This is a genomic window from Nocardioides sp., from assembly GCF_035576065.1.
Classification (GTDB): domain Bacteria; phylum Actinomycetota; class Actinomycetes; order Propionibacteriales; family Nocardioidaceae; genus Nocardioides.
Genome location: NZ_DATLWX010000006.1, coordinates 110956 through 222774 on the forward strand (window position 1 = coordinate 110956; position 111819 = coordinate 222774).

Here is a 111819-nt window from a genome sequence, read left to right on the forward strand (position 1 = left end):
CGAGTGGGAACCCAAGGTCGCGACCGGCAGCGTCGAGTGCAGACGCGCACCGTTCGGCCAGTGTGTCGGGCCCGCCCCGTTACTCCTTCCCAGCGAAGAGTGGCACCTCGGCCACCCGGACGCGGCCTGTCCTGCTGCCAAGGCGCCTGAGCACGTCGTGTGCAACGCTGGCGCACCGCGCCGACGCACTCCCTGACCCCCACCCCCCAGAAAATCTGGGTGCCAAGGGGGGACAGACCCAAGGGGTACCTGAAAAGACTTCTGTACGGGTTCCAGACGGGATTCGTGTGCGCAGCCCGCCGCGCGGCCGCTTCCGCCGCCCCTACCTCGCAGCTGGCCGCTTGACCCGGGAGGTGATCGGCCTTGCCCGGACCTTCCTCCAACCCCAACGCGATCCGACGCAACGTCCGAGTCGGCCCGACCGTCCTGCCGGCCGAGGGCTTCAAGGGACGGATGCCGACCTGGCCCCTGCCTGACAACCCGAGGATGGCCGCGCGGATCCGGCTCATCCAGGACGAGCTCGAGCTGCTTGAGGAACGCGACCTCGACGACGACCTGTCCCGCACCGAGAAGACGAAGCTCACCCGTACCCGTGAGCGCCTGGCGATCGCCGAAGCAGAGCGCGACGCCATCCTCGACACCGAGAAGGACCTCTGGCGTCGACTCTGGCGCACACCCCAGGCGTGCGAGTGGGCGCGACTCCGTTGGGACCGCGATGTCGCGCAGTACGTCCGGCACAAGGCGGCTGCCGAGATTGGTTCGCTCGAGGACAGTCGCGAGGCACGCCAGCGCGGTCACCACCTTGGGCTGACACCCAAGGGCATGAAGGACCTGATGTGGACGATCTCTACTGACCAGGTCGCCGAGCGCCGCGCGGAGAAGAAGGCCGAGAAGCAGGACGACGAGGTGTCGAAGCGGCGACGCGCTCGCCCCAAGGCCGTCGACGGGGGAGGGGCCTGATGCCGTGGCGTGGCCCACAGGAGCCGGGCGAGTTCCCCACGCTCGGGCACGTCGCGGCTGAGTGGATCGAGGAAGTGCTCTCCATCACCGACGGCCCGAAGATCGGTGAGCCGTTCCAGCTCTACGACGAGCAGTACGCCCACCAGCTGCACCGGTACCGCATCGACCCAGGGGCCCCGGGCGACGCCGGCAACGAGGCCTTCGTCCGACGAGGGTCGATGTGGGTCCGCGGTCAGAAGTGGGGCAAGGACCCGATTCTCGCCGCGCAGTGTCTGTTCCACGCCTTCGGGCCGTGTGACTTCGCTGGCTACGACGCCAACGGCGAGCCGGTGGGCCGGCCCCATCCCTCCCCGTGGGTCGGGATCGCGGCGCTCAACGACAAGCAGGCGGACAACACCTGGCTCATCGTCAAGGCCATGATCGAGGCCTCCGAGCTGTACGACCTGCCCGGTGTCGAGGTGAACCTCGAACAGGCCCGGCTCCCGAGCGGCAACCCGATCGAGAAGTTCACCACCACCGCGTGGGGCCGCCTCGGTGGTCGCTTCACCAACATCTCGCTCACCGAGAACGGCCTCATGACCAACACTGGCGAGGCCGGTCAGACCGGCAAGCGGTCACCTCTCGCTTTCGCCCGCACGCTAATCCGCTCCGTCATCGGCATGAACGGCATGTGGCAGGCAGCCACCAACACGTGGGACCCCACCGAGCACTCCCACGCGCAAGAGGTCTACGAGACGCGACCCAAGGACGGGATGGGTCGCACCTACATCGACATCAAGTCGTCCCGCCGGCGTGTGGAGCTGGACGACGACGAAGGCCTGCGCGACGAGTTGCTGTACCTCTACGGCGACTCCGCCCGCGAGAACGGCGGCCACGTCTCCGTGAAGAGCCTCGTCGCCGACGTCCGCGACCTGAGCAACGGCGAGGCCGAGTCCCGCCGCTTCTTCCTCTCCGAGTTCCTCGCCGGCGAGCGGCCGCTGGCCACCCCCGAAGCCTGGGGCGCGACCGCAGTCACACTGCCCGACCCCGACCCGCTCAAGCCCGGTGACCGCGTCACGCTCGGCTTCGACGGTTCCCGATCGCGGGACTGCACGGTGATCACAGCGTGCCGGATCCGCGACGGCCGCGTCGTCCACCTCCGCACCTGGCGCCCTGCCGACTACGAAGACCACAAGGTGCCGCGCCTGGAGGTCGACAAAGCCGTCCGCGACGCGTTCAAGGCCTATGAGGTCTGGTACCTCTACGGCGACCCGTACCGGTGGCAGGACTACCTCGACACCTGGGCGGCACTGTTTCCCAACCGCGTCGTCGAGGTGCCGACCAACGTCGAGAAGCGCATGGACGAAATCATCGAGCGCTTCACCACCGCACTCCGCAACGACGAGATCAGCCACGGCGGACCCGAGGACGCCACCCTCACGACCCACGTCGAAGGGTCGGCACTGGCCAAGGGCTCACGCAAGAAGGCGCGCGAGGACGAGGACGGCGGGCGCGTCGAGCACTACATGAAGGTCGTCAAGAAGCGCGACGACGGCTCAATCCACATCGACGCCGCGATCTCCATGCTCCTCGCCTTCGACGCCCGCGGCCGCGCGATCGAGGACGGCGCACTCGACGTCAGGCCCGTCCTGTCACCGGTCGGAATCTCGCAAGGCCTCGACGGCGGGAGCGACCCCCACCCGGACGACAGCTGGATCAGCGGCAACGTCCCGGACTGGAACAACCTGCCGCTCTGAGACCCACGAGGAGGACCGCGTGACGATCATCCCCATCTCGCCCGACGTCACCCCTCCCCCGCAGCGCGAGCTCGGCGTCGGCAACACCGGAAGCCCCAGCAACCCCTCCGACTGGTGGAACTCACTCGAGCTCGAAAAGGTCCCCGAGCTGCGCTGGCCGAGCGCGTACAGCGTCTACGACGACATGCTCAACAGCCCTCAGGTCGCCGGCGTGTTCTCCGCCGTCATCCAGATGATCCTCGGCACCGGGTGGCGAATTGACGGGACCGGGTGCAACCCCGAGATCACCCGCCACGTCGCACGCGACCTCGCCCTGCCCATCGTCGGCGTCAGCGCCCAAGACGACGAGACCGCCCTGCCCGTCGAGGACAAGTTCTCCTGGGACGAGCACGCCGAGATCTCCGTCGACGAGTACCTCCGCTACGGCCACTCGATCTTCGAGCAGAAGGCGATCGGCGGACCAGACGGGCCTGACGGTCTCTGGCACCTCGGCAAGCTCGGATGGCGCTCCGGTCGCACGATCACGAAGTACAACACCGCGCGCGACGGCGGCCTCATCTCCCTGGAGCAGAGCGCCATCACCGGCGTGCTGACCTCGCGAGCCAACAAGCCCACACCTCTTCCGGTGTCCCGCGTCGTCGTCTACGTCCGCAATCGCCGCGGCGGCAACTGGCGAGGCGAGTCCCTACTCCGTCCGGCCTACGGGCCCTGGATGATGAGCAGCCGCGCCCAGCGCATCGAGCTGGTCCTGGGCGAACGTGCCGGCGCCCCCGTCGTGGTCTACGAAGCCGGGGAGAAGGAAACAAGCCTGACCGCGGGCAAGGCGATCGCCACCTCGGTCCGCGTCGGCCGTGAGGCCGGTGTCGCCATCCCCCACGGAGCCAAGCTGCTCCTCAAGGGCATCGACGGCACCCTCCCCGACCTCGACAAGACCATCAAGCGTCACGACGAACGCATCGCCGGATCCGTGCTGGCCAACTTCCTCAACCTCGGATCACAGTCCGGCACCGGCTCATACGCACTGGGTGCCACGTTCTTCAACGCGTTCATGCTCGCGCTCCGCAAGGTCGCAAAGGACATCGCGCGTACCGCGAGCCGCCACGTCGTGGCCGACCTGGTCAAGTGGAACTGGCCCGGCGAGCGGGCCCCCCGCCTGGTGTTCGACGAGATCGGCGCCAACCGCGACGCCCTCGTGCAGGCCCTCGCCACCTTGGTGCAGGCCGGAGTGCTCACCGCCGACCAGGACCTCGAGACGTTCGTCCGCGCCGCGATCGGGATCCCCGGCATCGGTAGCGCGCCCCGACCCACCCAGGAGGACTCGTGAGCAAGCGACCCAAGACCACGCCGACCCGCATCCGCACCGCCGCTGCCCTCAAAGCCGATGCGCGCCTCCTGTCCGGTGCGCGCTCGCGGGTCGCTCTGGCAGTGGCAGACGGTGAGGGCGACCCGGCACCCGACGCAGGCACGAAGGTCGGCGAGCTGTGGCTTTACGGAATCGTCGGCGGCTGGTGGCGAGGCTTCGACGCCGAGTCGGTCTCCCGCGCGCTGCGGGCCATGGGCGACATCGACGTCCTACACGTGCGGATCCACTCGCCCGGAGGAATCGCCCAGGAAGGCGTCGCGATCGCAAACCTGCTGCGCAACTTCGACGCGCAGGTGATCACCGTCATCGACGGCACCGCGGCGTCTGCCGCGTCGGTCATCGCGGTCGCCGGCGACGAAGTCGTGATGTGCCCTGGCGCCCAGCTGATGCTTCATGACGCCTCCACGGGGATGTACCTGTACGGCAACGCCGAGGACCTTCGGAGCCAGGTCGTCGAGCTGCAGCGCCTCGTCGACTGGATCGACCACCAAAGCGAGAACTACGCCGGCATGTACGCCTACAAGGCTGGCGGCACCGCCGCCGAGTGGCGCCAAGTCATGACTGGCAACGGCATCATCGGCCAGTGGTACACGGGCGAAGAGGCGGTGGCCGCGAAGCTCGCAGATCGCGTCGGCACCATCACCGCAGTCGGCAGCCCCCCGGTCGCCCCGGACGAGGAGATCGACGACCTCGACGACCTCGACGATGAGCTGCTCGCCCGCGTCGAGCACGACCTACAGCTCCTCGAGCACCACGTGCCAGCCGCGGCCCGCGCCGCGTGGCAGGGCAACCCCGCTAAGCCGGCAACCAAGCCGGCCCCCAAGCCCCCGAACGCCTCCGCGGTCGGGTCCACCCACACCCAAGGAGGTTCTGCCGTGACGTTCAGTGACGAGCAGCTCACCACCATGCGGGAGTCCCTCGAGCTCGAGGAGACCGCGGACGAGGCAGCCATTCTGGCTGCCGTGCAGGCCGTGGTCGCCGAGAACCTCGAGGAGCGCCCCACTACCGAAACCGCCGGCGACGGCGACGTCGTTGTCCCGGAGGTCCGGCTCAAGGACCTCGAAACCGCGGCCGCAAGCGGCGTCGCGGCCATGCAGAAGCTGCAGGCCATGGAGCGCGACGCGTTCCTCGACGCACACAAGTCGAAGTACCCGGCAACGTCCCGCGCGGACTGGTCGAAGCGCTACGACAAGAACCCCGAAGGCACGCGCGAGCTGCTCTCGGCGGCTGCCGATCTCGTCCCCACCGGCGAGCTGGGCCACGAGTCCGACGGACTCAACCGCGAGGACGGCGGCAACGCCACCCTCGACGACATCCGCAGCGACGACAACTACAAGAACTGGAGGATGTGAGATGGCTCAGATCCCACAGGTCCGCAAGACCGGACCGAGGTCCTACCCCGCCGCTCAGACGATCGTCGGCGGCCAGGTCATCGAGGGCCGTGCTGCCAGCGTGGCCGGTGTCGCCGCCGACGCGTCGGTGCGAGTCATCGGTGTCGCCCTCAACGATGCCGTGGCTGTTCTCGTCACCGACCCCGTCGGTGGTGTCCTCAACACCGCACCGACCGGCACCCGCGTCAACGTCGCTCACGGGGACGAGCTCCCCGTGACCTACGCCGTCGCAGCAGCCTTCGGTGACGCCCTGGTCGCAGCGGCCAACGGCCAGGTCCGCCCGTACCGGTTCACCGACCCCGACGGGGCCGGCCCTCTCGTGGCCGACACCGACCCTCGAGCCATCATCGGCCGCTGCACCGAGCTCGCCGGCGTTGCCGCCGGCGCGGTCGGTCTGGCCTGGATCTACTGAGAAAAGGACCCTCATGTCTCCCACCCAGCTCTCCCTCACCAGCGGGCCCCAGATCTCGGTCCGGACCCTGCTGCAGAACCCCCTCATGATCCCCGCGCGGATCCTCGAGCTGCTCGACGGGCAGTTCATCGACGACATCCTCCTGCGCTTCGAAGGCAACGCCAGCGTCGTCGCCTTCGAGGAGGGCGCACCCGTCTTCCTCGACGGCGAAGTCGCCGACCTCGTCGAGTTCGAGGAGATCCCGGTCCTCGGCACCGGCTTCGGTCTGCCGCGCCTCGCCGTGGCGACCAAGAAGGGCGCCGGCGTCCGCGTCTCCGAGGACATGAAGCGCGAGAACAACATCGGCGCGATCAACAAGCAGATCATTGCGCTGACCAACAGCATGATCCGTGCGCGGTTCATCGCGATGCGCCAGCTGCTGCTCAACCCGGCGATCCCGTCGTTCCCGGCCGCGGCTGCCTGGGACACCGTCAACGGCAAGCCGCGGCGCGACATCGCCCTGGCGCAGGAGATGGTCGGCGCGGCCGGCACCGGGCAGGACGACACGTTCGGCTACGAGGCCGACACGATCGTCTTCCCCGGCTCCATCACCCCGGTCCTGCTGGACAACTCGGACTTCCTGAAGGTGTACGGCGGCAACCTCGCCAGCGAGAACATCGCCTACACCGGCAAGCTGCCCCAGGACGTCATGGACATGGCCGCCCTCAAGGCACGGTTCTGGCCGGCCGACCGGGTCCTCGTGACGCAGCGGAAGACCCTCGGGTTCTACACCGACCCGCGTCCGCTGGAGGTGACGCCCATGTACCCGGAGGGCGGCGGCCCCAACGGCGGGCCAACCGAGTCGCACCGCACCGACGCGACGATGAAGCGCACCGTCGGCATCGACCAGCCGAAGGCTGCCGTGTGGATCACGGGGGTGAAGACGCCGTGAGTGAGGTCAACGAGATCAAGGCTGGCAAGTACCAGCTCGTGGCGGTCCAGTGGGACCAGATCACGTCCAAGCCCGACGAGCCGCTGGACTTCACGCGCCACACCCACGGCGCGATCGTTGAGCTCAGCGCCGCCGAGGCACGACGCCTGGTCGGCGCCGGCGCGGTGGTCAAGCCGGGGCAGCTGGAGAAGTCCAAGGCCGAGCGGGCCCGGGAGATCGCCGAGCAGGCCAAGGCGGAGTACGAGGCCGCCTTGGCGTCGCTGCCCGAGGACGTCCGAGCCGAGGTGGCTCCGGAGACGGTCGCTCCGCCCGTCCCGAACGGCACACCGGCGAAGTCCGCCTCGAAGGTGGACTGGGTGACCTACGCGACCGACGAGGCTCGAGGCGAACAACGCCTCACCCCCGAGGACGCCGAGGCGGCGACCCGTGACCAGCTCGCGGAGAAGTACCTCGCTCCCGCGCCCGGCGGTGGCTCCTGATGAGCGAGGGCTACACGGTCGCTCAAGAGGGCGGCGTCTGGGCGCAGACCGAGGACGGGCCGATCCACGTCGAGCAGGGAGCCGGCGTGCCCAACACGGTCCTCGCGTCCGAGGTCACCCGGCTCGCGAACGGTGGCGTCCTCGAGGGATACGACATCCTCGACGTCGAAGCCGAAGTACTCCCCGAGGTCGCCAACCTCGCCGAGCTCAAGGTCCGGGTCGGCGACGACCCGGACACCGCCCGCCGCTTCCTCGACCAGGAAACCTCCAGGGAGACCCCACGCACGACATGGGTCACCCACCTCCAAGGAGTGATCGACGCCGCCGGCAACACGTCCGACGCGACGACCGGCTCCGAGGACCTCGGCGGCGTCGCGGTCTCCGAGGACGGCGTCTAGCTCGTGGCGCTCACCGGGATCCTCGAGGAGGTGACCCGCCCTCGCCTGAGCGGCGGGCACCTCCGCGAGCGGCAGTCCGAGATCTTGGACTCCACAGTCGCGGCGGTCATCGCTGGGTTCGAGGAGCTGGTGAGGAGCTCGTCCCTGCAGGTCGTGCTCCTCACCGGTCCCAACCCGCCGGCCGGCCCGCTGCGGGACCTCGCCGCGGAGATCATCACCTTGGAAACGGCGTCTGCGATCGAGTACGGCGAGTTCCCCGAGCAGCAGGTTCAGGGCGAGGACGGCCGCGGCTACTTCCTCCACCAGAGAGCGCTCGAGCTCCTGGCTGACTTGACCCGCCGGATCGCTGACCTCGGCGGCGTGATCCCCGCCGACGGCGGCAGTGCCGGCGTCAGCCCCGGCCTCTCGCCTCTGGGCTCGTTCCCACCCGCGCTTCCGTACCCGGACCTGGTTGATGACACGCCGCGGACCGTCTGGTGGGGAGGTATCGCATGAGCATGCTGACGATCGAGATCGACGACCGCGGCCCCCGCGAGCACCTCGACTCGATGATCGACCGACTCCTGAACCCGCGGCCCATGATGACAATGCTCGGCCACTCCCTCGAGGAGTACGAGCGCGAGGTCTTCCGGACTCGTGGATTCCGCTCCTGGGCGCCCGACGACGCTGACACCGTCGAGCAGAAGGGCGACTCCCGCGTCCTGGTCGACACCGGACAACTCCTCCGCCAGCTGACCAGCGCCCGCGTCGTCGGTGACACCGTGGTCGTCGACCAGGGCGACGCGTTCTACGCCGGATTCCTGCGCGACGGCAAGGGCGGCATGCCGCGACGAGACCCGGCCCCGAAGCCGTCGCGTCGCCACGTCGAGCGCTGGGCCGACCAGGTCCTCGGCTACATCGTGACCGGCCGCACCCGATGATCGAGATCGGATCAGCCGACGAGCTCTGCAAGGCCGCCGAGACGACGCTCCGGGCCGCTCTCCCGATGGTCCTCAACCTCCCTGAGGTCAAGGGCTACCTCGGTGCTCGGGCGCCCGAGTTCGAGGCCATCAAGGAGTGGCACCAGCTGCCCACCCTCGAGGCGATCTCCTCGGCCAAGTTCCCAGCCGTGGTGATCACCACCCCGGGTCTTGTCGGCCCGCCTGTCTACCAGCGGTCCAAGCAGTCCTGGGAGACCACCTGGAGGCTCGCGATCGGGATCTACGACCGTGCAGGCGACCACGCCGCCACCTCGGCGAGGGTCCGCGACTGGATCGCCTTCATCCGCACCGCGCTCCTTCGCAACGTCACCCTCGGCGGCGTCGCGAAGGGGATCACCTGGGCAGGCGAGGAGTACGACCTACTCCCCGACCGCAAGCACGCCCGCACGATCGGCGCGGGCGCCCTGGCGATCGACGTTCGTGTCGACGTTCCCGACACCCTCGGTCTCGGCCTCCCGGCGGCGACCAAGACCACCACCACTCTCACCGTCAACCCGTAAGGGAGTAACCCAGTCATGGCCCGTCCCCAGATCATCGTCAACGTCTCCGCCGCTCTGGCGCGACGAGGAGCACCGACCGCGACCGGTCGGGCCTTCGTCGTCTACCCGACGCTCTCCACGGCCCCCGCCGGCCCCGCAATCCCGGTCGTCGTGCGCTCCGAGGCTGAGGCCCTCGCAGCCGCCGTCCCGGCCCAGTACGCGACCTGGATCGGCGACATCCTCAAGCAAGGCGCACCCGACGTCGTCGTGGTCCGCGCCATCACGGCCCAGCTCTCGACCGGCATCATCACCCAGGCCGAACTCGAGGCCGCTCTCGCGACCTTCTCGTCCGACTTCGGTCCCGGTCAGGTCCTCGCCCCCGGCGTTGCGACCGTCGCGGCGCGCGCCGCGCTCCTCGGTCACGCGAACACCACCGGCCGGACGGTCCTCCTCGACGTCCTGGAGAACGAGACCGCCGCGTCGGTCGTGTCGATCCTCACCGCCCTCGCCGCGTCGCCGGGGTCGAAGACCGCGGGCCTGCTCCCCGGCTGGCCGAAGCTGCCGATCCTCGGCGGCGGCACCCGCAACGTACCCGGGTCAGTCATCGCCGCTGGTCTCGCTGCCCGCGGGGACGCCGCCGTCGGTCACGCCAACCACGCCCCCGCCGGCGACCAGGGCCGCGGTGCCGGGTTCGTCACCGACGCGACCGGCGTGTCGATCGGCTACACCGACGCCGAGCTCGACTCGATCCACGACGCCGGCGGGTCGGTCTTCCGCACCATCCGTGGCCAAGTGCAGCTCTACGGCTGGAAGGCCGTCTCCTCCGACGTCCGATTCGACCAGCTCAACGTCGGTCGGATGACCATGCAACTCGGGACCGGGATCCGCGCCGGCGCCGAGGCGTTCCTCTTCCGCCCGATCGACGGCCGCGGGCTTCTCTTCGCCGAGCTCGAAGGTTTCCTCCGCGGCTACCTGTCGCCCCTGTACACCGCCAACGCCCTCTTCGGTGCCACCGCCGACGACGCCTTCGATGTCGACGTCGCCGGCGCCAACACCCCCGCCACGATCACCGCCGGCGAGGTCCGCGCGAACGTCGCGGTCCGTCTCACCCCGCACGCCGAGAAGGTCACGATCTCCGTCGTGACCGAGTCCCCCGAAGGAGCCTGACCCATGGCATCGCAGCAGAACAGCCTGATCACCGTTGCCGTCGACGGGATCCCCCTCGGCGTCTGGGACACCCGCACCGGAGGCGAGTCCTCCGCCGAGGTGTCGAAGTACCGCCCCGGCGGCATGGCGAAGCAGAAGCTCCGCTCCGGCCTGCCCGAGGTCGGTGACGTCACCGTGTCCCGCGAGTTCGAGTTCGATCGCGACAACGACCTGCAGAAGCGTCTCCGCGCCCGCGCTGGCCGCGCACCGATGTCGGTGTCCGACCAGCCGCTCGACGACGACGGAGTCGCGTTCGGGAAGCCCACCGTCTGGTCCGGGCGCCTCAACAGCGTCAACGCCGGCGACTCGGACTCCAACTCCAGCGACGGCCGCATGTTCGAGCTCGTCATGGTCGCGGCAGAGGTCGTCTGATGACCCACGAGGAGCAGACGGACACCCAGACCACGACGCTGCGCGGCAGTCTTCGGGAACGTCGCGAGCAGGCCCGGTCGAAGCTCTACCTCGACCGCCGCGTGCCTCGCATCGACCCTCCGGTCTTCGTGCGGTTCAAGCCGCTCAGCAGCGCTCGCCTGGAGGGTCTCACCCGCCAGGCGGAGAAGTCCAAGGATCCCGAGCGCTACATCAACGGCAGCGCGATCGCGATCGCCGACGCATGTGTCGGGATCTTCGAGGTCATCGACGACGAGAAGGTCTCGATCGACCCTGACGGCGATCGCGATGACTGGCCCCGCTTCGACAGTCGTCTCGCCGAACTGCTCGGGCTGGCGGACCTCGGCAAGGCCGCCCCGATCGTGCGCGCCCTCTATCTCACAGACGGCGACGTCACGAGTGAGGCCGCAGCACTGACCGAATGGTCCGGATACGCCGGCCAGGAGGCTGACGAGGAGTACGCGGGAAACTGACGGGCGACCCGATCATCGAGGCCGCGGCGGCAGCCGTGGTGCTCGGCGTCGACCCGACGTTCATCCTCGACACCGACTTCCAGGACCTACCCGTCGTCGAGGCGATCCTCTGGCGAGCGAACGAACTCCGCGTCGAGTACGACGAGGCGCTCGCCAAGGCGACCGGCAGCTATGTCGCCGAGAAGACCATCCCTCCTCTCGCCAAGCACCTGTCCCGCCTGATCCGCGCCATCGCCCGGATCAGCTGACCTGCAGTAGGAGGTGGTCGCGATGGAGGAAGTCGGAATCAGGCTCAGCCTCGCCGGCCGCCGGGAGACCGCGGCAGGACTTGCTGCCACCAAGGACGACCTCGAGGTCGTAGCCGACGCGGCGAAGGACGTCGACACCGCAGGACGACAGGCCGCCCGCGGTCTGGAGAAGGCCAGCAGCCCTCGGTTCTCGCGAGGCTTCGACTCCATCACCAAGGGCGCGCGCGGACTCTTCGGGTTCCTCGGTCGCGGAGCTGTCGCAGCAACGCGAGGCGCGGTCGTCGGGGTCACCGCACTCAGCATTGCCCTCGGCGCCACCAGCGTGAAGGCGATCGGCCTGGCGAGCGACGCCAACGAGACCGCTTCAGCCTTCGGTACCGTGCTCGGTCCTGCGGCTGGACGGACACAGAAGGACCTCGACGGACTTTCCAAGCGCTTCGGGCTCTACGGCGCCGACCTGCAGAGCGCGGCCACCGGGTTCGCCACGCTGGGCAAGATGTCGGGCCAGCAGGGCAAGGGCCTCTCCGAGTTCTCCACCGGCCTGGTCCGTGCCGGCCTCGACCTGGGGTCGTTCTACAACGCCCGCCCAGAGGAGGTCATGGGCGCCTTGCAGTCCGGCCTCACCGGTGAGGCGGAGGGTCTGAAGCGGTTCAACATCTTCATGTCCGACGCCGCGCTCAACGCGTTCGCAGTCTCGAAGGGTCTGACCCAGTCCACCCAAGACATGTCGGAGCAGCAGAAGGTCGCTCTCCGACACGCGTTCATCATGGCCAACCTAGGCGACGCCCAGGGCGACCTGACCCGCACCAGCGAGGGCTTCGCCAACCAGCAGCGCGGCGCCACGGGCCGCGTTCAGACCTTCATGCGGATGCTGGGCGGCCCACTGACCACGGCGGCGACCGGAGTGTTCAAGGGCTTCAACGTCATCGCGCAGCGCGGGATCGGGATGTTGCGTCGAGAGCTTCCCGGTCTGCAGAAGGACGCCGGGGGCGTTTCTGAGACGATGACCCGATGGGGCCGGCAGATCGCTCGGGGGCTCCCTGACACGCTGCAGAAGGTCGGCGGACTCGTCTCTGACGTGCGTGAGCGAGCCGGACGACTGTCGGCCGCCTGGGGTGGGCTGAAGGTCGGCAAGTCCGGCGCCCAGTTCCGAGAGGCCGGGGCAGGGCTGTCGGTCATCGGCGCGTCGCTCAAGGGCGTCGACCTCACCAAGCTCGCTGATGGGTTCTCGTCCGGCCTCAACGACTCTGTGTCGGTCTTCGGTGTCGTCATCGGCTTCGCCGCCGACCACGTCGACACGCTCGGCAAGTACATGCCGCTACTGATCGGTGCCTTCATCGCCTACAAGGGCGCTCAGGCGCTGGCGAACATCGCCGCCATCGCCGCGCTGCCCATCACCGTTGCCAACATCGGCGCAAACATCGCCCTAACGTCGTCGAACCGTGCTCTGGCCACCCAGCTGGCGATCACCAACAACGTCGAGAAGGTTGGGATCATCACCCGGGCCCGCGGCACCGTGGCCACCGTCGCGTCCACCGTCGCCGGACTCGCAGCATCCGCGGCCACGAAGGTGTGGGCTGCCGGCCAATGGCTCCTCAACGCCGCGTTGACCGCCAACCCGATTGGTCTCGTCGTGGTCGGGATCGCGCTCCTGGTCGGCGGCCTGGTGCTCGCCTACAAGAAGAGCGAAACGTTCCGCACGATCGTTGACTCCCTGTGGAATGGGGTGCTCAAGCCCTTCGGAGCGTGGATCGGCGGTGCGCTGCTCAAGTACGTCACCACCCTTGCTCAGGGGTGGCTGATGATGGGCCGGTTCGGGGTCATGGCGTTCCGGTTCCTCCTGACCGCGGCGTTCAAGGCCTTCGACGGAATCCTCTCTGCAGCAGAGGCTGGCCTCGGATGGGTCAAGGGCGTCGGCGACAAGATCCGCGGCGCTAGGGAAGCGTTCGACGCCTTCGGAGACTCCACGATCAACAAGCTCCAAGGAGTCGAGGCCAAGCTGCGCAGCACGCAGGCCGCGATCGACGGTCTCGCTCGTGACCGGTCCTCCACGATCACGATCGCAACGGTCTACACCTCTCGGTCAGCTGGCAAGGAAGCCAGCATGGGGGCGTTCGGGATCCCCGGGGTAGCGAACGGGGGCCACGTCCAGCGTGGCCTGCCCTACATCGTCGGCGAGCGCCGAGCTGAACTCCTCGTCCCGTCGGTGTCTGGTCGGATCCTTCCCAGGGTCCCCGACTCGCCGGCCGACCTCGAGGACATCGACCCGGGTGCGTTCGCCGGGTCTTCGGTCGGGCGGAGCAAGCAGCCGGTGCACATCCACGTCGACGTAGACGGGCGCCAGATGACTGAGGTCGTCATCAACGACATCGAAGACGTGGGGGCACGGGCGTGAGTCGTGTCGTCATCACCCGGGTGGGGAAGCCCCGTCCACGTCTGGTCCTCGACCAGATCGGCGACGACACCCTGTCAGGTGGCCACGGCGGATGGGAGACGGTAGACCGGCCAGGGCGTCCCGCGATGACAACTTGGGTCGGGACACCCGCCCAGAGCTGGACCCTCCCCGTGTCCCTCGACGGCACGAAGACCCGCGGGATCGATGAGTCCGTCGAGCGTGACGTCGAGCAGCTTGAGGCTTGGGCGCGTCCAGCCGGCGACACCAACGAACCGCCGCCGCTAACCGTGACCGCCCGCGTCGGCCGCGGTCGCGCGACTGCCCGCTGGGTCATCACGTCGATCGACCTCGGGGAGCAGATCCGCAACGACGAAGACGACCGGGTCCGCCAGGACCTCACCCTGAACCTCCTCGAGTACGTCCCCGGCCAGATCCTCAAGGGCCCCGGCGCCAAGGCGCGCGCCAAGGGGAAGAAGAACAAGGGCGACGGCAAGACGGGCAAGAGTAAGTGAGCCCCAGGCGGGCTCCGGTGGACCGCGACAAGCTCGTCGAGGCCCTCACCCTGATCACACCTGACGCAGGGACGTCGCTGCAGCTGCACGACGCGATCATCGCCGCACCGGACCTGACGCTCACGATCGACGGCGCCTCGACGCTGTCCGTCACCGTCCGCGACACCGACCGGAAGCTCGCCCGCTCCGACGCCTTCGTTGCCCGGTCGTGGGCGATCGTCGACGGGGTGCACTTCGAGCTGGTCAAGGCTGCGAAGAGCGGCAACGACGTCACTCTCACCTTCGAGGACGCCGTCGTGGGGGCGATGCGCCGCGACAAGAAGACGTATCGCTGGCCGGCGAACAGCGTCACCCAGCGCGAGCTGCTCGTCCAGCTGGCCCGCGGCGCCCGGGTGAAGTACTCCATCGACCCCGCGCTGGCCCGGAAGGTCCACGAGCTCGTCGAGCGGACCAAGGGCGCATCGTCGTGGGACGTTGCCGGCACGGTCACCAGCAAGGTCCAGGCCCGGCGGTTCTCCAACGGCAAGCGCCTGATCGCCGGGTCCGACAAGTGGCTCCTCGCCCGGAACGACAAGGCGCTGGTGGTCAACGAGAACTCCGGGCCGTGGGGGCCGGTCGACTTCGACCTCGACGTCGGGCGCCGCGCCTCGACCGCTACGACCACCGTCGACTCCGAGAAGGGGCTGATCCTCCCCGGCGACCTGGTCGACATCCAGGACGACTTCCCCGCCACCGACGGAAAGTGGATGGTCTCCGAGTACCGACACGGACTCACCACCACTCGCGCAGACGTCAAGCTGATCCGAGCCCAGCACCTCCTCAAGGAGCCGAAGGGCACCGGCGGGCCCGGTGAGAAGGGCGAGGACACCTTCCTCCCCGACCAGGCCGGCGACCCGGGCACGGCGGGGAGCAGCGGCGGCACTTCGGCGGCTGCCAACCCGGCTCGGGAGAAGATGGTCCATTTCGCGCTTGCCCAGCAAGGCGACGCCTACGTCTGGGGAGGGAACGGTCCGTCCGGGTGGGACTGCTCCGGCCTCGTCCAAGGCGCCACGGCACACGCTGGCCGCCAGCTCACGAAGCCTTCAAAGAGCCAGTGGGCGACGTGCCAAGCCGCCGGCGTCACCATCCCGGTCTCCACGGCACTCGGGATCCGCGGCGCTCTCCTCTTTCGGATGAGCGGGGACCCGACGCACGTCGCGATCAGCCTCGGGAACGGATCCACCATCGAGGCCATGGGATCGGCCTACGGCGTCCTCGTCGCCGGCGGAGCGGCCGACCGCGGCTGGACAGGTGCTGCCCTGTGGATCTGAGCGCACTCGCCCGGGCAGCGAAGTCAGAACCGGCCGATCCCGACACGTTCACCGCGCTCGTTGTCCGCGCCGACGAGTCCGGCCTGTGGGTCGCGCCGCTCGGCGACGACACCCAGATCCCGTTCGGGCCCTGCCGCGGCGGCTACACCGCCCAAGGGACTCTCACCCCGGTCGGTTCCCTCGTTGTCCTGATCCTCACTCCGGACGGGCCCTGGGCGGTCGGCCTCGACAACCCCGCCCTGGCGATCGCCGATGGCACCCTCGCACCGTTCGACAACCCCTCGTTCGAGGTGGCCACCGCTGACGGCTACGCAGTGGGCTGGTCCGACTTCTGGTCCGAGAGCCGCCGGATCCCCAACCCCACCACGGTGCCCGTCCCGGTCGGGAAGTACCGCTTCCTTGTCGAGGACGGCAACGCAGCTCACGGCGCACGCAGCCACCGCACCGACGCCAACCAAACCACCGGCGTCCTCGAAAGCAACGAGTGGAGCGTCCCGCCCGGATCCTCGATCGAGGTCTCGATCTACGCGCGCGCCGTCGGCAACACCCCCAAGTGCTCCGTAGCCGCCTGGACCAACGTGGCCGGCCAGTACGCCGGCCCGTTCGGATCCGGCGCCGGACTGTTCTACCCGATCGACATCACCCCCGGCCCCGACTGGCTCCGCTACCGCGGCGTCGTGACCCTCCCCCCGACCCACAGCCGAGTGAACCTCCTCATCAACACCGGCGACGAGGTTGGGATCAGCACCGTCTGGATCGACAACGTCGACGCCGACCTCGTCGAGCTCGACCCCGCAGCCGCTCACCAGGAGTTCATGCGCCGAGCAGCGCTGACGCTGACTGGCGGCGGTATACGGACCGTCACCGCTGGCGGGAACGTGTCCTGGAGCCAGGTCCTCACGATCGCCGCCCTCGGCTACGAGACCACCGAGGCCAACGCCGGCCGCTTCGACATCGCCCAGCCCCCCAACGGGACCGTCATCCCCGTCCACTCCTCCGCCGCGCGGACCTCACACACTGTCGCTGGCGGTGTGATCGCGCTGAACCCCGACGATGCGCTCTGGTACGAGCTTCCTCTTGGGTCTGTCGCAGCGTCCCAGCCCGGGCGCTTCCACATCATCGGATCCACCTCCGACGACGGCTACGTGGTCCCCCCGCACTGGGTACTCATCGTGCGGCGGATCGCCTGGTCACCAACCTCCTACGCGCTGGAGTACCTCTGGGGCGACGGACGCGGCCAGGACCCCTGGAGAACCCCGCCCCTGAACGCCGGCTGGGTCGAAGGGACCGTCGTCCCGCGGTTCACGAAGTCCGACACCGGCGACGTCCGGATGAAGGGTCGGGTCCGCTCCGGCACCGGCTCCGCGTTCACCCTCATCGAGGGCTACCGCCCGGGCGTTGGTGGGCACCGCGCGATCGTCCCCGACGGCGTCGGCGCAGCGGCTCTCCTGACCGTCACCGCGGCAGGCGTCGTGACCACGGCCGGCAACAACACCGACCACTCCATCGAGACCGCGTTCGCGGCCGAGCAGTAGGGAGCACGCGCACATGGCTCGAGTACTGACACTCCCCCTCACCGTCGCCGCCAACGGCGCCATGGCCACCGTCACGCAGGACAGCTCCCCCGAGATCACCCAGTCCGTCGCGCTCCTCCTCGACACCCGCCCGGGCGAGCGCCGCACCCTGCCCGACTACGGGCTCCCCGACCCCCTCTTCAGTGGCGTCGATCCGAACCTGGTTGCCGAGGTCATCGACGAGTGGGAACCGCGCGCCGAGACCGAGCTGATCGAGCTGGTCGTTGCCGGGGCGTTCCAGGCCGTCGACGTGCATCTCACCGAGGAGGCCTGACCCGATGCCCTGGATCCCGCCTGACCTCCCGACCGACCCCGACCAGAACGCGATCAACATTCTCGACGGCCTCCAGGACCGGCTCGTTGGGTGGGTGCCGACCGACGGCGACCCGTTGACTGCCTTCGCATCCGAAGTTGGTCGCGAGATCGCAGACCTCGCCGCAAACACGTTGGTCCGGATCGAGATCGGTGTCGCCGGCTGGGGTGAGACCGTGTTCGGGGTCCCGTCCCTCCAGGCGAAGCCCGCGACCGCTCTCGTCGAGCTCACCCTCTCCGCGGCAGCGACGCTCGGACCGGAGTTCGTCGTCGTCGGGAAGACCGCGGGCGGTGTCGAGGTCTCCCTCGCCCTGGTCAACATCGTCAACGCACCGATCGGGACGTCCCAACACACGATGACCGCGATCGTCCCCGGGCAGGACGGCAACGGGATCCCGATCGGCCCGCTCACCATCGCCACCGCGACCGCGTCGGTCGTCACCGCAGTCGCGATCTCCGCCTCCACCGGCGGCACCGACGCCGAGACCCTTGCCCAGTACCTCGACCGGCTCGCCGACACCCTCGCAACCCTGCGCTTCGGTGGCGTCCGCGCCGAGGACCTCGCAGCCCTGTCTCGAGGGGTCGCCGGCGTCCACCGTGCCTTCGGAGTCGACCTCTACGACCCGGCGACACCGGCGACCCCCAAGGAGAGATCGGCAACCGTCTTCCCAGTCGGATCCGACGGACTCCCCGTGTCCGCCGGGATCAAAGCCAACCTGGCCAACTACCTCGCGACCCTGCGTGAAGTGAACTTCCTGATCTTCATCGCTGACCCCACCTACACCGCGATCACCGTCGCCTACACCGTCTCGGCCGAAGCTGGCACCACCGGCGCGACCCTGGTGACCGAGATCAACGTCGCACTCGCCCGCTACCTGTCCCCCGCCAACTGGGGGTCCACAGACGCCGACCCGCAGGCATGGGTGAGCTCGCCGAAGGTCTTTTTCAACGACCTCATCCGCGTCATCGGCAACGTCCCCGGCGTGGCTCGCGTCGTCTCCCTCACCGTGAACGGCGGAACCGCGGACGTCACCCTCGCCGGCGTCGCACCACTCCCCGCCCCGAACGCGACGATCTCCGGGGGCATCGTGTGACCGCCTTCGGTGACCGTGTCCGGGCCGGGCTGGGAGACACCCTCGTTCGCCGCTCCGGGCCCCTCCTGACGCCCGTCATCGAGGGTCTCGTCGGACCCGCGACCACCGTCGACGACCTGGTCGCCGAGACCGACGGCGGGTGGGCGGCGATCTTCGACCTCGACGTAACCCCGGCGCCCGCCACCCTGGGCGCCGCAACCGGGACCCTCATCCCCGCAGGACTCACCCTCGAGCAGCAACGGACCTACCTCCGCGAGCAGCCCGGCCGACGCCGCGGATCCGCGTCCTCGATCATCGCCGCCGCCCGGGCCGCCGCGCCCGGTCGGCTCGTCGACCTCTTCGAGCGGCTCGGGAGCCCGTGGAATCTGGAAGTCAGGCTCACCGGCGGATCCAACGACCCCATCACCCTCGCCGCCGTCGAAACGGCCGTCCGCGCCCAGAAGCCCGTCGGGATCACCCTCACCGTGACCCTCGTCGCCGGTGCCAGCTACGACCACCTGCGACTCCATCACGGCACCACCTACGACGCCCAGGCCGCCGCCTTCGGAACCTACGACGACGAACGCACCCACCTTCCAGAGGGAGGCACGACCCCGTAATGGCCACCAAATCCCGTGGAGTCCCGTTCCCGCTCGGCACCGACGCCAACAACACTGCGGCAGACCTGAGCCTCCTCGCCGACTGGGTCAACGACCGGCCAGGGGTCGCGGCACTCACAACCACGGAGCGGAACGCCCTGACTGGCGCCGCGCTCTGGGATGGCCGGATCGTCCTGAACGTCACGACCGACCGGCTGAACCGCTACGACGCCGGGACGACGACCTGGGTCCAGATCGCCGACTCCGCTGATATCGCGGCACTTCTCTCGACATCCGGTCTCCCCGCCGCCAACGCCCTCACGGCATCCCGCGGGGTCTCTGCATCTGCCGCCCGAGCCGACCACGTCCACCCAGGCGGCACACTGGGTTACTCGCAAGCGGTCGTGGACCAGGGCTCTATCGGAGGAGCGTCCGTCAACCTCACCAACCTGTCGGTTTCGGTGACCGTGGGGACGGGACGCCGGATCAGGGTTACCGGGCACGTCTCAATGGACAACCCGACAACCGGGACGGGGCAGAGTCTCTTCATCTTCGAGGGAGCCGCCGTGCTCCAGAAGCGGTCGTTGGTGGCGGGGGCGAGCAACTTCGCAGAACTCTTGCACGCGGAGGTCGTGCTCACGCCCGCAGCCGGGGCACACACATACAACCTTCGAGGGCTCGCCACCGCGGGGTCTAACTCCATTCTCCGTGCAGCAGCCGACACCCCTTCGTTCATCCTCGTCGAGGACATCGGTTCGGCGTGACCACCTGACCACCTGACCACCCTCCAACAACACCCCTCGGAGACCCGCTATGTCGTCATACCTGAACATCAACGAACTGGCCGCGTCGCCGACCTTCCGCGGCCGCGTCCAAGCCGCGATCGCTGTGAGAGCCGCTGGAGTCCTCGGCGAGACCGAGGACAACGCCGCAAAGGCCGCCAAGCGCCAACAGCTGGCGGCCACGATCCTGGCCGACCCCGCAACGAAGGTGAACGCCTTCATCTGGCTCGTGGTCACCAACGACTCAGTCAAGGCGGCCGGGATGGCCACGACCGACAACGACATCGAGTGGGTCATCGGCTGGGCGTGGGACCAGGTCGCCGGAGTGACGAAGGCAGACCTCGCCCCAACGCCGGCGGCCTCCACCACGACGCAGACGCTCACCACCAAGACCCAGTGACCATTCGGACCCGCTCGGGAGGCGACCATGAATGAGCCCAGCATGTTCGAGGTCATCCGGCGCCTTGACGAAGTGACCCGGCGCCTCGACACCCTGACCACCACCCTCGAGGACAGGTACGTCCCGCGCCGAGAGTACGAGCTCCGCGTTGGGGAACTGGAGAAGGACGCCAAGGGTCAAGAGACGTTCCGGCGCCAGGTGTTCGGGAGCCTCATCGTCGGCGCCGTTCTGCTCCTCGCCCAGATCGTGATCTCGCTGGCCGGAACCCCGGGAGTCGGGTCATGAGGCGCCTGAGGTTCCCGACCCCGTCGCGCCGAGCGCTGGCTATAGGTGCGTGGCTGGTGGCGTCGCTGGTCCTGGTCCTGATCGTGTGGATGCTCGTCATCATCGGACGGCTCTCGAACGACGCAGTCGAGACGCAGAACGAACTCGATGCAGCAAAGGGCCAAGCCAGTGAGGTCTTCGGCGAGCTCGTTGAGACGAACGCCGCCCAGGACGCCGCACTGGAGGAGGCGAACCGTCGGCTCCGCGAGGCAGGGAAGGCGCCGGTGTTCACACCGCCGACCCCCGAAGCTGTTGCCGGCGCGACCGGAGAGACAGGTGCCCGCGGACTCGTCGGTGTGACAGGGCCGGCCGGTGAGCGCGGCCCCCGCGGGTTCACCGGCAACATGGGACAGGCAGGGAAGCCCGGCGAGCCCGGCCCGCGGGGTCCTGCGGGACCTGCTGGCGAACCAGGTGCGGACGGCCAGACGGTCGTCGGCCCCGCCGGACCCAAGGGCGAACCCGGCCCGCGGGGTGAGCCCGGCCCGCGGGGTGAGCTTGGTGAGCCCGGCCCAGCCGGTCCTGACGGGTCCCCCGGCGCCGACTCCACCGTCCCCGGCCCCCAGGGGCCCCCAGGTGAACAAGGGGTCGACGGAGCGCCGGGTCCCCCCGGCATCGTCAACGTCGTGACATCGCCCGCGTGCTCGGACCTCATGCCGAACATGTCCATCTCGCTGACCTACGACCCCGGCTCGCAGACCCTCACCCTCGTCTGCTCCTGACCGAATCCAGCCCACCGCTTCACCTCGACCGAGTGAAGCGGGACTTCGCCATGCCCGAAGGAGATCTCCATGACCGCGATCGACTGGGAGCGCCGCCTCCTGGCCCAGCAGGGCCTCGAGATCCGCCAACGTCACATCTGGGGAGCCGTCCAGGGCTACGGCAGCGACCGTGACTGCGAGGTCCCCGCCACTGCGTTCTTCCTCCACATCGCCGTCGTCGACGACCCGGGCGATCTGCTCGGCACCGAGGACCAGGTTGCCCGCAACATCGAGGCGATCGGCCAGTCCCGGTTCGGGTCCGGGATGTCGTACAACGCCCTGGCGTTCAACACCGGCCGTCTCTACGAAGCCCAGCCCCTGACCCGCCGTGGCACCCACACCGTCAACACCTTCGAGCGGACCCACTGCCCCACCCACCCCGGGTCCCTCACAGCACCGGGGTGGAACAACAACGTCAACGCACGGGCGCTGTGCCTGCCCCAACAGGTCGACGACCCGGTCACCGACGCACAGATCGACGCCGCGGCCCGGTGGGCGGCCGTACAGATCCGCGCCGGCCTCGCCGCTCCGTGGGCGCGCTGGCACGGCCACCGGTGTGTCACCGCCAAGGACTGCCCTGGCGGGAGGGCGTTCGACCGCATCAACGAGCTGCAGGCACTGACCGAGCACTACGTGAAGAACGGACTGGAGGACATCGTGACGAAGGACGAGATGAACCAGGTGGCCGACATGGTCGTCGACAAGCTGCTGGCCGCTGAGGTCGGTGAAGACCGAACGGTGAAGGCGGCGCTGCGCATGGCGAGCAAGGCCCCCGCGGCCGCGCGCGACCTCCAGCGCACGTTGACGGAGAAGATCCAGAGCGCGCTGCTCAGCGAGCCCGGCGACGTCGCCGTAACGGTCACCGCCGAGCAGATCGAGGAGGCGGTCAAGGCCGCTCTCCGCGAAGGCACCGGAGCCTGACGGTGCGTGAGCTCGAGGTCCGCCAGGCGGTGATCAACGCCCACGGTGGCGTGATGTCTGAGCCGACAGCGAAGGAGTTCCGGACCTGGCTCGAGGTCTTCGCCGGCGACCTCGACCTGATCTTCATGAACGAGGTCACCGACCGGATCCACCGTGCAGTCGCTGCAGCACTGGGCAAGGGCTGGGAGGTGGAACGCCGGCACAACCGTCCCGGGTCCGATGAGGTCCTCCTCGCCGTCCGCAAGAGCGTCGGCCGCGTCCAGTCGACCCGGTCTCTGCCTATGGGTGGCGGCCGTTGGATCGGCCGCCACACCGGGCGGCTCCACACGGCACGGCAGATGCTCGAGGCCTGCATCGACCTCGACGTCGTCGACCTGTTCGCCGCGGTGCTCCACGCCCCACCGTCCGTCGACGTCGAAATCAAACCGGCAACCCCGCGACGCCGTCGCGGTTTCGGTGAGGGTGGGCTTCTCGGTCGCGTCGCACGTCGATTCACCGTCCTGCTCGGGAAGGCCGACCGGGTCCGCGCCTGGCGCCTCTACTGGCGACGGTTCCGCCGATGGGCCGACGGCATCAACCGGCTTGGCGTCCCCTGGGTCGCCGGTGGAGACGTCCAGGAGCCCAGGACCGCACGCGGGTGGACTTCCCCCGCCGACACGGCCGCACGCGTCTCAGGGCGCTCCTACCTCCGCGGCATCGACGGGTGGCTCGCCAGTCGTCACGTTCATGTCAAGGACATCGAGGTCCACGACCCCGCACCCGGTGGCGACCACCACGTCGTCACCTCAACTCTCGTCATCCCCATCCGAGGAGGAACAGCATGACCACCACCCAGGGCACTGAGCCCACCCAGGTCCGCCAGCCACGGCGGGCAACGATGCGCACCATCTTCCAGGTCGGGATCCCGGCCATCCTGGCGTTGCCGCTGATCATCCAGGTCATCGTCGACGAGCTCGGCGGCCAGCTCCCTCCCGGCGTCACCGCCTGGCTGGTGGCGGTCGGGGCGGTCATCACCGCGATCGCCGCGGTGCTCGCGCGGGTCATGGCTATCCCGCAGGTCGAGCTGCTTCTCCGCAGGCTCCCCGACTGGACGCTCCTCGCAGCCCAGCCTCGACCCAAGCCCTCCCCGGACGAGAACGGCCGCGCCAGCTCCGGCCTGCTCCTGGTGCTGTCCCTCGTGGCCCTCGTCATGGTCCTGAGGTGGGTCCTGACCTGACCAAGCACCACCGATCGCGCCCGTCACCCTCGTGGTGGCGGGCGCTTTCGTGCGTCTGAGTCGAGATAGGTCAGAGGTTCGTGCCGTTGTTCACGCCATAGACGGCCTGCGGTTCGGTGAAGCCCTCGAACTTGAGCTGGTCGATGAGGCTCTGACGCGAGAACGATGACACCGACATGTATTCCTCAGCCTTGGCGGCGGCCTGCTCGTTCCAGTTGACCTTGAGCTGGTTCACTGCGAAGGTCGCGTCCGCCTTGGAGAAGTCCTCAAACATGAGCTGTTCGACCAGGCCCGACTGAGAGAACGCCGAGAAGCTGAGGTACTCCTCAGCCTTGGCCAGGGCATTCTCCTGGCCCCCAGTCATTGCGGGCGCCTCCTTGGTGGGCTTCGCCTTCGGTGAGGACGAGTCCTTGGTGGAGCCATCATCCTTCTTCTCACGCTTCTCGGTGGCGCGCTCCGCGGCCGTCTTGTCGTCGGTCTCAACCGGAGCGCAGGCGCTCCCCAATGTCATCAGGATGGTGCACGCCACAGCGGCGCCGGCAGTCTGCGTGATCTTCATGTGAGCGGGTCCTTGAGTGTCGTGGTGACCGGGGGAGGGCCCAGTATCTACGCGGCCATCAGGCGCACACCGGGCGTTCTGGCCAGAGGCACTTATCTGCCAACCCCCAGAGAACCGATAACGGTAGTTATCCGTATTCGGTCCGGCGAGCCTCACCCACGGGTGTCGGTGTCGTCGGTCACCATGGAGTCATGTTCAAGACCCCGTGAGCCCCCAGACGCCGACCCCGCCGCCCTTCGAGCCGCCGGGCCTGCGCGACCTGATCGAGTCGTTGTCGTACAAGCCCGGCTGGACGACGTCCCTCGGACTGTTCGAGGAGGACGGCGAGGCCCGCGGCTGGGCCTTCTACGTCGTCAGCGACACCGAGAACTCCTACGACCACAGCCAGCGCATCAGGGTGCGCCACGAGTTCCTCGTCCCCCCTGCCTCCTGGGGCCGTGACACCTGGGCGGCGTGGCTCTTCGACCGGATCCGCGACGTCGAGACCCACGAGGCCGGCGAGTTCTTCAAGTTCGACGGCTACCGCGAGTTCGCGCCGCACCACGGCAACGGTGAGGACCCCTACCGGGTCTGGCACGTCGGAGACCACGCCCAAGCCCGCAAGAAGTCGGGGCAGGACTGATGACCGCCCCCACCGAGGGCGAGGCAACCGTCGCCGTCGACGCCGCCGCACGGAAGGCTTGGGACCTCCAGCGCGCGCAGCTGCGCGACCAAGGCTTCCCATCACCCGAGTTCGACGACCTCGACCCGATGCAGCAGCTCCAGATCCGCCAGCAGGTCCTCCCGATCGTCTGGGCCGCGCTCGAAGCCATCCCCCGGCCCAGCGAGATCCGCGCCCAAGTCGCGGAGTCGATCGAGGCCTACGCCGATAGCGAGGCCGAGCGCACTGAGTGGGACGGGGCGCCCGGGCTGCTCGGCAACTGGATCGGTGGCATCCGCGACGGCGCGAAGCTCACGCGCGGGGAGATCTCCCCGTGAACGAGCTCGCCGGCGAGACCATGCTGCGCCGGCTCCCGGTCGACGACCGGACGCGCACCACCTGCGAGGGCTGCCACGGCGAACTCGTGTGGGCGACGACGGTAGCTGGCCCGAACGGCCGCGGCGGCAAGCTCATGCCTCTGGACCCGCTCGAGAACCTCGCCGGCAACGTCGCCGTCACCACACCCCACCGCGGCCGCCTCCTGGCGCGCGTCCTCACCAAGGACGAGGCGTTCGACCGGCCCCACGAGTACGCAGCCATGCCCCACTTCGCCAGCTGCCCCACGAGGACCAAGCCCGAGCTCCCCCAGGACGTCGTCGCGCTGCAGCAGCTCCGGCACAAGCCGCGCCGCCGCGGAGGTCGACACCGATGAGTGCCGCCGACGAGGTGGGCGCGGAGTTGCTGCAGGAGGCAACGAACATCGGTTGCGCGTGGCTAGAGATCTTCGAGATGCAGGTAGGCGGCCCGGTGTTCTCGCGGGACACGGAGCGTGAGGCCTTCGAGATCGGGGTCAATGCGGGCTTCATCGGCGCGATCCAGGCTCTCCAGAAGCGCAACCTCCTGCCCGGGCTCACCCCGGAATGAGCAGGACACCCGTCACGCTGATGGACCCGGTCTCGGCCGCATGGATCAGCTGGTGCGAGCACGAGAGGGTTCCGGGCAACACCATCCGGCGCCGCCGCTCGGTGCTGCGCTCAGTCGGGAACGCCGGCGTCGCGACCCGGGAGGAGATCGAGGAGTGGTGGACCACCCGCCGGCACCTCGCCGACACCAGCCGCGCCAACGACCTGGCCGTGCTGCGCAGCTTCTACACCTGGTGCCAGGTCTGGGAGCACCGCAGTGACAACCCGACCATCCGCCTCGCGTCACCGCGCCCAGCTGCAGGCGCACCGAAGCCCTTCAGTCGCCGCGACCTCGACCAGATCCTCGAGCACGTCGCCGACGACGCCCCCCTGCGCCGTGCGGTACTCCTCGGCGCGTGGGCGGGCCTCCGTGTCTCTGAGGCCGCGGCGCTGCACTGGTCCGATGTCGACCCGGAGACCCGCCGGGCACGAGTCACCGGCAAGGGACGCAAGACCAGGTCGGTCACCTTCTCGCGCCGGCTCATGGACGAGCTGCTCCCTGACACCGCCGGCAACGTCGTCACCGGGAGCGACCGCGCCTGGGCTGGCGGCACGCTCGGGCGGAAGGTTAACGCCGCGATCGCGAACGCCGGCGTCCACGGAACGTTCCACAAGCTCCGTCACCGCTACGGGTCCGTCGCCTACCAGCGGACCAAGGACCCCAAGGCCCTGGCAGACCAGATGGGCCACGCCTCGGTGGCCACCACGATGAGCTTCTACGCTGCGGCCGCCGATGAGGCCGCTCAGGCGATCGCCGACGCAGTCTCGGACGACGACTGACCTCGCGGTCCTCCACAGGCCACGAGAGACGCCTTCCGCATGCCCTTGGACGGAGCGACGATGGCTCGGTGACCAGCTACTACTTCACCGACGACGACCAGCAGCGCGCGCACGAGATCGCTGACGCGACCTCCGGCCCCTGCCTCCGCGACGACTGCCCAGGGCGTCAGACTGGCGAGGTGACCACGTACAGCCCCGACGAGCGCCCAGACGTCGAGGTCCTCGTGAACGGCGTCTGGCACCCCGGGGAACTACGCGCCTGGCAGCGGCGCGACGACGGCTGGTGGGCCAACGTCCAGTGGCGGCCGCGCGCCGGCGAGACGTACATCGACACCGTGCCTGCCATCGACGTCCGGGTCGACGAGACGACCGACCCACGCTGGAGCTGACTGGGTGTCGGTGGCGGCGTCTAGCGTCCCCGCATGGCCCTATCCGTTCGCGACACGATGATGCTCGACTTCGAGCGCAGCTGGTGGAAGTTCGCCGGCGCCAAGGACGAAGAGATCGTCAAGCGGTTCACGATGACCTCGACCCGCTACTACCAGGCGCTGAACGCCCTGATCGACCGGCCCGAGGCGATGGAGCACGACGCCATGCTCGTCCGCAGGCTGCAACGGCTCCGGGACCAGCGTCGATCGAACCGCGGAGCCCGGAGCGTGGCGCGATGAACCGTGAGCAGATGCAGCAGATGCAGACCCAGACAGACTGCTCGTGGGACCCGCGCGCCGTCGACCCGTCCCTCGAGCGGCAGCAGCTCGCCGGCGAAGAGGACCAGAGCCAGCCCGGCTGGGACGCCGGAGCGTAGATCCCCCACGAGTGACGAGCCCGCCGAGAGCCTGATCGCGCGGGTCTCCCGCCGCTTCCTGGAAACCCCGTTAGCCTGCCTGTGTTGAGGCATACTGGCACGAGATCGAACACCTGTTCGAAGACATAGGGGAGTGCAGGCATGGCAACCAACAGTGCGATCGAGTGGACCCAGGTCACCTGGAACCCGGTGACAGGCTGCGATCGCGTCGCAGCCGGCTGCGACAACTGCTACGCCCTGGCGCTGTCCAAGCGACTCAAGGCCATGGGCGCCGAGAAGTACCAGAACGACGGCGACCCGCGCACCTCCGGGCCCGGCTTCGGCGTCACCATCCATCCGTCCTCACTCGGCCAGCCGTACAAGTGGAAGTCGCCAAAGGTCGTCTTCGTCAACTCGATGAGCGACCTCTTCCACGCCAGGGTGCCGATCAGCTTCGTGCGCGACATTTTCGACGTCATCCGGGAGACGCCGCAGCACACCTATCAGGTCCTCACCAAGCGGGCACACCGCATGGCGCGCTTCGCCGACACCCTCGACTGGCCTGAGAACCTCTGGATGGGCGTCTCGGTCGAGTCGTTTGACGCCGTCGACCGCATCGACCACCTCCGAGCCACGCCGGCCGCTGTGCGGTTCCTGTCCTGCGAGCCGCTCATCACCGCGCTGCCGAACCTCGACCTCACCAACATCGACTGGGTCATCGCCGGCGGCGAGTCCGGACCGAACGCGCGAGCCATGGACCCGGAGTGGGTCGTCGACATCCGCGACCAGTGCACCGACGGCGGCGTAGCGTTCTTCTTCAAGCAGTGGGGCGGCCGTACACCGAAGGCCAACGGACGCGAGCTCGAGGGCCGTCAGTGGAGCGAGATGCCGCGATTGATCACGGCGTGATCTCGGGCGCGCGTCGGATCACGTGCTGGTGCGGCTTGCCCCCTCGATTCACGAACTCGATCTCGCCGTCCTTGACGAGCTGACGGAGAGCGACGCTGAACGCGGTTTCCTTCGCTTCTCCGTAGACGTCGCCGAAGATCTCGGCCCAGTGCTGCACGACGGGGTAGGTCCCGCCCTTGGCGCAGAGGCTTCGTAGGTTGCTTGTGATGGTGGCGATCGCAGTCTTGTGCTCGCGCTTCAACTGGTCCGCGACCGTGTCGAAGAGCATGTAGTCGAGCTCCTCCTCGTCAGGGCCCAGGAAGGTCAGCCACTTCTCCCGCGCTCTGGACGACGCATCGCCGAATACCCAGAAGCCGTGCGGCTTGGTCGTGAGGAAGATTAGGAAGTACACGGGCTGATGGTGGACCTGACGGCGGACCGGGGTCACGGCCCAGTCGAACCGCGTGCCTGCGGTGAGGCGCTTCGAGTACTCGATCGCGACAGCCTCCGCAGCGCCCTCCCATGACACTCCTCCCGAGGCCTCATGTGCGCCGAGGGCGACCTCGCGCCACCAGTCACCGCCGCACACCCGATCCGCTTGGGCGATCCCTGGGGAGTCGAGCTGGCCCTTCTTGTACTGACCGCCGGCGCGGCGGATCAGGTCGGCGCTGAAGTTCATCAGGAACTCGGTCCGTGGCCAATCGCCGCGGCGGGTGAGCAAGGGGTGCAGCGTCTGGAATGGCAGCACGGCGCCGCAGGGGTCCAGAAACATGAAAAGGCTGGCGCCAGCGGCGTAGCGATACACCTCGTCGAGGTGGTCCGCGCAGTCAGCGTTGCGGGTCTCGATGTTGATGCCTCGGGCTCGGTACTCGTCGGCGACAGCTTCGAGCTTCGCCCAGTCAGAAGGGTTCTGTTCGACCAGGAAGACGTCGATCTGGGTGCTGTGCTTGATCTTCTGAGCGTGCAGCATCATGTGCTCGCCAGACCCTGCTGAGCCATCATCGAAGCGGCCTCGGCCAGCGAACCCGTCGAAGAGGACAGCCCTCTTGGGCTTCAGCGTGCTTGCAGTCATGGCCGCGAACCGGATTGCATATTGGTCCAGGATCCCGTGCTTGTAGACGGACTGCGCCTTTGGCTGGTCGAGCAGACCTGCGTCGGTGCCCTTTGACATCTTTCCCCCTCGTGCCCGGGCGCTCCTATGAGCTGCCGCCGGGCCATCAGGCTAAGGGCGAAGGCGCCAGATCCGCTTGCGTTCTCAACGCGGTCAGTCCCAGCAGGGCTGGGACCAGGGCGCGTGACCCATGCTGACGTGGGGCACGGCGTGGGGCAGACAGCGACATTAGGGGACTCGTCGCGACTCGCTCGTGTGGCCTCAGAAAGGCCTCTGACCTGCACAAACGGCAGTTCGGACTCGCAGTGGCTGAACCGCACTCGCAGGCTGAAGTCGCATTAAAAGTCCGACGCTCTACCAACTGAGCTAAGGGCCCTGCGCCCAAGACTATCGAGCGACATCTCGGGCCGGACAAGGTGGCCGTCCCGCCCTCGGGAGGCTCGCAGGCGTACGGCGAGGCGGACGGCTCAGCGCTGCTCTTGCGGGACTCCGCGGGAACCGCTGTCGGTGAGCCGCGACTCCTCGAGAGCGTGCTTCTCCAACTCCTCGCGACGCTGGCGCTCCTGGTCGTCGCGCGCGGCGTCGTACTCGCCGGGGGCTGACACCAGGTCGGTGGCGCCGCGGCCGAGGCGGGCCAGCGCCGCACGGGCGAAGATCTGCTGCTCGGTGGTGGTGCGCTCCGACCGACCACGGCCCAGGAACGAGATGAACCAGTGCAGCACCGCGGTGACACGGTTCTTGAAGCCGGTGATGTAGACGAGGTGCACGGCCAGCCACATCAGCCAGGCGATCACCCCGGTGAGCCGCAGCTTGCCCACCATCGCGACCGCGTTGAAGCGGCTGATGATGGCCATGGAGCCCTTGTCGAAGTACTTGAACGGCTCCTGGGGCGCCTTGCCCTTGAGTCGGTTGTCGATCTCCTTGGCGGCATACTTCGCGCCCTGGATGGCGACCTGTGCCACGCCCGGCAGGTTGTCGAGGGCGATCATGTCGCCGACCACGAACACCTCCGGGTGACCCGGGAGCGTCAGGTCGGGGTTGACCCCGATGCGTCCGGCCCGGTCGAGGGGAGCACCGGTCTGATCAGCCAGGACCTGGCCGAGGGAGCTCGCCTGCACGCCGGCCGCCCAGATCTTGGTGACGGTGTTGATGCGCTCGAGTCGCCCGTCCTTGAACTTCATCTCGATGCCGCGCTCGTCCACGTCGGTCACCATCGCGCCGAGGATGACCTCGACGCCGAGCTTCTCCAGCTCAGCCTTCGCCTTCTCGCCGAGCTTCTGACCGAAGGGCGGCAGCACCTGAGGGGCCGCGTCGAGCAGGATCACGCGCGCGCTGCGGGTGTTGATGGCCCTGAAGTCGCGCTTGAGCGTCCGGTGAGCGAGCTCTGCGATCTGACCGACCATCTCCACGCCCGTGGGGCCGGCGCCGACGACCACGAAGGTCAGCAGGTGGTCGACGTTGTCGCCTCGGTTGGCGCCCAGCTCGGCCATCTCGAAGGCGCCGAAGATGCGGCCGCGCAGCTCGAGGGCGTCGTCGATGCTCTTCATGCCGGGTGCGTGCTCGGAGAACCGGTCGTTGCCGAAGTAGGACTGCTTGGCGCCCGCGGCGACGATGAGGGAGTCGTAGGGCGTCACGGTCTCGCGACCGAGGACGTGACTGGTGACCAACCGCGCCTCGAGGTCGATGCCGGTGACCTCACCGAGCAGGACCTGGGCGTTGTCCTGATTGGCCAGCACCTCCCGGGTGGGCGGAGCGATCTCGCCCTCACTCAGGATGCCGGTCGCGACCTGGTAGAGGAGCGGCTGGAAGAGGTGGTGCGTCGTCTTCGCCAGCATGGTGACGTCCACCGGGCTGCGTCGGAGCGCCTTGGTGCCGAACAGTCCGCCGAAGCCGGACCCGATCACGACCACCTGGTGGCGAGCTGGTGCCTGCGTCGTCGACATGTCAATCCTCTCGAAGCCGCCCATCGCCTCGGTGGCGGAACCCCTTGCGGCCGACCGGAGTCCGTGTCCCCAATTGTCTCGCCCCCCACGCTCGGGCGGCGAACTGACGGCCGCGTCGGGTTGATCACACTGCCGAGTGCCGCAAAGATACAAAAAGTTTGTCGACACGTTTGGTTGATGCTTGAAGTGGGTAGCCAACCAAGGCTGGAGTGTTCACGTCGGTCCACCGAGAGAAGTGACTTGCCACTCAATCAGGATCCGTTGCCCCTGTCGCAGTCGCCGCGCGCGGCTGCCGACGCGAGGCGCTGGATCGCGGACGTTTGCCGTCAGCTCGAGCGGGACGACCTCGTGGAGTGCGCTGAGATGGGCACCGGCGAGCTGGTCGCCAACGCGATCCTGCACGGTGAGGCCCCCATCGCCGTTCGGATGCGGGGCACCAGCACGCACCCGCGCGTCGAGGTCCTCGACGGCTCCTCCAAGGCTCCCGTCCCACCCTCGCAGGCGGCGGATCCCGAGGACTTCCTGGCGACCTTCGGCCGTGGTCTCTCCCTCGTCGCGATGTCCGCGGTCGTCTGGGGCGCATCGATCGAGAACAGGGGGAAGGTCGTCTGGTTCGAGCCTGCTGCCGAGCTCAGCGACCACAACACCCCTGAGCCCGTCTTCGACAGCACCGTTGACACCGAGGTCCAGCGACGCAGCGACCAGGCGGTCAGCGTCACCCTGCTCGGCATGGACGTGGCGCTGGCGACCGAGCTCGGCCGCCAGTACGCCGACCTCCGGCGCGAGCTACGCCTGTTGGCAGTCGCTCACCAGGAGGACTACCCGCTTGCGGCCAACCTGTCGGACATGTTCGCCAGCTACGAGCACCAGCTGCCGCGCGAGGCGCAGCTCGCCGTGCAACGCGCACGTCGCGACGGGGTGGCCACGATCGACCTCGATGTGAAGGTGGAGCCGGAGGCGGCGCCCATCCTCACCACGATGCTCGAGATGTTCGATCTTGCTGACGCCTTCTGCAAGGCCGAGCGGCTGCTGTCGCTCCAGCGCACGGCCGAGCAGCGCGAGTTCCACATCTGGTATCTCACCGAGCTGATCCAGCAGATCGACGGCGAGCCTCCCAGCGGCTTCCATCGGGCTGAGGCTGCCCGCTCCAGCCCGGACCAGCAGGTTTCGTGACGAGACCCGCCGGGGCTCAACCTGTCGGAGACCCTGCTGCGGGCACTCGCCCGCTCCTCCCGCTGTTGCTCGTCGCCCTCGGTGCCGCCGTGGGCGCTCTGCTCCGTTGGGGTCTGGGGCGGCACGACTCCCCCGGTCCTGAGGTGCCCTGGGTGACACTCGCGATCAATGCCGGCGGCTGCTTCGCGCTCGCTGCGCTCCCCGCCATCGGCGCCGTACGCCGATCGCCGCACCTGTCCGTCCTGCTCGGACCGGGGCTTCTCGGCGGCTTCACCACGGTGTCGACCTGGGCAGAGGAGTCGCGCGGCCTGGCGAGCGAGGGGGCGCCGGGCACAGCCGCCTTCTACGTCGGCCTCACCCTGGCCTCGTGCTTGACCGCTGCGGTCGCGGGGCGGCTCTTCGCTCGTTCGATCGTCGGTCCGCTCGCATGACCGCCCTCCTCGTGGCGTTGGGCGCCGCCGTCGGCGGGCCGCTGCGCTACCTGTGCGCCGAGACGCTCGACGGCCGCTGGCCCCTTGGCACCCTCGTCGTCAACGCGGTGGGGTCGGGCCTGGCCGGTGTCTTCGCGGCGTTGTCGCTCGGCGGCCACACCTGGGCCTTCGCGTTCACCGGCTTCTGCGGAGCACTCACGTCCTACTCAGCCTTCGCCGTCCAGGCAGTGGACCGCGGGCCACGACTGGGCCTGGCGTACGCCGCCATCACGACTGGCGCAACGCTGGCGCTCTGCGTCGGCGGTTTTGCGCTCGCCCACGAGCTGGCGCGTCAGGCGTAGCCGAGGTCGTCCAGTCGGGCGTCGTCGATGCCGAAGTGGTGGGCCACCTCGTGCACGACGGTGATGCGGACTTCGTCGGCCAGCTCCTCGGGGGTGTCGCACATCTCCAGCAGGTTGTCGCGGAAGAGCAGGATCCGATCCGGCAGGTCGCCCGCATGGTTGGCCGCGCGTTCGGTCAGCGCCACCCCGTCGTAGACCCCGAGGAGGTCCGGGTCCTCCGGCGGCGCCGTGGGCTCGACGAGGACGACGACGTTGTCGACCCGCGCGGCGATCTCGTCCGGCAGCGAGTCGAGTGCCTGACCGACGAGGCGGTCGAACTCGGCAGGCGAGATCTCCAGAGGCATGTCGACACCCTAGGTGTCGGTGATGAAGGGTCCCAGACGCGCACTGGCCCGGAGCATTGCTCCGGGCCGTGCGATGGCGACCCCGACGGGACTCGAACCCGCGACCTCCGCCGTGACAGGGCGGCGCGCTAACCAACTGCGCTACGGGGCCAGGATGTGCTGCCTGCCGTCAACTCGGGCAAGCGGGTGGAACTCTAACCCATCCCTCGGCGGCCCTCCCAATCGAGGTGGAGCCGGGTGATGCGCCGTACCCCCAACGGGATTCGAACCCGTGCTACCGCCGTGAAAGGGCGACGTCCTAGGCCGCTAGACGATGGGGGCCTGCCTCGAGGACCTGCGTCCCAGCGGCGTCCCACAGCATAGGGCCAGGGAATGGGGCGCCCAAAACCGTGTCCTGCAGAAACATCCGGCACGCATGGGGCTGCGCCGATACGCTCCCCTCGTGAGCACCGACGCGAAACGGCTGCGCTTCCTGGTCGTGGAGGACACCGACGACATCCGCGACCTGATGGTGCGCATGGTGGTGCGTGAGGGACACGTCGCGGATGAGGCCGTCGACGGCGTCGAGGCGGTCGCTGCCCTCCAGGACAACTCCTACGACGTGATGCTCCTCGACCTCACCATGCCGCGCATGAGCGGGGAGGACGTCGTCCGCTGGCTCAACGAGCACCCCGACCGCCGCGCGGGACTGCGGATCGTGGTCGTCACGGCGTGGGCGGGCGAACGTCGGGCGGTCCTCCAGGAGCTCGGGGTCCACGACGTGGTCCAGAAACCGCTGCGCGCCCAGCGCCTGCGCGAGCTCATCGCCGAGACAAACCTCGAAACTTTTACCTAGGCCCGGGGCTCAGCCCCGTAGTCTGCTGTCGGGGGCCAGCAGAGGGACTCGGCCCGCTGCCGCGTCTCGGACCGCGAGCACGGCTACATCTAGGAGAGGGAGAACCACCCGATGATGAGCAGAATCATGCAGCGCCGTGCCGCCAAGCGAGTCGCAGACCAGATGAACGCCATCTACTCATGGCGTCCGAGGCCGCCCCGCTGATCGACGGACACGACCACGGGCACGCGTGCCCGGTCGAGGTTGAGAGCGCCGAGACGACCGACGGTCGTCTCGGCGCTGTTCTTGGTGCACCCAGGAACGGCGAGCTCGCCCCGCTCGGCGTGCACGGTCCGTGGTTGGCGACGAGCCTCGTACAGGCCAAGCAGGTGCTGACCGACGCCGCCGGTTTCGACTTCCCCAGCACGGTCACCCGCGGCTCGGACATGTCCGGCAGCGCGGGCGACACGCGGAGTGGCCACCACGTCTTTGCGCCGCTCACGCCGACCCAGGTGGGACACGGCAGCAGCACGTTCCTGACGCAGTGGCACGAGGTGGTTGCCGCGGCCAGGACGTCACCCGACGGCGGGGTCATCGATGCCATGCAGGCCCTTCGACGGCCGATGGCGCGCGCCACGTGCGGTGCCGCCCTGCCGGGCTGCTCGCCGGGAGACCGGGACCTCGTGGCCGACAACGTGCTGGGGTGGATCGACGCCCTCGGCCCGGTGATCTCTCGTCGGCGCGACCCCGGTCGGTGGAGCCGCATCCGCCGGCACGAGGCGAGAGCTCGTCACGAGCTCGAGGACACCCTGGCTCGGGTGCTCCCGGGCTGCGGGATCAACGACGCTGCTCACGTCGTCGCCACGTTCCTCGCGGCCGGGGTGCAGGTGCCGATCGCAGCTGGCGCCTGGCTCCTGGTGCTGCTGGCTGCTCACCCGGAGCGCGGATTCGAGCCCGAGCACGTCGTCTGGGAAAGCCTTCGTGTTGCTCCGCCCACCTGGATCACCGCTCGCATCACCACGGGTCCCGTGACCTTGGCCGGCCGGCAGCTGGCGCCGGGGGAGCTGGTGCTCGTCAGCCCGCTCCTGCTGGGCCGTTCGTCGGAGCTGGTGCCGGGGGATTCCTCGGCCCTCGGTGCCTTCGAGCCGGACCGGTGGCGCTGCGAAGACGTCAGGCCGGGAGCCTGGCTCCCGTTCGGGGCCGGCGCGCATGCCTGCCCCGGACGGACCCTGGGATTCCGCCTTCTCCGCGACCTCGCGACCTGGGCGCTGGAGCACGAGCTGACGCTGACGGAGCCGGTGAAGATCGACCAGAGCCGCGGGATCCTGCCCAGCCCTGCCCGCCTCGGCTTCACTTCTCCGACACAATGACGCCATGACTGGCTCACCGGCGTCGAAGGACGTGCCTGCCGATGTGGCGGTCTCCCCCGGGGCCTCCCGACTTGCGGGCCTGCTCCTGGACACGGCGACACCGCTCGACCAGGGGTTCGCACTGGCCGCCGCGCACTTCCTGTCGCTGCCGCGCGTCGAGATCGTCACGGCTGCCCTGACGACCTTCGCTCCCGACAACGACGCGGGCTGGATCAACCTCGGTCAACGTGCCTGGGTGACCGAGTGGCTGCAGCCGGGTTCGTCGTGCTCGATCCTCCCTGCGCCCGACGCCGGCCCCGAAGCAGCACTGACGATGCCGTGGGTGTCCCAGCACGCCCGGGAGGGGGTGCTCGCCATCGACGACATCGGGCGGCTTCCGCCGGAGGCCGATCAGGACCGCCGGGAGATCGCCGGCTGCGGGATCCACAGCATGGTGGTCCGCGCCCACGTCGCCGACGGGGTGATGTTCGGCAGCCTGGCCCTGGGCAGCACGCAGATCGGCCCATGGCCGCACGGCGACGTCGCGGACTTCCGGCTCATCCACGCTGCACTGACCGCACGCATCGCCCTCGAGCAGGCGCGTCGTTCGCTCGCCGAGGCAGTGACGACAGGCGCCCAGACCCGCGAGACCCAACAGCACTTCTTCGCGTCCATCGGTCACGAGCTGCGGACTCCCCTGACGGCGATCATCGGCTACACCGAGATGCTGGTCGGGGCCGCCGACGACCTCCCTGGCGACGCGTTCGCGGCGAGCGTCTCCAACGACGGCAGGGTCATCCTGAGGGCTGGCGAGCAGCTGATGGCAGTCCTGGAGGATCTGCTCAGCGCTGGGCGTGCGTTGGGCGGTGCCGACCTCCGAGAGGGCGTGGCGGTCGAGGCGGCGGTCGCCGACGTCCTCCACTGGCACCGGACAGCGGCGCGCGCGGGCGACGTACGACTCTCGAGCACTGTCCCTCCAGGACAGCAGGTGTGGGCTCACCCGGCAGGCTTCCGCCAGGTCCTCGCCAATCTCGTGGGCAACGCCGTCGTCCACAACAATCCCCACGGCTCGGTGGAGGTCTCCAGCCAGACCCTCATCGGCGAGTCCGGCGAAGTCCGCCTCCGGGTGATCGTGCGAGACACCGGCCCGGGGCTGACGTCCGAACAGCTCGGCAGCGCCTTCGAGCCCTTCGTCCGGTTCGCGGGCGCGTCGGTGAAGGGCACCGGACTCGGCCTGTCGTTGTCGCGGTCCATTGCGGAGCGTGACGGCGGGACCATCGGCGCCGAATCCACTCCCGGCGCGGGCTCGGTGTTCTGGGTGGAGCTGCCCCTGCACGAGGTCCAGCCATCGCGTCCCGACGCCGACGCCGTCGCCTGATCTGAGGCGATTCCGTGGTGGCGCGGCGCTCATGTAATCTTTCCCCGCTTGGCCAGGTAGCTCAGTTGGTACGAGCGACCGACTGAAAATCGGTAGGTCGGCGGTTCGACCCCGCCCCTGGCCACCAGCACCGCGAAGCGCCCGGTCACGTCCCGACCGGGCGCTTCGCTGTTGGTGCGGACTCAGCCGGTGCGGTCGTCGTACATGTCCGCTGCGGTGTAGACGTCGAGCACGTAGTCGGTCGAGTTGTTGTAGCGAAGGATCGCCCGCGCCCAGGTCTCGCCGACCATGAGGTCGCCGGACTGGCACAGGTATCGCGCCGCGGCGAGGGCCGCATCGTCGATGTCGTTGGGGTCCGCGGACCCGTCGCCGTCGCCGTCGACCTGCCACGTGCGCCACGTCGAGGGGATGAACTGCATCGGGCCGACCGCGTGGTCCCACGTGCGGTTGCCGTGCCAGCGGGCGGAGTCACGCGTCGCCTCGATGGCGGAGAACTCCCCCGAGCCGTCGAGCGCGGGGCCGAGGATGGGCCTGGAGGACTGTCCGTCCCGGCGCAGCCGTCGGTCTCCCAGCGTGCCGTGCTGAGACTCGATCCAACCGACGCCGGCCAACGTGGTCCAGCCGATGCGACAACCTCGCGGAGCCAGCATGCTGGCTCGGGCGTACGCCGTCAGGGCAGGCAGCGGAATGTCGGCGGCCCTGGCCGTACGGCGTGCCCACGCCGGGTCGACGGCGGCGGCGGCCTTGTCCCGGGCAACGGCGCGTCGCCCCTTGCCGCTCCTGGTGCTCGTCCGCTCGGTTGCCTTCCGCGTGTTCGGCACCACGGCCGTCGGCGACATCAGTCCGCGGGGGACGGCCCCGCCTCCGGTGATCACGGGGCCGCCCCGGCTCTCCGCCTGCTGCACCCCCAAACCACTGGCACCGAGCAACGCCACCACAGCCACCACGCCCAGCGTGTGCAGGAGCTTCGCCCGGATCGAGCGTCGACGCAGTCCGGGGTCGGGCTGCAGGTGATCGGTCATCTGACCATGGTGACTTCTTCGACGAGTTCCTTCAGGCTTCTTCGACAACTCGTGTGGATGTGACGGTCCAGCGCCGGCTCGGGCCCTCCTTCTCACCCTTTGGGAGGCGGTCCGGGCGCCTGACACGGGTCTAGTTTCTTGGAGACGGACCCAATCCGCCGTACGTGTGACTCCGAACACCCTTCATCCCGGCTCATCGACGAGCCCGGGGCAGCGCGTTTCGGTCCACAAAACCGTTCGAGCCGCCACGCCGACACCAAGGAGTAGTTTCAATGACTCGCTCACGACCCACCAAGCGGCAAAGTGCAGTAGCACTGGCCTGCGCCGGCGGAATGCTGACGACTGTCGGCTTCGCCGGGCTCGGCCCGACCGGTGCCACCGCGTCCAGCCACCGCGAAGCTCCCATGATCGCCGGGCTGCCGCAGTACGACAACACGGACACGTACGCGTTCCGTAGCCCCGAGAAGCGAGGCACCATCACCCTCGCAGCCAACTGGATCCCGTTCGAGGAGCCGGCGGGTGGCCCGAACTTCTACCCGTTCGCCACGGACGCCCAGTACGACATCAAGGTCGACAACAACCACGATGCCAAGGCCGACATCACGTTCCGGTGGACGTTCAAGGACCACTACCGGAGCAAGAACACCTTCCTGTACAACAACGGTCCGGTGACGTCCTTGAAGGACAAGAACCTGAACTTCTACCAGACCTACAAGCTGGTCCGGATCAAGAAGGGCAAGACCAAGGTCATCGTCCGCAAGGCGCGTGTGGCGCCGTCCAACGTCGGCGAGGCCTCGATGCCCAACTACGCCGCGCTTCGCAACCAGGCGACCACCACGCCCAAGAAGAACGTCAGGTCCTTCGTGGGCCAGGCCGAGGACCCGTTCTTCCTCGACCTGCGCGTCTTCGACCTGCTCTACGGCGGCGACCTGTCCGAGGTCGGCGACGACACGCTGGCCGGCTTCAACGTCAACTCGGTCGCCCTCCAGGTGCCCAAGCGGATGCTTGCGAAGAAGGGCAACTCCAAGAAGAACCCGATCATCGGAGTCTGGTCGACGACCAACAAGAAGACGGCCGGTGGCAAGTTCGTGCAGGTCTCCCGACTGGGCAACCCGCTGGTCAACGAGGTCGTCCTGCCGATCAAGGTCAAGGACGCGTTCAACGCCTCCCAGCCGACGTCGGACATCGCCGCCCTGAAGTACGTCACCAACCCGGAGCTGCCCAAGCTGATCGAGGCCGTCTACGGCATCAAGGCACCGAAGACTCCTCGCAACGACCTGGTGTCGGTGTTCCTCACCGGCGTCAAGGGCCTCAACAAGCCCCAGGGCAAGATGACGCCCAGCGAGCAGCTGCGTCTCAACATGAACACCCCGGTCACCAAGAACCCCAACCGGCTCGGTGTGATCGGTGGAGACGTCCAGGGCTTCCCGAACGGCCGCAGGCTCGGTGACGACGTTGTCGACATCGCGCTCCAGGTCGTCGAGGGTGAGCTCGTCGGCAGCCCCAACGACCTCGGTGACGGGGTTGACGGCAACGACGCACCGTTCAGCGGCAGCTTCCCGTACCTGGGCCTGCCCATGGCCGGCAGCAACCCGGACCCCCACCCCACCACGGGTAGCGCAAAGCAGACTGCTGCCAGCAACACGGACGGCAACCTGCTCGGCGCCGAGCCGCGTCGCACCACGTCGATGGCAGCGATCGGTCTGGGCCTCTTCGCCCTGATCGCCGGCATCGGTGGCGCCACGCGTCGTCGCAAGGTCTGACACCATTGTTCGGCCCGGCCATGCGGCGAAGCGCCGTGTGGCCGGGCCGAACCCCTGACATCTCCCAGAAGGGACCAGTGACATGCGCAGAAGCCTGATCGTGCTCGGCATCGGCCTGGCCCTCGCCATCTCGGGCGGCATCGGCGTGGCCACCACGTCCGAGCCCCCGGCCGCTTCCACCGACCCTTCCGTCGCGCGCGTCGTGCCGGACTCCGGCCAGGACCTGACGGCCACGATCGCTGCACTCCAGGACACCCTGCGTCGCCTGCCCGAGGATGACGCGTCGTGGGCCAACTTGTCGCTGGCCTACGTCGAGCAGGCACGCGTCACCGGCCTCGCCACCTACTACGACAAGGCCGACGAGGCCGCTGCGCGCTCCTTGAGCATCGAGCCGGACGAGAACTTCTCCGCCCTGGGCGCCCGCGGCGCGATCGCTGCAGCCCGCCACGACTTCGCCGGCGCCCTTGATGATGCTGATCAGGCGCTGGCCATCAACCCCCGCGATCTCACCGCCCTCGCCGTCCGGGTCGATGCCCTCACCGAGCTGGGGCGGTACGCCGACCAGCTCCGCGCCGTACGCGCCGCGGACCGCCTCCGGCCCAGCACGACGATTGCCACTCGCTACGCGTACGCCTACGAGCTCCGGGGCGACCTCGACCGGGCCGGGGACGTCCTGCAAGGCGCCGCAGCCTCCGGCTCGCTCGCTGACAAGGCGTACCCCCTGACGCTGCGAGCCGACATCCTCCGCAAGCAGGGCCGCCTGCAGGCCGCAGGTCGCGACCTCGCGACCGTCCGACAGGTCCTGCCGACCTATCTGCCCGCCCTGGTCTCCTCGGCCCGTCTGCAGACGGCGCGCGGCGACCTGGAAGGCGCTGTGGCGACCTGGCAGAGCGTGGTCGCTCAGCAACCGCTGCCCGAATACCTCACCGAGCTCGGGGAGCTCCTCCAGCACCTGGGGCGAGCTGACGAGGCAGAGGCACAGTTTGCCGTCGTCCGGACCACCATCGAGCTGCTCAACGCCGGTGGCGTGGGCACCGACCTCGAGACTGCACTGTTCGAGGCCGACCACGGATCCCCCGCCCGGGCCGTCGAGCAGGCCCGCGCAGAGTGGGCTCGGCGCACCAGTGTCCACGTCGCAGACGCCCTTGCCTGGGCCCTGCACCGTGCTGGCCGCAACGCCGAGGCGCTGCCAATTGCTCGCGCAGCGACCCGGCTCGGCACCCCTGAGGCGAGGTTCTGGATCCACCGCGGGACCATCGAGGCGGCCCTGGGAATGACCGCCGAGGCCCGCACCCACCTGCAGCGCGGACTCGCCACCGACCCCGGCATGTCGCCGTGGCAGCGAGAAGAGGCGCGCTCGACCCTGACGTCGCTTACAGTGCGGCGATGACCCGCCTGCTCCGCCTCACGGTCGCCCTCGGCGCGATCGCGATGTGCCTGTTCGTGACCGCCGCGCCGGCCTCGGCGCACCCCCTCGGCAACTTCACCGTCAATCGCTACACCGGCATCCTGATCTCGTCGGACGGCGTCGAGGTCGATCACGTCATCGACCTCGCCGAGATCCCGACCGCGCAGCTCGGGGAGGCCATCGACGACCTGGAGTCCCTGGCGGAGCGCGAGTGCGAGACGTCTCGTGGCGGTCTCGAGCTCACGGTCTCAGGCACCGCCGTACCCCTGACTCTTACGGGCTCTTCGGCCACCACTGCTGACGGCGAGGGCGGTTTGCCGATCACCCGCATCACCTGTGGGTTCGAGGGTGACGCCGAGATCGGAGCCGGCGAAGTCAACTTCCGGGACCGCACCGCCCCCGAGTCGGTGGGGTGGCGCGAGATCACCGCAGTCGGCAACGAGATGACGCTGACCAGCTCCGACGTCCCGAGTGAGAGCACGAGCGAGCGGCTCACTGCCTACCCCGAAGACCTCCTGACATCACCCCTGGACGTCACTTCTGCCGCCGTGGTCGTGTCCCCCGGCGGCCCGGCCGGCACGCTGCCCGGCAGCGATGACGAGTCACCGAGCGCCACCGACGGCGGATGGCTCTCGTCTCGCGCCACGGCGCTCTTGGGCGACAACGGGTGGATCGCCGCCGGGCTCGGGATCCTGGCAGCGCTCGCCCTGGGTGCGACCCACGCCCTCTCGCCGGGCCACGGCAAGACGGTAATGGCGTTCTACCTCTCCCAGCGTGGCGACAACTCCCTGCGTTCGGCCCTTGCTGTCGGTGGTGCCGTCACGGCTGCTCACACCGGCTCGGTCCTGCTCCTCGGGCTGTTGGTCTCGCTCAGCACTGCGTTCGTGCCAGCCAGCATCTACCCCTACCTCACGCTGGCCACCGGTCTGCTCATCCTCGGCCTCGGGTTGTACCTGCTCGTGCAGCTGCGTTCCAACGAAGGCGGTCACGGACACGGCCATGGGCACGGACACGGTCATGGTCATGGTCATGGGCACGGACACGGACACGGACACGAGCCGTCCCAGACCGTTGCTGGTAATGGCACTGACGAGCAGCACGCAGGTGGGCACGACCACGACCACCACACCGCCCCGGGCTCGCAGTCCACTGTCGGCCTGGCGACGGCGACCGTCCCGACGGATGCGCATCCCGATCCCGCACCAGGACGCTGGGGCGTCTGGGTGATGGGTTTGGTGGGTGGCCTCGTGCCCAGCCCCTCCGCGCTCCTGCTTCTTCTCGCCGCTGTCGCCCTCGGCCGCGCTTGGTTCGGTGTGGTGCTCGTGCTGGCCTTCGGCATCGGTATGGCGGTCTCGCTGGCGGCGGTCGGCTTGTTGGCACGTGGTCTGGTGCTGCGCCTGGAAGGTGCGGCAGATCGCCGCGGCTTCCTGGGCGGGAACGTCCGCACGTTCCTGCGGTACGGCGCAGCGATCGGTATCTGCGCGGTGGGCGTAGGCCTGGTGGTTCGCACTCTCTTGCAGCTGTGAACCGAGTGCGCCCCGTCACAAGTTTTTCCCCGTAAGGCCAATCCGACTGACAGCCTCGCGCCGAACCCGAGTTGTTGCACATGGTGTGCAACAAGGATCCGGAGGTCGCGATGCATGTCCCCGACGGTTTTCTCGACGCTCCCACCTCGCTGGTGACCGCAGCCGTGGCTGCGGTGGGCATCGGTCTCGCCCTCAAGGGCGCCCGTCGTGAGCTCGATGACCGGACGGCTCCACTTGCCGGTCTCGTCGCGACCTTCGTCTTCGCCACGCAGATGCTCAACTTCCCGGTCGCCGGGGGAACCAGCGGGCACCTCATGGGGGGTGCCCTGGCTGCGGTCCTTGTCGGCCCGTACACCGGTCTGCTCTGTCTGACGGTGGTCCTGGTGGTGCAGTCCCTGTTGTTCGCCGATGGGGGGATCACCGCTCTCGGCACCAACGTCGTGCTGATGGGGCTCCTGACCGTGGTGGGCGGATACGCCGTCTTCCGCGCGGCGCAGCTCGTGCTGCCTAAGCGCCTGTCGATGGTCGCGCCGGCCGCTGCCCTCGGAGGGATCGCCTCGGTGGTGCTGAGCGCCGCGGCCTTCGTCGTCCTCTACGCGGTCGGCGGGGTCGTCCCGATCCCCTTCGACACGCTGCTGGCGGCGATGGTCGGTGTCCATGTCGTCATCGGTATCGGCGAAGCCGTGATCACCTTCCTGGTGGTGTCCAGCATCGTCGCGGTCCGCCCGGACCTCGTCCACGGCGCCCGCCGCGTGGTGGCAGTCCGTGAGCTCGAGACCCGGCTGGCGGTGTCGCCGTGAGGACCGTCTCGAACCGCACCGTCCTGGTGGTCGGCCTGCTGGTGGCCCTCACGCTGGCCGGCGTTGTCAGCTTCTATGCCTCCGGCAGCCCTGACGGGCTCAACCGGGTCGCCGTCGACCTGGGCTTCGCCTCGGCCGAGCAGGCTTCCGCGGCCGAGGGGGGCCCGCTCGCGGGCTACGAGACCGTCGGCATCGACAACGGTAGGTGGTCCGGAGGTCTGGCCGGAGTCCTGGGCTGCCTGCTGGTGCTCGGCTGCTCGTGGCTCCTCTTCGGCGCGCACAAGCGCACGCCGGCCCTCGCACGAACGAAGGGCGAGTGACGTGGGCGCTCCGCACGGACACCGGCTCCACTTCCACGGCCACTCCCCGCTGCACCGGGCGCCCGCGCACCTGAAGGTCGCTTTCCTGGTCTCGTTCATGCTGGTCGTGGTCGCGACGCCCGTGCCGTGGCTCGCCGCATTTGCGGCGTACGCCGGTGTGCTTGCCGTCCTTGTCGCGCTGTCCGGCGTCCCGCCGCTCTACCTCGCACGGCGGATGGTGATCGAGACCCCGGTCGTCGCGTTCGCGCTGATGCTCCCCTTCATCGCCACCGGCCCCACGGTGGACCTCCTCGGGCTCTCGCTCAGCGAGCCCGGGATGGTCGCCGCCGGCGGTCTGCTGATCAAGGCGACGCTCGGCGTGCTCGCGAGCCTGCTGCTCGCGGCCACGACGGATCCGCGTGACCTGCTGACCGGCCTGGAACGGCTGCGAGTCCCGAGCCAGCTCGTCCAGATCATGGGCTTCATGGTGCGCTACCTCGACGTCGTGTCCGACGAGCTCCGCCGGATGAAGACTGCCCGGGAGTCCCGCGGGTTCACCGCCCGCGACCCGCGCCACTGGCCGGTGATCGGGCGCTCGGCCGGAGCCCTGTTCATCCGTTCCTTCGAGCGCGGCGAGCGCGTGCACCTCGCGATGATCTCCCGCGGCTACGACGGGACGGTGCGCCGATGACCACCCCCGTGCTCGACCTGCAGTCCGTCGCCTTCGCCTACCCCGACGGCCACCAGGCGCTGTTCGGCGTGGATCTCCACGTGCACCGCGGCGAACGCGTCGCCGTGCTGGGGCCCAACGGGGCGGGAAAGACGACCCTCGTCCTGCACCTCAACGGCATCCTGCTGCCCGGCCGCGGCACCGTGAGCGTGTCCGGCCTGCCGGTGGTCAAGGAGAACCTCGCGGAGATCCGTCGCCGCGTGGGCATCGTCTTCCAGGACCCCGACGACCAGCTCTTCATGGGCAGCGTCCGCGAGGACGTCGCCTTCGGCCCGCGCAACCTCGGGATCCGTGGGGCCGAGCTCGACCGGCGGGTCATGTCCGCGCTCGACATGGTCGGGATGGCCGACTTCGTGGACCGCCCGCCCCATCACCTCTCGTTCGGTCAACGACGCCGCGTGGCCGTGGCCACGGTGCTGGTCATGGAACCCGAGATCATCGTGCTCGACGAACCCAGCTCCAACCTGGATCCCGCGTCCCGCCGAGAGCTCGCCGACGTCCTCACCGGTCTGGACGTGACCTTGATGATGGTCACCCACGACCTGCCGTACGCCTTGCAGCTGTGCCCCCGGGCCGTGGTGCTCTCCGACGGCATCGTCGCCGCCCAGGGCCGCACCCTGGACATCCTCACCGACGACGCGCTGATGAAGTCGCACCGTCTCGAGCTTCCCTACGGCTTCGATCCGCACACCTGCTGAGGGTGCCAGACTCTCCCGCGTGCTCCCCCCGCTCGAGATCGCGCGTCGGCTACGACCCATCTCGATGGTCTCCCCCGGCTCCGTGCACGCCTTCGAGGCCGGCAGCCACCCGTTGCCGATGCCGGCGCCGTACGCCGCAGCCGTCCTCGACCTCGATGGTCCCGCCTCGATCGCCTTCCGGCTGGGCGAGCACGCACTGGCAGGTGTCTGGGACGGCCGGCACGTCTCGATCATCACCTCGCTGGGGAAGGCGACCTCCGCGCACCGCAGCCGCCGCCACGGCGCCTGCGCGCTGCCGCCCACGCGCCTGGCGCTGACCCTGACCGGCACCCACCTCACCGCGCTCGCCGAGGAGGCAGGCACCTGGGTGGCCCGTGCACGACTCGACCTGACTGACCTCGCCGACCGTGTCGACGCTCATGACGAGAGCCTGCTCGCAGGCCTCCGGGTGGAGTCCACAGAAGCTTTCGTCGCGGGCCGTTTCGGTCAGCTCGGCCTGCGCGACATCCGCCTCGTCACCACCCGTGACGGGCAGCCCGTGCGCGACGGCGGCGGGCTCCTGCTGAGCGCCACGTCGGCCGGACCCGGCTTCTTCGACACCGCCCACACCTCCGTCTGGGCGCTCGATCCCGACTCGCTCGAGCTTGCGCACCGCAGCGACCTCTACTTCCGGCGACCCGACAAGCGCGGGGCGTACGGCGACCACGCCACCCACGTCGTCCGCGACCGCGACTCCTGGCTGGTCGCGACGAGCACGTGGGGTGACTTCCGCCAGAAGGACCCGAAGCGGTCCGTGCGGGCCACGATCGCGCGGACGACGGTGGACGTGCTGACCGGAGCGCATGTCCTCGACACCACCGAGCTGCCCCTGCCCACTGACGGCTTCGCCTCCGTCGGGGTCTGGGACCCCCATCTCGTCCACACCGGCGTGGAGTGGCTCGTCGGCTACGCCAGCGCCCGGAAGTTCTTCCGGTTCCACCCGGCCCTCGCGGGTGGGCCCTCCCTGGACCGGCTCACGTTGCGCGGCGCAGCCACCGATCGACGGGCCACCGAAGGCTCGACCCTGCTGCGGATCGGGGACGACTGGAGAGTCCTGGCCAGCGACGGCCGCGACGGCCGGCGCGGGCAACGGGCCGGCTATCCGATCTTCGACCTGGCCATGCAGCAGGTGGGTGCGCTTGCTGCGGCGTACCCGACCAATCTGCCGTGGCCCACCCTCGTCGAGACCGACCAGGGGTGGCTGATGATCACCTTCAACGGCCGACCCGCGACGGGGCCGCTGGTCGGGTACGGAACTCATGGAGACGTCGTTGTGCAACGCGAGGCAGGCCGCGTCTACCCTGAGGTGTGACGGTGGCCACCACCCTTGGCCCTCGTGCAGCTGGTCGCACACCCCCGCGGCCGTCCATCTCAACTCATGAGGACACATCCATGTCTGTAGACGTCTTCGAGCTCGGCCACGAACACGAACAAGTGGTCTTCGCCAACGACGAGGCCACCGGCCTCCGGGCGATCATCGCCATCCACTCGACCGCGCTCGGCCCGGCTCTCGGTGGCACCCGCTTCTACCCCTACGCGTCCACGGATGCCGCGATCGAGGATGCGCTCAACCTCTCGCGTGGGATGTCCTACAAGAACGCCCTCGCCGGGCTCGACCTCGGTGGCGGCAAGGCCGTCATCATCGGCGACCCCGCCGCGATCAAGACCGAGGCGCTGCTTCGAGCGTTCGGCCGCTTCGTCCAGTCGCTCAACGGTCGCTACGTCACCGCCTGCGACGTCGGCACGTACACCCAGGACATGGACCACATCGCCCGCGAGTGCGACTTCGTCGCCGCGCGCTCCGTCACCCACGGCGGCTCGGGCGACAGCTCGGGGCTCACGGCGTTCGGCACCTTCCAGGGCATGCGAGCGGCTGCTGCGGAGGCGTGGGGCGAGCCCACGCTCGCTGGGCGCACCGTCGGCGTCGCCGGGGTCGGCAAGGTCGGTCGTCACCTCGTCAACCACCTGCTGGAGGACGGCGCGACGGTGATGGTGACCGACGTCCACCAGCCGGCTGTCGAGCGCATCCGCGACGAGCACCCGCAGGTCCGCGTCGCCGAGTCCACCGAAGACCTGGTCGCGTCCGAGCTCGACGTCTACGCCCCGTGTGCCCTGGGCGGCGCGATCAGCGACGAGGTCGTCGAGACCCTGTCGGCGCGGATCGTCTGCGGCGCGGCCAACAACCAGCTCGCCCACCCCGGCATCGAGAAGCGTCTCGAGGAGCGCAGCATCCTCTACGCGCCCGACTACTGCGTGAACTCCGGCGGTGTCATCCAGGTCGCCGATGCCCTCGAGGGGTTCTCCTTCGAACGTGCCCGACAGCGCGCCGCTGGCATCTTCGAGACCACCCAGGCCGTCTTCGAGCTGGCGCGCGCCGATGGTGTCCCTCCGGCGATCGCCGCCGATCGGCTCGCCGAGCGTCGCATGCACGACGTCGGTCGTCTGCGCGGGATCTGGCTGGGCTGAGGCTCCCCGCCCCCGCTGACGAAACACCATGGGATGTCGGCGAAGGGGCACTTCCCCTGGTCAGTTGACCGAGGGGAGTGCCTGTTCACCGACATCCCATGGTGAACAGACTCACGTCAGCGACCCGTCAGGGGCTCCCCTGACGGTCGGTGGACGCCTACGCGTCACCAGTGGGCAACGTCAGTCGCGTGACGGCTCGATGACGTCAGACCACTTCTCGAGCACCTCAGGATCGATCTGCTCTTCCCGCTTGCCACTGTCGCCGTGCAACTCACTGGCGAGCGCCCCGAAGTCCGTCTCGTGAGTGCGGTACTTCAGGTCGCGCGCGACCTTCGTCTGCTTGGCTTTGGCTCGGCCGCGCCCCATAGGGTCAGCCCCCTCGCAAATCGGCCGGGGCAACAAGGCCGCCGGACTGTCCATAAGATTTCTCGTAGGGACAACGCTACCTGTTCCCTGGGTGTTCCCGCACGTCGGGGCAGATGTTGGCCAGAAGTCGTTGGCTCGCCCCTCAGCGGTGGTCGCCGACGAGAGTGACGCGTCCTTCGCCTCCGACCGAGACCTCGCCGGCGACCCAGGCAGGTATGCCGTGGCCGGCCAGGACCTCGATCGCGGTGTCGACGGCATCCGCTCCCAGCATCGCGACCATGCCGACGCCGCAGTTGAGGGTGGCCTCCAGGTCGTCGCGGGAGACGTTGCCGACCTCGCCGACCAGGGAGAAGATCGGGGGAAGGCTCCAGGTGCTCCGATCGACCGAGACACCGAGCTCGACCGGCAGCACGCGCTCGAGGTTGGCGGCCAATCCGCCACCTGTCACGTGCGACATCGCGTGCACGCGGTCGTCCCGGGCGAGGTCGAGGCAGGCCTTGGCGTAGATCCGGGTCGGCTCGAGGAGCTCCTCTCCCAAGGTGCGCCCCAGCACGTCGACGTCCCTGTCGAGGGCCCAGCCGGCGGTGTTCAGGAGCACGTGCCGGACCAGGGAGTAGCCGTTGGAGTGCAGGCCGCTCGAGCCCATGGCGAGCACGACGTCGCCCGGACGGACGCGGCCTGGACCGAGCAGCCGGTCGGCCTCGACGACGCCCGTGGCTGCACCGGCGACGTCGTAGTCGTCCGGGTCCAGCAACCCGGGGTGCTCGGCGGTCTCGCCGCCGATGAGGGCACAGCCGGCGACCACGCACGCTTCGGCGATGCCCTTGACGATGGCCGCGATGCGTTCGGGGACCACCCGACCGGTCGCGATGTAGTCGGTCATGAAGAGCGGCTCGGCACCGCAGACGACAAGGTCGTCGACGACCATCCCGACGAGGTCGAAGCCGATCGTGTCGTGGACGTCCATCCGTTGGGCGATGGCCACCTTGGTGCCGACCCCGTCGGTCGACGTGGCGAGAAGGGGCCGCTCGAACCTCGTCAGCGCGCTCGCGTCGAACAGGCCCGCGAACCCGCCGATGCCGCCGATCATCTCGGGGCGACGAGCCTTGTCCACCCACCCCTTCATCAGGTCGATGGCGCGGTCGGCGGCCTCGATGGAGACTCCGGCGGCGGCGTACGCACCGTTGCTGCCGGACACGGGCTCGGTCATGTCACTTCTCCACTCGCAGTTGACGGCTCGGGCGTGTTGCGCTCGGGGTGCTCACGGGTTGTTGAAGACCGGCAGCGACGTCGCGCCGACCGGGGCCTCCAGGAGGTGCTTGCCGAGGCGGTCGCTCTCGGGGAGCTCGATCGGGTAGACGCCGTCGAAGCAGGCCCGGCACAGGTCGGGCTTGGGGACCGACGTCGCTTCGACGAGGTCCTCCATGTCGATGTAGCCGAGCGAGTCGGCGTCGATGGACCGGCAGATCTCGTCGATGGTGAGTCCGTTGGCGATCAGCTCGGCAGGGGTGGCGAAGTCGATGCCGTAGAAGCAGGGCCACTTCACCGGCGGCGACGAGATCCGGACGTGCACCTCGCGGGCGCCCGCCTCGCGCAGCATCCGGATCAGTGAGCGCTGGGTGTTGCCGCGCACGATGGAGTCGTCGACCACCACCAGGCGCTTGCCCTCGATGACGTCACGGAGCGGGTTCAGCTTCAGCCGGATCCCGAGCTGACGGATGGTCTGGCTCGGCTGGATGAACGTGCGTCCGACGTAGGAGTTCTTCACCAGTCCTACGCCGTAGGGAATGCCGGACGCCTCGGCGTATCCGATCGCCGACGGGGTGCCCGACTCGGGGACCGGGATGACGAGGTCGGCGTCGGCCGGGAACGCCTTGGCCAGCTTGCGACCGATCTCGACGCGCACGCTGTGCACGCGCTGACCGGTCATGACCGTGTCGGGGCGGGCGAGGTAGACGAACTCGAAGAGGCAGTGCTTGGGCGCCGCCTCCGCGAAGCGTTGTGTGCGCAGACCGTCCTCGTCGACAGCGATCAGCTCGCCCGGCTCGACCTCGCGGATGAAGGACGCTCCGACGATGTCGAGGGCTGCGGTCTCCGAGGCCACGACCCACCCGCGCTCGAGCCGGCCCAGGACGAGGGGGCGGATGCCTTGCGGGTCGCGTGCGGCGTACAAGGTGTGCTCGTCCATCCAGATGAACGAGTAGGCGCCCTTGATCTGCGGGAGCAGCTCGGCGGCACGCTCCTCGACGGTCTGGCCGGGGTGGTGCGCCAGCAACTGGGTCACCACCGAGGTGTCGTTGGTGCTGGTGGGCTGCTTGCGCAGCTGGAGGTCGAGGTGGCCGTCGGCCTCACCGTCGATGACCATCTGCGCGAGGTCGGCGGTGTTGATGAGGTTGCCGTTGTGGGCCAGGGCGATCGACCCGGTGGCCGTGGGGTGGAACGTCGGCTGCGCGTTGTGCCAGGTGCTGGCTCCGGTGGTGGAGTAGCGCGCGTGCCCGACCGCGAGGTGGCCCTTGAGCGACTCCAGCGTCGACTCGTCGAAGACCTGGGAGACCAGGCCCATGTCCTTGTAGACGAGGATCTGGCGCCCGTTGCTGACCGCGATCCCGGCCGACTCCTGGCCGCGGTGCTGCAGGGCGTAGAGGCCGTAGTAGGTCAGCTTGGCGACGTCTTCACCCGGCGCCCAGACGCCGAAGACTCCACAGGCGTCCTGCGGGCCGAGGTCGTGGGGGTCGAGGGCCGTGGTCAGACGGCCGTCGCCGCCCTTGCGCTGCGGGGAGGCCATGGGCACGGGGAGCAGTCTACGGCGGAACTTGTCGACCCACGCATCCCCATGGACAGTCCTGACGATCAACAGCTCCGTCTGCCAGGATGCCCGCATGTCAGCCCGTCTCCGCGGATCTCTCGTCCTCCTTCTCGCCGGGGTGCTGACCGCGTGCGCTGGCTCTGGGGATCCGGGCTCGTCCGACGGCCCGAAGGCGGTTCCCGAGCTCGAGCGCCAATGGGAGATGAGCAGCCTGGGCACCATCCCGCAGTCGTGGAACGAGCACTCATGGCTGAGCGACTCGTCCTACAAGAATCCGACGGAGTCCGGGGGTGGGACGCTCAGGCTGTTCGACGCCCAGTCGGGGGAACAGGTCACCTTCTCGGTGGGCGGATACGAGTGCGGCGGGACGTCGCTGGCCCTCGGAGACACCCACTTCACACTCGTGACCACTGATGAGGTGCCCGAGGACGACTACGGCCCCGTCGGCTCGAGTTACATGTACCCAGGGGACGCGCCCGATTGCTCGGGCCTCACGGTCTACGACGCGTCGACGGGGCGCACGGCCTGGGAAGTGCCCGTCGGAACGGGGCCATCAATCCTCGACACGAGCATCAACGGCAATGCCGTCATCGTGTCGTACGACGACCACGACCAAGCCTGCTTCAACAGGGAGGACGGCTCACCTCTGTCCGTCGCCGACGACGCGGACTGCGCCGGACCTGAGCCCCTGCCACGGATCACAGACGAGCAGGGCGGCCGCGTCAGAGAACGCCGCGACCGGATTGAGATTGCGGAGCTCGACGGCGTCGTGCTGGTCACTGAATACACGCGCTCGCCGTTGGTCCGGGCCTACGACCGCGAGACCGGGCGGACACTGTGGGTGAACGAGGTCGATCCGGACCCCACCGGCGATCAGACCTGGACTCGGACCGAGACCTACGCCTCGACGTCCGACTCCTTGCTGCACATCCGTTACGAGTTCGAGGAGCAGGAAGGCAAGGACTCGCTGCCCGTTCCGACGTTTGCGTTCATCAGTCGCGTCGATCCCCGCACCGGAGAAGAACTGGGCCCGGTCGGCAAGGTCGCCGGCGGCCTGTTCCTCGCCCAGGTCGGCGACATCGCCGTCATGGGTGTCGACCAGGAGGACGGCCTGGACGCTCAGCTCGCCGGGTTCCGCATTCCTGCTGCTGACGGCTGAGCGGCGTGTCTGCGTCGGGAAGCTCCTCCGTCCGGGCAGGTCGTCTCCCACGACGCGCCCTGTCGCGCCACATCGACAACCTCCTGGCCCCCGTGCTTGCCCTGCTGTTGTGCGGATGCACTGTGGGGGATTCTGAGAAGAGCACGACGGGAAGGACCGACCCGGTCCATGCGGTGGGTGATCCAGAGACGGACACGCTGCCAGCCTCGACGACCAGCCCAGACCCCGTCCCCGTCCCCGAGCTCAAACGCGAGTGGCAGGTGGGCAGCTACGGCACCATCCCGCAGTCGTGGAACGAGCACTTCTGGCTGACCGACTGGTCCTACATGTCCGCAGCACCGAGCGGGACCACCCGCATCAGCTCGGGGCTGAAGATGTTCGACGCGCAGTCGGGGAAGAAGATCCAGCTGGAGGCGGACGGCTACCCGTGCGGCGTCCCCGCGCTACGCAACGGGGACACCCACTTCGTCCTCCCGATCAGTGACGAGCCGCCCGACAGCTTCGGGGGGAAGTACGAACAAAGCCCGGTGCGGCACTGCACGGGCCTCGCGGTCTACGACGCGACGACCGGACACAAGACATGGGGATGGACCGTCGGGACGAGCTCACCGATCCACACGTTGGCCATCAAGGGCACCGCCGTCCAGGTTCGCTACGACACGGGCGAGGAGGGCTGCTTCCGGCTGACGGACGGCTCGCCCCTCTCCGTCAGCCTGGCGGAGGACTGTGCCCAGGGTGACAGCCGGCCAGCGCTCACCGACGGAGAGATCGCTCCCCCGGGATCGCGTTCTGGCGACGAGATCGCGCGGCTCGACGGGGTGGCCCTGGCGGCTGAGTTGGAGTCCGGCGGCTCGACCGTGGTCCGGGCCCGCGACCTCGGGACCGGCCAGACGCTGTGGGTGGACGAGCTCGACCCGGACCCCAGCGATTTTCCCTCGTGGCCACGGACCGAAACCTACGCCGCGACTCCGGACTCGCTGCTCCGCATCCGCTACGAGTTCGAGGAGGGGGACGAATTCGGCCAGTTCCCCCCGACCTTCGCCTTCATCAGCCGCGTTGATCCGCGCACCGGCGAGGAACTGAGCCACGTCGGCAAGGTCCACCAGGGACTCTTCGTAGCCCAGATCGGCGACATCACGGTGATGGGCGTCGACCAGGAAGAAGGGTTCGACTCCCACCTCGCGGGGTTCCGCATCCCGTCCGTCGGCTGATCGCGAGACCTGACCGTCGACCCAACGTAGGCAGTTCGCGCTCCGGGGCGCCCACACCACGCTCAGGGCCGCCCGATCGGCTGCGAACTGCCGTCGGTGTGCGGGCTCAGCGGTCCAGCTGGCCGATGTTGCGCAGGAGCAGCGCCTCGGCGAGCACGACCTTCTCGAACTCGGCGAGGTGGAGGCCCTCGTTGGCGCCGTGAGCCCGGGTGTCGGGGTCCTCGACACCGGTGACGAGCACGCTGGCCTGCGGGAAGGTCTCGAGGAACTCGGCGATGAAGGGGATCGAGCCGCCGACCCCCATGTCGACGGGCTCCGTGCCGTCCCAGGCCTCGGCGAAGGCTGCCCGCGCTGCGTCGTACGCCGGTCCGGTCGCGTCGATCTTGGTCGCCTCCCCCGTGTCGACGACCGTCGTGGTCAGGGTGGCGCCCCACGGGACGTGCTTCTCGAGGTGGGCCTGCAGGCAGGTGACCGCGTTGGCGGTGGTGTCGCCGGGCGCGACGCGGAGACTGATCCGGCACCGCGACATCGGGACCAGCGTGTTGGAGGCGCCGTCGACCTTCGGCGCGTCGAACCCGGTGATGCTGAGGGCCGGCTGGGTCCACAGCCGCTCGACGGCAGAGCCGGTGCCGATCCACTCGATGCCCTCGGCTGCGCCTGACTCGGCCCGGAGCCGCGCCTCGGGATAGTCGACGTCGGCCGCGGGGCCGCTGTGCAGGCCCTCGATCAGCAGGTTGCCGGCGTCGTCGTGAAGGCTGGCGATCAGCCGGCTCAGGGCCATGATCGAGTCGGGCACGAGCCCGCCCCACATGCCCGAGTGCACAGCGTGGGACAGGGTCCGCACGCCGACGTCCATCCGGACCAGGCCGCGCAGGCTGGTGGTGAGCGCGGGCTCGCCTATGTCCCAGTTGCCGGAGTCGGCGATGACGATGACGTCGGCCTCGAGCCGGTCCTTGTAGGTGTTGAGCAGGTCGACGAGGGTGTCGGAGCCGACCTCCTCCTCGCCCTCGATGAACATGACGAGGTTGACGGGCAGCTCATCGCCGAAGATCCTCACCGCTCCGAGGTGGGCAGCGATGCCGGCCTTGTCGTCGGCTGCGCCCCGGCCGAAAAGACGGACGTCGCCGCGCCCATCCTCTCTAGCAGTCGGTTCGAAGGGGGGCGAGTCCCAGTCGGCGTGGTCGTTCTCCGGCTGGACGTCGTGGTGGGCGTACAGGAGCACCGTGGGGGCGCCCGCGGGGCCGGCCTTCTTGGCGATGACCGCCGGCGGGGCGCCGTCGAAGGCGCGGACGATCTCGGTCTCGAAGCCTTCGGCAGCGAACAGTGCCTCGGTCGCCTCAGCGCTGCGCTCGACCTCCGAGGCGCGGGCCGGGTCGGCACTGACGGACTCGATCCGGACCAGGTCCTCGAGGTCCTGTCGGATCCCTGGAAGGACAACGGCTAGGCGGGCACGGATGTCGATCGTCATGCTCCGCACCCTAGTCGGCGCCCCGACCGACAGGACCAGCCTCCCCGGCCGGTGCCCGCCCGTGGCGTGGTTAGGCTGCCTGGATGCGCCTCGACTGGACCCCCGATCGTCTCGCGGGCCTGTTCAGTGGGCTCGCGGAGCAGCTCCCGGACGCCATCGCACTGCGTCGTGCGCTGCACTCCGCCCCACGCGTCGGCGGCGACGAGTCCGAGACGACCCGGATGCTTCTCGACACACTCGGCATGGAGCACGAGCTGCTATCCGAGGGCGGTGCGCTCGTGCGCGTGGGTTCCGCCGTCGGACCGGCCATCGGCCTGCGCGCCGAGCTGGACGCTCTCCCGATCGTCGAGCGCACCGACGTCTCGTGGCGGTCCCGCGGCGAGGCAATGCACGCGTGCGGCCACGACGTCCACATGGCGGCGGCGGTGGCGGTGGCCCGCACCCTCCAGACCGCCGGCGCGCCGGTGCCGCTGCTCCTGCTGCTCCAGCCACGGGAGGAGGTCCTGCCGTCGGGCGCCCTGGACCTCAGGGAGTCGCCGGCCTTCAAGGCACACGACGTCCGCGCGGTCGTGGGTGTGCACCTCCAGCCCCGACTGGCCCAGGGCCACTTCGCCGCCACCGGTGGCGCCGTGAACGCCGCCGCCGACCAGTTCACGATCGTGGTGCACGGACAGCCCGGCCATGCGGCGTACCCCCACCTGACCGCCGACCCCGTTGTCGCCGCCGCCGACCTCATCGGCACGCTTCAGCACCTTGTGTCCCGCCGCGTCGACCCCACGAACCCGACGGTGCTGACCATCGGCACGATCGAGGGCGGGAAGTCGCACAACGTCGTCCCCGCCGCCGTCCGGATGTCGGGGATCCTGCGCACCTTCCACGAGGAGGAGCGCACCCAGCTCCACCGAGCCATCAAGGACACCGCGCACGCCATCGCGGGGGTGTACGGGTGCACGGCCGAGGTGCAGCTCTCCCTGGGCGCCCCGGTGCTCGACAACGACCCCACCCTGGCGACGACGGCGGCGGCGCGGATCGAGCACGCCGGCCTCGTGCCTGCGGCTCCACACCGCTCGTGCGGCGCCGACGACTTCTCCTACTACTGCTCGGTGTGCCCCTCCCTGATGGTCTTCGTCGGTGTGGGGACTGGCGGGGTCGACCAGCCGGGTCTCCACCATCCGCGCTTCCTGCCGCCCGACGACTCGGTCGGCGAGGTCGCCACCGCCATGCTCGCGGCCTATCTCGGCGCCTGCGAGACGGTCGCAGGGGTGGACCTGCCCGGCACGGAGGTCTTCAGTCGCCACGTCCGGCGGTGACGCGCGCCAGCTCGGCGACCACGTCGGTGAGCTGGCCGGTCCGGTCGAGGACGGACCGTTGGCGGGCGGCACCGTTGCCGGTCGTGAGCACGCGCTCGATGCCCTCTCGGACCCGGTCGAGGTCGCCGGTCTCCTCGAGCGCCGGTCGTACGTGGGCCACCAGGTCGTCGAGCACCTCCCGCGCGGGCCGGGGGCGGGTCGTGACCGGGTCCAGCAGGTCACCTTCGACGCCGTACCGACCGGCCTGCCAGTTGGCGAGCCGCAGCATGGCGGTCGGCATCTCGGGCGCGGGCCGACCCTCCGTCCAGTCACGGGAAGCGGTCTCCACGAGCCCGCGGCAGAGCCCGGCCACCAGCACGGCGTCACGGCTGTCCAGGCAGACATCGGCCACCCGCACCTCGACCGTCGGGTAGCTGTCGGAGAGCCGGGCGTCGAAGTAGGCCATGGCCGGGTCGAGGAGCACGCCGGTGGCGACCATGTCGGCAACGAGCTCGTGGTAGCGCTCTGCCGACCCGAACGCGTCGACAGGACCCGCAGAGGGCCACCGGACGGCTACCTGCGAGCGGAAGCTGGCATAGCCGGAGTCCTCTCCCTGCCAGTACGGCGAGTTGGCGCTGAGCGCCAGCAGCACCGGCAGCCACACCCGGATCCGGTCGAGGACACCCACTCCCTCGTCGTCGGACTCCACCGAGACGTGGACGTGGCAGCCGGAGATGAGGTGCTCGGCGGCGGTGAGGCCGTACTGGTCCGCCATCCGCGCATAGCGTTCGTCGCGCTGCAGCGTCGGCGTCACCGCCATCGGAGAGGTGCCCACCGCCAGCACCAGCGCACCCGAGTCCCGGGCGGACCGGATCACCAGCTCGCGCCACGAGGCGAGGTCCTGCTCCAGGTCTGCGAGGGATGTGCGCGGGGGCGTGTCCGTCTCGATCTGCTGCTGCTGCATCTCGGGCGTGACGTGGCCGCCCGGACCCTGGTCCTCCTGCGCCGGCAGCCCTGCCTCGCGACGCTGCTCCGGCAACGATGCGCGGCGCATCACCCCACCAGCCACGGAGAGCGGCTGACCGCTTCCGCGCTCGACCAGCAGCAGCTCTTCCTCGATACCCAGTGTTCTGCTCACCGCGACAAACTCTCACATTCCGCTCGAGCCGTGCCCTGGCGGCTGGCTACGCCTCGTCCTGCCAGGCCTCCGGGCGCCGCTCGAGCGCTGTGTGACGCTCGACGTCGGTGAAACCGAGTCGCCGGTAGATGCGGATGGCCTCGCCGTCGTGGTCGGCAGCGATGACCAGCCGTTGGACCCGGAGCTGGTCGACCGCGTGTCGTCCCGCCGCGTGGACCACCGCTGCGGCGAGTCCCTGGCGCCGGTGGTCGACGTGGGTCTCGACGCTCTGGAATCTGGCCACCCCGGCATGGGTGAGGAAGGTCGCCGCGGTCGAGACCAGCTCGTCGTCGACGAACGCGCCGTAGCGGGTGCCGATGCCGCGAGCGACGAGCCCACGCTCCTGGCCGTTCTTCCTGCGGGCGTACTCCATGAACGTCGCCTCGCTGGTCTGCGCGTAGAGCCGGTGGCTCAACCGCGCCCGCTGCTCCCAGTCCGCGTCGGACTCGAGGGGGCGGACGATGATGTCCGCGGGCAGCGCGGCCGGCTCGACCAGCAAGGCCGCCGTCAGCACGACCGCGGTGTCGACCTCCAGCCCGGCCTCGACGAACGGGTGCAGGGCCTCCGTCATGTCCTCGGTGCCGTCGATCCCGATGGAGACGTGCTCGGCCAGGGGGAACTCGGTGTGGAAGGCGCCGACGACCTCACGCTCACCTCCGAGGACGGGCAGGGCCTTGAGGAGCAGGAAGTTGCCCCAGAAGTAGGTCGGGTTGGCCGGGGTCCGGATCACGAGGTGGGTGCCGCGGTCCTCGATCTCGCTGCCGGTCATCTGCAGCAGGCGCAGGTCGGTCCGAAAGCCCAGCGAGCGGATGTCCATTCAGTCCTCGATCTTGTTCGTGGTCTCGGTGGCGTTCTTGATGGAGGTGCTGGCGGTCAGGGGCAGGTACGCCGACAGGTCGGTGCGCTCACCACTGGCGGTGATCCGACCGCTGGCGAGGGCGTCAGCCCACGCCAGCGCGCCGGTCGCCACGGCGATCCACGTCGCGGGGTCGGTCTCGATGACGGCGGGTGGGGTGCCGCGGGTGTGTCGCGCCCCTTCGATGACCTGCGCGGCGGCGTACGGCGGGACACGCACCTCGACGGATCTGCCGGGCGCACGCTCGACGAGCACGGCCAGGAAATGCTTGGTCAGCAGCCTGTCGTCGGCCGGGGTCCTGTGCTCGAGCGCCTGTGCCACCGCGGACGGCGTTGCAGGACGTAGACGGACGGGCACCGCTGCACCATAGCCACCGGGCCTACGCTGCTCCGCATGAGTGTGGAGTCCACGCCGATGTCCGGGCCGATGTCCGGGCCGGTGTCCCAGTCGATGACACCGTCGCTGCAGCGGCTTTCGGCCGGCGCCGTGCATGCCACGGTCGCCCAGCTCAGTCGGCGCATCTCGGCCCGCTTCCCCCAGCGTCGGCTGGTCGGGGTGGCCGATGAGCTCATGCAGCTCGTCGAGGACGTCGAGGTCCGGATGGCGGCGACCCGGGGACGGCTGAGCCGGGTCCGGATGATCTCCCGCGTGGCGGTGGCTCTTGTCGTGGTCGCCACCGTCGCCGCTCTGGCGCTGGCGCTGCGAGACATCGGCCGCGTCGACAGCTCCGTCACCTGGTTGCCGCTCATCGAGAGCGCCATCAACGACCTCGTCTTCGCAGCGATCGCGATCTACTTCCTCCACACCCTGCCCAACCGGATCGAACGTGGGCAGCTGCTCGACCTCCTCCACCGGCTGCGGTCACTGGCGCACATCGTCGACATGCACCAGCTGACGAAAGACCCCGAGCGGCTGCGCGACGACTTCGTGACGACGCCCGCCTCGCCGCGTCTCGACCTCGACCGGGCGGGGATGGAGCACTACTTCGGCTACTGCTCCGAGCTCCTGAGCCTGATCGGCAAGGCGGCCGCGCTGTGCGCGGAGGAGTCGCGTGACCCTGTCGTGCTCGACACGGTCAGCACGATCGAGCGGCTCACCACGGCCCTGTCCGGCAAGATCTGGCAGAAGATCAGCCTCCTGCCGAGCTAGGAGTCGATGGTCTCGAGCAACCCGACGACGGCCTGCCAGGCGTCGGTGCCGGGGTTGATCAGGCCGAAGTGGCCTCCGGTCACCTCGACCAGCTCGGCCGTCGCGCCTGCTTCGGTCGCAGCCCGCACGTAGTCCTGGGACTGGGTGATGGGGACGTTCACGTCGTCCGGGGCGTGCAGGCACCAGACGGGGACGTCGAGCGGCACCTGGCGCATCGGATCAGCCAGGTCGTACGACGGATCCTTGGGGTCGCTCTCCATGAGGGACTCGACAGCGCCGCCGCCGAGGTCCTGCTCGTACGCCGACGTGAGGTCGATGACGCCTGCCTGGGACAGCACGTGGGTGACCAGCACCCCGCCTGCCCACTGGTCGAAACGCTGGCGAGCGGCGGCCCAGGTCGCCAGGTGCCCACCGGCGGAGTGCCCCAGGGTGATCACCGGTCCGTCGCCCTCGGCGAGGTTGATGGCCGCGTGGATGTCGTCGAAGGTCTCGGGAAAGCCGCCCCCGTTGCCGACGCGGCGGTATTCGACGTTCAGGGCGGTCCAGCCCCGGGCGGAGAGGTCCACGGCTAGGGACACACCGAGGTCAGCGCCGTACGACGCCTGCCAGAACCCGCCGTGGATGACCACGACCGTGCCGCGACTGGTGCCGTCGGCGTCGTAGCGGTCGACCCATTGGGAGGCGTCGTCGCCGTAGCTCAGCCGCGTCGCGCGGGGCAGCGTCCCGCTGGTCGGTCGGTCGTCGTCGGTCGGCATGGGTTCCCTCCCAGGGGTCTCGTCACCCGCGCAGGCCGCAGCCAGCGGGAGCAGTCCAGCGGCCGTCAGTGCGGCGCGCCTCGTCAAGGCAGCCATCAGACGCGACCCTACCGCCGTGCCCGCGTCCGGGGATCAGCCGAGCGCCGCGGGCAACGTCGCCGACCAGGCGGCCTTGGCTTCGGCGACCTCGACCGTGAACTGCCCCTCGACGTCGATCTGCGTGCCACCCGTGCGACCGAGGCGGGTCAGCGGGACGTCGTGCTGCTGCGCGAGGGCGACCAGACGGTCGGCGTCGTCGTCGCTCACGGTCACGACCGCGCGGGCGACGGACTCGGCGAAGAGGGCCACGAACGCGTCGCCGTCGGCCACCGCCGCCACCGAGACCGAAGCCCCGATCCCGTTGCGGAAGCACGACTCGGCCAGCGCCTGGGCGAGGCCGCCGTCGGACAGGTCGTGGGCGCTGGTGAGGACGGCGTCGCGCGAGGCGTCCGCCAGCAGCTGGGCCAGCGCGCGTTCGGCAGCGAGGTCGACCTGTGGCGGCACCCCGCCGAGGTGCGCGTGCACGACGTGCGCCCACTCCGAGCCCGACAGCTCGGCGCGGGTCTCACCGAGCAGGAAGACCTGCTCACCGTCGGCGACGAAGCCGGTGGGGATGCGCTTGGTGACGTCCTCGATGACCCCGAGCACTGCGACGACCGGGGTGGGCAGGATGGCCGTCTCGCCGGTTTGGTTGTAGAGGCTGACGTTGCCGCCGGTGACCGGGATGCCGAGCTCCAGGCAGGCGTCCTTCAGCCCGCGGCACGCCTCAGCGAACTGCCACATCACGTCGGGGTCCTCGGGTGAGCCGAAGTTGAGGCAGTCCGAGATGGCGAGTGGCCGCGCGCCGCCGGTGGCCACGTTGCGGTAGGACTCCGACAGGGCGAGCTGGGCGCCGGCGTAGGGGTCGAGCTTGGCGAAGCGACCGTTGCAGTCGGTGGCGACCGAGACACCGAGGTTGGTGTCGGCGTCGACGCGGATCATCCCGCTGTCGTTGGGCTGCGAGAGGACGGTGTTGCCGCGGACGTAGCGGTCGTACTGGTCGGTGATCCAGGACTTGTCGCAGAGGTTGGGGCTGGCGACGAGGCGGAGCAGGGTGTCGCGCAGCTCGTCGCCGCTCGAGGGCCGGGGCAGCGCCTCCGCGCCGTCCGCCTGGAGGGCGTCCTGCCACGACGGGCGGGCGAACGGGCGCTCGTAGACCGGCCCCTCGTGCGCGACAGTCTTGGGATCGACGTCAACGACCGTCTCGCCGTGCCAGTCGATGACGAGTCGGCCGTCTCCGGTGACCTCACCGACGACCGCTGCCTCGACCTCCCACTTGGCGCAGATCGCCATGAATGTCGCCTCGTCCTCCGGGGCGATGACAGCCATCATCCGCTCCTGCGACTCGCTCATCAGGATCTCCTCAGGAGAGAGGGAGGAATCGCGCAGCGGCACGCGGTCGAGCCCCACGTGCATGCCACCGTCACCGGCACTCGCCAGCTCTGAGGTGGCACACGAGATCCCGGCAGCGCCGAAGTCCTGGATGCCGCGGACGATGCCGGAGGCGAAGAGCTCAAGGGTGCACTCGATGAGCAGCTTCTCCATGAAGGGGTCGCCGACCTGCACGCTCGGCCGCTTCGCGGGACCGTCCTCCTCGAACTCGATGGAGGCCAGGATCGACGCGCCACCGATGCCGTCGCCGCCGGTGCGTGCGCCATACATGATGACCAGGTTGCCGGCGCCCGATGCCTTCGCGAGGTGGAGGTCCTCGTGGCGCAGGACGCCGATGCAGAGTGCGTTGACGAGCGGGTTGCCCAGATAGGACTCGTCGAAGACGGCCTCGCCGCCGATGTTGGGCAGGCCGAGGCAGTTGCCGTAGCCGCCCACGCCGGCCACGATCCCGGGTAGCACCCGGTGGGTGTCAGGCGCGTCGAGCGGGCCGAAACGGAGCGGGTCCATCACCGCAACCGGGCGGGCGCCCATGGCGAGGATGTCGCGGACGATGCCGCCGACCCCGGTGGCCGCGCCCTGGTAGGGCTCGACGTAGGACGGGTGGTTGTGCGACTCGACCTTGAAAGTGACCGCGTAGCCCTGGCCGATGTCCAAGACGCCGGCGTTCTCGCCGATGCCGGCGAGCATCTTCCCGATCGGGGTCTCCTGCGGGATCTCGGAGAACTGCTTGAGGTGCACCTTGGACGACTTGTAGGAGCAGTGCTCGCTCCACATGACGCTGTACATCGCCAGCTCGCTGCTGGTGGGACGGCGGCCCAGGATGCTGCGGATCTCGGCGTATTCGTCCGCCTTGAGCCCGAGGTCGGCCCAGGGCTGCTCCCGCTCCGGATCGCACGTGGCGACCGCCACGGTGTCGAGGGTGCTGGTGCGGTTGCCGGCTTCGGTCTGCTGGGTCTCGGACACGGACGCCAATCTACCGAGGGTGACGCTGAGTGCCGATCTCGCACCCGGGCGCTGGGCAGCCGGCGCGCCTGAGGAGTCCCGAACTCGTGACGAAAGTGACGGGTGGGACCTAGGCTGACCCCTCAGGCCATCCCTCCCCGGCCTTCCCCAGCCTCCGGAGTCACCCCCATGCGCCGACTGGCCGCTGCCCTGCTCACCGTCGCCCTCGGCGTCCCCCTGGCCTTGCACGTGCGCGACGGCGGATCGGCGGGGGCGAGCGCCGAGCTCACCGGCGCCCCCGCACGCACCTCGCAGATCGCCGCCTCGACCCCTGGCGACTTCACTGGCCTGGGCTTCGACCAGTGCCTGGCACCCACCCAGGCCGCCATGGACGCGTGGATCACCCACTCCCCCTTCCGGGCCGTCGGGATCTACATCTCCGGGGACTCCCGAGCCTGCCGGTCCCAACCGAACCTGTCGCCCACCTGGGTCGAGACGCAGGTCGTGCGTGGTTGGCGACTGCTCCCCATCGCCCTGGGCCCGCAGGCTTCCTGCCTGGACCGCTTCCCGCGCTACAAGGACGACTTCAAGATCAACCCCCAGCCCGCGGGGAGCTATGCGGCTGCGCGCGCCCAAGGGGTCGTCGAGGCCGACAAGAACGCCGCCGACGCCGCCGCGCTGGGCATCGGCCCGGGCAGCACGCTGTGGTACGACCTCGAGGCCTTCGACCTGACGAACATCCACTGCCGCGAGTCCGCGCTGGCCTTCACCAGCGCGTGGGTGACCCGGATCAAGGAGCTCGGGCACGTCGCCGGCTTCTACTCCAGCGCGAGCTCGGGGATCAAGATGCTCGACGACGCACGCGTGCAGCGGCCCGGCCAGTTCGCGCTGCCCGACCGCATCTGGATCGCTCGCTGGGACGGGATCGCCAACACCTCGACGAGCTACATCGCCGAGGACGGCTGGCGCCCGGGCAACCGGATGAAGCAGTACCGGGGTGGTCACAACGAGACCTGGGGCGGCGTGACCATCAACATCGACAGCAACTACCTCGACCTGAGCGGATCGGGCAGCGCGCCGCCGCCGCCGCCAGCGCCCGCCCCGACGCCGACTCCACCACCATCACCTGTGGCCGAGGTCCACTGCAACGGCACCCAGGTCGACTTCCCCGCGTACTACACGCTCCGGCCGGGCGCGGCCAGCGCGGCCCGTACGCGCGCACTGCAGTGCCTGCTCAAGGAGAAGAAGCGCTACGTCGGCACGGTCGACGGCGTCTACGACCGGCAGACCCGGCGAGCGACCGGTGCGTGGATGCGTTCGCGCAGCTTCACTCCGTCCAGCACCTGGCGTCGCAAGCACTGGGTGGCACTGCTCGCCGGTCAGGAGCGGCCGGTGCTGCAGGTCGGCGCGACCGGTCCTGCCGTCTCCCGGCTCCAGCGGGCCCTGACCGCGGCTCGGCAGCGGGTCGCCGTGACGGGGGTCTTCGACGAAGCCACCCGGACCGCCCTCATGGCCTACCAGGCACGGGTCAGGACCGCGCAGACCGGCACGACCGACACCGCGACCTGGACGAAGCTCGGCAGGGGTCGGTTCTAGCCGACTGGAGGGCCCGCAGCGAGGGCACCTGCGGTGAGCAGGGCCACCGCGAGGACGAGCAGGCCGATGGCCAACCGGTAGTGCTCCAGCAACCAGCAGACCGAGCGCTGGGGGGCCGTCAGGCTGTCCGGGCGCGAGAGCCACTCGGTTCCCAGCAGGTCCCGGCGTTCGGCATACGCCTCGAAGAGCAGCGTGGCGAAGGGGGGAACGGCTGCGACCAGACCCAGCGCAGTCCGCGCCAATGACCAGCGCTGGTCCACGGCGACGACCACGGCCACCAGGCAGTAGGCGATGAACACCACGCCGTGCACCATCCCAAAGACGCGGACCCCGAGGTCAGTGGTCTCCGTGACGTACTTGAGGAACATGCCGGTCAGCAGGAGGCCCCAGGTGACGGCTTCGGCGACGGCGAGTGCCCGGAAGGTGCTGCGGGGAGTCATGCGAAGGCAGCGGCAGCCAGCGAGGTGAAGAAGCCCAACCCGTCGGTGCCCGGCCCGCAGAGGTCTTCGACGGCATGCTCGGGGTGCGGCATCAGGCCGACCACGTTGCCGCGCTCGTTGCTGATCCCGGCAATGCCGCGCATCGAGCCGTTGGGGTCCTCGCCGAGGTAGCGCGCGACCACGCGGCCCTCGCCCTCCAGAAGATCGAGAGTGGCCTCGTCGGCGATGTAGCCGCCCTCACCGTTCTTGAGCACGACGGTGATCTCGGCGCCGGGCGCGTAGGCGGACGTCCACGGCGTCGAAGTGTTCTCGATGCGGAGCCGCTGGTCGCGACAGGCGAACTTGCGGTGGTCGTTGCGGATCAGCGCGCCGGGCAGCAGGTGCGACTCGCACAGGATCTGGAAGCCGTTGCAGATGCCGAGCACCGGCAGACCCTTGCCGGCCGCCTCGATCACCTCGGTCATCACCGGGGCGAAGCGCGAGATGGCGCCGCAGCGGAGGTAGTCGCCGTACGAGAAGCCGCCCGGGAGGATGACCGCGTCGACGCCCTGGAGCTCGTGGTCGCCGTGCCAGAGCGCGACGGCCTCGTTGCCGCCGAAGGCGACCGCGCGGCGCGCGTCGACGTCGTCGAGCGAGCCGGGGAAGGTGACGACGCCGACCTTCATACGGACCGGACCTCGAAGTCCTCGATCACCGGGTTGGACAGCAGCATCTCGGCCATCTGCTGCACCTCGGCGAGGGACTCGTCGCTGGCCTGGCCCTCGATCTCGACCTCGAAGCGCTTGCCCTGACGGACCTCGACGACACCTGCGAACCCGAGCCGGGGCAGTGCGCCGAGGACGGCCTTGCCCTGGGGGTCGAGGATCTCGGGCTTGGGCATGACATCGACCACGTAACGGGCCACGGGCGCTCCTGGGCGTCGGGGGATTGCGCCACCGATCCTATCGGCGCCGCCCCTGACACCCACACGCAGTCAGCCCCGGCGCACCTTGAACACCTTCTTGGACGGTGTGGCGTCCATCGCGCCGCCGACCACGGCACGCACGAGGAGCTTGTGCTTGCCCGGCTTGAGCTTCTTCGTCGCCACCTTGTACGGCGACGTGCAGGCCCTCCACGCCTTGGCGTCGACCTTGCACTGGAAGGTCGCACCGGCAGTCGTCGAGGAGAACTTGAACGTCGCCCGCTGAGGCTTCGTGACCGCGGCGGGACCACTGATCGCACCCGTCACCGGGACGACCGCAACCGGCGGAGCGACCACCGGCGGAGCAGGCGGGGCGGGCGGAGCAGGCGGGGCGGGCGGAGCCGGCGGAGCAGGCAGCGACACCGTCTCGCAGTTCACCACCACGTCGTTGGCATCCGCCACGACCGTGTCAACACCGGCACCACAGTCGATCCGATCAGCCACCCCGTCGCGCGCATTGATCGTGTCGTCGCCGTCACCGCCGTGAAGGACGTCGACGCCGGCGTTGCCCGTCACGGTGTCGTTGTCGCCTCCGCCGTACAACGCGTCGTCAGCGGCACCACCGGCGATCGTGTCTGGTCCAGCCACGCCACGCACATGCTGGGTGCCCGGGAATGTCGAGCCGTCATAGCCCTGCGCCCCCTGTCGTAGCAGCGTGATGAAGAACTGTTCGAGGTTGCTCGCGGGCACCGAGGTGGCCGGGGCCCCATCGTCACGGACGTCGACAATGAGAGCGGACGCGGAGAGGCTGAAGTCGGCGCCCGACACGGGTCCGAGTGTCGCCTGATCGAAGTCGAGCTCCCACGAGTCGACCCCCGGTCCCCCGTCGAGGCCGGCCGACGAGGTGAACTGGATGAAACGGTCATCCCCCTCACCGCCACCTGCGAAGGTCAAGATCTCCATGAAGGAGTCGTCCCCCGGTCCGCCAGTAGCTACGTTCGCTCCCATGATCATGTCGTCGCCGCCGGCTCCCGAGAGCGAGTCGCTCGAGTCGCCATTCAGCACGTCGTTCCGCGGGGAACCAGTCACGGTGTCGGCCGCGGCGTCGCTGGTGGTGACGTACGTCGAGGTGAGTGCTGGGAAAGCGGCAGCCGTCACCCCCGACAGGTTGGCGGTGTCTGCGCCATCACCGGGGAAGACGTAGAGCTGCGTCATGGACGCACACGGACTGCCCGTGGTTGCCGCACCGGTGGCGGCCAGCACGCCGCCCACGCAGCTGACCGTGAAGGAGTCACTGGCGGCGTCACTGGAGACCGTGCTGCCAGAAACGGAGACCGCTGCACTCGCCGGAGCGGCCAGGCCGACGACAAGGAGCGCCGTGGCGGGCGCTATGACTGCAGAAGAGCGGAGGAGTCGGGACTGGTGAGTGATCATGGGCCGATGGTGGCCCGGCAACGGGCATCCGTCATCAGCAGAACCACCGAGGTCTAGACCAGTTTCCTCGCCCGCACCTCAGCCCCGGCGGACCGTGAACACCTTCTTCGACGGCGAGGCGTCGATTGCGCCACCGGCCACCGCCCGCACGAGGAGCTTGTGCTTTCCCGGCTTCAGCTTCTTGGTCGCCACCTTGTACGGCGATGCGCAGGCCTTCCACGCCTTTGCGTCCAACTTGCACTGGAACGTCGCGCCCGCTGTCGACGAGGCAAACGTGAAAGTCGCCCTCCTCGGCCGTGTCACCGTCTTCGGACCACCACCGGATCGTGCGTCACCCCAGCTTGCGCACGGCCACGATGAGCAGCGCCACGCCCAACCCGGCGACGACGGGCCCGATCATCGCCCAGATGTCCACGCCGGTCATCGGGCTGCCCTTGAGATAGCCCAACCCCTGGAGCGCCCACACGGATCCGACGAGGGTCATCAGGACGCCGAGCACGATCAGGAGCGGTTTCATCAGCTCAGCTCGCGCTTGAGGATCTTGCCGGTCGCCGTCATCGGCAGCTGGTCGACGAACTCCACGATCCGGGGGTACTTGTAGCTGGCCATCTGCTCCTTGCTCCACCCGACCAGCTCGTCCTCGGTCAGGTCGGTCTCCTTGTCCCGGATCACCACGGCCTTGATCTCCTCGCCGTGGCTCTCGTGCGGCACCCCGATCACGGCCACCAGGCTGACGCCCGGGTGGGTCATCAGGACCTCCTCGACCTCGCGCGGATAAACGTTGTAGCCGCCCCGGATGATCATGTCCTTCGACCGGTCGACGATGTAGTAGAAGCCGTCGTCGTCCCTGCGCCCGAGGTCGCCCGAGCGGAACCAGTCGTCCCGGATCGCCTCGTCGGTCGCGTCCGGTCGACCGTAGTAGCCCTTCATGATGTTGGGGCCCTTGATCGCGATCTCGCCGATCTCCCCGTCGGCGTCGGACCAGTCCCCCGGCTCCGGACTGATCAGCTTCATCTCGACGCCCGGGATGGGGATGCCGATGGAGCCCACGCGGACCTCTTCGCCGTACGGCGAGAAGCTCGCGACCGGCGAGGTCTCGGAGAGCCCGTAGCCCTCGAGGATCGTGACACCGAAGCGCTTCGCGACGTCCTTGTGCACCTCCACCGGGAGCGCCGAGCCCCCCGCTGCTGCGATGCGGAGCGTGCCCGCCAGTGCCGCGACGTCGACCCCGGAGTCGTCGAGCGCACCAAGGAGTCCCCAGTACATCGTCGGCACTCCGGCGAAGAACGTCACGCCTTCCTTCGCCATCGTCTTCAGCGCCGCGTCGGCCTCGAAGCGGGGCAGCATCACCACGGTCCCGCCGAAGGCGAAACCGCCGTTCATGATCACCGTCTGGCCGAAGGAGTGGAAGAGCGGCAGCACGCACAGATAGGTGTCGGGCCGGCCGGCGTCCGCGCCGAAGAGATCAGTGCCGGCCAGTGCGTTGGAGACCATGTTGCGGTGCCGCAGCTCGGCGCCCTTCGGCTGCCCGGTCGTGCCGGAGGTGTAGAGGATGACGGCCGTGTCGTCGTCGCTGACCGCGACGGACTCGAAGCCCGGCGACTGGCCGGCCATGGCCTGGCCGAGGGTCTCGGTGCCCGCGATCGCCGACTCGGCGGTTGGGTCGACGGTGATCATGAAGAACTGCTCACACGAGTCTGTCTGCTCGAAGCCGGCGTAGCCCTCCTGGCCGATCGGCAGCTCGTCGGTGCCCTGGAAGCAGAAGTAGGCCTTCGCGTCCGAGTCGTCGAGGTGGTAGGCCACCTCGCGGCCCTTCAGGAGCACGTTGAGGGGCACGACGGTCGCGCCGGCCTTGAGGATCCCGTAGTAGACGATCGGGAAGTACGGCAGGTTCGGGCAGCTCAACGCCACCTTGTCACCGGGCTGGATGCCCCGGGAGACCAGCAGGTTGGCCACTTGGTTGGCCGCGCCGTTGACCTGTGCGTACGTCAGCCGGGTATCCCCCAGGACCACCGCTTCGCGGTCGGGGTGGGCGTCGGCCGTTTGCTCGAGCAAGGAGGCGAGTTGGGGCATGCCGCCAACCTACCCAGCCGGCCCGAGTTGTCCATGGGCTCAGGGCGTACGGCGCTCGAGGAGCTTCTTCGCCTTGCGCAGGTCGCCACCGATGGCCAGGCCGGCCAACGCGCCGCCCACCGCCGCAGGTAGGGCGTACAGGCGCCGCCCGACGATCGCTCCGTCAGCAACGACGAGACACCCTCCAGCGGTCTCCTCGAATGTGAGCCCCAGCGTCATCTCCACACCCCGCCAGGAGCCGCGCTCCGCCCAGGCGACTGGGCGCTGGAACTGGACGACCTCCATCCGGGGATGCACTCCGATCACCATCGTCTCCACCCACGACATGGCCAGGTGTGGCTCCGCACCCGGATCGGACACCGTGACCGAGTGGAGCGAGGACTGCCACTCGGGACGGTTGCGCGGGTCACCGAGGTAGTCGAAGACCACCTCGCGCGGCACCGCCATCGCCACCGTGGAGCGGAACCTGCGTGCCATCAGAAGCGTTCGCCGGTCAACAACTCGTAGGCTTCGACGTATCGCGTCCGCGTCCGCTCGACCACCTCGGCCGGCAGCGCCGGCGGCGGGCCGCCCGCTGCCCGGTCCCAGCCGGCGGCGTCGCTGGTGAGCCAGTCGCGGACGATCTGCTTGTCGTAGGCCGCCTGCGCCCGCCCGGGCTGCCAGTCGGCGGCCGGCCAGAAGCGACTCGAGTCCGGGGTCAGCACCTCGTCGGCCAGGACGGTGGAGCCGTCCGGGCGTGCTCCGAACTCGAGCTTCGTGTCGGCCAGGATGATGCCGCGCTCGCGGGCCAGGTCGTGCGCGTACTTGTAGACCTCCATCGTCAGCATCCGCAGCTCGGCTGCCTCGTCGTCCCCGACCGCCTCGATCACCGCCTCGTAGTCGACGTTCTCGTCGTGGTCGCCGACGGCAGCCTTGGTCGCCGGCGTGAAGATCGGCTCCGGCAGTCGTGACCCGTCCTGCAGGCCGGCGGGGAGCACGATGCCGCAGACCTCGCCGCCGGTGCGGCGGTAGTCGAGGAGGCCGGTGCCGGTGAGGTAGCCGCGCGCCACGCACTCGACGGGATACATGTCGAGCGCCTCGCAGATCACGGCCCGACCCGCGACGTCCTGGGGGACGTCGGTGGAGACGAGGTGGTTGCCGATCAGGCCCTTCAGCTGGTCGAACCACCACAGCGACATCCGGGTGAGGATCTCGCCCTTGTCCGGGATCGTCGCGTCGAGCACGAAGTCGAAGGCGGAGATCCGGTCACTGGCGACCATCAACAGCCGGCCCGCGTGCTCCCCCTCCTCGATCCGGTAGAGGTCACGGACCTTGCCGGAGTGCAGGTGGGACGCGCCGGAGATCGAAGGCGCCACGGGAATGTTGGGGTCGGCCACGGGGCGAGACTAGCGAGGCGGTCAGCGGTGCAGCCACCACGCCATCCGGCGCGTGACCCACGGCAGCAGCACGTAGGTCATCAGCGGCGTCATGACGAGCACGGACGCGAGCACCCGCAACGGCAGCGGCCAGTCGCCGATGAGCTGGCCGGAGAGCCAGTTGGCGGTCAGGCTCAGGGGGAAGAAGACCAGGAAGATCGTCACCATCTGCTTGTAGCGAGGCGGCGGCGACGTCGGGGTGCTGGCGGCAACGACGGTGACCGGCTCGTCGAACCATCCCTCGATGCCCGTACGCCGCTCGACGCGCGTCTCCCCGATCTGGCCCTGAGCGGCCTCGAGCCACCACGCCCGCTGCGGGCTGGCCTCCCACGCGGCGAGCGCGTCGGCGTCGGCGAAGCGATAGAGCATGTGCCAGTCAGGCGACTCCTCCGACGGGCGCACCCAGCCGCTGCCGAGGAAGCCGTCGAAGCGCTCCGCGAGCGACGTCCCTGCTTGCACCCACGCGAGCATTTCGCTCGAGCGGGACGGGTCGACGTGCCGGGTGACGGAGGTCGTGACCGGAGTGGCGACGGAGGCAGACATACCCCGATTGTCCGCGCCCGACCCCGCTTCCACCCAGCCGAGGACGACGAGATCCCGGCCACGTCGCCAGGACGGGCGACCTACAGGATCGCGCCCGGGGTGTACGCCGCAGCGCCGGGGTGCCGCTGGACGACGTCCTCCACCCGGACGAGCACGGCCTGCACCTGGAGCCGCGCTGCCCCGGTGAACTGGAGCGGGTCCTCGACGAGCGCATCGATCTGCTCGCGGGAGAGCCCGAGGCGGGAGTCGGCGGCGAGCCGGTCGAAGACGTCGTTCTCCGCCTGGCCCCGGCGCATGTCGAGGGCGACGCCGACGGCCGCCTCCTTGATCGCCTCGTGGGCGACCTCACGCCCGACGCCGGCCCGGACCGCGGCCATCAGCACCTTGGTGGTGGCCAGGAAGGGCAGGTAGCGATCGAGCTCGCGCTGGATCACGGCGGGGAACGCCCCGAACTCGTCGAGCACGGTCAGGAAGGTCTGGAACAGCCCGTCGGCGGCGAAGAAGGCGTCGGGCAGCGCCACTCGGCGTACGACCGAGCAGGACACGTCGCCCTCGTTCCACTGGTCGCCCGCGAGCTCGCCGACCATGGAGAGGTAGCCCCGGATGACGACCGCGAGACCGTTGACGCGCTCGCAGGAGCGGGTGTTCATCTTGTGCGGCATGGCCGACGAGCCGACCTGGCCCTCCTTGAAGCCTTCGGTGACCAGCTCGATGCCGGCCATCAGCCGGATCGTGGTCGCGAGGTTGGAGGGCCCGGCCACCAGCTGCACCACGGCGCTGAGGACGTCGAAGTCGAGCGAGCGGGGGTAGACCTGACCGACGCTCACCAGACGGTGGTCGAAGCCGAGGTGTGCCGCGACCCGCGACTCCAGGTCGTCGAGCAACGCGTCGTCACCGCCGAGCAGGTCGAGCATGTCCTGGGCCGTCCCCATCGGGCCCTTGATGCCGCGCAGCGGGTATCTCGCCAGGAGCTCCTCGACCCGCTGCAGCGCGATCAGCATCTCGTCGGCGATCGTGGCGAAGCGCTTGCCCAGCGTCGTGGCCTGGGCGGCGACGTTGTGCGAGCGCCCGGCCATGACGGTCGCCTCGTGCTCGGAGGCGAGCCGCGCGAGGCGGGCCAGCGTCGCCACGGCCCGGTCACGCAGCAGCTCCAGCGACTGCTTGATCTGGAGCTGCTCGATGTTCTCGGTCAGGTCGCGGCTCGTCATCCCCTTGTGGATGTGTTCGTGCCCGGCGAGCGCAGCGAACTCCTCGATGCGCGCCTTCACGTCGTGCCGGGTGATCCGCTCCCGGGCGGCGATCGAGTCGAGGTCGACCTGGTCGACAACTGCTTCGTAGGCCTCGACGACACCGTCGGGCACGTCCACGCCGAGGTCGCGCTGGGCACGGAGCACGGCGATCCACAGCTGGCGCTCCAGCACGATCTTGTGCTCGGGGCTCCAGATGGCGGCGAGGTCGGCGGCGGCATACCGGGTGGCCAGGACGTTGGGCACGGGCGTTCGGGTCGTCTTCATCGTCGCTCCTGGTCGAGTCGAGTGATTGGTCCCGCCGCGGATGGAGCCACTTCATCACTCGACTCGGCAGAGACGAGCGAGGCACCCTCGACGACACCCAGCGGCTCGGCCGCGATGTCGCGGCGCCACTGCGCGCCGGGGTAGGAGATGGTGGCGATGCCTTCGTAGGCCTTGGCGCGGGCATCGGCGACATCGGAGCCGATGGCGCGTACGGCGAGGACGCGGCCACCCGCAGTCACGAGCCCAGCTGAGGTGCGGACCGTCCCCGCGTGGATCACGTCCACGTCGACCTCCTTGTCCAGGGTCTCCGTGCCGACGATGACATCACCGTTCGAGGACGACTGGGGATAGCCGGCGCTGGCCATCACGACGGTCACCGCCGCACCCCCGGTGAAGGTCGGAGCGGGTACGGCGCCCAGGTCACCGTCGGCAGCCGCCTTGAGGAGAGCGCCCAGGGGGGAGCTGAGCAGCGCCAGCACCGGCTGGATGTCGGGGTCGCCGAAGCGGCAGTTGAACTCGATCACCCGGGGCCCGTGGACCGTGAGGGCCAGGCCGACGTAGAGGGTGCCGACGAACGGGGTGCCTCGCCGGTTCATCTCGTCCAGGGTCGGCTGCACGACCGACGTGAGCACGGCGTCGGCCAGGTCGGGTGGCGCCCACGGGAGGGGCGAGTAGGCGCCCATGCCGCCGGTGTTGGCGCCGAGGCCACCGTCGAAGATCCGCTTGAAGTCCTGCGCCGGCTGCAGTGCCCGCGCCGTACGCCCGTCGCAGACCGCGAAGAGCGAGACCTCGGGCCCTTCCAGGAACTCCTCGATCACCACCCGGTCGCAGGTCGCTGCGTGCGCCAGCGCCTCGGCCCGCGACGTGGTCACGACGACTCCCTTGCCGGCGGCGAGCGCGTCGTCCTTCACCACGTATGGCGAACCGAGCTCGTCGAGGGCGGCGGCCGCCTCGTCCGGGCCGACACAGACGCGCGACCGGGCGGTCGGCACGCCCGCGGCGGCCATCACGTCCTTGCTGAACGCCTTCGAACCCTCGAGCTGCGCGGCCGCGCGGGACGGCCCGAAGACCGCGATCCCCACCGCACGGACAGCGTCGGCGACCCCGGCCACGAGGGGCGCCTCGGGTCCGATGACCACGAGGTCGACGCCGAGCCCGACAGCCAGCGACGCGACTGCAGCCCCGTCCATCGGATCGACCTCGTGCAGCGTGGCTACCTGTCCGATACCGGGGTTGCCGGGTGCTGCGTGCACCTCGCTGACTCCCGGGTCAGCGGCGAGCCCGACCGCGAGTGCGTGCTCGCGGCCGCCGGTGCCGATGACGAGAGTCTTCACGGGCGGTGATCCTATCGGCGCCCGAGGGCCTGCCCGTACCCGATCGGGCGAGCGCGACGTCGTCCGTCCCGAGATCCTCAGGTGGTTACCGAACAGTCAGGGGGTCGACGGTCCCGATCGGCCCCTTGACTGTTCGGTAGCGGCTGGTCGCTCAGTCGTGGACGACAAGCGTCTCCTCGCGGCCGGGGCCGACGCCGACGCCCCAGATCTTCGCGCCCGAGATCTCCTCGAGGGCCAGGACGTAGCCTTGCGCGTTCTTCGGCAGGTCCGCGAAGGTCCGGCACCCGGAGATGTCCTCCTGCCACCCGTCGAAGAACTCGTAGACCGGCTTGGCGTGGTGGAACTCCGTCTGCGTCATCGGCATCTCCTCCACCCGCTGGCCGTCGATCTCGTAGGCCACACAGACCGGGATCTGCTCCCAGCTGTCGAGGACGTCGAGCTTGGTCAGGAAGAACTCGGTGAGACCGTTGACCCGCGAGGCGTAGCGAGCGATGACGGCGTCGTACCAGCCACAGCGACGGGTGCGCCCGGTCGAGACACCGACCTCGCCACCGATCCGCTGGAGCTCGGCGCCGTCGTGGTCGAACAGCTCGGTCGGGAAGGGACCGGAGCCGACGCGGGTCGTGTAGGCCTTGATCACGCCGATGACGCGGTCGATGCGGGTCGGCCCGACGCCCGCGCCCGTGCAGACCCCGCCGGCGATCGCGCTGGAGGAGGTGACGAAGGGATAGGTGCCGTGGTCGACGTCGAGCATGGTGGCCTGGGCGCCCTCGAAGAGGACGGTCTCGCCGGCGTCGAGCGCCTGGTTGAGCAGGAGCGAGGTGTCCGCCACCAGTGGTCGCAACCTGTCGGCATACGACAAGAGCTCCTCGACCACGGCGTCGACCTCGACCGCTCGACGGTTGTAGACCTTGGTGAGCAGGTGGTTGCGCACGTCGAGCGCCGACTCGACCTTCTGGTGCAGGATGCCCTCGTCGAACAGGTCGGCCACGCGGATCCCGACGCGATTGATCTTGTCGGCGTAGGCCGGGCCGATGCCCCGGCCGGTGGTGCCGATCTGGTTCTTGCCGAGGAACCGCTCGGTGACCTTGTCGATGGTCGAGTGGTAGGACGCGATGATGTGCGCGTTGGCGCTGACGACGAGTCCGCCGAGCTCGACACCGCGCTCGAGCAGGCCGTCGAGCTCGCGGAACAGCGCCTCGGGAGAGACGACCACTCCGTTGCCGATGACGCTCGTGGCCCCCGGCGTGAGGATCCCGCTCGGCAGGAGGTGGGTGGCGAACTTCTCGCCGTTGACGACGATCGTGTGACCGGCGTTGTGGCCGCCGCTGGTCCGCACGACGTAGTCGATGGTTTCGGTCGTGGCAAGAAGGTCGGTGGCCTTGCCCTTGCCCTCATCGCCCCACTGGGCACCGAGTACGACGATCGCGGGCATTGCAGCCCTCCTGAGGTGAGACGGCACGGAAAAACAAAGGAACCCCGGCGCAAGTGCACCGGAGCTCTTGCGGCCACACGTTAGCGCACCGGGACGGCAGCATCCCACTCGCGCCAGCCACGGTCTCGTACGCCCGGCAGCACCTGCTCGCGTCGGCTACTGTCCGGGCGTGGACCCCATGCTCGTGATCACCAACTCAGGTGCCGGCACCGCCGACGAGGAAACTCTCGAGCAGGCGCTGTCGATCCTGCGTCAGGCCGTGTCGATCGAGGTCGCTGCGACCTCCAACCCGGGCGAGCTCGACGGTGTGCTCCACCGTGCGGGGTCTCGCCGGATCGTGGTGGCCGGCGGGGACGGCAGCCTGCACGCGGTGGTGGCCGCGCTGCACCGGCGCAACGAGCTGACCGGCAAGACGCTGGCCCTGCTGCCGCTCGGCACGGGCAACGACTTCGCGCGCGGCACCGACATCCCGCTCGACATCGAGGACGCGGCGCGGCTGGTGCTCGAGGGGGAGGCTCGACCGGTCGACCTGATCGTCGACGAGACCGGGGGGATCGTCGTCAACAACGTGCACGTGGGGGCCGGCGCCCAGGCCAGCCGCAAGGGCCACAAGTGGAAGAACCGCCTCGGCAGCGTCGGTGTCGGGAAGATCAACCTCGGCAAGCTCGGCTATCCCATCGGCGCCCTGCTCGCTGCCTTCGAACCGCCCAGCCAGCGGCTGCGCGTGGAGGTCGACGGCAAGGTCGTCAACGACCTCGACCGGCCCGTGCTGATGGTCGCGGTCGGCAACGGAGCCAATGTCGGTGGAGGCACCGAGCTCACACCCGATGCAGACCCGGAGAGCGGGAGGATGGACGTGATGATCTCGCGCGCCGTCAGCGTGCACGCCAAGCTCGGCTACGTGGCCAAGCTGCGCAAGGGCGAGCACCAGGAGCGCGACGACGTCGTCTACCTCCGCGGGGCCGAGGTGTCCATCCGGGGCGAGGAGTTCTACGTCTCGGCCGATGGTGAGGTGTACGGCCCTGAACGTGGCCGGACATGGCGCATCGAGCCTGCGGCGTACAACATGGTGCTCCCGCACTAGATCCAGCCGCGACGGCAGGCCTCGACGCCCGCCTGGAACCGCGTGTCCACGCCGAGATCGGCCATCATCGCCGCCACGCGGCGCCGGACGGTCCGCAGGCTGATGCCGAGCTTGCGCGCGATGATCTCGTCGGTGGCACCGGCGACCAGCTGCTCGAGCAGGAACCGTCTCAAGTCGGGTCGTGCCTCCCCCATGTCGAGGTCGGGGACCGGTGCCGCCTGCGCCCAGAGCGACTCGAACCAGTAGGTCAGCGCCGTGACGATCGAGCGCTGTCGGACGTGCACGCGCGGCTCGTCGCTGATGCCGAGCGGCTCCGGCAGGACGGCGTGGTCCTGGCCGAGGATGAACATGCGGGTGGGGAGCTCGGGGATCACCCGGATCTGCTCTCCGATCCGGGCTCGGTTCTGCAGGGCCTCCGGAGCCTCGGACAGTGCGCGCACCGGATAGATGGCGCGCGACTTGCGGCCGGTGGCGATGACCTGGGCGAGCGCCTCGCTCAGTGCCGCCTCCCGCGGCATGGCCCAGGCATCGGGGCGAAGCCACAGCATGTCGCCGCGGCTGCTGCGCAACATCTGGCTGAGCATCTCGAGGGGGTTGCCGCCCGAGCTCAGCTCGCCGTCGATCGGCCGGACGTCCGCGACGTCGCTCTCGTCGGGGCGCGTCGAGGCCGCCACCAGGTGCGGCACCACGTCGGCCAGCGCCGTCAACCGCGCTCCTGTCGTCTCCGCCACGCGCGCTTCGCGCTGGACCAGGGCTGCGACGACGCTCGGCAGGGGCGGCACGATCAACCGTTTGTCCTCCAGCCGCACCAGGCCCATCTCGAGCAACGGCCCAAGGTCGTGCAGCAAGTGGTCGAGACTCAGCTGCACGAGGCGGGCTACGCCCAGGAGCGTGTGACCTGAGGCCGGGACGACCTTGAAGTAGAGCTCCTCGGCCGCCCGGTCGAGACCGAGGGCGGCAAGGGCAGACGACCTGACGGGGGGCATTTTGGCAGATTAGTGCCACCGGCATGCACGAGCCAGTGTGGCAGGCAGCGGCCACGCATACTGGTTCCCTCGTGTCGCTCTGGGGGAGCGACAGGAATGCTCCGCACAGGGGCCAAGCGTCGGAGTCGCCACGGGGGACGACTCCGACGCTTCTGCGTTTCGCTAGACCTCCCGAACGGCCGATAGCCTTGCCGCCCGAGCGAGACCGAGCAGGGAGAGACGGCACACCGATGGCACGCGGCGGCAAGCAGGGCGGACAGCACGGCGGGCACCCCGACGGCCCAACCGACTGGGTGAGCCGAGCCGCGGACGACGCGGTCCGCCACGCGGGCGAGGGCAACCTCGTGACCGTCGCCTCCGGAGCGAGCCCGTCGGGCCCGATCCATTTCGGCAACCTGCGCGAGTTCCTCACCCCCCACTTCGTGGCCGAGGAGCTGCGCCGGCGCGGCCTCGCCGTGCGCCACCTCCACTCGTGGGACGACTACGACCGCTTCCGCAAGGTCCCTGCCGGGGTCCCCGCGGAGTGGAGTGACCACATCGGTCGGCCCCTGAGCGCCGTACCGGACCCGTGGGAGTGCCACGCGTCGTGGGCCGATCACTTCACCGAGCCGCTGCGCGCCTCGCTCGCCGAGATGGGCGTGCAGATGGAGGAGATCAGCCAGACGCAGATGTATCAGGCCGGCACCTACCGCGAGCAGATCCTGCACGCCATCAAGCACCGCGACCGGATCGAGGAGGTCCTCGGTCGCTACCGCACCAAGGCCGCGCCTGCGGCCGAGACCGAGGAGGAGGCCGCCGAGCTGGCCGAGTCGGTGGCCAACGAGGACAGGGATGACAACGGGTCCGGAGGCTCTGCCAATCCTTGGGCCCGCTTCCCCTACAAGCCCTGGTGCGGCCAGTGCGGACGCGACACGACCGACATCACGGCCTACGACGACGAGACGACCGACCTCGCTTACACCTGCCAGGTCTGTGGCTTCACCGGCTCGACCAACGTCGCCACCCAGGACGGCGGCAAGCTGGTCTGGAAGGTCGACTGGCCGATGCGCTGGGCGTGGGAGAAGGTCAACTTCGAACCAGCCGGGCTGGACCACATGACCCCCGGGTCGAGCTACACCGTGGGCCAGGAGCTGGTCTCCTCGGTCTTCGACTGGCAGGCACCCTCGCGGGTCACCTATGCCTTCGTCGGCATCGCCGGGATGCAGAAGATGTCGTCGTCGAGCGGCGGGGTCCCCACCCCCGGCGACGCCCTCGCCATCCTGGAAGCACCGATGGTCCGCTGGCTCTACACCCGCCGCACACCCAAGCAGGCGTTCACGATCGACTTCGGACCCGAGGTGGTCCGGTTGTACGACGAGTGGGACGCGCTGCGACGCAAGGCCGCCGACCCCGCGAAGCGCGACGCCCAGGTGCTCGCCTTCGAGCGGGCCTCCTTCACGCACGACGGCGGTCCGCTGCCCGTGCCCGCGGTCGCCGTCCCGTTCCGGACCCTGTCGTCGATCGCCGACGTCACGGCCGGCTCGGCGCAGCTGATCAGCACGGTGGTCGAGCACGTCGGCTTCCCGCACTCCTCGGTCGACGAGCTCGAGCCACGACTCGCCCGGGCGATGGCCTGGACGGCCTCCCTGCCTGCTGACGAGCGCACGACGGTGCGCGAGACCCCCGACACCGACCGGCTCGCGGCGCTGAGCGAGGACGAGGAGCTCTGGCTGCGGATCTTCCTGGACCGGCTGCCCGACCACCTCGAGCTCGAATCGGTGACGACCGTCGTCTACGGAGTGCCCAAGGTCGCGCGCGGCCTCGGCTTCGAGGACGCCCCGACCGACCAGGTCAAGGCGGACCAGAAGGACTTCTTCACCCTCCTCTACAACTTGCTGGTCGACGCCGACCGGGGCCCGCGCCTGCCCACCCTGATCGTGGCGCTCGGCCACGACAAGGTCCGCAACCTGCTCGGCGCCTGACCGCGACAACTTCTCGACTACCTCGCGGGTCTCATCGGCGAACCGCCCGGAAGACGACCAAGGAGCAGACATGCGACCGATTGCTGTGTTGACGGCCACGATGACCGCCGTCCTGGCTGTGGGAGCCCCCGTCGCCGTCCAGGCCCCTGCCCTCGCGGGCGAGCCCGCTGAGGTGCGCTGGGAGAACCGCATGGCGCAACAGGCCCTCTGGAGTGAGGCCATCGACATCGCCGTCTCCATCGACGGCGCCACCGCCTACGCCGTGGGCACCTCCCTGGCGGACGTCGGGGACCACGAAGCGCCGTTCGTGCACGCCGTCGACGTCGCGACCGGGGCAACCCGCTGGAGCACGACCCTCGACCAGGGCATGTCGGTCCTCGACGTCGAGGTCAATGCGACCACCGGGCAGGTGCTGATCGGCGGGACCCGGTGGAGCGGCGGCCAGAACGAGGCGGTGGTCACGGCCTTGACCACCGCCGGCGAGCAGGCGTGGACGACGGCAGTGCCGGGACGTCAGCTCCACGGCATGACCGTGGACGCGGTCACCGGTCGGGTGTGCGCTGCCTCGGCGACCGGCACCGGCGGCACGTGGACGACCCGGTGCTGGTCCGCCAGCGGGCAGTCGGTGTTCTCCCGGGACTACCGATCCCGGTCGAACTCGTGGCCCGAGGCCATCGTGATCGATGACGTCACCCACCGGGTCTTCGTCGTGGGCGCGCGGACGCGGAACTCCCGCGCACTGGTGACGACGCTGGCCTACTCCGGCGGCGGCAAGACCCTGTGGCGCCGATCGACCCGGGCGGAGGAGACCTATCCCTCCGTCCAGGACGTCGCCATCGACTCGCGGACGAAGCGGCTCTACGTGCTGCTCGACGAAGGTCGCCGCGCGGTCCTCATCGGCCAGCGCACCACCGACGGCACGCAGGCGTTCAAGCGCACCTTCGGCTCCGGCCGGCCGAAGACCCCCCGCCCCCTGTTCGTCGACGTCCTCCCGCGCTCACACCGCGTGGTCGTGACCAGCCACGCGAAGCCGCGATATCGGGGCACGCTGCGCTACTTGGCCAGGGACGGCAGGCAGGTCTCGCTCACCGGCTTCAGCGCGTGTTGCGACCTCACCCGTCCGGTCGTGGACCCGACGACGGACCACCTGTCCATCGGCTGGGGCCCGGGAACCTTCGATGACGGCGTGCCCATGGACGACGAGGGTGTCGGCGCGGCCACCTGGGACACACGCGGCAACAGGGTGAGGGACCTCGAGATCTCGCCTGCTGGGCAGGTGCGCGCCGTCGCTGCGATCACGTCCGCGGGCCAAGACCTGCTGGTGTTCGGCGACCGACCTTTCTCCGACGCCGACGGTGCGCCGAGGGGGTCCTTCTTGGTCGCGGTGCGCTGAGTGCGCACCACCTGAGAGACTGCACGCATGAATCACGTCGACCTGATGGCTGGTCCCCCGCCCACGCACCTGCCCGTCGACCCGGCGGCTGCCGAGCTCGCCAACGGCGAGGACCCCGCAGCCGTCGTACGCCGTCACCCGGCCTCCCCCGCCGCGTGGGCCGGGCTGGCCGAGCAGGCGAAGAGCGCCGGCGCCGACGACGTGACGGTCTACGCCTACTCGCGCGTGGGCTACCACCGCTCCCTCGACATGCTGCGCCGCAACGGATGGAAGGGCCACGGCCCCGTGCCGTGGGAGCACGAGCCCAACCGCGGTTTCCTCGAGTGCCTCGCGATGCTCGCGCTGGCCGCTCGCGCGATCGGCGAGACGCCCGAGTGGGGGCGCTGCTCGGAGTTCCTGCGCGACTCGAGCCAGTCGGCGTACGACGCCCTCCTGCACGACTGACCCCGAGTCCGCCGGTCGGTGAGCCCGCTGGCGCAAAAATTCTCCGACAGGGTCGCGTGACCTCCGCCACGGATCGCCGTTGAACCTCACATGCCGCGACGATCCGCGGCGGACCACGGCCCTTGGAGGAACCATGCAGCTCCGGAAGTCTCGGCACCGTCACCTCGCTGCGGGAGCGCTCGTCGCCCTCGCGCTCGGCGCAACCACCCTCAGCGTCCCGACGTCCGCGCAGGGAAACCCGCTCATCGAGGCGTTTGCGCCCCAGCTCGTCACCGTCGACACCCCGACGCGGGCCGACAAGGCTCTGCTGCAGACCCTGGGCCTCGACCTCACTGAGCACGCCGGCCATGACTACATCGAGGTCGTCCTGCACAGCGCCGCCGACCTGCAGGCACTGAAGGCCGCTGGTTTCACCTACGACGTGCGCATCCCCGACCTCCTGCGCCGCCAGGGCGAGATCAACCAGATCGACAAGCTCTTCGCAGCCACGACGCTGCGCACGGCGCTGCCCTCGGGCCGCGACGCCTACCGCACCCTGGCCGACTTCAACTCCGAGATGAAGGCGCTGGCCACCAACAACCCCGGGCTCGTCAAGCTGCTCGAGATGCCCGAGAAGACGCTGGACGGGCGGACCGTGTACGGCGTCGAGATCGCCACGAACGTCGCCGCCAAGGACGGTCGCCCGACGTTTGCGATGTTCGGTGTGCACCACGCCCGCGAGTGGCCCTCCGGCGAGCACGCCATGGAGTTCGCCGTCGACCTCGTCAACGGCGCCCGCGCCGGGGACCCCAGGATCACGAGCCTCCTCGAGCGCGGCCGCATGGTCGTCGTGCCCGTCGTCAACGCCGATGGCTTCCACCTCTCCCGCACCGACGGCGCGCTGGTCGACCTGCGCGAGGCTGACGGGGGCGGCACCGCGACGATCCTCGGCACCCCCGGCAACGCCTACAAGCGCAAGAACTGCCGCGTCGTGGACGGTCAGGACACCCCCGACGGCACCTGCGCGGGCTTCAGCGCCACCAGCCCCGGCGGCTTCGGCGTGGGCGTCGACCCCAACCGCAACTACGGCGGGTTCTGGGGCGGTCCCGGGGCATCGGAGACCTTCGCCGACCCGACCTACCGCGGCGCCGGCCCCTTCTCGGAGCCCGAGACGCGCAACGTGCGCCACCTGATCTCCACGCGCCAGGTGACGATGATGATCTCCAACCACACCTTCTCCAACCTCGTGCTGCGTCCCAACGGCGTCAACCCGACCACCATCGGTCACGACGGGCTGCCGGTCGGTGACGCTCCCGACGAGCAGGCGATGAAGGAGGTCGGCGCGCAGATGACGGCGAACAACGGGTACGCCAACATCCACGGCTGGGAGCTCTACGACACCACCGGCACCACCGAGGACTGGTCCTACAACGCGACCGGTGGCTACGGCTTCACCTTCGAGATCGGTCCCGACGAGTTCCACCCGCCGTTCGCCCAGGTCGTCGACGAATACATCGGAGCCGGGCAGTACGCCGGCAAGGGCAACCGCGAGGCCTACCTCGTGGCCTTCGAGACCGCCGTCAGCCGCACCAGCCACGCCCTGCTCACCGGCAAGGCCCCGGCCGGGGCCACCCTGCGGTTGCGCAAGGAGTTCGTCACGCCGACGTGGAGCCCGGAGAACAACTTCACCGACTCGCTCGAGACGAGCATGGTCACCAGCGGCAGGACGTTTGCCTGGGACATCAACCAGTCCACCCGCCCGGTGGTCCAGTCCCGCCTCATCAAGCTGCTCGACGAGACACCGACCCGCTCGGAGACCTTCACCGGCACCGTTGCCCCGGCCACGTCGAACGACCACGAGTTCGTGGTGACCGAGGCCGACCAGGAGATCCTGCAGGTCGAGCTCGACTGGCCGACCCCGGACGACCTGGACCTCGAGGTCTACCGCAAGAACGCCGACGGCACCCTCACCGAGGTGGGCAGCTCGGGCAACTTCGTGAACGAGAAGGAGAAGGCGACGATCAACGCGCCGACGCCGGGGACCTACGTCCTGCGAGTGATCAACTTCGCGTCGGTCAGCCCGACCTACACGCTCACCGCGTCGCTCTTCAACTCAACCGAGCAGATGACGCCGCCGCAGGTCGAGTCGTGGACTCTCACCTGTGAGAAGAACGGCACCGTTCTCCAGACCGCCTCGATCGTGGTCGACCGTGGCCAGCAGCTCAGCGTCGACCTGAAGGAGTGCACCCGCCGCTTCGGTCGCTGACTCCCCCCGAGAAGTCGACGCCCGCCTCCCACTGGGAGGCGGGCGTCGTCGCGTATGGCGGTGCGCGTCAGGGCGTCAGGAGCTCAGGGTGGTGCCTGCCGAACGGAGGTTCTGGCAGGCCTCGACGATGCGCTCGGCCATGCCGGCCTCACCCGCCTTGCCCCACGCTCGCGGGTCGTAGACCTTCTTGTTGCCGACCTCACCGTCCACCTTGAGGACGCCGTCGTAGTTGGCGAACATGTGCGCGGCGACGGGTCGGGTGAAGGCGTACTGGGTGTCGGTGTCGACGTTCATCTTGACCACACCGAAGTCGACGGCCGCACCGATCTCCTCGGCGGTCGATCCCGAGCCGCCGTGGAAGACGAGGTCGAAGGGCCGGGACCCGGCCTCGAGACCGAGCTCGGCGGCCACCGCGGCCTGCGCCTCACGCAGGATCTCGGGGCGCAGCTTGACGTTGCCGGGCTTGTAGACACCGTGGACGTTGCCGAAGGTCAGCGCCGTCATGTAGCGGCCATTCTCGCCGGCACCGAGTGCACGCACGGTGGCAAGGGCGTCCTCGGGAGTCGTGTAGAGCTGGTCGTTGATCTCGTTGGCGACGCCGTCCTCCTCGCCTCCGACGACTCCGATCTCCACCTCGAGGATGATGCGAGCGGCCGCGCACTTCGCGAGCAGCTCCTCAGCGATCCGGAGGTTCTCGTCCAGCGGCACGGCCGACCCGTCCCACATGTGCGACTGGAACAGCGGCGCCTCGCCGCGAGCTACTCGCTCGGCCGAGATGTCGATCAGGGGCCGGACGAACCCGTCGAGCTTGTCCTGCGGACAGTGGTCGGTGTGCAGCGCGATGTTCACGGGGTAGTGCTTGGCCACCTCAGCGGCGTACGCCGCAAAGGCCACCGATCCGGTCACCATGTTCTTGATGCTGGGCCCGGAGAGATATTCGGCGCCGCCGGTCGAGATCTGGATGATCCCGTCCGAGCCGGCGTCGGCGAAGCCCTTGAGGGCGGCATTGAGGGTCTGGGACGAGGACACGTTGATGGCCGGGAACGCAAAGGACTTGTCCTTTGCGGCGTCCAGCATCTGCGCGTAGACCTCGGGAGTTGCGATGGGCATGTGAGCGCTCCTCGGAAGACAGCCGTGCTTGTCGCCACGACCCTAGTGGCTACTCCGGGGGCGGCGAACGCCGAGGCGGCGGGCGAGGGCTGACCACTGGGCGTCTGAGCAACTGAATGGGTCAACTGGTCTGGTCCAGTTGTGCCTCGGCAACTAAATGGCTCTCCGCTGCGTCATTGGTGCAGGAACAAAACTGCCCGACCCGGGCAAAGGGGGCACCACGATGACCAGCAGCATCGACTGGGCGCACGAGATCGACTCGTCGCTCGACGGCACCGACCGGCCGCACGCGGCGTACGTCGCAACGTCCCGCGCGACCCGGTGGCGCCGACGCACACGACCGACCGGCCCGGCGTTCTTCGACTATGCCGCCCACCGGGAGCCACACATCCGCCGACTGGCACACGCCATCTGTTGTGACTGGGCCCAGGCGGAGGCCCTGGTCGGGGAGATCCTCACCCGGCTCGACGAGGGGTGGCACCGGGTCGCGCGGCCCGAGGATGCCGACGCCTTCGTCCACCGCACCCTCGCGCGAGTCGCGGTGACCGACTCCCCCACCCCGCGCAGCTGCAACGTCCACGGGGACGGCTACCCGATCGAGGACGAGACCCTGCTCTTCGACGGGCTCCAGTCCCTGACGGCCATCCAGCGCAAGGCCTTGGTGCTGCACGACTGGCTGGACCTGCCGGTCGACGAGGTGGCCGCGGCCATCGGGATCAGCGCCGACCAGGTGCTGCTGCACGCCGCTCGCGGCCGCTCGGCCCTCAACTTCCTGCTGCCGGCCTGAGCGGTCTCAGCCGCGCCAGGCGTCGTCGGCAGACAGATCGGCGTACTCCCGGATCCACGAGTGCATGGCGATCGCCGCCGCCGCGCTCGCGTTGATCGAGCGGGTCGAGCCGAACTGGGCGATGGAGAACGTGCCGTCGCACGCCTCGCGTGCTGCCGCGGACAGACCCGGGCCCTCCTGGCCGAAGAGGAAGCAGACGTTCCGGGGCAGCGCCATCGTCTCGAGGTGCTCGCTCCCGGGCAGGTTGTCGATCCCCAGGAGCCGGACGTCGATGCCGTGGAGGTACGCCGCAAGGTCGGCGGCGCTCTCGTGGTGCCGCACGTGCTGGTATCGGTCGGTGACCATGGCCCCGCGACGGTTCCAGCGGCGGTTGCCGACGATGTGGACCTCGGCCGCCAGGAACGCGTTGGCGGTGCGCACGACGGTGCCGATGTTGAAGTCGTGCTGCCAGTTCTCGATCGCGACGTGGAAGGCGTGTCGTCGGGTGTCGAGGTCGGCGACGATGGCCGCCATCGTCCAATAGCGGTAGCGGTCCACCACGTTGCGCCGGTCGCCGTCGCGCAGCAGCGCCGGGTCGTACTCGTCCCCCTCCGGCCACTCCCCCACCCAGGGACCGAGCCCGACCTCCGCCGGACCATGGGGCATCGGGTCGTACGGCGCCCGCTGCTCGTCCATGGGAAGAACCCTAGGCCCCGATAAGGTGACCGCGTGACCTTGCTGATGGAGCTCCAGCCCCTGCTTCTGGGAATGGACTGGATGGACCCCAACTGGCTCCTCGACCGATTCGGTGGCGAGCTGTTCTGGCTCAGCCTGGCGATCATCTTCGTCGAGTGCGGACTGTTCTTCCCCTTCCTGCCGGGAGACTCGCTGCTCTTCGCGATGGGCCTCTTCATCGCCACGGGACAGATCGACGTCTTCGCCGGCCCGCCCTGGCTCGAGCTGGTGGTCGCGCTCGCGCTGTACACAGCCGCCGCAGTGCTGGGCAACATCGCTGGCTACGAGATCGGGCGGGCAGTAGGTCCGAGCCTCTACGAGCGCGACGGCCGGGTCCTCAAGCGCAAGTACTTCGACCAGACGACGGCGTTCTTCGACAAGCACGGCAACAAGGCCCTCGTGATCGGCCGCTTCGTGCCCTTCGTGCGGACCTACGTCACCGTGGTCGCCGGCGTGACGCGCATGGACCGCGGCCGCTTCTTCCTCTGGAGCCTGGTCGGCGCGGTGGGGTGGGTCTTCTCGATCACCCTCCTCGGCTACTTCCTGGGCGCCACGTTCGAGTCCCTGGGCGAGAACATCGACAAGGCGATCATCGTCATTCTCGCCTTCTCCGTGCTGCCCATCGTCTGGGAGGCGTGGCGGCACAGGCGCACCTCGGGGCCTGAGGCCGAGGACAACGACCGCGACGGCGTGCCGGACCGCGACGTCACCGGTCTAGACGTCAATTAGTTCATTTGCCGTTACCGCTGCGTGCATCTCCCGTAACGTCACTGTTGATTGACACCGAACCGCGGGCCGGTTCGGGCAACCGTGACCGGGGGGACGGCGGGTGAGCCTGGGGGTCCCCTGAGTGGGAGGACCCCGCATGGCGCGCATCAGTTCTCCCGTCTCCACGTGGCTGCGCGGCGTCGCAGCGATGGCGCTCGTCGCAGCCAGCCTCGCCATCGCCGTCGTCGTGCCTGCAGGACCTGCTTCGGCCAATGTGATCCGGCCCTTCACCGCAGCGTTCTCCGAGCAGACCAACGGCTCCATCCAGGTCACCGGCAACCGGCTCCTCACCTGCACCGCATCGACCGCCTGCACCCAGGCCCTCAGCGGCGCCACCGCCGCCAGCAACAACAACTTCACGATGGTCGCGCTCGACACGGACGCCGATGCCATGACGTCGCGTTCGTCGTCGGCCGACATCACCCTCCCTGCTGGCGGCCGGGTCCTCTACGCCGGGTTGTTCTGGGGTGGTGCCCGCACTGCCGGCAGCGGCGGCACAGCCGCCACCGGCGTGGTCAACAACATCAAGTTCCGCACCCCTGGCTCCTCGACATACGTCACGGTCACCGACCCGCTCGTCGACAACCAGTCGAGCGCCACCAACGACTACTCGGCCTACAGCGACGTCACTGCTCTGGTCCAGGCAGCGGGTGCGGGCACCTACTGGGGCGCTGACGTCGTCGCCGCGACCGGCGTCGACCGCTATGCCGGTTGGAGCCTCGTCGTTGCGATCGAAGATCCCGCCGCTCCTCTGCGCGACCTGACCGTCTTCACCGGGTATGCCGTCGTCGACACCACCGGGAAGATCGACACCACCGTCTCCGGCTTCCTCACGGCGCCCAGCGGCGCGGTGGGCGCGAAGTTCGGCGGTGTCACCTACGAGGGCGACAACGGGCTCACCGGCGACTCCTTCCAGGTCAACGCGAGCCGGCTCGCCGATGCGCAGAGCCCCTCGGTCAACTTCTACGGCAGCCGGGTGACCGCCGGCGGCACCAACCTGGCCAACCGGACCCCGGCAGCGCTCAACAACCTGGGCATCGATGCCAAGGTGGTGGACGCCCCCGGCGTTCTCCCCAACTCAGCGACGTCAGCCAGGTTGCGTTTCGCCTCCTCCGGTGACTTCGTCTACCCCGCTGCGCTGACGTCCCAGATCGACCTCTTCGCACCGATGATCTCCGGCGTGAAGAGCGTCACCAACCTGTCCGGCAACACCCCCGCCAAGGTCGGCGACGTCCTCGAATACGCCATGACCTTCAGCAACACCGGCGACGACGCGGCCACCCTGGCGACCATCTCGGACGTCATCCCCACCCACACGACGTTCGTCGCAGGATCGTTGCGTGTCACCGCCGGCGCGAACACCGGCGCCCGGACTGACGCCAGCGGTGACGACCAAGGGGAGTACGACGTCGCCGGGCGCACGGTGCGCATGAGGGTCGGCACGGGCGCCACCGCTGCAACCGGCGGCAGCCTGGCGCCCGGCGCGAGCACCTCCGTCTCCTTCCAGGTCCGGGTGGGTGCCGCCGCAGCCGGGACGACCCTGTCCAACATCGCCACCCTCGACTACCGCGCACAGTCCGTCGGCGCAGACTTCACCTACAGGACCGCCGCGGTTTCCACGGCTGTGTCGGAGGAAGCAGACGTCTCGATCACCAAGACCGCCACCCCCGACCCGGTGACCGCCGGCAACCAGGTGTCGTACACCTTGACCGCCAGCAACGCCGGGCCCAGTGCGGCGGCCGGTGTGCAGATCGTGGACACCCTGCCGTCGGGCGTCACCCTCGTCTCGAGAACCTCCTCCAGCGGGACCTGTTCCTTCACCAGCCCGACGCTGACCTGCGAGGTGGGCGCCCTCGCAGGCTCCGGTGCCGGATCCACCGCGACCGTGACCGTCGTCGTGCGCGTCCCGCCCGGCTCGGACGCCACCTCGTTGGTCAACGTCGCCAGGGTCTCGACCACGACGTCAGACCCCAACACGTCGAACAACGTGGCATCCGTCAGCACTGGGGTGACGCGGCTGGCCGACCTCGACCTGACCAAGTCCGTGACCCCCACGACTCCGGTCCCGGGCGAGCGGGTGACCTACACCCTGACGGCAACCAACACCGGTCCTTCGCGGGCCGTGGAGGTCACCGTCACCGACACCCTGCCGTCCACCCTGTCCGTGGTCTCGGCCACCAGCACCCGTGGCTCGTGCGAGGTCCAGGGCAGCCAGGTCACCTGCACGGCCGCTGGTCTCGACCCGGACGAGTCCATGACGGTCACGTGGCAGAAGTGCCGTCCAACGCGACCAGCGCCCCGCTGACCAACAGGGCCAGCGTGGGCTCGCCCACGACTGACCCCGACTCCTCCGACGACGTCGCCTCGGCCACGATCAACCCTGCTGCTCCCGTAGCAGATCTCGTCGTCACGAAGCAGGCCATCACCTCCCCGGTCGTCGCCGGTCGCGCCGTGCAGTACGTCGTCATCGTGCGCAACGACGGGCCCTCCGACGCTGCATCGGTGCAGCTGGACGACCCGACGCCCGCCTCGCTCTCCTCGGTGAGCGCCACGCCCACGGCGGGCTCCTGCACCGTCACCTCCGGCCGGGTGGAGTGCGCGCTCGGCTCCCTCGCGTCCGGGCGCTCGGTCCGGGTGACGATCGAGGGACAGCTCGCGGCCGGAGCCTCGGGAACGCTCACGAACTCAGCGACAGCCGCCTCGTCGACAGCCGACCCGGCGACCGGCAACAACACCGGTACGTCGACCGAGCCGATCACGTCGAGCGCCGACCTGTCCGTCGCCAAGTCGGCGACACCGGTCCCCGTGCTCGACGGCGACGTGGCGACGTACAACATCGTCGTCACCAACAACGGCCCGTCGGTGGCCCGGTCGGTGACCGTGGTGGACGAAGTGCCCGCCCAGCTGACCTACCTGAGCTCCTCCAGCACGCAAGGCACCTGCGCCGCCAACGGCTCGCCGACGACGGTGACGTGCACCGTGATCGATCTGGCGGTGGGCCAGAGCGTCACGGTCACCGTGCGCGCAGAGACCCCGAGCGACGGCAGCGGACGTGGGGTCGCCAACACCGCGAGTGCCTCGTCGTCGACCCCCGACCCGGTGGCTGGGAACAACAGCGAGACCTACGCCCTGCCCACGGCTTCCCAGGCAGACGTCGCTCTCTCCAAGACCGTCACCCCCAACCCCGTGGTCGCGGGCGAGTCGATCACCTACCGGATCACTGCTCGCAACAGCGGACCCTCCGCAGCTAGCGGCGTCACCATCACCGACACCGTCGCGTCACGGGTCACGGTGACGGGTGTGTCATCCCCGACCCCCGGGGCCAGCTGTACGGCCTCGAGCGGGAACGACGTCTCCTGCTCGGTCGGCTCACTGGACAGAGGCCAGGAGCTGGTGGTCATCGTGACCGGCACCGTCACTTCCGGAGCAGCCACCGGCTCCCTCACCAACATCGCGAGCGTGACCTCGGTGTCGCCGGTCGATCCCTCGAGCGACAACAACTCAGCATCGGCCACGACCGAGGTCGTCGCCCAGGCCGACGTGTCGGTGGTCAAGGACGGTCCCGCGACGGCTGCTGCCGGCTCCCAGGTGGACTGGACGCTCCAGGTGGCCAACACCGGTCCGTCCGTGGCCGCCGGCGTCCGACTCACCGACACCCTGCCGACCGGCGTCCGTTTCGTCTCGGCGTCCAGCACACGGGCGGGGGTCACGTGCACCGTCGACGGGGGTCTCGTCACCTGTCCCGTGGGCGAGCTGACTCCGGGAGCCGCCGTCTCGGTCACGGTCACCGGGGAGCTCGACTCCGGTCTTGTCGGTGGCTCCACGCTGGTCAACAGCGGTGGGGTGTCGTCCGCGACGACCGACCCGGCGCCTGCCAACAACTCCGAGGGTCACTCCCTGACCGTGACCGAGTCTTCGGAGGTCACCGTCGTCAAGTCGGCCGTCCCTGCGACCCTCGTGCCCGGCGCCGAAGCGGTCTACCTGCTCGACGCGAGCAACGCGGGACCTTCCGACGCCCGCGACGTCGTGGTGACCGACACCCTCGACGGGGACCTCACGGTGCTGGAGGCCACCATCGAGGGCGGCACGTGCGCCGTGGCCCTGCAGACGGTGACCTGCCAGCGTGCTCTGCTTCCCGATGGAGCGACAGCCCGCGCGCGCATCCGGGTGCTGGTCGATCCGAACCGCATGGCTTCCCTGGTCAACACGGCCTCGGTCACCAGCACCAGTGACCCGACGCCCCACACCGATGCCATCACGAGCGCGGTCTCCCCCAGCGCGGACCTCGACCTGATCCAGATCGCGTCCGAGACCGAGATCGCCGCTGGGGAGGGCGTCACCTACACCCTGACCGTGGTGAACAACGGTCCATCCCTCGCCACCGCCACCGAGGTCACCGACACGTTGCCCGACGGCATCGTCCCTGGCACCGCCACTACGTCGGCCGGCACCTGCACCGTTGTCGGTCAGGCAGTCACGTGCACGCTCGGCAACGTCGCCCCCGGGACGTCGGTCGTCATCACCGTGACAGCCGGCACGAGTGCCGCGACGGCTCCTGGCGCTCGTACCAACGAAGCACGGGTGTCGTCCGCCGTCACTGACGCCGACCCTTCTGACAACACGGCACAGACGGTCGTGAACATCGTGACCAGCGCGGACGTCCGGGTCACCAAGACGGCCGACAATGACGCCGTCGTTCCTGGGCGCACCGTGTCCTGGCGCATCGTGGTCACCAACGCCGGCCCGTCGGTGGCCGGGGGCGTCGTCGTCACCGACACCGTGCCCAACTTCGTCACCATCACCTCCGTCGTCCACGAGGACGCCGTGCCCAACACCTGCACCTGGTCCGGACAGGACGTCAGCTGCGCCCTCGGTGACAGCGCTCCGGGTCGGCAGGTCGTCACCATCACGGGGACGGTGGCATCCGGATATCCCACCAACACCCTCGCCAATACAGCACGGGCCTCGAGCACGACCTCCGACCCCGTGACCACCAACAACGCATCGACCGCCACCTCCAGCATCTCGCGCCTCTCGGACCTCGAGGTCATCCAGTCGATCTCGACTCCCAACCCTGTCGCCGGTGAGCGGATCAGATACACGATCTCGACCTACAACAACGGACCGTCGACCGCTCTGGACGTGGAGTTCATCGTCCAGCTCCCCGACGGCCTCACCGACGTCGTCGTCAACCACCCGAGGCTCCTGGGACGGCCGGCAGCGACGAGCTGTGAGCTGCGCCAACCCATAGACCCAGGGACTGCGGACAACCCGACCGGTCCGACCGGCTTCTGCTTCGGACCGGCCTTCAGGGCCAACCTCCCCGGCCGGGTGATCGGCAGCGTCGACGCGACCATCGCACCCGGCTTCACCGGCTCGCTGACGAGCATCGCCCGCATCAGCTCCGAGACCATCGACGTGGACGCGGCGAACAACGAGCACGCGATCACGACGCAGGTCACCGCCCGAGCTGACGTGTCCATCACCAAGTCCGTCTCGCCGACGAGCCCGGTCGCAGGTGAGGACGTCGTCTGGACCCTGACGGCCACCAACACCGGTCCCTCGGTCGCCCGCGGTGTCGTCATCCGCGACGACGTCAACGACGCGATCACCGACCTCACCGCCACGGCGAGCATCACGCCCGACCCGTGCGACGTCGCACCCGCCAACGACGTCACCTGCAGCATCGGCGACCTCGCACCCGGCGCCAGCGTGACGGTCACCCTGGCAGGCGGCGTGCCGGCCGGGTTCACCGGAGACCTCGACAACACGGCGACGATCACCTCGCCCACGGACACCCTCACCCCCGGGAACAACGAGGCGATCAGCTCCGCCACGGTGCAGACCCGGGCCGACGTGTCGATCGACAAGACCATGAGTCCTCTGCAGCCCGTCCCGGGTCAGGACGTCACCTACACCCTTGTCGTGACGAACACCGGGCCATCGCTGGCGCGCGCCGTCTCGGTGGCCGACCAGGTCCCGGACGCGCTGACCGGCGTCACCGCCACCACGGGCGCCACGCCCAACCCCTGCACCGTGGGCACGGACAACGCCGTCGCGTGCGACCTCGGTGACGTCTCCGAGGGCAGCCCGGTCACCGTCACGATCACCGGCCGCCTCCTCGCCGACCACACCGGCGACTTGGCCAACACGGCGACCGTCTCCTCGGAGACGGCGGACGACGACACCAGCGACAACAGCGACTCGGCCATCGGCACCGCCGCTCCGGCTGCAGACGTGTCCGCCACCAAGACCATGTCACCGGCAGCCCCCGTGCCGGGCGAGGATGTCACCTACACCGTCGTCGTCACCAACAGCGGCCCGTCCGTCGCCCGCAACGTGGTGGTCCGCGACGACGTCGCCGACGACCTGACCGGCCTGACCGCGACCACCGGAGCCACACCCAATCCGTGCACGATCGAGGCGGGCAACGACGTCACCTGCCGTCTCGGGGACCTGTCGGTCGCGGGCAGCGGCTCCAGCGTGGTCGTCACGCTGCGTGGCCGGCTGTCGGCGGCCTTCACCGGGACGTTGCAGAACACGGCGTCCGTCTCCTCGCCGACCGACAGCACCGACGGCAACAACCTCGCGTCCGCGTCCGGCACCGCGGCGCCGACGGCAGACGTGTCGATCAGCAAGACCCTCACGCCCGCCGCCCCGGTCCCCGGCGAGGACGTGACGTGGACGGTCGTGGTCACCAACGACGGCCCCTCGGTCGCCCGCGACGTGCTGGTCACCGACGACGTCGCAGACTTCCTCACCCGCCTGCGGGTCTCGGAGTCGTGCACCATCGCGTCCGACAACAGGGTCACCTGTGCCCTCGGTGACATGGCCCCCGGGACCCGGACGCTGACGATCACCGGGCGCGTGCCGTCGGACCACACCGGAGGGCTCGACAACACCGCCCTCGTCTCCTCGCCGACCGACGTCTCCGGAGGCAACAACTCGGCCACCGCAGGCGGAATCCTGGCCCCGATGGCGGACGTGGCGATCACCAAGACCATCGACGCCCCTCGGCCGACCGCCGGTCAGGACGTCACGTGGACCGTGACGGTGACCAACACCGGCCCCTCGGTCGCGAGGGATGTCACCGTGACCGATGACGTCGTCGATGACATCGTCGGCCTCACCGCCAGCGCCCCCTGCACGGTGGCCCCCGGCAACGTGGTGACGTGCGGGTTGGGAGACCTGGCCGTCGGGGCCACGTCGACGCTCACGATCACCGGCACGGTCCCCGCGTCCTTCAGCGGTCCTTTGGACAACACCGCGACCGCGGCCTCCACGACCGACCGCACACCGGGCAACAACACCGCGACCGCGCGGGCGAGCGTCGCACCGGCGGTCGTCCTGGACGTCCAGATGTCCGCCTCCCCCGACGTCGCGGAGCCGGGAGACCGGATCACCTACCGCATCGTCGTGACGAATGACGGTGCTGCGGCAGCCCCCGACGTGCGTGTGGTCGACGTGCTCGCCGAGGACCTCACGGCCGTCTCTGCTCGTGTCGTCGATGGCCAGGGCGACGTGACCATGACACCGCGGCGCGTCACGGTCGACTCCGCGTCCATGTCGCCGAGCGCCGAGATGGTGATCCTGCTCGTTGCTCAGATCGACGGCGATGCGGACGGCTTGATCCGCAACGTTGTTGTGGCGAGCAGCCACGCAGGCCGGGCTCCTGAGGTCAGGGTCAAGGACGGCGCCACGGTCGAGGTGCTCGGCGAGCAGAGCGGCGGGGGCAGCTCGGGGGGCGGCTCCGGCGGTGGCGCCGAGGGCGGTGGTGCTGACGTCGGTGGCGCCCAGGGCGGAGACGCTGACGCCGGAGTCCTGCCGGACACCGGACTTCCGACAGGGGTGGTGCCGATGGCGGCGCTGAGTGTGGTCCTGCTGCTGGCAGGCGTGCTGATGCTGCGGCGCGGGCGACTCAGCGGTGCGCAGCGTCCAGGTCTGCGCGGGTGAGGACGGAGCGGATCTCGAGACCGACATCCGCCAAGGGGTTCTCCCCCTCCGGTGAGCGGTCGATCGCGCACACGACGGTCTCGACGATCGCGCCGGCCGCGCGAAGCGCGGTGGTCGCGTCGCGCACGGCACCGCCGGTGGTGATGACGTCCTCGATGATCGTCACGCGCCGTCCGGCCACGTCAGGTCCTTCGGCGAGCTTGCAGGTGCCGTACTCCTTGGCCTGCTTGCGCACGAAGAGCGCAGGCCTGCCGGTCCTCGCACTGACCATGGTGGCGATCGGGATCCCGCCGAGCTCGAGGCCGCCCAGCAGCTCGGTGTCCTCAGGGAGCAACTGGAGCATCTGGTCCGCGACCCGCGCGAGCAGGGCCGGCTGGGCCTCGAAGAGGTACTTGTCGAAGTAGGTGTCGGCGACCTGCCCGGAGCGGAGCGTGAACTCGCCGGTCAGCCGGCAGGTCGCGTCGATGTCCCTGGCAAGGTCACGGTCGTGCGTCTGGTCGGCCATGGCGGGAGCCTAGTCAGCCCGCACTCGGCGCCCCCATTCACCGGCGCCGGACTGTCCGCTCGAGGTGCCCGAACGCCACCAGCCGACCGTCGGTGTTGAACAGCTCGGAGCAGGTGGTCAGCGTCAGCAGCCGCGCCCCTGGCTCCTGTGCCGGCTGGACGTCGCCGTCGGGGTTCCGGGGCAGGTCGGCCAGCACCCAGTCAGCCGTGAAGGGGACCTCGAGGTCATCCCCGCCGGTGTCGAGGACATAGGTGTACGTCGCCCGGGAGGTCTCGATCACGACCTCGTCCCCCGCCTCCAGTGCGGGCATGTCGGCCAGGGGCTCGCCGTGGGTGATCCGGTGCGCAGCGAGGGCGAAGTTGCCCACGGCGCCGGGGTCCTCGGCCTCCTCGAAGCGACCGAAGCCGGCGGACAGGGCCTCGTCGGAGGTGCCCTCGAGGACGGGGACCTCGTAGTCCTCACCGAACGCCGGGATGCGGACGATGGCGCTCACGTCTCCGTGGTCGGTCTCCAGTGCGTCCGCCGCGCCGGGCGCCTCCGCGTCCGCCCCCCGCCCGGTCTCTGCGTCCCAGGACTCCCGCACGTCCTCGACCAGGGCGCGATGGGTGCGCTCGGACGCCCACGTGCTCCCGAACAGCTGCCAGCCGACCCACGTGGCGACGCCCAGCCCCGCCAGGATGAGCGCCACGCCCCCGCGCACGAGCCGGGCCGCAGCACGAGGGGGAGGCATCGTCCGAGTCTCGCACTACCCTCGGCGGCATGCAGACGATCGCAGCACGGCTCCGCTCGATCCCCCCGACCGTCTTCTCCGAGATGTCCGCACTGGCCGTCCGGACCGGCTCGATCAACCTGGGCCAGGGCTTCCCCGACGTGGACGGCCCGCCCTCGGTGATCGCGGCTGCGGTGGAGGCGCTGGAACGCGGCGCCAATCAGTACGCCCCCGGGATCGGCATCCCGGACCTGCGGCAGGCGATCGCCCGTCACCAGCATCGCCACTACGAGCTCGAGGTCGACCCCGACCGCGAGGTCTGCGTCACCACCGGTTGCACCGAGGGCATCGCTGCCGCCCTGCTCGGGCTCGTCAACCCCGGGGACGAGGTCGTCGTGCTGGAGCCCTACTACGACTCCTACCTCGCGATGATCGAGATGTGCGGCGCCGTACGCCGACCGGTGACGCTGCAGGCGCCCGACTTCCGCCTCGACGTCGACGCCCTGCGCGCAGCCGTGGGTCCGCGCACCCGAGCCATGCTGATCAACACACCGCACAACCCGACCGGCACGGTCCTGACGCGAGCAGAGCTGCAGGCCGTCGCGGACGTCGCGATCGAACACGACCTGGTCGTGATCACCGACGAGGTCTACGAGCACCTCGTCTTCGACGACGCGACGTCAGCAGAGGGGCACGTCCCGCTCGCGACCCTGCCGGGCATGTGGGAGCGCACGCTCACGCTGTCGAGCGCCGGCAAGAGCTACTCCTTCACCGGGTGGAAGGTCGGGTGGGCCACCGGCCCGGCCGCGCTGGTGTCGGCGGTCCTGGCGGCGAAGCAGTGGCTGACCTTCACGTCAGGAGCGCCCCTGCAGCCGGCCGTTGCGCACGCCCTCGACCACGAGCCGGACTGGCCACGCGAGCTCGCGCGATCGCTCCAGTCGCGGCGCGACCTGCTCGTCACCGGACTCGCCGAGGCCGGACTTGCTGCCCGGGTGCCCGAGGGGACCTACTTCGCGACGACCGACATCAGCCACCTCGGCTGGGAGGACGGACGCGCGTTCTGCCTGGCCCTGCCCGAACGGGCGGGTGTGGTGGCGATCCCCAACCAGGCCTTCTACGACTCCGACGCCGGGCGGCACCTCGTGCGCTGGGCGTTCTGCAAGCAGCCCGACCTCATCACCGACGGTGTACGCCGACTGGCGGCCGCCGACCTGACGACCTGACGGCCTCAGCGGCCCTCAGCCGGCGTCGAACCACGCGCGCACGTCGGGACGGCGCAGGCAGCTCACCGTCGCTGCGGCGGCGATGCCCGGGAGCAGGATCAACGGTGACGCCAGGCCCGCGACGAAGCACACGGCTGCGCAGACGCCGGCGCAGACCATCAGTGCGCGTGCGGCCCAGGCGCGGCGCCGGGCCATCAAGACGGCGAGAGTGATGGCCAGACCCGACCAGATCATGACCAGGGCGCCGGAGACGTAGGTCGCTCCTGTCAGGAGCGAGTCAGAGAACTGACCGTCGTCGACGAAGGGGTTCGGCTGTTCACGGAAAGCCTCCAGGGCCATCTCCGGTTGCGTGGCCAGGAGCACCATCTCCACCAGCGCGTTGAGGAACATCACGCTGGCAAAGACGACGGTCAGCACGAGCGCGACGGTGACGGGACCGGGCCGTGCGTCCGACGCACCGGCCGAGACCGACCAGCCCGTCGACCCTGCCGCCGAGGAGCTCTCGCCCGGACCGAGCACGGGAGTCGGCTTGTCGTCCCGACCGGCACTGCCCTGCGAGCCCTGGTTGGACGTCTGCTCCCACACCTGCATGCGAGACGGCTGACGCGGGCCACCCTGCTCGGGGAGCGGCAGCCCTGCGAACCACTCCCGGGACGGTGAGAGCCACAGGAACGCGGTCGCAGCGGCCACCAGCGCCGACGCGAACGCGCCCGCGAAGAGGCCGGTGAGGAACAGCGGCACCGCCACCACCGACAACGCGATGCGCGCGCCGGTGCTCCGCTGCAGCACCTGCCAGCCGAGAGCGACCGCGGCGACGGCGCAGGCGGCAGAGACGAGCGCGACGACGTGCAGCGTCTGGGTCATCGACTCGACCGAGACCTCGAGCCCGCTGCCGGGGCCGTCGTCGGCGAGAAACCTCTCGATCCCCTCGCGGGTCTCGAGGGAGCGCAGCCGGGAGACCCTGTCCCACACCGAGAGCACCACGAAGGTGGCGCCGAGCATCACCATGACGCCGGCCATCGTGGTCTGGCGCGGACGCGCGGTCGTGGTGCTCACGCCGTCATTCCACCATCGAGGTGGTTGGAGCGCTCATTCGCCTCACGAACTGCGTGCCTCCAGGCGCGTACGTCACCCACTCAGGGAGGTAACCCCGCCACCGCTCCCCTGTGAGAATGGGGCCATGGCTTCCCTCCCACTTCCCCGCGGTCCGGTGAGCGAGGTCCTGGTCCAGAGCTTGGCCGGCAACTTCGTCGAGCGGCTTCCCGCGTGGCCGGACGGCGGGCCCGGCGACGGCTCCTCCGACGCTTCCGACCTGGCGGACGAGGCCCTGTCCCTGTGGGTCCTGCACGAGCTCAGCTACCGCGGGTTCACCGACGTGGACGAGCGGTGGGAGTGGCACCCCGACCTGCTGGCGCTGCGGTGGCGCCTCGAGGGCGGGCTGGAGCAGCGGCTGCGCAAGCGTTTCCCGACCATCGAGCGGACAACCGACTTCGTCGCCGACCTGGCCGGACTGATCGCCGCGGACGACGGACCCTCCCTGGCCCGACACCTCCAGCGGCACGGGTCTCGCGAGCAGGCGCTGGAGCTGCTGCGGCAGCGGTCCATCTACCACCTCAAGGAGGCGGACCCGACGGCGTGGGTCGTCCCTCGCCTGCCGGGCGGGCGGGCGAAGGCCGCTCTGGTGGAGGTGCAGTTCGACGAATACGGCACCGGCGACCCGCAGCGGCTCCACCACGACCTGTTCGCTCGAGGCATCGTCGCCTGCGGCCTGAGCGCGGAGCCGGGACAGTACGCCGACGAGGCGATCACCGAGGTCCTCGAACAGAACAACGCCGGCTCGATGTTCGGCATGCACCGGCGACTGCGAGGAGCAGCCCTCGGTCATTTCGCGGCCTTCGAGGCGACCAGCTCGGTCCCGTCCCGACAGCTGGCACAAGGCCTCGCCCGGCTGGAGCTGCCCCAGGAGATCCAGGCCTACTACGAGGAGCACGTGGAGGCCGACGCGGTGCACGAGCAGGTCGCGCTGCGCGACATCTGCGGTGGCCTCGTTGCACGCGAGCCCGATCTTGCCGAGGACGTGCTGTTCGGCGCGTGGACCTGCCTGGACCTCGAGGCGCGGACGGCGACCGCTCTGCTGGACCGGTGGGAGGTCGCATGAACCTCCCGGAGACCGAGACCAGCCTCGAGCCCACGGCAGAGACCACACCTGAGACCACCCTGGAAACTGCACCCGAGACCAGGGCGGACATCGTGCTGTGCCCCGACGGGCCGATGCTGGTGCGGGGCCGGGCCATCATCGAGGACGCGGACGGCACCCAGCACGCCACGACCCGGCCCGTGAGCGCTGTGTGCCGGTGCGGGCGCACCTCCCGGGCCCCGTGGTGCGACGGCACCCACAAGCTGATCGCCGACGGAGCCCGCAGCAGCACCTAGCCGTACCTATCCAGGGTCGGCCTCGAGGTCGAGACGCACCACGATCCCGCGTTCCCCGCGACGCCGGTCGACCTCCACGAACCGCTCGTCGTCGAGGGCGCGAGCCTGGTCGTCGGTGCCCAGCTGGAGGAGCAGCGAGCCGCCGGGGACCAGCGCCCGCGCAGCCACCTCGAGACATGCGCGAGCGACGTCGAGGCCGTCGGCGCCCCCGTCGATCGCCAGGACGGGGTCCTCGGGGAAGCGAGCCACCTCGGCGCGCGGCACCCACGGCGGGTCGGCGATGACGAGCACGAAGGACTCGTCCGGACCCACGGCCTCCTCCAACCGGAGGTGCCGCACCTCCACCCGCCCGCCCAGTCCGTTTGCCTCCGCGTTGCGACGTGCCCACTCGCAGGCGTCCGGATCCGCGTCCACCGCCACGAGCTCGCGCTCGTTGCCGATCAGCGCCGCCAGCCCGATGTGCCCCGCCCCCGTGCACAGCTCGAGCACCCGTCCGGGCGGTGCCGTGTCGAGGTGCTCGGCTGCCCACTGCGACTGCAGGAGCACCCAGGGCCGCGGTTCCAGCACGTGCTCGTCGAACTCGATGGTCAGGGATCCGAAGGGCATCGACGAGGTCATGGACCCCAGTATCGCCAGCCCGGGGTGGGCTGGGTGGCCCCCCGGGTGGTCGCGAGTACGGTCGTGGCGTGACCCCGGACGTCCTGCTCGTCGGCTGTGGAGACCTCGGATCAGCGGTCGGTCTGCGACTCGCGGAGCGTGGGCTCGACGTCCTCGCGCTACGCCGCAACGCCGACCGTGTGCCACCACAGCTGCGCGGCCTGTCGGTGGACCTGACGCGGGAGTCACCCGACCTGCAGGACGCCCGACCCCGACTCCTAGTGGTGGCACTCACGGCACGACCGCGCAGCGAGGAGGCCTACCGGGCGACGTACGTCGAAGGAATGGCTCGTGCCCTCGATGCGCTCGCGGGTGACGGACGGCTGCCGGAGCGGGCCGTCCTGGTCTCCTCGACGGCCGTCCACGGAGCCAGCGACGGGCCGCCCCTCCAGGACGAGAGCACGCCTCCGAGTCCCGCCGACGGGCCCGGCCGGATGCTCGTGGCCGCCGAGGAGCTGTTCGCGGAGCGGCTGCCCGCCGGCACCGTGCTGCGCCTGTCGGGGTTGTACGGCGGCGCCAGCACCCGGCTGCTGGACCGGGTGCGCGAGGGTCGGATCGACGACCCGCACCGCTGGACCAACCGCATCCACCGCGACGACGCCGCTGCCGCGGTCGTGCACCTGCTCACGCGCCCCGAACCCCCCGACCGGCTCTACCTCGGCACCGACGACGCACCTGCTCAGCTCGGCGACGTCGCGGGGTTCCTCGCAGCTCGTCTCGGCGCACCCACGCCCCCTGCCGCCGACCCCGCACGTGGCCACGGCAAGCGTCTGTCCAACGCGCGGCTCCGCTCCACCGGCTGGGAGCCGTCGCGACCCAGCTATCGCGAGGGGTATGCCGACGTGCGGCCCACGGCGCACTGAGCCGGCCTACGACGGCTGCACCTCGAGCCGGACCTCGCAGGTGTCACCGGCATGGAGATCGTTGGCGCGTCTGACCTGCTTCTTGAGCGGCAGCACGAAGGAGCCGGCCTTCGAGTCCGGGAAGAGCGACGTCCGCCAGGTGGAGGACCCGATCGACACCTCGACGCGGACGCTCCCGAAGCCGCCGCGCGGCCCTGCCTCGATCGACACGTCGTCGGCGACATCGACCGGCAGCGTGCAGAAGTGCCACGACCCGGGCTCCTGCGGCGAGTGCTCCCAGATCTGCGCGTGAAAGACGTGCTCGGCCATGCGGAGGATCGTCGCACCCGGCACCGACAGCCTCAGCCGGCAGCAAGCTCGGCGAGCCGTGCCAGCCCGGCCTGCGTGTGCGCGGCCAGTCGCTCGCGCGCCTCGTCCAGCGCCACTGAGTCGGGATGACCGGGCGGCACACGGGCCGGGTTGAGGGCGACTCCGTCGGCCCACTGCTTGATGTCGGGCTCGGCCGAGAAGGACATCGCGGCCCTGGTGCCGAGGACGGTCATGTTCGCCCACTGCTCCATCGAGTTGCCGTACGGCGACGGCGGGCAGAGCCCGTTCTTCTCGGCGTCGTCGGTGCGGGTCGCCTCGACGTACCCCACGAGAGCTGCTCCGAAGCACGGGAAGCCGGACCTGATGGGCTGCAGCGTGATGTCGTCGGCCCGCCAGACCGGCACGAGGGGCGGGTTCAACAGTCCGTCGGCCGCACAGTGGACCACCACAACGTCGGGCGCGACGGCGACCGAGCTGTCGGCGAAGCGCAGCTGGCCGCGCTCGACCGAGGTGATGCGCCCACGGCGTACGACGTTTTCCAGCGTCCTCAGCTGGTCGAGCTCCCAGCGCGCCAGGGTGGGCGCCTTGGCCATCGTCGGCTGGACCGACCGATCGATCCGCATCATGACGTCGGCGGCCTCCAGACGGAGGAACAGGTCGTCGAGCGACCTCGCCTCCGACGCCGACTGCATCACGTCCGCTGCCATGCCCAGGAAGACCGCGGGATCGGGCTGGACCTTGGCTCGGTTCAACATCCAGGGCTCGCGCGGTCGCACCCAGCAGATCGCGTCCGGGTCGACCCCTTGCCCGAGCAGCCAGATGCACGCGTCGGTCGCGGTCTTGCCGGAGCCGACGACGACGTATTCGCTGGGCGCGTCCGCCAGCTGCACGAGGTCGTTGACCGGCACGACGCGAGCGTCGTCGCCCACCGCGAACGGCGGCGGCGTCTCCGCCGGGATGCGCGGGGCGAGGTGGTGGGCGTTGACGATGCGGCACGAGTCGGGGACGACGAGGCGCCCGCCGGACGTGCGCGAGACGACGGCGCGATCACCGTCGTAGTCGCTGTGGGGGTGGAACTCGACCCGGCCCGTGCTGACCATCCGGTCGAGCTGGTCCGCGTAGTACGCCGTGATCTCCGCCTGATGAGCGCGCTCATGGAGCCCCGCCTCGGGTCCGCTCTCCTGCAGCCTGCCACCGCCCAGCAGCCTCGACGCGACGCCGTAGAACGCCGACGCCTGGTGAAGCTGGACGAACGGATAGGCGCCCAGCCAGTGTCCGCCGACGCCGTGCCGGCGGTCGACGAGGGCGACGCGTGCGTCCGAGTGGTCGATCAGGGCATCGGTGAAGGCCATCCCGGTCGCGCCGGCGCCCACCACGAGGTAGTCGGCGTCGATCGTCCGGGTCATGGGCACACGGTGACACGTTTCAGTGAGCCGGGTGGACAGCGCACACTAGAATCCTTGTGTGAACGACGCCCACGTCCTTGCGTACTACGCAGACGACCCCACGCGGAGCTACCAGCTGATCCAGTGGCTGGAGGCCCTCGAGGTCCTGCACGCGCACCACCACGTCGCGATCGTGGTCCGCGACGCCGAGGTCGCCGGGATCGTCCGCCGCCGCACGAGCCTTCCGGTCCACCTGGTCGTGGGCTTCCCCGAGCTGACCGAGCTGTATGCCGCGCTCGACGCGAAGGTCGTCCTCTACTGCAACAACTCCCCGCTGAACTTCCAGTCGCTCGTCGACGGCCGGAAGCTCCACGTGCACATCAACCACGGCGAGAGCGACAAGCAGAGCATGGCCAGCAACAACTCCAAGGCCTACGACCGCGTCTTCGTCGCCGGCGAGGCCGCCGTGCGCCGCTATCTCGACGGGTTGCTGGACTTCGACGCGTCCCGACTGGTGCGCATCGGTCGGCCCCAGCTGGACCTGCGACCCGATCGCATCATCACGCCGAGCCCCCGGCGTACCGTCCTCTATGCCCCCACGTGGGAGGGCGATGCGGAGTACAACGACTACACGTCCGTCGACACCATCGGCCCCGAGGTCGTACGCCGCATCCTGGCGATCGAGGACGTGCGCGTCGTCTACAAGCCGCACCCGAAGGTGAGCACCAGCCCCACGCCGGCGATCCGGGCGGGCCACGTCGAGATCCTCGACCTCGTCGCCGCCGCAGCCGCTCGCGAGCCCGAAGCAGGGCACACGTCCGTGGTGACCGGCGACATCCTGGCCGTCATGCCCGACTGCGACGCGATGGTCACCGACGTGTCCTCGGTGGGCCTCGACTGGCTCTACCTGTGCACGGACAAGCCGATCGTCATCACGGACCGGCACCGTGACGGCGACCGTTTCCGGGACGAGGTGCCGGTCAGCCGCTGCGCCGACGTCATCGACGAGTCGACGGTGAGCGGGCTGACCGAGCTGCTGTCCACCCGGCTCCGGCACGACGAGCTGCACCTCGACCGGCTCGCGATGCGGCACTACTACTTCGGCGGTGTCCAGGTCGGAGACAGCACGACCAGGTTCCTCGATGCGGTCGGCGAGCTCGTGCGGCTGCGGGACCAGTTGGTCAACGCCAAGCTGCACGGCGACGCCATCACGGCCTGAGCGGAGCGCAGGCGCCATTTCACGGGGCGCCGGGTCTCGCGTACTACGAGTTGGTCACTGCACGATCCCTTCGGAGTGACCAAAGTCGATCACGGAGAGCAGCAGAGCGGCGGACGAAGACGTTCGTCGGCGATGACGAGCAGGTAGGCGATGAAGAAGATTCCGGAAGCCCCCACGTCGCTCGTCGCCAGCGAAGCGGCTGCGAGCGCGGCGACCACATGAATGCCTGGCCCTGCCAGGAAGCGGATCAGACGGCTGGCTCGGGGGAGCGCCGCCTGTGCTACCCGCGATCGAGCCAGGTGACGAAGGCTCGGCAGGCCGAACCCCACGATCAGTGCGGCGAGATCGTCGGTCTCGTCGCCGTCCACCATCACGTCAAGAAGGGCAATGAGTCCACCAAGCACCACAGTCACAACGAAGATGCCGTGGATGTTGGCCCGACGAAAGCTCGAGAACTCGAAGATGTTCTGCACCAAGGCAACGAACACGCCCACGGCCAGCAGGAAATACAGAAGTCCGATGATCCAGACGGGCATGGTTCTCCCGGGTGTTGGTAGCGCCAAAGTCTCCGAGTCGGACGATGTGCCGGATGCGCATCCTGCCTCAAAGTCGCTGGTGGCGCGGTCTGCGACATGCCTCCTCCTAGCTGCCCTTCATCGGACCCGCTGAGTTGCTCAGATCTCGAACAGACAGTGCTGGATCCCCGGCACCAGACGGGGGACGATCCAGCACCGTCGGGGTCATCCGGGCAGGATGTCCTTGCCGACCCCGATGCCCGGCCGTCCCGACGAGGAGATGCAGTGCCCGACCTGCTGACCGACCTGCGCTCCGTCGTCGGCGCCGATCATGTGCTGACGGACCCGGCCGACCTTGCGGCGTACGACACGGACTGGCGCGGGGCCTATCGCGGCACCCCGCTCGCCGTGGTGCGTCCCGGCAGCACCGCCGAGGTGGCCGCGGTGGTGCGCCTGACGCACGGAGCCGGGGTCGCGGTCGTGCCCCAGGGTGGCAACACCGGGATGAGCGGCGGCGCCGTCCCGTCCGACGACGGCTCGCAGGTCGTGGTCTCGCTGGGACGGATGCGCTCGGTCCGCGAGACCGACGCCGTCGGCGGGACCATCACCGTCGAGGCCGGCTGCGTCCTGGCCGACGTGCACGCCGCCGCGGCCGAGGTCGACCGGCTGTTCCCGCTGTCGCTGGGCTCTGAGGGCAGCTGCACGATCGGCGGCAACATCGCCACCAACGCCGGCGGCACCGCCGTCCTGCGCTACGGGATGATGCGCAGCCAGGTGCTGGGGCTCGAGGTCGTGCTGCCGGACGGGCGCGTCTGGGACGGCCTGCGGTCGCTGCGCAAGGACAACACCGGCTACGACCTGACGCAGCTGTTCATCGGCGCGGAAGGGACGCTCGGCATCGTCACCGCAGCGGTCCTCACCCTCCAGCCCGCCACACCTGCGCGCGCCACGGCCTGGGTCGCTCTCCCGTCCGTGACGGCCGCTGCGTCCTTGCTCCCCCTGTTGCGTGAGTACGCCGCCGAGCGGCTCACCACCTGGGAGCTGATCGCCCGCCCGGCGCTCGAGCTCGTGCTCCACTCCGCCAAGGAGACGCGGGCGGGCCTGCAGGACCCGCTCTCCTCCGACGCCGAGTGGTTCGGTCTGATCGAGCTGGCCGGACCCGCGGGTGCCAGCGTCGACGACGACCTCGAGCGGGCCCTCGGAGCAGCGGTCGAGGCCGGTCTCGTCCTGGACGCGGCGGTCGCGGGATCCCCGGCCCAACGTGCCGGACTGTGGTCGCTGCGCGAACGGATCTCGGAGGCCCAGGAGTCGCTCGGTCCGACGATCAAGCACGACGTGTCGGTGCCGATCGCCTCGCTGGACGACCTCGTCACCCGCCTCGCAGCGGCCCTCGAGGGTGCTGTGCCGGGGATCCGCCCGGTCATCTACGGCCACGTCGGCGACGGCAACCTGCACTACAACCTGAGCCGACCCGAGAGGCTGGACGGGGCGGCATTCATGGGGCGCAGCGACGAGCTGTCGAGGATCGTGCACGACCTCACCGTCGAGCTGGGCGGCTCCATCAGCGCCGAGCACGGTCTCGGCTCCGGGAAGGCGGCCGCTGCTGCGGCATACAAGAGCGAGGTCGAGGTGTCGCTCATGCGCGCGGTGAAGCAGGCCCTCGACCCGGCCGGACTGATGAACCCCGGCAAGGTGCTCCCCCTAGAGTGACGCCATGAGCTCTGCGGCACGCACGGTCGTCCGACTGGGTCTCGGCGCCGCGATGGTGGGTGCGGGTGTCCTGCACCTGACGACCCACCGTGAGGAGTTCCGGGCCCAGGTGCCGTCATGGTTCCCGCTCGACGAGGACTTCACCGTCATCGCCTCCGGCGTCGTCGAGATCGGCCTGGGCGCAGCGTTCGTCGCCCTGCCGCGGCACCAGCGACTCGTCGGGGGCCTGCTCGCGGCGTTCTTCGTGGCCATCTTCCCGGGCAACATCGCTCAGTACGCCGAGGGCGTCGACGCCTTCGGTCTCGACACCGACCGCGCGCGGCTGATCCGGCTGTTCTTCCAGCCCGTGCTGGTGCTCGGCGCACTCTTCGGCGGCGGTTGGCTGCGGCGTACGCCCCGCGACTGACAAGTCGGGGCCTCAGCCACAGAGGACCGCCCCGGCGCAGACTGTCGCTGACCACCACCGCGAACGCGTGCGCGAGCCACATGAGGGTCGCGACGATGGCCATCCCTCCACGATCCCCGGCTTCCGAGCGAATCTGCTGCTACCCGGCCGCTTCCACCACCGAATCGCTCGGTACAAGGACCGCAACCCAGAGCGGGACTTCGCGGGGTTTCCGCCACCTTCACCGGAAACCAGGCGCGCCTGACCTCAGCTGAGGGCGAGCCCGGTCTCCCCCACGTCGACCTTCACGGTGCCGCCGTCGGTGACCTCGCCACCGATGAGCATGCGCGCGAGGGGGTCGCCGATGGCCGTCTGGATCAGCCGTCGAAGTGGGCGGGCGCCGTACGCCGGGTCGTAGCCGGTGTCCGCCAGCCAGGCGCGGGCAGCGTCGGTCACGGTGATCGTGATCCGCCGCACCGCCAGCCGCTGCTCCAGCAGCGCGAGCTGGAGGTCGACGATCTGCGCCAGGTCGTCCTTGCTGAGGGCATCGAACATCACCACGTCGTCGAGCCGGTTGAGGAACTCGGGCTTGAACGAGGAGCGCACGACACCCATCACGGCTTCGTGCTTCGCCGAGGGGTCCAGCGTGGGATCCACGAGGTACATCGAGCCGAGGTTGCTGGTCAGGACCAGCAACGTGTTGCGGAAGTCGACGGTGCGGCCCTGGCCGTCGGTCAGCCGACCGTCGTCGAGCACCTGCAGCAGGATGTCGAAGACCTCCGGGTGCGCCTTCTCCACCTCGTCGAGCAGGACGACGCTGTAGGGACGGCGCCGGACGGCTTCAGTCAGCTGGCCACCCTCGTCGTAGCCGACGTAGCCGGGCGGTGCGCCGACGAGTCGCGAGACCGAGTGCTTCTCGGAGTACTCGCTCATGTCGACGCGGACGATCGCCCGCTCGTCGTCGAAGAGGAAGTCGGCCAAGGACTTCGCCAGCTCGGTCTTGCCGGTGCCGGTGGGCCCCAGGAAGAGGAACGAGCCGGTCGGGCGGTTCGGGTCCGAGATGCCGGCCCGCGAGCGGCGTACGGCGTCACTCACGGCTTGTACGGCGTCGCGCTGCCCGATCAACCTGGCGCCGATCACCGACTCCATCTCGAGCAGCTTGGCACCCTCACCCTGCAGCAGCCGGCCGGTCGGGATCCCCGTCCAGGCCTCGACCACGTCAGCGATCTGCTCAGGCCCGACCTCGTCACCGACGAGCTTCTCGGTGAGCTCCTCCTCGGAGGACTCGGCCGCCGCGATCTGCTTCTCCAGCGCAGGGATCGACTCGTAGTTGATCCTGCTCGCCCCGGCGAGGTCGCCCTCACGCAACAGCTTGTCGGCCTCGATCCGCAGCCCGTCGAGCTGCCGGCGGAGCTCGCCCTCACCCTCCAGCGTGGACTTCTCCCGCTCCCAGCGCGCCTCGAGACCGCGGAGCTCCTCCTCCTTGTCGGCGAGGTCGGCCAACAACCCGGACAGTCGCTCCTGGGACGCGGCGTCGGTCTCCCGCTCGAGGGCGAACTGCTCCATCTTCAGGCGATCCACCTGGCGACGCAGCTGGTCGATCTCCTCGGGACTGGACTCGTGCTCCATCCGCAGCCGCGAGCTCGCCTCGTCGATCAGGTCGATCGCCTTGTCGGGCAGCTGGCGCCCGGTGATGTAGCGATCACTCAGCGTGGCCGCCGCGACGAGCGCCGCGTCGGTGATGCGCACACCGTGGTGAGCCTCGTACTTCTCCTGGATGCCGCGCAGGATCTGGATCGTGTCCTCGACGCTCGGTTCGCCGACGAAGACCTGCTGGAACCGGCGTTCGAGCGCGGGGTCCTTCTCGATCCGCTCGCGGTATTCGTCGAGGGTCGTCGCACCGATCATGTGCAGCTCGCCGCGCGCGAGCATCGGCTTGAGCATGTTGCCGGCGTCCATCGCGGAGTCCCCGCCCGCGCCGGCCCCGACCACCGTGTGCAGCTCGTCGATGAAGGTGATGATCTGCCCGCCGGCGTCCTTGATCTCCTCGAGCACGGCCTTGAGCCGCTCCTCGAACTCGCCGCGGTACTTCGCCCCGGCCACCATCGCCGCCAGGTCGAGGCTGAGCAGCCGACGTCCCTTGAGGGAGTCGGGCACGTCGCCGTCGACGATGCGTTGCGCGAGGCCCTCGGCCACGGCGGTCTTGCCCACACCGGGCTCGCCGATGAGGACGGGGTTGTTCTTGGTACGCCGACTGAGCACCTGGATCACGCGGCGGATCTCGTTGTCCCGGCCGATGACGGGGTCGAGGCGGCCCTCCTGCGCTGCTTGGGTGAGATCGACGGAGAACTTGTCGAGGCTCTCGTACGTCGACTCCGCGTCCTTGCTGGTCACGCGACGGTTGCCACGCACCGCGGTCAAGCCCTCTCGAAGGCCGGCCCCGGACAGACCGGCCTCGGTGAGGATCGTGCGGGCGCTGGACTCGACTCCTGCGAGCCCGATGAGGAGGTGCTCGGTGGCGACGAAGTCGTCCTTCATGCTGGCTGCGAGGTCGATCGCCTTGCCGAGCACCCGCGTGAGCGCCGCGCTGGCAGCTGGTTGCTGGACCGTCGCGCCGCTCGCCTGGGGCAGGGCACTCACGGCCCGCTCGGCGCGCGCCGTCAGCGCCGCGGCGTCGAGGCCGGCCTTGGCGACGAGGCTGCGGGAGGTGCCGCCCTCCTGGCGCAGCAGGGCGACCAGCAGGTGGATGGGCTCGGTCTGGGTGTTGCCACCAGTGGTGGCGCTGAGCTGCGCGGCCTCGATGACCTCGCGGCTCCGGGTGGTGAACTTCTCGACACCGAACTGGCTCATGTCTCGCATCTCCTCCATGAGTCGGGTGGCCCACTGTGGCCCACTGTGGGCCTCGTCAGGGTCAACGCACCGGAAGTTGAGTCGGTTCCCCTCAACTTTGAGACGTGTGGGGCGGCGGCGTCAGGGCGTCAGCGTCGGGCGTCAGCGTCGGGCGTCAGCGTCGGGCAGGGGGCGCGAACCTGACCTCAGGTCGACCCGGGAGACGAGCGCCTCCAACGTCTCACCGTGCTGCATCTCGGCCAGCCCCAGGAGAACGGTCGGGGAGTCCGGCAGGCGCCGCATCTCCTCGACCACGGCGTTGAGGCGCTCCTCGAGCGCCGGCAGCGGGCTGCCGACCACGGCGCAGACGAGCTCGTTGCTGCCGTAGCGGACGACGAGGTCGTAGGCGCGGAGAGCGGCCTGCAGCGCGACTGCGACCTCGACCAGCACCAGGTGCGCGCTCCGCTGATCCACGGACTCGTCGACCTCGACCCGCACGAAGGCCAGCACCAGCGAGTTCTCCGAGCGGCGGGCTCGCACGACCTCCCGATCGAGCTCCTTCATCCCCGGGTCACGCCACAGCGCCCCGGTCACCGGGTCCCGAGCGGAGGTCGGGGCCCCGGGTTCGTCGGACGCGGTGATGAACGGGACCAGGTCTGCGCGTCCCTGCTCGATCATGACGCCGATCGCGTGTGCAGGGCCGGGCCTGCCCAGGAGGTAACCCTGTCCAAGGACACCCAACCGGGCCAGGTGGGCGCGTTGCTCCTCGGTCTCGATCCCCTCGGCGATGCAGGCGATGCCGCAGTGACGGGCGAGCGCCACGACGCCGGCCACGATCGCAACGGCTCGGCGGTCCTCCGGCACTCCGCTGACGAACGTCTGGTCGATCTTGAGCGTGGACGCCGGCAGCTCGTGCAGATAGGACAACGAGGCATATCCGGTGCCGAAGTCGTCGATGGCGAGCTCGAAGCCCGCGGCCCGCAGCTGGTGGAGCTGCGCGGAGCCGGGCGACGTCCCACCCAGCATGACGGACTCCGTCAGCTCGAGGGTGAGGCCGTGCGCAGGGATGCCTGCCCGGGCGACGGAGGCGAGGACATCGGTGGGGAAGTCGGCTGAGCCGAGCTGCACCGCGGAGACGTTGACGGCGACCGGGACGACCACGTTGTAGTCGTCGCGCCAGGCACCCCCCTGCAGGGCGGCGAGCTGCAGGACGCGCCAGCCCAGGTCGATGATGAGTCCCGACCGTTCGGCGACACCGATCACCTCGAACGGCGCGATCGTCGCCCCGTCGGCGTCCTTGAGCCGGAGCAGGGCCTCCACTCCCACGAGCAGGCCGGTGGTGAGGTCGATGACGGGCTGGTACGCCAAGGTGACCCGGTCGTGCTCCAGGGCGTCCCTGATGCACTGCTCCATCCGGGCGTCGGCCTCAGGCGTGTCCTCCCTGGCTTCCTCCATGGCCTCCACGGCCTCCACGACCTGCGCAGAGACAGCTTGCGCAGAGGCGGCCACGCCAGGGGCGGCCAAGGCAGAGGCAGCCTGACCGGAGCCGGCCGGGCTCGAGTCTTCGGCGGCCAGATCAGACGCGGCGAGGTCGGTCGAAGCCGGGGCAGAAGCATCCGGGAGTCCGGCGAGGGGAGCGATCAGGGGACTCTCGACCGGGTTCCCGACAGGGCCGGCCGACCGGCGCGAGACAAGCCAACTCGCGCCCAGCCCGAAGGCGAGCCCGATCAGCCCCATGGCACCGAGGGCCAGCCACTCCGACCCCGTGCCGGACCGTGGCGTGAGGGTGAGCGCGATCCCGAGCGCGACGACACCCGTCAGCAGCACCCCCGCCACAACGGCGAAGACCAATCGCGCTCGACTCCCCATTGCTGAACCGTAACTGAGTGCGTGGGACCGTGGGTGGCGCATGACCACATCGGAGGGGAGAAGATGACCGAGGACAAGCTCGCGCGGATCCGCAAGCTGCTGGCGCAGGCCGAGGACCCAGCTGCCACGACCGCCGAGTCGGAGGCCTTCAACGCCAAGGCAGCCGAGCTGATGGCCCGCCACGGCGTCGATGCTGCGCTGCTGGCCGCGGTCGATCCGGGTCGCGAGGTGGTGGGTGACCTCACCGTCGAGCTGCTGGCGCCGTACGCCGTCGAGAAGGGCAGCCTGGGCGCAGCAGTCGCCCGTGGCTTGCGATGCAGCGCCGTCCTGCGCACGACGCGACGCGGCTCCGGGAGCGACTACTCGCTGCATCTCTTCGGCGCCACCACTGACCTCGTGCTCAGCGAGATGCTCCTGACCAGCCTGATGGTCCAGGGCACCGGGGAGCTGACGCGTCGCGGAGTCCCCCGCGGCGAGCACCCTGCGGCCTACCGACGCACCTGGTGGCTGGGGTTCGCAGCAGCGATCGGGCAGCGGCTCCAGGAGGCGGAGGCGACGGC

114 protein-coding genes and 3 tRNA genes (1 of these 117 only partly in view) are annotated in these 111819 nt (G+C 69.6%); 76 read left to right on the forward strand and 41 right to left on the reverse strand.

The features are described from left to right. Positions 1–363: 363 nt before the first annotated feature. From VNJ48_RS02260 to VNJ48_RS02400, 29 genes are all read left to right on the forward strand, one after another. Positions 364–960: a hypothetical protein gene (locus VNJ48_RS02260; RefSeq protein ID WP_325598690.1), complete on the forward strand. Its 597-nt coding sequence runs from the start codon at positions 364–366 to the stop codon at positions 958–960. Further along, positions 960–2696: a hypothetical protein gene (locus tag VNJ48_RS02265; RefSeq protein ID WP_325598692.1), complete on the forward strand. Its 1737-nt coding sequence runs from the start codon at positions 960–962 to the stop codon at positions 2694–2696. Before VNJ48_RS02260 ends, VNJ48_RS02265 begins: the two co-directional genes overlap by 1 nt. A 19-nt stretch (positions 2697–2715) precedes the next feature. Beyond that, positions 2716–4020 (forward strand): phage portal protein family protein, encoded by a 1305-nt coding sequence (locus tag VNJ48_RS02270; RefSeq protein WP_325598694.1) that lies wholly within the window; start codon positions 2716–2718, stop codon positions 4018–4020. Continuing rightward, the gene (locus VNJ48_RS02275; RefSeq protein WP_325598696.1) at positions 4017–5411 is read left to right on the forward strand and encodes a head maturation protease, ClpP-related; all 1395 of its coding nucleotides are present in this window, start codon (positions 4017–4019) and stop codon (positions 5409–5411) included. The genes VNJ48_RS02270 and VNJ48_RS02275 overlap by 4 nt, the downstream gene beginning before the upstream one ends. 1 nt (position 5412) lies before the next feature. Beyond that, positions 5413–5862: a hypothetical protein gene (locus tag VNJ48_RS02280; protein ID WP_325598698.1), complete on the forward strand. Its 450-nt coding sequence runs from the start codon at positions 5413–5415 to the stop codon at positions 5860–5862. A gap of 13 nt (positions 5863–5875) precedes the next feature. Further along, positions 5876–6793, forward strand: coding sequence for a hypothetical protein (locus VNJ48_RS02285; RefSeq protein ID WP_325598700.1), 918 nt, complete (start codon positions 5876–5878; stop codon positions 6791–6793). Next, entirely contained in the window at positions 6790–7272 is a 483-nt protein-coding gene (locus tag VNJ48_RS02290) for a hypothetical protein (RefSeq protein ID WP_325598702.1), read from the forward strand. The genes VNJ48_RS02285 and VNJ48_RS02290 overlap by 4 nt, the downstream gene beginning before the upstream one ends. Further along, positions 7272–7670 (forward strand): hypothetical protein, encoded by a 399-nt coding sequence (locus tag VNJ48_RS02295; protein WP_325598704.1) that lies wholly within the window; start codon positions 7272–7274, stop codon positions 7668–7670. The genes VNJ48_RS02290 and VNJ48_RS02295 overlap by 1 nt, the downstream gene beginning before the upstream one ends. A 3-nt stretch (positions 7671–7673) precedes the next feature. Next, positions 7674–8165 carry a hypothetical protein gene (locus VNJ48_RS02300; RefSeq protein ID WP_325598706.1) on the forward strand — a complete coding sequence of 164 codons (492 nt, stop codon included), beginning with the start codon at positions 7674–7676 and terminating at the stop codon, positions 8163–8165. Continuing rightward, a complete protein-coding gene (locus tag VNJ48_RS02305) occupies positions 8162–8590 on the forward strand; it encodes a hypothetical protein (RefSeq protein WP_325598707.1) in 429 nt (142 codons plus the stop codon). The genes VNJ48_RS02300 and VNJ48_RS02305 overlap by 4 nt, the downstream gene beginning before the upstream one ends. Further along, entirely contained in the window at positions 8587–9150 is a 564-nt protein-coding gene (locus VNJ48_RS02310) for a hypothetical protein (protein ID WP_325598709.1), read from the forward strand. The genes VNJ48_RS02305 and VNJ48_RS02310 overlap by 4 nt, the downstream gene beginning before the upstream one ends. A 15-nt stretch (positions 9151–9165) precedes the next feature. Further along, a complete protein-coding gene (locus VNJ48_RS02315; RefSeq protein ID WP_325598711.1) occupies positions 9166–10296 on the forward strand; it encodes a hypothetical protein in 1131 nt (376 codons plus the stop codon). A gap of 3 nt (positions 10297–10299) precedes the next feature. Beyond that, the gene (locus tag VNJ48_RS02320) at positions 10300–10707 is read left to right on the forward strand and encodes a hypothetical protein (protein ID WP_325598713.1); all 408 of its coding nucleotides are present in this window, start codon (positions 10300–10302) and stop codon (positions 10705–10707) included. Further along, entirely contained in the window at positions 10707–11198 is a 492-nt protein-coding gene (locus VNJ48_RS02325) for a hypothetical protein (protein WP_325598715.1), read from the forward strand. Before VNJ48_RS02320 ends, VNJ48_RS02325 begins: the two co-directional genes overlap by 1 nt. Positions 11199–11233: 35 nt before the next feature. Then, positions 11234–11446: a hypothetical protein gene (locus tag VNJ48_RS02330; RefSeq protein WP_325598717.1), complete on the forward strand. Its 213-nt coding sequence runs from the start codon at positions 11234–11236 to the stop codon at positions 11444–11446. Positions 11447–11468: 22 nt separating this feature from the next. After that, positions 11469–13841 carry a hypothetical protein gene (locus VNJ48_RS02335; protein ID WP_325598719.1) on the forward strand — a complete coding sequence of 791 codons (2373 nt, stop codon included), beginning with the start codon at positions 11469–11471 and terminating at the stop codon, positions 13839–13841. A gap of 125 nt (positions 13842–13966) precedes the next feature. Next, complete coding sequence (locus VNJ48_RS02340; protein ID WP_325598720.1) at positions 13967–14353, forward strand: hypothetical protein; 387 nt, start codon at positions 13967–13969, stop codon at positions 14351–14353. Continuing rightward, a complete protein-coding gene (locus VNJ48_RS02345; RefSeq protein ID WP_325598722.1) occupies positions 14350–15663 on the forward strand; it encodes a C40 family peptidase in 1314 nt (437 codons plus the stop codon). The genes VNJ48_RS02340 and VNJ48_RS02345 overlap by 4 nt, the downstream gene beginning before the upstream one ends. Next, the gene (locus tag VNJ48_RS02350) at positions 15654–17198 is read left to right on the forward strand and encodes a hypothetical protein (RefSeq protein WP_325598724.1); all 1545 of its coding nucleotides are present in this window, start codon (positions 15654–15656) and stop codon (positions 17196–17198) included. The genes VNJ48_RS02345 and VNJ48_RS02350 overlap by 10 nt, the downstream gene beginning before the upstream one ends. A gap of 13 nt (positions 17199–17211) precedes the next feature. Continuing rightward, on the forward strand, positions 17212–17511 hold the full coding sequence (locus VNJ48_RS02355) for a GPW/gp25 family protein (protein WP_325598725.1): 300 nt from the start codon (positions 17212–17214) through the stop codon (positions 17509–17511). 4 nt (positions 17512–17515) lie between these two features. Then, on the forward strand, positions 17516–18643 hold the full coding sequence (locus VNJ48_RS02360; protein ID WP_325598727.1) for a baseplate J/gp47 family protein: 1128 nt from the start codon (positions 17516–17518) through the stop codon (positions 18641–18643). Continuing rightward, entirely contained in the window at positions 18640–19242 is a 603-nt protein-coding gene (locus VNJ48_RS02365; protein WP_325598729.1) for a hypothetical protein, read from the forward strand. The genes VNJ48_RS02360 and VNJ48_RS02365 overlap by 4 nt, the downstream gene beginning before the upstream one ends. Further along, positions 19242–19985 carry a hypothetical protein gene (locus tag VNJ48_RS02370; RefSeq protein WP_325598731.1) on the forward strand — a complete coding sequence of 248 codons (744 nt, stop codon included), beginning with the start codon at positions 19242–19244 and terminating at the stop codon, positions 19983–19985. Before VNJ48_RS02365 ends, VNJ48_RS02370 begins: the two co-directional genes overlap by 1 nt. Before the next feature lie 49 nt (positions 19986–20034). Next, a complete protein-coding gene (locus VNJ48_RS02375) occupies positions 20035–20403 on the forward strand; it encodes a hypothetical protein (RefSeq protein ID WP_325598733.1) in 369 nt (122 codons plus the stop codon). Positions 20404–20430: 27 nt separating this feature from the next. Continuing rightward, positions 20431–20688: a hypothetical protein gene (locus VNJ48_RS02380; protein ID WP_325598735.1), complete on the forward strand. Its 258-nt coding sequence runs from the start codon at positions 20431–20433 to the stop codon at positions 20686–20688. Further along, positions 20685–21446, forward strand: coding sequence for a hypothetical protein (locus tag VNJ48_RS02385; protein ID WP_325598736.1), 762 nt, complete (start codon positions 20685–20687; stop codon positions 21444–21446). Before VNJ48_RS02380 ends, VNJ48_RS02385 begins: the two co-directional genes overlap by 4 nt. A gap of 69 nt (positions 21447–21515) precedes the next feature. Next, positions 21516–22406, forward strand: coding sequence for a peptidoglycan recognition protein family protein (locus VNJ48_RS02390; RefSeq protein ID WP_325598738.1), 891 nt, complete (start codon positions 21516–21518; stop codon positions 22404–22406). A 53-nt stretch (positions 22407–22459) separates the two neighbouring features. Further along, the gene (locus VNJ48_RS02395; RefSeq protein WP_325598740.1) at positions 22460–23230 is read left to right on the forward strand and encodes a hypothetical protein; all 771 of its coding nucleotides are present in this window, start codon (positions 22460–22462) and stop codon (positions 23228–23230) included. Further along, the gene (locus VNJ48_RS02400; protein WP_325598742.1) at positions 23227–23622 is read left to right on the forward strand and encodes a hypothetical protein; all 396 of its coding nucleotides are present in this window, start codon (positions 23227–23229) and stop codon (positions 23620–23622) included. The genes VNJ48_RS02395 and VNJ48_RS02400 overlap by 4 nt, the downstream gene beginning before the upstream one ends. Positions 23623–23692: 70 nt before the next feature. On the opposite strand, the gene VNJ48_RS02405 is transcribed toward VNJ48_RS02400, so the two are convergent. Further along, positions 23693–24181, reverse strand: coding sequence for an Ltp family lipoprotein (locus VNJ48_RS02405; protein ID WP_325598744.1), 489 nt, complete (start codon positions 24179–24181; stop codon positions 23693–23695). A gap of 205 nt (positions 24182–24386) precedes the next feature. Between VNJ48_RS02405 and VNJ48_RS02410 the strand changes: the two genes are divergently transcribed. From VNJ48_RS02410 to VNJ48_RS02450, 9 genes are all read left to right on the forward strand, one after another. Continuing rightward, positions 24387–24803, forward strand: coding sequence for a hypothetical protein (locus VNJ48_RS02410; RefSeq protein WP_325598746.1), 417 nt, complete (start codon positions 24387–24389; stop codon positions 24801–24803). After that, complete coding sequence (locus VNJ48_RS02415) at positions 24803–25159, forward strand: hypothetical protein (protein WP_325598748.1); 357 nt, start codon at positions 24803–24805, stop codon at positions 25157–25159. Before VNJ48_RS02410 ends, VNJ48_RS02415 begins: the two co-directional genes overlap by 1 nt. Next, a complete protein-coding gene (locus VNJ48_RS02420) occupies positions 25156–25533 on the forward strand; it encodes a hypothetical protein (RefSeq protein WP_325598750.1) in 378 nt (125 codons plus the stop codon). Before VNJ48_RS02415 ends, VNJ48_RS02420 begins: the two co-directional genes overlap by 4 nt. Then, positions 25530–25745, forward strand: a complete 216-nt coding sequence (locus VNJ48_RS02425; protein WP_325598752.1) for a hypothetical protein — start codon at positions 25530–25532, stop codon at positions 25743–25745. Before VNJ48_RS02420 ends, VNJ48_RS02425 begins: the two co-directional genes overlap by 4 nt. Continuing rightward, complete coding sequence (locus VNJ48_RS02430; protein ID WP_325598754.1) at positions 25742–26563, forward strand: tyrosine-type recombinase/integrase; 822 nt, start codon at positions 25742–25744, stop codon at positions 26561–26563. The genes VNJ48_RS02425 and VNJ48_RS02430 overlap by 4 nt, the downstream gene beginning before the upstream one ends. A 68-nt stretch (positions 26564–26631) precedes the next feature. Continuing rightward, positions 26632–26952 carry a hypothetical protein gene (locus tag VNJ48_RS02435; protein ID WP_325598756.1) on the forward strand — a complete coding sequence of 107 codons (321 nt, stop codon included), beginning with the start codon at positions 26632–26634 and terminating at the stop codon, positions 26950–26952. 33 nt (positions 26953–26985) lie between these two features. After that, the gene (locus VNJ48_RS02440) at positions 26986–27231 is read left to right on the forward strand and encodes a DUF3263 domain-containing protein (protein ID WP_325598758.1); all 246 of its coding nucleotides are present in this window, start codon (positions 26986–26988) and stop codon (positions 27229–27231) included. Next, positions 27228–27368: a hypothetical protein gene (locus tag VNJ48_RS02445; protein ID WP_325598760.1), complete on the forward strand. Its 141-nt coding sequence runs from the start codon at positions 27228–27230 to the stop codon at positions 27366–27368. Before VNJ48_RS02440 ends, VNJ48_RS02445 begins: the two co-directional genes overlap by 4 nt. Before the next feature lie 141 nt (positions 27369–27509). Further along, complete coding sequence (locus VNJ48_RS02450; protein ID WP_325598762.1) at positions 27510–28256, forward strand: phage Gp37/Gp68 family protein; 747 nt, start codon at positions 27510–27512, stop codon at positions 28254–28256. On the opposite strand, the gene tcmP is transcribed toward VNJ48_RS02450, so the two are convergent. Together tcmP and VNJ48_RS02460 are read right to left on the reverse strand one after the other, a co-directional pair. Then, positions 28246–29406 (reverse strand): three-Cys-motif partner protein TcmP, encoded by a 1161-nt coding sequence (gene tcmP / locus VNJ48_RS02455; RefSeq protein WP_325598764.1) that lies wholly within the window; start codon positions 29404–29406, stop codon positions 28246–28248. The two genes, VNJ48_RS02450 and tcmP, sit on opposite strands and share 11 nt — an antisense overlap. Before the next feature lie 407 nt (positions 29407–29813). After that, the gene (locus tag VNJ48_RS02460) at positions 29814–31289 is read right to left on the reverse strand and encodes an NAD(P)/FAD-dependent oxidoreductase (RefSeq protein WP_325598765.1); all 1476 of its coding nucleotides are present in this window, start codon (positions 31287–31289) and stop codon (positions 29814–29816) included. A 240-nt stretch (positions 31290–31529) separates the two neighbouring features. Between VNJ48_RS02460 and VNJ48_RS02465 the strand changes: the two genes are divergently transcribed. The 3 genes from VNJ48_RS02465 to VNJ48_RS02475 are packed head-to-tail and all read left to right on the forward strand — an operon-like array spanning position 31530 to position 33234. After that, positions 31530–32462, forward strand: coding sequence for an ATP-binding protein (locus tag VNJ48_RS02465; RefSeq protein WP_325598767.1), 933 nt, complete (start codon positions 31530–31532; stop codon positions 32460–32462). Then, on the forward strand, positions 32459–32893 hold the full coding sequence (locus VNJ48_RS02470) for a fluoride efflux transporter FluC (RefSeq protein WP_325598769.1): 435 nt from the start codon (positions 32459–32461) through the stop codon (positions 32891–32893). Before VNJ48_RS02465 ends, VNJ48_RS02470 begins: the two co-directional genes overlap by 4 nt. Continuing rightward, the gene (locus VNJ48_RS02475) at positions 32890–33234 is read left to right on the forward strand and encodes a fluoride efflux transporter FluC (protein ID WP_325598771.1); all 345 of its coding nucleotides are present in this window, start codon (positions 32890–32892) and stop codon (positions 33232–33234) included. Before VNJ48_RS02470 ends, VNJ48_RS02475 begins: the two co-directional genes overlap by 4 nt. Here VNJ48_RS02475 and VNJ48_RS02480 read toward each other — a convergent pair. The 3 genes from VNJ48_RS02480 to VNJ48_RS02490 all read right to left on the reverse strand — a co-directional run bounded on the left by VNJ48_RS02480 (position 33225) and on the right by VNJ48_RS02490 (position 33899). Continuing rightward, positions 33225–33578 (reverse strand): metallopeptidase family protein, encoded by a 354-nt coding sequence (locus VNJ48_RS02480; RefSeq protein WP_325598773.1) that lies wholly within the window; start codon positions 33576–33578, stop codon positions 33225–33227. The genes VNJ48_RS02475 and VNJ48_RS02480 overlap by 10 nt on opposite strands. 74 nt (positions 33579–33652) lie before the next feature. Continuing rightward, positions 33653–33729, reverse strand: a tRNA-Asp gene (locus tag VNJ48_RS02485). A gap of 97 nt (positions 33730–33826) precedes the next feature. Then, positions 33827–33899 (reverse strand) — tRNA-Glu (locus tag VNJ48_RS02490). Between the two features lie 121 nt (positions 33900–34020). On the opposite strand from VNJ48_RS02490, the gene VNJ48_RS02495 reads away from it, so the two are divergent. The 4 genes from VNJ48_RS02495 to VNJ48_RS02510 all read left to right on the forward strand — a co-directional run bounded on the left by VNJ48_RS02495 (position 34021) and on the right by VNJ48_RS02510 (position 37246). Then, positions 34021–34413: a response regulator gene (locus tag VNJ48_RS02495; protein WP_325598775.1), complete on the forward strand. Its 393-nt coding sequence runs from the start codon at positions 34021–34023 to the stop codon at positions 34411–34413. A gap of 179 nt (positions 34414–34592) precedes the next feature. After that, positions 34593–35762 (forward strand): cytochrome P450, encoded by a 1170-nt coding sequence (locus VNJ48_RS02500; protein ID WP_325598777.1) that lies wholly within the window; start codon positions 34593–34595, stop codon positions 35760–35762. A gap of 4 nt (positions 35763–35766) precedes the next feature. Further along, positions 35767–37119 carry a HAMP domain-containing sensor histidine kinase gene (locus VNJ48_RS02505; RefSeq protein WP_325598779.1) on the forward strand — a complete coding sequence of 451 codons (1353 nt, stop codon included), beginning with the start codon at positions 35767–35769 and terminating at the stop codon, positions 37117–37119. Between the two features lie 50 nt (positions 37120–37169). Beyond that, positions 37170–37246, forward strand: a tRNA-Phe gene (locus VNJ48_RS02510). 55 nt (positions 37247–37301) lie between these two features. On the opposite strand, the gene VNJ48_RS02515 is transcribed toward VNJ48_RS02510, so the two are convergent. Continuing rightward, a complete protein-coding gene (locus VNJ48_RS02515) occupies positions 37302–38141 on the reverse strand; it encodes a lytic transglycosylase domain-containing protein (protein ID WP_325598781.1) in 840 nt (279 codons plus the stop codon). Positions 38142–38413: 272 nt separating this feature from the next. On the opposite strand from VNJ48_RS02515, the gene VNJ48_RS02520 reads away from it, so the two are divergent. From VNJ48_RS02520 to VNJ48_RS02560, 9 genes are all read left to right on the forward strand, one after another. Beyond that, entirely contained in the window at positions 38414–39904 is a 1491-nt protein-coding gene (locus VNJ48_RS02520; protein ID WP_325598783.1) for a DUF4331 domain-containing protein, read from the forward strand. A gap of 82 nt (positions 39905–39986) precedes the next feature. Then, a complete protein-coding gene (locus VNJ48_RS02525) occupies positions 39987–41294 on the forward strand; it encodes a tetratricopeptide repeat protein (protein WP_325598784.1) in 1308 nt (435 codons plus the stop codon). Then, entirely contained in the window at positions 41291–42838 is a 1548-nt protein-coding gene (locus VNJ48_RS02530) for a hypothetical protein (protein WP_325598786.1), read from the forward strand. Before VNJ48_RS02525 ends, VNJ48_RS02530 begins: the two co-directional genes overlap by 4 nt. Positions 42839–42918: 80 nt before the next feature. Then, positions 42919–43638: an energy-coupling factor ABC transporter permease gene (locus VNJ48_RS02535; RefSeq protein ID WP_325598788.1), complete on the forward strand. Its 720-nt coding sequence runs from the start codon at positions 42919–42921 to the stop codon at positions 43636–43638. Continuing rightward, on the forward strand, positions 43635–43958 hold the full coding sequence (locus tag VNJ48_RS02540; protein WP_325598790.1) for a PDGLE domain-containing protein: 324 nt from the start codon (positions 43635–43637) through the stop codon (positions 43956–43958). The genes VNJ48_RS02535 and VNJ48_RS02540 overlap by 4 nt, the downstream gene beginning before the upstream one ends. 1 nt (position 43959) lies before the next feature. Next, a complete protein-coding gene (gene cbiQ, locus VNJ48_RS02545; protein ID WP_325598792.1) occupies positions 43960–44628 on the forward strand; it encodes a cobalt ECF transporter T component CbiQ in 669 nt (222 codons plus the stop codon). Then, positions 44625–45365: an ABC transporter ATP-binding protein gene (locus tag VNJ48_RS02550; protein WP_325598794.1), complete on the forward strand. Its 741-nt coding sequence runs from the start codon at positions 44625–44627 to the stop codon at positions 45363–45365. Before cbiQ ends, VNJ48_RS02550 begins: the two co-directional genes overlap by 4 nt. A gap of 19 nt (positions 45366–45384) precedes the next feature. After that, positions 45385–46716 (forward strand): hypothetical protein, encoded by a 1332-nt coding sequence (locus VNJ48_RS02555; RefSeq protein WP_325598796.1) that lies wholly within the window; start codon positions 45385–45387, stop codon positions 46714–46716. 80 nt (positions 46717–46796) lie between these two features. Beyond that, a complete protein-coding gene (locus VNJ48_RS02560; RefSeq protein ID WP_325598798.1) occupies positions 46797–47870 on the forward strand; it encodes a Glu/Leu/Phe/Val family dehydrogenase in 1074 nt (357 codons plus the stop codon). A 180-nt stretch (positions 47871–48050) separates the two neighbouring features. Here VNJ48_RS02560 and VNJ48_RS02565 read toward each other — a convergent pair whose 3' ends face one another. From VNJ48_RS02565 to purF, 3 genes are all read right to left on the reverse strand, one after another. Beyond that, positions 48051–48236 carry a DUF3073 domain-containing protein gene (locus tag VNJ48_RS02565; RefSeq protein ID WP_297740539.1) on the reverse strand — a complete coding sequence of 62 codons (186 nt, stop codon included), beginning with the start codon at positions 48234–48236 and terminating at the stop codon, positions 48051–48053. 142 nt (positions 48237–48378) lie between these two features. Further along, positions 48379–49446, reverse strand: coding sequence for a phosphoribosylformylglycinamidine cyclo-ligase (gene purM / locus VNJ48_RS02570; RefSeq protein WP_325598800.1), 1068 nt, complete (start codon positions 49444–49446; stop codon positions 48379–48381). Between the two features lie 51 nt (positions 49447–49497). Beyond that, positions 49498–51021: an amidophosphoribosyltransferase gene (purF, locus tag VNJ48_RS02575; RefSeq protein ID WP_325598924.1), complete on the reverse strand. Its 1524-nt coding sequence runs from the start codon at positions 51019–51021 to the stop codon at positions 49498–49500. Between the two features lie 94 nt (positions 51022–51115). Here purF and VNJ48_RS02580 point away from each other — a divergent pair, with 94 nt between their 5' ends. Together VNJ48_RS02580 and VNJ48_RS02585 are read left to right on the forward strand one after the other, a co-directional pair. Then, positions 51116–52201 carry a hypothetical protein gene (locus VNJ48_RS02580; RefSeq protein ID WP_325598802.1) on the forward strand — a complete coding sequence of 362 codons (1086 nt, stop codon included), beginning with the start codon at positions 51116–51118 and terminating at the stop codon, positions 52199–52201. A 173-nt stretch (positions 52202–52374) separates the two neighbouring features. After that, entirely contained in the window at positions 52375–53412 is a 1038-nt protein-coding gene (locus VNJ48_RS02585) for a hypothetical protein (RefSeq protein WP_325598804.1), read from the forward strand. 106 nt (positions 53413–53518) lie between these two features. Here VNJ48_RS02585 and VNJ48_RS02590 read toward each other — a convergent pair whose 3' ends face one another. After that, complete coding sequence (locus VNJ48_RS02590) at positions 53519–54880, reverse strand: dipeptidase (protein ID WP_325598806.1); 1362 nt, start codon at positions 54878–54880, stop codon at positions 53519–53521. 83 nt (positions 54881–54963) lie between these two features. Here VNJ48_RS02590 and VNJ48_RS02595 point away from each other — a divergent pair, with 83 nt between their 5' ends. Next, positions 54964–56190: a M20 family metallopeptidase gene (locus VNJ48_RS02595; protein WP_325598807.1), complete on the forward strand. Its 1227-nt coding sequence runs from the start codon at positions 54964–54966 to the stop codon at positions 56188–56190. Here the strand turns inward: VNJ48_RS02595 and VNJ48_RS02600 are convergent. The 3 genes from VNJ48_RS02600 to VNJ48_RS02610 are packed head-to-tail and all read right to left on the reverse strand — an operon-like array spanning position 56168 to position 58559. Continuing rightward, a complete protein-coding gene (locus VNJ48_RS02600) occupies positions 56168–57307 on the reverse strand; it encodes a glutamate--cysteine ligase (RefSeq protein ID WP_325598809.1) in 1140 nt (379 codons plus the stop codon). The genes VNJ48_RS02595 and VNJ48_RS02600 overlap by 23 nt on opposite strands. A gap of 46 nt (positions 57308–57353) precedes the next feature. Then, positions 57354–58163 (reverse strand): GNAT family N-acetyltransferase, encoded by an 810-nt coding sequence (locus VNJ48_RS02605; RefSeq protein ID WP_325598810.1) that lies wholly within the window; start codon positions 58161–58163, stop codon positions 57354–57356. Next, positions 58164–58559 carry a sterol carrier family protein gene (locus VNJ48_RS02610; RefSeq protein WP_325598812.1) on the reverse strand — a complete coding sequence of 132 codons (396 nt, stop codon included), beginning with the start codon at positions 58557–58559 and terminating at the stop codon, positions 58164–58166. A 36-nt stretch (positions 58560–58595) separates the two neighbouring features. Between VNJ48_RS02610 and VNJ48_RS02615 the strand changes: the two genes are divergently transcribed. Continuing rightward, positions 58596–59351: a hypothetical protein gene (locus VNJ48_RS02615; RefSeq protein ID WP_325598814.1), complete on the forward strand. Its 756-nt coding sequence runs from the start codon at positions 58596–58598 to the stop codon at positions 59349–59351. Here VNJ48_RS02615 and VNJ48_RS02620 read toward each other — a convergent pair. Both VNJ48_RS02620 and purL read right to left on the reverse strand, forming a co-directional pair. Next, positions 59348–60202, reverse strand: coding sequence for an alpha/beta hydrolase (locus VNJ48_RS02620; protein WP_325598816.1), 855 nt, complete (start codon positions 60200–60202; stop codon positions 59348–59350). The two genes, VNJ48_RS02615 and VNJ48_RS02620, sit on opposite strands and share 4 nt — an antisense overlap. A 36-nt stretch (positions 60203–60238) precedes the next feature. After that, positions 60239–62539 (reverse strand): phosphoribosylformylglycinamidine synthase subunit PurL, encoded by a 2301-nt coding sequence (gene purL / locus VNJ48_RS02625; RefSeq protein ID WP_414689901.1) that lies wholly within the window; start codon positions 62537–62539, stop codon positions 60239–60241. Positions 62540–62707: 168 nt separating this feature from the next. Between purL and VNJ48_RS02630 the strand changes: the two genes are divergently transcribed. Further along, a complete protein-coding gene (locus VNJ48_RS02630) occupies positions 62708–64114 on the forward strand; it encodes a glycoside hydrolase domain-containing protein (protein ID WP_325598818.1) in 1407 nt (468 codons plus the stop codon). On the opposite strand, the gene VNJ48_RS02635 is transcribed toward VNJ48_RS02630, so the two are convergent. The 13 genes from VNJ48_RS02635 to VNJ48_RS02695 all read right to left on the reverse strand — a co-directional run bounded on the left by VNJ48_RS02635 (position 64111) and on the right by VNJ48_RS02695 (position 75203). Then, the gene (locus tag VNJ48_RS02635) at positions 64111–64554 is read right to left on the reverse strand and encodes a DUF3817 domain-containing protein (RefSeq protein WP_325598820.1); all 444 of its coding nucleotides are present in this window, start codon (positions 64552–64554) and stop codon (positions 64111–64113) included. The genes VNJ48_RS02630 and VNJ48_RS02635 overlap by 4 nt on opposite strands. Further along, positions 64551–65219 carry a phosphoribosylformylglycinamidine synthase subunit PurQ gene (purQ, locus tag VNJ48_RS02640; RefSeq protein WP_325598822.1) on the reverse strand — a complete coding sequence of 223 codons (669 nt, stop codon included), beginning with the start codon at positions 65217–65219 and terminating at the stop codon, positions 64551–64553. The genes VNJ48_RS02635 and purQ overlap by 4 nt, the downstream gene beginning before the upstream one ends. Beyond that, positions 65216–65458: a phosphoribosylformylglycinamidine synthase subunit PurS gene (gene purS / locus VNJ48_RS02645; RefSeq protein WP_325598824.1), complete on the reverse strand. Its 243-nt coding sequence runs from the start codon at positions 65456–65458 to the stop codon at positions 65216–65218. Before purS ends, purQ begins: the two co-directional genes overlap by 4 nt. Positions 65459–65527: 69 nt before the next feature. Further along, positions 65528–66889, reverse strand: a complete 1362-nt coding sequence (locus VNJ48_RS02650; RefSeq protein WP_325598826.1) for a hypothetical protein — start codon at positions 66887–66889, stop codon at positions 65528–65530. Between the two features lie 78 nt (positions 66890–66967). Then, the gene (locus VNJ48_RS02655) at positions 66968–67123 is read right to left on the reverse strand and encodes a hypothetical protein (protein ID WP_325598828.1); all 156 of its coding nucleotides are present in this window, start codon (positions 67121–67123) and stop codon (positions 66968–66970) included. Positions 67124–67220: 97 nt separating this feature from the next. Next, entirely contained in the window at positions 67221–67406 is a 186-nt protein-coding gene (locus VNJ48_RS02660; protein WP_325598829.1) for a hypothetical protein, read from the reverse strand. Next, positions 67406–68962, reverse strand: a complete 1557-nt coding sequence (locus VNJ48_RS02665) for a long-chain fatty acid--CoA ligase (protein WP_325598830.1) — start codon at positions 68960–68962, stop codon at positions 67406–67408. Before VNJ48_RS02665 ends, VNJ48_RS02660 begins: the two co-directional genes overlap by 1 nt. Positions 68963–69001: 39 nt before the next feature. After that, on the reverse strand, positions 69002–69439 hold the full coding sequence (locus VNJ48_RS02670) for an SRPBCC family protein (protein ID WP_325598832.1): 438 nt from the start codon (positions 69437–69439) through the stop codon (positions 69002–69004). Beyond that, positions 69439–70338: a phosphoribosylaminoimidazolesuccinocarboxamide synthase gene (locus VNJ48_RS02675; RefSeq protein ID WP_325598834.1), complete on the reverse strand. Its 900-nt coding sequence runs from the start codon at positions 70336–70338 to the stop codon at positions 69439–69441. The genes VNJ48_RS02670 and VNJ48_RS02675 overlap by 1 nt, the downstream gene beginning before the upstream one ends. Positions 70339–70359: 21 nt before the next feature. Continuing rightward, positions 70360–70920, reverse strand: coding sequence for an antibiotic biosynthesis monooxygenase (locus tag VNJ48_RS02680; RefSeq protein WP_325598836.1), 561 nt, complete (start codon positions 70918–70920; stop codon positions 70360–70362). A gap of 80 nt (positions 70921–71000) precedes the next feature. Further along, a complete protein-coding gene (gene purB, locus VNJ48_RS02685) occupies positions 71001–72434 on the reverse strand; it encodes an adenylosuccinate lyase (RefSeq protein WP_325598838.1) in 1434 nt (477 codons plus the stop codon). Then, the gene (purD, locus tag VNJ48_RS02690) at positions 72431–73768 is read right to left on the reverse strand and encodes a phosphoribosylamine--glycine ligase (RefSeq protein ID WP_325598840.1); all 1338 of its coding nucleotides are present in this window, start codon (positions 73766–73768) and stop codon (positions 72431–72433) included. The genes purB and purD overlap by 4 nt, the downstream gene beginning before the upstream one ends. 151 nt (positions 73769–73919) lie before the next feature. Beyond that, a complete protein-coding gene (locus VNJ48_RS02695; protein ID WP_325598842.1) occupies positions 73920–75203 on the reverse strand; it encodes an adenylosuccinate synthase in 1284 nt (427 codons plus the stop codon). Between the two features lie 178 nt (positions 75204–75381). On the opposite strand from VNJ48_RS02695, the gene VNJ48_RS02700 reads away from it, so the two are divergent. Then, positions 75382–76287: a diacylglycerol/lipid kinase family protein gene (locus tag VNJ48_RS02700; protein ID WP_325598927.1), complete on the forward strand. Its 906-nt coding sequence runs from the start codon at positions 75382–75384 to the stop codon at positions 76285–76287. Here the strand turns inward: VNJ48_RS02700 and VNJ48_RS02705 are convergent. Continuing rightward, complete coding sequence (locus VNJ48_RS02705; RefSeq protein ID WP_325598844.1) at positions 76284–77273, reverse strand: helix-turn-helix transcriptional regulator; 990 nt, start codon at positions 77271–77273, stop codon at positions 76284–76286. The genes VNJ48_RS02700 and VNJ48_RS02705 overlap by 4 nt on opposite strands. Positions 77274–77503: 230 nt before the next feature. Here VNJ48_RS02705 and lysS point away from each other — a divergent pair, with 230 nt between their 5' ends. The 4 genes from lysS to VNJ48_RS02725 all read left to right on the forward strand — a co-directional run bounded on the left by lysS (position 77504) and on the right by VNJ48_RS02725 (position 83316). Continuing rightward, the gene (gene lysS, locus VNJ48_RS02710) at positions 77504–79234 is read left to right on the forward strand and encodes a lysine--tRNA ligase (RefSeq protein ID WP_325598846.1); all 1731 of its coding nucleotides are present in this window, start codon (positions 77504–77506) and stop codon (positions 79232–79234) included. A gap of 70 nt (positions 79235–79304) precedes the next feature. After that, positions 79305–80627 carry a hypothetical protein gene (locus tag VNJ48_RS02715; protein ID WP_325598848.1) on the forward strand — a complete coding sequence of 441 codons (1323 nt, stop codon included), beginning with the start codon at positions 79305–79307 and terminating at the stop codon, positions 80625–80627. 27 nt (positions 80628–80654) lie between these two features. After that, positions 80655–81071, forward strand: coding sequence for a DUF3151 domain-containing protein (locus tag VNJ48_RS02720; RefSeq protein WP_325598850.1), 417 nt, complete (start codon positions 80655–80657; stop codon positions 81069–81071). 133 nt (positions 81072–81204) lie between these two features. Continuing rightward, positions 81205–83316, forward strand: a complete 2112-nt coding sequence (locus tag VNJ48_RS02725; protein ID WP_325598852.1) for a M14 family zinc carboxypeptidase — start codon at positions 81205–81207, stop codon at positions 83314–83316. A 75-nt stretch (positions 83317–83391) separates the two neighbouring features. Here the strand turns inward: VNJ48_RS02725 and fbaA are convergent, their stop codons facing one another. Then, positions 83392–84426, reverse strand: coding sequence for a class II fructose-bisphosphate aldolase (fbaA, locus tag VNJ48_RS02730; protein WP_325598854.1), 1035 nt, complete (start codon positions 84424–84426; stop codon positions 83392–83394). A 223-nt stretch (positions 84427–84649) separates the two neighbouring features. On the opposite strand from fbaA, the gene VNJ48_RS02735 reads away from it, so the two are divergent. Further along, a complete protein-coding gene (locus VNJ48_RS02735) occupies positions 84650–85213 on the forward strand; it encodes a sigma factor-like helix-turn-helix DNA-binding protein (protein WP_325598856.1) in 564 nt (187 codons plus the stop codon). A gap of 6 nt (positions 85214–85219) precedes the next feature. On the opposite strand, the gene VNJ48_RS02740 is transcribed toward VNJ48_RS02735, so the two are convergent. Beyond that, complete coding sequence (locus VNJ48_RS02740) at positions 85220–85888, reverse strand: TrmH family RNA methyltransferase (protein WP_325598858.1); 669 nt, start codon at positions 85886–85888, stop codon at positions 85220–85222. Positions 85889–85921: 33 nt separating this feature from the next. Here VNJ48_RS02740 and VNJ48_RS02745 point away from each other — a divergent pair, with 33 nt between their 5' ends. From VNJ48_RS02745 to VNJ48_RS02755, 3 genes are all read left to right on the forward strand, one after another. Continuing rightward, entirely contained in the window at positions 85922–86656 is a 735-nt protein-coding gene (locus VNJ48_RS02745; protein WP_325598860.1) for a DedA family protein, read from the forward strand. Between the two features lie 136 nt (positions 86657–86792). After that, the gene (locus VNJ48_RS02750; protein WP_325598862.1) at positions 86793–89000 is read left to right on the forward strand and encodes a DUF11 domain-containing protein; all 2208 of its coding nucleotides are present in this window, start codon (positions 86793–86795) and stop codon (positions 88998–89000) included. Continuing rightward, on the forward strand, positions 88961–94648 hold the full coding sequence (locus VNJ48_RS02755; RefSeq protein ID WP_325598864.1) for a hypothetical protein: 5688 nt from the start codon (positions 88961–88963) through the stop codon (positions 94646–94648). Before VNJ48_RS02750 ends, VNJ48_RS02755 begins: the two co-directional genes overlap by 40 nt. On the opposite strand, the gene pyrE is transcribed toward VNJ48_RS02755, so the two are convergent. Then, positions 94614–95153 (reverse strand): orotate phosphoribosyltransferase, encoded by a 540-nt coding sequence (pyrE, locus tag VNJ48_RS02760; protein ID WP_325598866.1) that lies wholly within the window; start codon positions 95151–95153, stop codon positions 94614–94616. The genes VNJ48_RS02755 and pyrE overlap by 35 nt on opposite strands. Positions 95154–95190: 37 nt before the next feature. Next, positions 95191–95883 (reverse strand): class E sortase, encoded by a 693-nt coding sequence (locus tag VNJ48_RS02765; protein WP_325598868.1) that lies wholly within the window; start codon positions 95881–95883, stop codon positions 95191–95193. A 29-nt stretch (positions 95884–95912) separates the two neighbouring features. On the opposite strand from VNJ48_RS02765, the gene VNJ48_RS02770 reads away from it, so the two are divergent. Beyond that, positions 95913–97085: a pyridoxal phosphate-dependent aminotransferase gene (locus VNJ48_RS02770; RefSeq protein WP_325598870.1), complete on the forward strand. Its 1173-nt coding sequence runs from the start codon at positions 95913–95915 to the stop codon at positions 97083–97085. A gap of 15 nt (positions 97086–97100) precedes the next feature. On the opposite strand, the gene VNJ48_RS02775 is transcribed toward VNJ48_RS02770, so the two are convergent. Continuing rightward, positions 97101–98141, reverse strand: coding sequence for a hypothetical protein (locus VNJ48_RS02775; RefSeq protein ID WP_325598872.1), 1041 nt, complete (start codon positions 98139–98141; stop codon positions 97101–97103). A gap of 124 nt (positions 98142–98265) precedes the next feature. Here VNJ48_RS02775 and VNJ48_RS02780 point away from each other — a divergent pair, with 124 nt between their 5' ends. After that, positions 98266–99243 carry an iron-containing redox enzyme family protein gene (locus VNJ48_RS02780; RefSeq protein ID WP_325598873.1) on the forward strand — a complete coding sequence of 326 codons (978 nt, stop codon included), beginning with the start codon at positions 98266–98268 and terminating at the stop codon, positions 99241–99243. Further along, on the forward strand, positions 99240–99518 hold the full coding sequence (locus VNJ48_RS02785; protein WP_325598875.1) for a CDGSH iron-sulfur domain-containing protein: 279 nt from the start codon (positions 99240–99242) through the stop codon (positions 99516–99518). The genes VNJ48_RS02780 and VNJ48_RS02785 overlap by 4 nt, the downstream gene beginning before the upstream one ends. A 6-nt stretch (positions 99519–99524) precedes the next feature. Here the strand turns inward: VNJ48_RS02785 and VNJ48_RS02790 are convergent, their stop codons facing one another. Beyond that, entirely contained in the window at positions 99525–100136 is a 612-nt protein-coding gene (locus tag VNJ48_RS02790; protein ID WP_325598877.1) for a methyltransferase, read from the reverse strand. A 68-nt stretch (positions 100137–100204) separates the two neighbouring features. On the opposite strand from VNJ48_RS02790, the gene VNJ48_RS02795 reads away from it, so the two are divergent. Then, positions 100205–101038 carry an NAD-dependent epimerase/dehydratase family protein gene (locus VNJ48_RS02795; RefSeq protein WP_325598879.1) on the forward strand — a complete coding sequence of 278 codons (834 nt, stop codon included), beginning with the start codon at positions 100205–100207 and terminating at the stop codon, positions 101036–101038. A 6-nt stretch (positions 101039–101044) separates the two neighbouring features. On the opposite strand, the gene VNJ48_RS02800 is transcribed toward VNJ48_RS02795, so the two are convergent. Continuing rightward, on the reverse strand, positions 101045–101347 hold the full coding sequence (locus tag VNJ48_RS02800) for a DUF1905 domain-containing protein (RefSeq protein ID WP_325598881.1): 303 nt from the start codon (positions 101345–101347) through the stop codon (positions 101045–101047). A gap of 32 nt (positions 101348–101379) precedes the next feature. Then, positions 101380–102753 (reverse strand): NAD(P)-binding protein, encoded by a 1374-nt coding sequence (locus tag VNJ48_RS02805; protein WP_325598883.1) that lies wholly within the window; start codon positions 102751–102753, stop codon positions 101380–101382. A gap of 58 nt (positions 102754–102811) precedes the next feature. Between VNJ48_RS02805 and VNJ48_RS02810 the strand changes: the two genes are divergently transcribed. After that, on the forward strand, positions 102812–103951 hold the full coding sequence (locus VNJ48_RS02810; protein ID WP_325598885.1) for a CDP-glycerol glycerophosphotransferase family protein: 1140 nt from the start codon (positions 102812–102814) through the stop codon (positions 103949–103951). Between the two features lie 89 nt (positions 103952–104040). Here the strand turns inward: VNJ48_RS02810 and VNJ48_RS02815 are convergent, their stop codons facing one another. Continuing rightward, positions 104041–104487 carry a hypothetical protein gene (locus VNJ48_RS02815; protein ID WP_325598887.1) on the reverse strand — a complete coding sequence of 149 codons (447 nt, stop codon included), beginning with the start codon at positions 104485–104487 and terminating at the stop codon, positions 104041–104043. A 264-nt stretch (positions 104488–104751) separates the two neighbouring features. On the opposite strand from VNJ48_RS02815, the gene VNJ48_RS02820 reads away from it, so the two are divergent. Continuing rightward, the gene (locus tag VNJ48_RS02820; protein ID WP_325598889.1) at positions 104752–106176 is read left to right on the forward strand and encodes an FAD-binding oxidoreductase; all 1425 of its coding nucleotides are present in this window, start codon (positions 104752–104754) and stop codon (positions 106174–106176) included. A gap of 4 nt (positions 106177–106180) precedes the next feature. Further along, positions 106181–106582 (forward strand): hypothetical protein, encoded by a 402-nt coding sequence (locus tag VNJ48_RS02825; RefSeq protein WP_325598891.1) that lies wholly within the window; start codon positions 106181–106183, stop codon positions 106580–106582. 246 nt (positions 106583–106828) lie between these two features. On the opposite strand, the gene clpB is transcribed toward VNJ48_RS02825, so the two are convergent. Beyond that, the gene (clpB, locus tag VNJ48_RS02830; protein ID WP_325598893.1) at positions 106829–109411 is read right to left on the reverse strand and encodes an ATP-dependent chaperone ClpB; all 2583 of its coding nucleotides are present in this window, start codon (positions 109409–109411) and stop codon (positions 106829–106831) included. 141 nt (positions 109412–109552) lie between these two features. Then, on the reverse strand, positions 109553–111259 hold the full coding sequence (locus tag VNJ48_RS02835; protein WP_325598895.1) for a bifunctional diguanylate cyclase/phosphodiesterase: 1707 nt from the start codon (positions 111257–111259) through the stop codon (positions 109553–109555). Between the two features lie 63 nt (positions 111260–111322). On the opposite strand from VNJ48_RS02835, the gene VNJ48_RS02840 reads away from it, so the two are divergent. Next, on the forward strand, positions 111323–111819 hold the 5' portion of the coding sequence (locus VNJ48_RS02840) for a DUF2786 domain-containing protein (RefSeq protein WP_325598897.1). It continues 235 nt past the right edge of the window; only the first 497 of its 732 coding nucleotides appear in the window; its start codon is at positions 111323–111325; the stop codon falls past the right edge of the window.

What these genes read in the sequence shown, in the direction of transcription:
- VNJ48_RS02265 (WP_325598692.1), top strand. Translation starts at nt 960, where the DNA reads ATGCCGTGGCGTGGCCCACAGGAGCCGGGCGAGTTCCCCACGCTCGGG.
- VNJ48_RS02280 (WP_325598698.1), top strand. Translation starts at nt 5,413, where the DNA reads ATGGCTCAGATCCCACAGGTCCGCAAGACCGGACCGAGGTCCTACCCC.
- VNJ48_RS02285 (WP_325598700.1), top strand. Translation starts at nt 5,876, where the DNA reads ATGTCTCCCACCCAGCTCTCCCTCACCAGCGGGCCCCAGATCTCGGTC.
- VNJ48_RS02295 (WP_325598704.1), top strand. Translation starts at nt 7,272, where the DNA reads ATGAGCGAGGGCTACACGGTCGCTCAAGAGGGCGGCGTCTGGGCGCAG.
- VNJ48_RS02305 (WP_325598707.1), top strand. Translation starts at nt 8,162, where the DNA reads ATGAGCATGCTGACGATCGAGATCGACGACCGCGGCCCCCGCGAGCAC.
- VNJ48_RS02310 (WP_325598709.1), top strand. Translation starts at nt 8,587, where the DNA reads ATGATCGAGATCGGATCAGCCGACGAGCTCTGCAAGGCCGCCGAGACG.
- VNJ48_RS02315 (WP_325598711.1), top strand. Translation starts at nt 9,166, where the DNA reads ATGGCCCGTCCCCAGATCATCGTCAACGTCTCCGCCGCTCTGGCGCGA.
- VNJ48_RS02320 (WP_325598713.1), top strand. Translation starts at nt 10,300, where the DNA reads ATGGCATCGCAGCAGAACAGCCTGATCACCGTTGCCGTCGACGGGATC.
- VNJ48_RS02325 (WP_325598715.1), top strand. Translation starts at nt 10,707, where the DNA reads ATGACCCACGAGGAGCAGACGGACACCCAGACCACGACGCTGCGCGGC.
- VNJ48_RS02335 (WP_325598719.1), top strand. Translation starts at nt 11,469, where the DNA reads ATGGAGGAAGTCGGAATCAGGCTCAGCCTCGCCGGCCGCCGGGAGACC.
- VNJ48_RS02340 (WP_325598720.1), top strand. Translation starts at nt 13,967, where the DNA reads ATGACAACTTGGGTCGGGACACCCGCCCAGAGCTGGACCCTCCCCGTG.
- VNJ48_RS02355 (WP_325598725.1), top strand. Translation starts at nt 17,212, where the DNA reads ATGGCTCGAGTACTGACACTCCCCCTCACCGTCGCCGCCAACGGCGCC.
- VNJ48_RS02360 (WP_325598727.1), top strand. Translation starts at nt 17,516, where the DNA reads ATGCCCTGGATCCCGCCTGACCTCCCGACCGACCCCGACCAGAACGCG.
- VNJ48_RS02370 (WP_325598731.1), top strand. Translation starts at nt 19,242, where the DNA reads ATGGCCACCAAATCCCGTGGAGTCCCGTTCCCGCTCGGCACCGACGCC.
- VNJ48_RS02375 (WP_325598733.1), top strand. Translation starts at nt 20,035, where the DNA reads ATGTCGTCATACCTGAACATCAACGAACTGGCCGCGTCGCCGACCTTC.
- VNJ48_RS02380 (WP_325598735.1), top strand. Translation starts at nt 20,431, where the DNA reads ATGAATGAGCCCAGCATGTTCGAGGTCATCCGGCGCCTTGACGAAGTG.
- VNJ48_RS02385 (WP_325598736.1), top strand. Translation starts at nt 20,685, where the DNA reads ATGAGGCGCCTGAGGTTCCCGACCCCGTCGCGCCGAGCGCTGGCTATA.
- VNJ48_RS02390 (WP_325598738.1), top strand. Translation starts at nt 21,516, where the DNA reads ATGACCGCGATCGACTGGGAGCGCCGCCTCCTGGCCCAGCAGGGCCTC.
- VNJ48_RS02395 (WP_325598740.1), top strand. Translation starts at nt 22,460, where the DNA reads ATGTCTGAGCCGACAGCGAAGGAGTTCCGGACCTGGCTCGAGGTCTTC.
- VNJ48_RS02400 (WP_325598742.1), top strand. Translation starts at nt 23,227, where the DNA reads ATGACCACCACCCAGGGCACTGAGCCCACCCAGGTCCGCCAGCCACGG.
- VNJ48_RS02405 (WP_325598744.1), bottom strand. Translation starts at nt 24,181, where the DNA reads ATGAAGATCACGCAGACTGCCGGCGCCGCTGTGGCGTGCACCATCCTG.
- VNJ48_RS02415 (WP_325598748.1), top strand. Translation starts at nt 24,803, where the DNA reads ATGACCGCCCCCACCGAGGGCGAGGCAACCGTCGCCGTCGACGCCGCC.
- VNJ48_RS02425 (WP_325598752.1), top strand. Translation starts at nt 25,530, where the DNA reads ATGAGTGCCGCCGACGAGGTGGGCGCGGAGTTGCTGCAGGAGGCAACG.
- VNJ48_RS02430 (WP_325598754.1), top strand. Translation starts at nt 25,742, where the DNA reads ATGAGCAGGACACCCGTCACGCTGATGGACCCGGTCTCGGCCGCATGG.
- VNJ48_RS02440 (WP_325598758.1), top strand. Translation starts at nt 26,986, where the DNA reads ATGGCCCTATCCGTTCGCGACACGATGATGCTCGACTTCGAGCGCAGC.
- VNJ48_RS02445 (WP_325598760.1), top strand. Translation starts at nt 27,228, where the DNA reads ATGAACCGTGAGCAGATGCAGCAGATGCAGACCCAGACAGACTGCTCG.
- VNJ48_RS02450 (WP_325598762.1), top strand. Translation starts at nt 27,510, where the DNA reads ATGGCAACCAACAGTGCGATCGAGTGGACCCAGGTCACCTGGAACCCG.
- tcmP (WP_325598764.1), bottom strand. Translation starts at nt 29,406, where the DNA reads ATGTCAAAGGGCACCGACGCAGGTCTGCTCGACCAGCCAAAGGCGCAG.
- VNJ48_RS02460 (WP_325598765.1), bottom strand. Translation starts at nt 31,289, where the DNA reads ATGTCGACGACGCAGGCACCAGCTCGCCACCAGGTGGTCGTGATCGGG.
- VNJ48_RS02475 (WP_325598771.1), top strand. Translation starts at nt 32,890, where the DNA reads ATGACCGCCCTCCTCGTGGCGTTGGGCGCCGCCGTCGGCGGGCCGCTG.
- VNJ48_RS02480 (WP_325598773.1), bottom strand. Translation starts at nt 33,578, where the DNA reads ATGCCTCTGGAGATCTCGCCTGCCGAGTTCGACCGCCTCGTCGGTCAG.
- VNJ48_RS02500 (WP_325598777.1), top strand. Translation starts at nt 34,593, where the DNA reads ATGGCGTCCGAGGCCGCCCCGCTGATCGACGGACACGACCACGGGCAC.
- VNJ48_RS02505 (WP_325598779.1), top strand. Translation starts at nt 35,767, where the DNA reads ATGACTGGCTCACCGGCGTCGAAGGACGTGCCTGCCGATGTGGCGGTC.
- VNJ48_RS02515 (WP_325598781.1), bottom strand. Translation starts at nt 38,141, where the DNA reads ATGACCGATCACCTGCAGCCCGACCCCGGACTGCGTCGACGCTCGATC.
- VNJ48_RS02520 (WP_325598783.1), top strand. Translation starts at nt 38,414, where the DNA reads ATGACTCGCTCACGACCCACCAAGCGGCAAAGTGCAGTAGCACTGGCC.
- VNJ48_RS02525 (WP_325598784.1), top strand. Translation starts at nt 39,987, where the DNA reads ATGCGCAGAAGCCTGATCGTGCTCGGCATCGGCCTGGCCCTCGCCATC.
- VNJ48_RS02530 (WP_325598786.1), top strand. Translation starts at nt 41,291, where the DNA reads ATGACCCGCCTGCTCCGCCTCACGGTCGCCCTCGGCGCGATCGCGATG.
- VNJ48_RS02535 (WP_325598788.1), top strand. Translation starts at nt 42,919, where the DNA reads ATGGTGTGCAACAAGGATCCGGAGGTCGCGATGCATGTCCCCGACGGT.
- VNJ48_RS02550 (WP_325598794.1), top strand. Translation starts at nt 44,625, where the DNA reads ATGACCACCCCCGTGCTCGACCTGCAGTCCGTCGCCTTCGCCTACCCC.
- VNJ48_RS02560 (WP_325598798.1), top strand. Translation starts at nt 46,797, where the DNA reads ATGTCTGTAGACGTCTTCGAGCTCGGCCACGAACACGAACAAGTGGTC.
- VNJ48_RS02565 (WP_297740539.1), bottom strand. Translation starts at nt 48,236, where the DNA reads ATGGGGCGCGGCCGAGCCAAAGCCAAGCAGACGAAGGTCGCGCGCGAC.
- purM (WP_325598800.1), bottom strand. Translation starts at nt 49,446, where the DNA reads ATGACCGAGCCCGTGTCCGGCAGCAACGGTGCGTACGCCGCCGCCGGA.
- purF (WP_325598924.1), bottom strand. Translation starts at nt 51,021, where the DNA reads ATGGCCTCCCCGCAGCGCAAGGGCGGCGACGGCCGTCTGACCACGGCC.
- VNJ48_RS02580 (WP_325598802.1), top strand. Translation starts at nt 51,116, where the DNA reads ATGTCAGCCCGTCTCCGCGGATCTCTCGTCCTCCTTCTCGCCGGGGTG.
- VNJ48_RS02590 (WP_325598806.1), bottom strand. Translation starts at nt 54,880, where the DNA reads ATGACGATCGACATCCGTGCCCGCCTAGCCGTTGTCCTTCCAGGGATC.
- VNJ48_RS02595 (WP_325598807.1), top strand. Translation starts at nt 54,964, where the DNA reads ATGCGCCTCGACTGGACCCCCGATCGTCTCGCGGGCCTGTTCAGTGGG.
- VNJ48_RS02605 (WP_325598810.1), bottom strand. Translation starts at nt 58,163, where the DNA reads ATGGACATCCGCTCGCTGGGCTTTCGGACCGACCTGCGCCTGCTGCAG.
- VNJ48_RS02615 (WP_325598814.1), top strand. Translation starts at nt 58,596, where the DNA reads ATGAGTGTGGAGTCCACGCCGATGTCCGGGCCGATGTCCGGGCCGGTG.
- VNJ48_RS02620 (WP_325598816.1), bottom strand. Translation starts at nt 60,202, where the DNA reads ATGGCTGCCTTGACGAGGCGCGCCGCACTGACGGCCGCTGGACTGCTC.
- VNJ48_RS02630 (WP_325598818.1), top strand. Translation starts at nt 62,708, where the DNA reads ATGCGCCGACTGGCCGCTGCCCTGCTCACCGTCGCCCTCGGCGTCCCC.
- VNJ48_RS02635 (WP_325598820.1), bottom strand. Translation starts at nt 64,554, where the DNA reads ATGACTCCCCGCAGCACCTTCCGGGCACTCGCCGTCGCCGAAGCCGTC.
- purQ (WP_325598822.1), bottom strand. Translation starts at nt 65,219, where the DNA reads ATGAAGGTCGGCGTCGTCACCTTCCCCGGCTCGCTCGACGACGTCGAC.
- VNJ48_RS02650 (WP_325598826.1), bottom strand. Translation starts at nt 66,889, where the DNA reads ATGATCACTCACCAGTCCCGACTCCTCCGCTCTTCTGCAGTCATAGCG.
- VNJ48_RS02660 (WP_325598829.1), bottom strand. Translation starts at nt 67,406, where the DNA reads ATGAAACCGCTCCTGATCGTGCTCGGCGTCCTGATGACCCTCGTCGGA.
- VNJ48_RS02665 (WP_325598830.1), bottom strand. Translation starts at nt 68,962, where the DNA reads ATGCCCCAACTCGCCTCCTTGCTCGAGCAAACGGCCGACGCCCACCCC.
- VNJ48_RS02670 (WP_325598832.1), bottom strand. Translation starts at nt 69,439, where the DNA reads ATGGCACGCAGGTTCCGCTCCACGGTGGCGATGGCGGTGCCGCGCGAG.
- VNJ48_RS02680 (WP_325598836.1), bottom strand. Translation starts at nt 70,920, where the DNA reads ATGTCTGCCTCCGTCGCCACTCCGGTCACGACCTCCGTCACCCGGCAC.
- purB (WP_325598838.1), bottom strand. Translation starts at nt 72,434, where the DNA reads ATGAAGACGACCCGAACGCCCGTGCCCAACGTCCTGGCCACCCGGTAT.
- VNJ48_RS02695 (WP_325598842.1), bottom strand. Translation starts at nt 75,203, where the DNA reads ATGCCCGCGATCGTCGTACTCGGTGCCCAGTGGGGCGATGAGGGCAAG.
- VNJ48_RS02700 (WP_325598927.1), top strand. Translation starts at nt 75,382, where the DNA reads ATGCTCGTGATCACCAACTCAGGTGCCGGCACCGCCGACGAGGAAACT.
- VNJ48_RS02705 (WP_325598844.1), bottom strand. Translation starts at nt 77,273, where the DNA reads ATGCCCCCCGTCAGGTCGTCTGCCCTTGCCGCCCTCGGTCTCGACCGG.
- lysS (WP_325598846.1), top strand. Translation starts at nt 77,504, where the DNA reads ATGGCACGCGGCGGCAAGCAGGGCGGACAGCACGGCGGGCACCCCGAC.
- VNJ48_RS02715 (WP_325598848.1), top strand. Translation starts at nt 79,305, where the DNA reads ATGCGACCGATTGCTGTGTTGACGGCCACGATGACCGCCGTCCTGGCT.
- VNJ48_RS02720 (WP_325598850.1), top strand. Translation starts at nt 80,655, where the DNA reads ATGAATCACGTCGACCTGATGGCTGGTCCCCCGCCCACGCACCTGCCC.
- VNJ48_RS02725 (WP_325598852.1), top strand. Translation starts at nt 81,205, where the DNA reads ATGCAGCTCCGGAAGTCTCGGCACCGTCACCTCGCTGCGGGAGCGCTC.
- fbaA (WP_325598854.1), bottom strand. Translation starts at nt 84,426, where the DNA reads ATGCCCATCGCAACTCCCGAGGTCTACGCGCAGATGCTGGACGCCGCA.
- VNJ48_RS02735 (WP_325598856.1), top strand. Translation starts at nt 84,650, where the DNA reads ATGACCAGCAGCATCGACTGGGCGCACGAGATCGACTCGTCGCTCGAC.
- VNJ48_RS02740 (WP_325598858.1), bottom strand. Translation starts at nt 85,888, where the DNA reads ATGGACGAGCAGCGGGCGCCGTACGACCCGATGCCCCATGGTCCGGCG.
- VNJ48_RS02750 (WP_325598862.1), top strand. Translation starts at nt 86,793, where the DNA reads ATGGCGCGCATCAGTTCTCCCGTCTCCACGTGGCTGCGCGGCGTCGCA.
- pyrE (WP_325598866.1), bottom strand. Translation starts at nt 95,153, where the DNA reads ATGGCCGACCAGACGCACGACCGTGACCTTGCCAGGGACATCGACGCG.
- VNJ48_RS02765 (WP_325598868.1), bottom strand. Translation starts at nt 95,883, where the DNA reads ATGCCTCCCCCTCGTGCTGCGGCCCGGCTCGTGCGCGGGGGCGTGGCG.
- VNJ48_RS02770 (WP_325598870.1), top strand. Translation starts at nt 95,913, where the DNA reads ATGCAGACGATCGCAGCACGGCTCCGCTCGATCCCCCCGACCGTCTTC.
- VNJ48_RS02780 (WP_325598873.1), top strand. Translation starts at nt 98,266, where the DNA reads ATGGCTTCCCTCCCACTTCCCCGCGGTCCGGTGAGCGAGGTCCTGGTC.
- VNJ48_RS02785 (WP_325598875.1), top strand. Translation starts at nt 99,240, where the DNA reads ATGAACCTCCCGGAGACCGAGACCAGCCTCGAGCCCACGGCAGAGACC.
- VNJ48_RS02790 (WP_325598877.1), bottom strand. Translation starts at nt 100,136, where the DNA reads ATGACCTCGTCGATGCCCTTCGGATCCCTGACCATCGAGTTCGACGAG.
- VNJ48_RS02800 (WP_325598881.1), bottom strand. Translation starts at nt 101,347, where the DNA reads ATGGCCGAGCACGTCTTTCACGCGCAGATCTGGGAGCACTCGCCGCAG.
- VNJ48_RS02805 (WP_325598883.1), bottom strand. Translation starts at nt 102,753, where the DNA reads ATGACCCGGACGATCGACGCCGACTACCTCGTGGTGGGCGCCGGCGCG.
- VNJ48_RS02815 (WP_325598887.1), bottom strand. Translation starts at nt 104,487, where the DNA reads ATGCCCGTCTGGATCATCGGACTTCTGTATTTCCTGCTGGCCGTGGGC.
- VNJ48_RS02825 (WP_325598891.1), top strand. Translation starts at nt 106,181, where the DNA reads ATGAGCTCTGCGGCACGCACGGTCGTCCGACTGGGTCTCGGCGCCGCG.
- clpB (WP_325598893.1), bottom strand. Translation starts at nt 109,411, where the DNA reads ATGAGCCAGTTCGGTGTCGAGAAGTTCACCACCCGGAGCCGCGAGGTC.
- VNJ48_RS02835 (WP_325598895.1), bottom strand. Translation starts at nt 111,259, where the DNA reads ATGGGGAGTCGAGCGCGATTGGTCTTCGCCGTTGTGGCGGGGGTGCTG.